The following is a 111477-nucleotide window of genomic DNA, read 5'->3' on the forward strand; positions in this document are numbered from 1 at the left end:
GTCAAGCTTCGAAGCAACCGGCTTGCCGGCTTATCGTCATTATCGAAAAGCTTTGCCGCGGCGACATTTGGTTGTCGCCGCCGGGGTTGAGTTCGAAGGGGCACGTCGCTATGTCTCGGCCACGAGTTTTTAGAGTTTGAAACAGATGAAGCCGCGCATAGCAGTCCTCGGTTGCGGATACTGGGGCAGCAACCACATCCGCACTCTCAAGGCGCTCGGCGCGCTGCACGCGGTCTCCGATACCAACCGGGCCCGCGCGGAAGGCTTTGCCAGCGAGCAGGACTGCCTGGCGATCGAGCCGGACCAGCTGTTCGTCCGTGACGATATCGACGCCATCGTCATGGCGCTGCCGCCGCAGTTCCATGCCGACCTTGCGGTACGTGCCGTCGAGAACGGCAAGGACGTGCTGGTGGAAAAGCCGATCGCGCTGACGGTGGCGGATGCCGAGCGTGCGGTGCAGGCGGCCAAGGACAATGGCCGCGTCTTCATGGTCGGCCATGTCCTGCGGTTCCACCCCGCCTTCGAGACGCTGAAGGGGCTGATCGACAAGGGCGAACTCGGGGAGGTCCGCTACATCCACTCTCACCGGCTCGGCCTCGGCAAGTTCCACACAGAGAACGACGCGCTGTGGGACCTGGCGCCGCACGATCTGTCGATGATCCTGGCGATCACCGGCACAGAGCCGATCGAGGTGCGCGGCGAGGGGGCCGCCCTGCTCGACAATCTCAGCGACTTCGCGCATCTGCACATGCGCTTCCCCAACGGCCTGCGCAGCCATCTCTTCACCTCGCGTCTCAATCCCTATCGCGAGCGGCGGCTGACCGTGGTCGGCACCAAGGCAATGGCGGTGTTCGACGACGTCGAGCCATGGGAACGCAAGCTGGCCGTCTACCGCCACGCGGTGTGGCAGGACAGCGGCCAATGGGCCTTCACCACCAATGAGCCGTCCTATGTCGCGGTTGCCCAGGGCATGCCGCTGACGCGCGAGCTGGAGCATTTCATCCAGTGCATCGAGACGCGTGCCGAACCGCGTACCAGCGGCGAGGAAGCGATCAGGGTGCTGCGCATCCTGACCGCCGGCACGGTCACCCACACCAAGTCGAATTCCTGAAGCGCGGATTATTCGGCAGGAAACTTATTCGGCAAGAATCTTATTCCGCGGGAATCTTATTCCGCGGGAATCTGGTCCGGCCGGGCGGCAAGCCGGGTCAGCATGGCCTCGGCCTCGGCGCCACGCTCCGATCGCTCGATGAAGCCGCCGCCGAACACGCGGGCCTCGTTGCCGTCATCGGAGTAGAGCACGCAGGCCTGGCCCGGCGCGATGCCGGACTCGCCGTCTACCAGTTCCACCCATGTGGCACCGGCACGATGATGCAGCACGGCCGGGCGCGGCGGCCGCGTCGAGCGGACCTTGGCGAACAGTTCCAGGCCGCCGGCAGGGACGTCTGTGAGCGGTCCGTCGCCCAGCCAGTTCATATTGCGGAGATAGATCTTGTGCGTCTCCAGCGCCTCGCGCGGGCCAACCACGACGCGAGCCCGGTCGGCATCGAGATGGACGACGTAAAGCGGCTCGCCGGAAGCGATGCCGATGCCGCGGCGCTGGCCGATCGTGTAGCGCAGGATGCCCTCATGGCGGCCGAGCACGCGGCCGTCGATGTGGACGATGTCGCCCGGATTGGCCGCAGTTGGCTTCAGCTTGGCGATGATGTCGGAATACTTGCCCTGCGGCACGAAGCAGATGTCCTGGCTGTCCTGCTTGGCGGCAACCGCCAGCCCCATCTCCTCGGCGATGGCGCGAACCTGAGGCTTCGACAGGCCGCCGAGGGGAAAGCGCAGATAGTCGATCTGCGCCTGCGTGGTGGCGAACAGGAAGTAGCTCTGGTCACGGTCGGCGTCGACCGGACGGTAGAGCGCGCGCTGGGCGCCATTGGCGCCGGAACGGATGTAGTGGCCGGTGGCCAGCGCGTCGGCGCCGAGCTCCTTGGCGGTGGCCAGGAGGTCGGCGAACTTCACCGTCTGGTTGCAGGAAACGCACGGGATCGGCGTCTCGCCGGCGACGTAGCTCTCGGCGAAGGGATCGATGACCGCCTTGCGGAAGCGTTCCTCGTAGTCGAGCACATAATGGGGGATGCCGAGCGTCTCGGAGACACGGCGGGCATCGTCGATGTCCTGCCCCGCGCAGCATGAGCCGGCCCGGTGCGTCGCCGCGCCGTGGTCGTAGAGCTGCAAGGTGACGCCGACGACGTCGTAGCCCTCGCGTTTCAGCAGGCCGGCGACGACCGATGAATCGACACCGCCGGACATGGCGACGACGATGCGGGTGTTTTCGGGACGTCCGGGAAGATCGAGACTGTTCATGATGCTTTCGTTCTGCGCGGCGCCTCAATGCCAATGTCGAGAATATAGGTCAAGCTTTACCGGCGCGCCAGCGTGCAGGGCGATTCACCGTTTGTGGCCGATCTTCGCCAAGGGATGCATTTTCCCCCGGCAAATCAGGGTTTGCGGGCAGATGTTTCAAATGCCGGCGAAAAGACTAACGCGGCGTTCATGATCCTTACCTAGTCATTAGGGTCTGCTTAGGCAATTTTTAAAGCTGTGGCGGTAACGTGGCGGGGATTGGGTCTTTGAGTTTTTTGTAGAGAGTACGATGACCGATCTGGTTAGACCGAGAGTCAAATATGTTATCGGGCCTGACGGCAGCCCTCTTACGATTGCCGATCTGCCGCCGACCAATACACGTCGCTGGGTTATCCGGCGTAAGGCGGAAGTGGTTGCGGCCGTGCGCGGCGGGCTTTTGAGCCTGGACGAGGCATGCCAACGCTACAAGCTCACCACCGAGGAATTCCTGTCCTGGCAGGCGTCGATCGACGAATACGGCCTTGCCGGGCTGCGCACGACACGCATCCAGCAATACCGGCACTGACCATTGCGAATTTAGATGAAGGGCGCGGCTAACTCCGCGCCCTTCTGTTTTTCACGGTCACCGTTCCGCTCAGAGCGACAGCACAACCTTGCCGATCGGCTTGGTGGCAAGGAAGGCGTGAGCGGCCCCCGCCTGGTCCAGTGGGAAGCTCTTCGCCACATGGACGGTGATCTTGTTGGCATCGATCAACCGAGCCAGTTCCAGCAGGCCCTCCCTGTCGGGGAAGACCGACATACGCTCGACCCGAATATCGCGCGCACTGGCGTGCGCCCTTGTGTCGTCGCTGACATCGAGCAGTGACACCAGCACGCCGCCACGCTTGAGCACCTTCAGCGAGCGTTGGGCGTGGTCGCCCCCCATTGGATCCAGCACCAGATCGATGTCGCGAACCTGGTCGGTGAAATCGCCCTTGGTGTAGTCGATGACCTCGTCGGCGCCGAGGTTGCGGACGAAATCGAGCTTGCCCGGGCTGGCCGTGGCGACGACGTGGGCGCCGCGCGCCTTGGCGATCTGCACCGCCAGATGACCGACGCCGCCGGCTCCCGCATGCACCAATACGCGCTGCCCCGATTTCAGCCCGCCGTGGCGAACAAGCCCTTGCCAGGCGGTGAGGCCGGCCAGCGGCAAGGCGCCTGCCTCGAGGTGGCCCGCGCCCTTCGGCTTCAGTGTGATTTGATCGGCAGGTACGGCAACCAACTCGGCATAGGCGGCGGCCTGCTTGGGAAAGCGCGGCATCCCGAACACCTCGTCGCCGATCTTGAAGCCGGTGACGCCGGCGCCGAGTGCTTCGACAGTTCCCGAGATATCCCAACCCAGGATGAAGGGCGGCTCGCCGAGCAAGGGGTAGTAGCCGGCACGGACGGCGCCATCGACCGGATTGATGCCCGCGGCCTTGACACCGACCAGCACTTCGCCGGCCTCTGGCGTGGGATCGGGCTGATCGGCGATGACAAGGACGTCGGGTCCGCCGACGGAATTCTGGATAGCGGCACGCATTGAGATATCTCCTGCTCGGTTGATGCCACTATCATTTGGATAGTAATAGTCCCTTGTCCAGTATGTACCTTTCTGATACATACGCACCTCATGGATAGTGAAGATGATTGCGGTTTCGGCTATGACGCGTTCCGGCGAACGTGTCCTTCGCACACGGTGCTGGAGATGCTGGCCAGCAAATGGGTCTATCTGGTGGTTTGCGCGCTGCGCAAAGGCCGGCTGCGCAATGGCGAGCTTGCCCGGAAGCTTGACGGCATCACGCCGAAGATGCTGACCCAGACGCTGCGCGTGCTCGAGCGCGACGGATTGGTACGGCGCGAGATCTTTCCGGTCATTCCGCCGCGCGTCGAATATGAATTGACCGAGCTCGGTCAGAACCTGGCGGGACTGCTTACCCAGATCAGGTCATGGGCGGAGCAGCATGCGCCGGATATCAAGGATGCCCGTGCAAGGGCAATTGCCGAGAATGAAGGGGATTGGGCCGCGTAGGGCGGGTTTCATTCTTCTGGGCGTATTCCGCCGGGCCGCAAGCCGCGACAATGCGCCAGTCCGATGGCGAGCGTTGACGTCGCCAAGGGCAGGGTTTTAGCCGATCATGGCGCTGCGGCCACCGACTTCGGCTTCGCGGATCTTCGTGTCGCGCGATTCCAGCATTTCCGCTTTGGAAAGCTCCGCTTCAGCTTCGCCGAGTAATGATTCGGCGGCGCTTCGCTGCTGGGCGAGGTCGCTTTGGGAATTCCTGAGATTGTCGCGGCGCAGGCGAGCCGCCTTGGCGAAGGTCGGATAGGCGAAATGGTTGATGTCGGTGATGCCGGCCTTCTTTTCCTCGGCGGTAATCTGAAGCTCCAGCTCGACGGCCATGCGTTCGAACTCGGCGATCATCATGTCGAGCTGCAGCAGCTGCCGCCGCTTCTCATTCACCTGAAACTGTTTCAGCCGAACGAGGTTTTCACGTGACTTCATGATTCGGTACTCCCGGAAACGCACACCCGCACTTATCGTCCAAACCACCTGGAAACGCCCAGGCCGCACCCGTGTCCACCGGCTTTCCCCCAACTATGGGAAACAAAACCCTAAAGTTTTTTGCCGGCGGTAACCATTCGTTTACGGGCATTGTTAATCATACGGGTCAGGACTTAAGGCCGGGTAAAAATTCCGGCCACCGATGCGGAAGCGACGTCGATGAGTCCCTGGAGTCGCTTAGTCCAGGTTGTTAATGTGTTGCATTAGGAATTTGGTTCTGAGATTCGTTATTAGATTCAAGAGGGTGTAGAAAGAGGTTAAAAAATCTGGTACCGTCATGGACGGGAAATTAGGATTTGTTAACCATTCAATGGCAGCCTCTGCACAAGGCAACCACTGCTCCGGGTCCGGACGGGTCGTGAAATGGTCCGGCAGCAGAAAAGGGGAATAAAATGCGTGTTCTGCTGATAGAAGATGACAGTGCAACCGCACAAAGCATCGAACTGATGCTGAAATCGGAAAGTTTCAACGTCTACACGACCGATCTCGGTGAAGAGGGCGTCGATCTAGGCAAGCTCTACGACTACGATATCATTCTTCTCGACCTCAACCTGCCTGACATGTCAGGCTACGAGGTCTTGAGAACGCTTCGCCTTTCCAAGGTCAAAACACCTATTCTCATCCTCTCCGGCATGGCCGGCATCGAGGACAAGGTGCGCGGCCTCGGCTTCGGCGCAGACGACTACATGACCAAGCCATTCCACAAGGACGAGCTGGTTGCCCGCATTCATGCCATCGTGCGGCGTTCCAAGGGCCACGCCCAGTCGGTCATCACCACCGGCGACCTGGTGGTCAACCTCGATGCCAAGACAGTCGAAGTCGGCGGCCAGCGCGTGCACCTGACCGGCAAGGAATACCAGATGCTGGAGTTGCTCTCGCTACGCAAGGGCACCACGTTGACCAAGGAAATGTTCCTCAACCACCTCTATGGCGGCATGGACGAGCCTGAGCTGAAAATCATCGACGTCTTCATCTGCAAGCTGCGCAAAAAGCTCGACGCGGCATCGGGCGGTCAGAACTACATCGAAACGGTCTGGGGTCGCGGCTATGTGCTGCGCGAACCGGAAGACATTCGCGTCAGCGCCTGAGCGACGAATCGTTCGAATCTTTTCAATAAAAAACCCGGCTTCGGCCGGGTTTTTGCATGATGGGCTGGTAACGGTCTGCTTCTGGGCTTCCGAGCAGAAGACCGTCACGCACTTTTTCTGGAGTTGCTCAAGGATGCCGAATCAGGTGCGCTCTTCAAGGTGCGAAAGCGCTCGAGCAACTGCGGGCGGTTGAACGGCTTCAAGAGATAGCCCTGGGCGCCGGCTCGCTTGGCCCGCATGATCGAAGCAATATCGAGCTCGACCAGGGAAATCAGGATCTGCGGCCTTATCGGGCTCTCCATGGCGCGGACGCGACGGATGAGATCGACCGCCGGTACGTCGGGCAAGGCGCCATCGACGACGATGATGTCGGGCATGTCGGCGGCGCACATCTCCAGCGCGTCAAGTCCGCTGGCGGCCTCGATGACAATCATTTCGGAGCCGCCCAGGATGCGTTTTGCAACCTTCCTGATAACGCTTGAATCGTCGACGAACATGCAGCGTTTCATTTCCGGGTCCTCTTTGCCTTCTGGCAGTCCGGTAGCGTCGGGGGCATCCAGGACGCACCATAGGCCAATCTGGTAAAGAAGCCGAAAAGGCGTTAGGTAAAATTTTTATAAAGATGGGCAGGTGCCTACTTTTATTCACGAATGCTTTGGCGCCGCCTGAACGACCAGACGCATCTCAAGTCGATGAGCTGGAATTACAGCTTTAAATGAAAAAATACTTCGCTTTATCGGCTGCGCATCAGGCCGCCGAAAGCACGATTTCTTCCGGCGTCGCGTGGATCGATATCGTCATGCCGGCCTCGCGCGCCAGAAGCAGCGTGTAATAGGGCTGCACGGAATGCGCGTCGATCGGCTCCTCCGGCTTGTGGCCGGAATGCAGTTCGAGGAATTTCGGCGGCACCCGCAGCATCGGGCCAGCCGACGCAAGCGCGAAACGCGGTTCGGTCTCAAGGTTTTCCAGCGTCACGGAAAGCTTGCCGCCGCGCGGAATGGCGGCATTGGCGACGAGGATCAGGTTGAGCAGCAGCTTGACCTTGTTCTTGGGCAGCAACGCGCGGGGCCCGTTCCAGGTCAGTTCCGGCTTTTCGTTCTTGAGGAAGGCGATGGCGACCGCTTCGGCATCGCCGGTATCGATCAACATACCGGCCGAACCGGCGGCACCGAAGGCGATGCGGGCGAACTGAAGGCGGGCCGAAGCGTTGCGGGCGCTCTGACGGATCAGCTTCATGGCGTCCTCATCGGCGCCGCCTTCATCAAGCAATTCGAGCCCGTTGTTGATCGCGCCGACCGGCGAGATGATATCGTGGCAGACCCGGCTGCACAAAAGCGCTGCCAGATCGGGTGCGGAAAGGGTGAACAGATCGGCCATCGGCGAAAAATCCCTGCAAAATCTCACAACTCATGGCCGGGCGATCGATCGTCGCCTGCCACACGAATCACGCACTCTCTCCTCAGGCTTTCTGAATACACAGCGCCCGTGCGTGCAGCAACAAATCCAAATTGTGGTTGTGGCAAATGGCGTGTTCACGCAGGCTGCCGACCCCAATTGAGCGACCCCAAACAGCCTTCGAACCGCCATGTTCATGTGGGAGCTTAATGGTTGAAAAAGGATTACGGCATAATTTGCCCCTAACAGTTACCCTTAACGGCCGGCTAAAAGAGCCGTACGGGGTGCGAGGCGTCGGCGAAGGTGCTCCCTGACGGAGATTGGAAGCATGTTTTCCCGATACTACGACCGGAGCTTTCTCCGTGTCTTCTCAATGGCGGTCACGCTCCTGGGCGTTCTCGTCTTCTCGACTTCAGCCCTGCGGGCCCAGGAATACACCGCTCAGGAGATTGTCGATTCCGGTCACAAATTTTTTGGCGCCACATCGGGCGGACTCGCCACGGTGATCGAGAAGATTTTTGCCTCCTACGGCCTGCCCAACGGCTATCTGCTGGGCGAAGAGGGTTCTGGTGCGCTGATCGGTGGCCTGACCTATGGCGAAGGCACGCTCTACACCAAGAATGCCGGCGACCACAAAGTGTTCTGGCAAGGCCCGTCGCTCGGCTGGGATTTCGGCGGCGAGGGGTCGCGGGTGATGATGCTGGTCTACAATCTCGATGATGTGGGCAGCCTCTACAACCGCTATGGCGGCGTTGCCGGTTCAGCCTATGTGGTGGCGGGCGTCGGCTTCAACGTGCTGAAGAACAACAATGTTCTCCTGGTGCCGATCCGCACCGGCGTCGGTGCTCGGCTCGGCGTCAATCTCGGCTATCTGAAGCTTACCGAGCGGGCCACGTGGAATCCGTTCTAGGCTGAAGTCCTTGGCTGTCGTTGTCCAAAACCGGGACCGCTTTTGGGTCGACATGCATTAAACTCGTACCGTTGCGGCAAACCCTTGCCGCAACGCTGGATTTCCGCCATGTCAACGTGGCACAGTCAAAGCGATCTATGCGCTTTTGATGCTTGCCGGCCACAACGGGTAGTCACTTGGTCCAGTCGGTCCTGTTCTTCGTCCTCGGCTTTCTCTGCGCTGGCTTTCTGGCGCTCATGGTGGCTCCGGCCATATGGCGTCGTGCGGTCGCGCTTACACGCAAACGCATCGAATCCTCGATCCCTCTGACGCAGACCGAGATCCAGGCGGACAAGGATCGCATCCGCGCCGAATACGCCATGACGACGCGCCGCCTGGAAATCAGCGTCAAGGCGTTGCGTGAGAAGGCGGCCGAACAACTGGTCGAGATCAATCGCGGTCGCGAGGCCATGAAGGGCCTGGCGGTCGAGCGGACTGACAAGAACCAGGTGCTGACCGAGCTGGGCGCGAAGAACGAAGCGCTGCGTCAGCGAGAGGGCGAGTTGCAGCAGCTTTCGGAGCGTCTGAAGGAAACCGAACGCAAGCTGGAAAAGCGCGCCCTTGAGCTGGAAAAGCTGGAGCGCATGTATGACGACGCCAGTTTTTCCTCGAGCAGCCGGCAGATCGAGCTCGTGGCGCGAGAGTCCGAAATGCAGAAACTCGCCAGTGACATTGCGATGCTGCGCGGCCAGCGCAAGGAAGCCGACAGGCGCGGCCAGGAAATCGCGGCCGAAAGCAAGGCCGCGCGGGACGCCCTGAAAGCCGAGAAGAAAAAGACCGCCGAGCTCGACAAGAAGGTCGAACGGCTGCTGGCCACACTTGCCGATCGAGAAGACAAACTCGACCGCCGCGAAAAGGAACTGGCACGCATGCGCGAAAGATCGAAATCCGAGGACAGCGCGCCAGCCTTGCGGCTGGTCGGCAAGGGCGGCGATGTCGCGAGGAGCGATGATTTCGACAAGGCAATCGCCAAGCTCGATAGCGACCGTGAGCAGCTCGAGGCGAGGCTGACGGCGCTGGCGCGCGAGAACAAACGGCTGAAGGCGGATCTCACCGCACTGGCCGCCTCCAAGGCCGCTGACAGCAGCTCCGCCTTGCGCGAGCAGATGAACGAGCTGGCGGCGGAGGTCGTCCATCTGACGGCCAAGCTCGAGGGGCCTGGTTCGCCGATCGCCATGGCATTGGCGGTACCGTCGGACGCACGCTCCGGCAACGGTGACCGCAGTCTTGCCGACCGCGTGCGCGCGCTGCAGAAGGCTGACGCGACAAGCTGAGATCAGGTCTCCTTAGAGCATTTCACCGTTTCACGGAAACGGCGAAATGCCCTAACTCTTTGCTTTGAGGCAATTCTGGACGGAAAACCGCTTCACACTTTTCCTAGAATTGCTCTAGCCGAAAAATGATGCAGCGCGATGGCTGAAGCCGCGGCGACATTCAGGCTGTCGAAGCCTTCCGCCATGGTGATCCGCACGTCGTGCAGGCTTGCGAGCAGGTCGTCCGGCAAGCCTTCGCCCTCGGTGCCGAGATAGAGCGCCAGGCGCTCGCTGCGCTGCGCATCGCGGATGTCGGTCTCCCCGCGGGGCGAGAGCGCGAATTGTTCGAAGCCACGTCGGGCGAGCATCGTTGTGAAGCCGGCGGTGTCGGTGAACGATGCGAACGGGATCTTGAGCGCGGCGCCGACCGAAACGCGGATCGCCTTGCGATAGAGCGGGTCGCAGCACGTCGCATCCAGCAAAACCGCGTCAGCGCCAAAGGCGGCGGCGTTGCGGAAGATCGAGCCCACATTGTCATGATTGGCGATGCCGACGAGCACCACGACCAGCGCACGAGGCGGCAAGCCATCGAGCAGGGCTTCGGCCGGCTGCGGCGCTCCCTTGCGGCCCATGGCCAGGATGCCGCGATGCATGTGAAATCCGGCGATTGCGTCCATCACCGCGCTGGTTGCCACATAGACCGGGAGATCGGCGGGCGCCTTGCTCAGGATCTTGTCGAGACCCGCCAGCCGGTTTTCCAGGACGAGGACCGATTCGGCGGCAAAGCGTCCAGTTGTGAGCAGCAGGTCGAGCACCACCTTGCCTTCGGCGACGAAGCGGCCTTGCCGGCCGGCGAGGTCACGCTCGCGAATGTCGAGATAGGCAGCGACGCGCGGATCTTGCGGGTCGTCGATGCGAATGGGATCCATGCATTCCTCGCGACCGTCGCATCGGCCCGAAAATCCGGACCGCTTCCCGGCGCTCACCTTGTTTGGAAAGCACGATGCGACAATTCGGGACAATCAGCCAGCTTTGTGCGCCCCAAATCGGCGCATGCCGCTCTGAATCACCGGCGAGATCGGCGGCTGTGTGGTCAGGTTCCAGCACGGCGCAAGCGGTGCGCCATCTGGGACAGGTCATCCTTGCCGCTGCCGAAAATGCCGTCCAACATGACAAGCAGTTCTCGCACGGCGTCGGATTTGCAGGAGTAGTAAATCATCTGCCGGTCGCGGCGGGTGTCGACAAGGTCGAGCGCCCGCAACTTGGCGAGATGCTGGGACAGGGCGGATTGGCTGAGCATCACCTTCTCGGCTATGGCTCCCACCGACATTTCACCTTCGGCGAGGTAGCTCATGATCAACAGTCGCTTCTCATTGCCCATCAGCATGAGAAACTCTGCCGCCGATTCGGCGTTCACGATTAGCTTTGTCGAGACCATCGATCCCCCATGCTTCCTGTTCATCCCGACGCCATGGGGGCAATGGCGTCTGATTCCATAAATTCACTTATCGATCGGCGCTGGCGATTCAGCGTCACTAAAAGGTAGAGCATTTCACCTAAATCTCAAGTGTTGCTTTTGATCCAGCATAATTAAGTCTCAGTCCCGGCGTCGACAATGGCTCGGCCCGCCCTCGCCATATCGACCAGAACGTGCCGCAATTCACCTGCTGCGCCCAGAGGTTGCGGGTAAAAGACCCGGCAAGCGCCGTCGCCCGACACCAGATCCATGCCATCGGCATCGAATCCGGCAATACGCCAGCCGTTGCCGGATACTTTGGCGAAATGCTGTGCGTAAACGGCGATCGCGTCGAGATGGTCGGCGTTCATGTGGTCGATGGCCGATTGTTCGCGCGCCGCGAGTTCCTCGACGACCGGTCCGCTGGCGAGCAGATCCGATCGGTCGAGCTGATAGGCCTTGCCGAAGCCGCCGTTGAGGCTGGCGCGTTGCGGATCGAGGCGAAAGATCGAAAAGTCACCGAGACCGGCGTAAAGTTTCGCCCTGGCATTGTGATTGAGGTAACGGCGCTCGGTGCGGGCGTGTTCGGCCGATCCGCGCTCGATCCTTACCGCCTGGCAGACCAGTGTCAGGCGCGGGTGCGCCAGCGGGTCGCCCTTGCCTGGTTCGCCGAGCAACAGGGAACAGCGCGGGTCGGCAAGCAGCGCGCCGGTGTGCGCCGAAAGCATCGACACCAGGATCAGCGGTGCGCCGTCGATGTCGGTGGCCACGCCAACCCTGCTGGCCAGCGGCGAGCCGGTTTGCGGTTCGATCACCGCCAGGGCGCCAAAGCGGGCGCTGCGCAGAAGCGTCTTCGCCAGCCGGATCGCTTCGGCGTCCGTCTCACGGATCACGTCCTTCTTCGGGTCGTCCAAGGCAGCACCGCAGTAAGTTGATTTTTGTTCTCTAGTTATCGGTCAGCAAGCCGGATTTGACAAGGTCGTCGATCTCGGCTTTCGCAAAGCCGAAACGTGCCAGCGTTGTCGACGGCAACAAATCCTCATCGCCGGGCATAGTGGCCAATGTCGGTTGCGAACTCGAGAAACGCGGGGCCGGGGCCGGGCGCTCAAATGCACCTGCCGTCACAGAGGCGTTGCGTGCCCGATTGTGCGGGTGGTGCTTTGCCTCTTGCAGCGACAGAACGGGTGCAACGCAGGCATCGGTTTGCGCGAACAACCGGTCCCAGTCGTCGCGTGGTTTCTGCCGGATCCGATCGGCAATGGCGGCGCGCATCGGCGGCCACAGGGCCTTGTCGTACTGGCCGGATGCAAAGCACTCGTCGAGCGGCAGCAGCCTCGCGAATTCGGCGAAGAATTGCGGCTCGAGACAACCGATGGCGATATGACGTCCGTCCGACGTCTCATAGGTGTCGTAGAACGGGGCGCCGGAATCGAGCAGGTTCGCGCCACGCTTGTCGCTCCACAAGCCGGCCGCCATCAAGGCGTGCAGGGGCACCGCCAGCATCGAGGCGCCATCGACCATCGCGGCGTCGATAACTTCACCCTTGCCCGTGCGCGAACGTTGGAACAGGGCGGCCAGCACACCGGCAATCAGCATCATGGCGCCACCGCCATAGTCTGCAACGAGGTTGAGCGGCGTGACGGGACGGCCGCCGGCATGGCCGATGGCGTGCAGCACGCCGCTATAGGCGAGGTAGGTTATGTCATGGCCGGCGCGGCCGGCGAGCGGACCGCCCTGGCCGAAGCCGGTCATACGGCCGTAGATCAGCGCCGGGTTACGCACCAGCACCGTTTCCGGGCCGAGGCCGAGCCGTTCCATGACGCCCGGGCGAAAGCCTTCGAGCAACATGTCCGCCTTTTCGGCAAGGCGCAGCAACAGATCGGTGCCTTCACGGCGCTTCAGGTCGAGGCGCAGCACGGCGCGGCCATGGCGGTCGATGTTATACTCATCCGGCAGCGGCAGGAGCTGGCTCGTCCCCGCCCGTTCGATGCGCAACAGTTGCGCGCCCATCTCCGACAGCATCAGGCCGGCCAGCGGCACGGCGCCGAGCCCGGCCATCTCGATCACCTTCAGCCCGGTCAGCGGACCGGTTTTAGCGGCAGCGGACAGGCCGGCGCTCATGACCGGTTTATTTCGGCGCCATGCGAATGGCGCCGTCGAGGCGAATGGTCTCGCCGTTCAGCATCTGGTTCTCGATGATGTGCAGGGCGAGAGCGGCATATTCGGACGGTTCGCCCAGGCGCGACGGGAACGGCACGGCGGCGCCCAGTGAATCCTGCACCTCTTGCGGCATGCCGGCCATCATCGGCGTCTTGAAGATGCCGGGAGCGATGGTGCAGACGCGGATGCCGGAACGGGCAAGGTCGCGCGCCACCGGCAGCGTCATGCCGACGACGCCGCCCTTGGACGCCGCATAGGCGGCCTGCCCGATCTGGCCATCATAGGCGGCAACCGAAGCGGTGTTGACAATGACGCCGCGCTCGCCGCCCGGCAGCGGCTCGAGCTTCGACGCGCGTTCGGCGACGAGGCGGATCATGTTGAACGTGCCGATCAGATTGACCTCGATCACCTTGCGGTACTGATCAAGCGGATGGGGACCATCCTTGCCGATCGTCTTCACACCGATGGCGATGCCGGCGCAATTGATCAGGATACGCGGCTCGCCAAGCTTGGCGGCGACGTCGGCGAGGGCAGCAGTCCCACTGTCGGCGCTGCTGACGTCGCATTGGACGGCAATACCGCCGATCTCGGCCGCGACCTTGACCGCGCGGTCAATACCGACATCGAAGATGGCGACGCGGGCTCCCTTGGTGGCCAGCGCGCGCGCCGTTGCCTCGCCAAGGCCGGAGCCGCCGCCGGTGACGATCGCGATCTGGCCGTTCGGGTTCATGACGTCATCCTTTGATCTCAGGAACAGTGGACGGATCAGGCGCCAGATCGATGGGAAAGGTCAAGCCATCGCCGCGGTAGGATCGGTCACCCTGGCCTGATCGGCGTGGCAGACCTCGCCCAAGAGCCTGGCGACCGCGCCCGGCGCGATCTCGTGCGACAGCAGCCGGTCGAGGTCGACGGGGCGCGGCATCGAAATCTGGCCGCGCGGAATCCGCTTGAAACCGAGCGGCCCGTAATAGGGCTCGTCACCGACCAGCATGACGGCAGGTGCGCCGGCCCGGGCAGCGGCCTCCAGCGCGATCGCCACCAGCCGGCGGCCGATGCCGAGATTCTTGAAGGCCGGCCGCACGGCGAGCGGCCCGAGCATCAATGCGCGGCCGGCACCGGCGGCGATGCGGGTCATGCGCACCGAGGCGACGACGATGTCGCCATTGACGGCGACAAAGGACAGCGAGCGCTCGTGCCCTCCGGCCTCACGAATCTTGTAGGCGGCCAGCACAAAGCGGCCGGGCCCGAAGGCTTCGTCGTTGATGGCTTCGATCTCGGGGTCGTGCGCCGGGGTTTCCGGCAGGTATTTCACGTCGGCAAGGCTCATGGTCTTTGCGGTCCGGTACAAGGAGGAAAGGTTGCTGCAAACGGCAGCATTCGCCAGTCAGCGCTTCATCAAGCGCGGGCGCCCTTTCGTCGTCGGTCAAACCGGATCAAAGCAAAGTCGAACATGCGGATTGTCCGCTAGCATCAATTTCCCGCCGCTGCAATCGGCCGTTTCTGTCCGTCATTTCGGCCAAGTGACGGTCTGTTCAGCACCTGACGTCTTCGACAGGGCAGCCTTGCGCCTACATCAACCAACAGGACGCAAGGAGATTCGCATGGGATTGCTGGTCGAAGGAAGATGGCAGGACCGCTGGTACGATACGGCGGACAATGGTGGCAGGTTCGTGCGGGCGCAGTCGCAATGGCGCGACTGGATCACCGTTGGCGGGGCGCCTGCCGAAGGCCGGACGCGCGGTTTCAAGGCCGAGCCCGGCCGCTATCACCTCTATGTCTCGCTTGCCTGTCCGTGGGCCCACCGGACGTTGATCTTTCGTGCGCTGAAGAAGCTGGAGGGCATCATATCGGTGTCCGTGGTGCATCATTTCATGGGCGCCAACGGCTGGACGTTCGTAGCTGAGGACGGCGCCACGGGCGACACGCTCTACGGCCTCGACTTCCTGCACCAGATCTATGCCAAGGCCGATCCCGCCTATTCGGGCAGGGTGACTGTGCCGGTGCTGTGGGACAAAAAGGAGCAGACCATCGTCTCCAACGAGTCTTCCGAAATCATCCGCATGCTGAATTCAGCCTTCGATGATTGGGGCGACGCCAGCTTCGATTTCTATCCGAAGGCGTTGCGCGGCGAGATCGACCGCATCAATGCGCTGGTCTATCCCGCCATCAACAACGGCGTCTATCGCGCCGGCTTCGCCACCACGCAACGCGCCTATGAAGAGGCTTTCGGCGAGCTGTTTTCGGCGCTGGATACGTTGGAGGAGCGACTGGCAAAACAGCGCTATCTCGTCGGTGGTCGTATCACCGAGGCCGACTGGCGGCTGTTCACCACGCTGGTGCGCTTCGATCCGGTTTATGTCGGCCATTTCAAATGCAATCTGCGCCGCATCGCCGACTACCCGAACCTGTCCAACTATCTGCGCGATCTCTATCAGGTCCCTGGCGTGGCCGGGACGGTGAACATGCATCACATCAAGGCTCATTATTACGGCAGCCACCAGACGATCAATCCGACGCGGATCGTGCCTGTCGGACCGGATCTCGATTATGCCGCACGGCATGACCGGGCCCGCTTCGAGAAAGCGGCGGCCTGACCTACCAGTAGGGCGAGGGCTGCTCGCCGTCAAAAACCTCGGCGATCCGGCGCAGCGTCGCCGGCGTCGTGCCCCGCGGCAAGCGGTCGAGCGGGAAGAAGCCGGCTTCGGCGATCTCGTGGTCCGGCAGCTTCGGCGCCGTCTGGCTGAAATGCTCGAGCAGATAAAGGCCGACATGATCGCGGCGGCTGGAGCGGCGGTTGAAATGCATCGATTTGAGCACCGGCGGGGCGGTCAGTGCGATGTTGCCTTCCTCGGCCAGTTCACGGGCCAGCGCCTCGTTCATCGTCTCGCCGACTTCGACGCCGCCGCCGGGAAGCTGCCAGCCCGGTACATAGGTATGGCGAATAAGGAAGACGGATCTGGACGCTGTGTCGTGGATCAGGCCGCGCACGCCAAGCGTCATCGGCCTCCGCAGCACGAAATAGAGATGGAACAGCCTGGCCCTCAACCCTGGCCAGCCGGTCTGGCGGAAGGCATCTTCAGGGCTCGTCATTGATAGCGAAACCGTGGGTGGAAAGCCGCGCGCGGGTCGCCTATGAAGGTTGTATGTTCAGGCTCGCGCATATTTCCGATGTCCATCTGGGGCCGCTCCCCGATGTATCCTATCGCGATCTCGCCTCCAAGCGCGTGCTCGGCTATGTCAACTGGCAGCGCAACCGCCGCCGCCATATGCATGATGCGGTCATTGACACGATCGTCGCCGACATCAAGGCGAACACGCCTGATCACCTCGCCGTCACCGGCGACCTGGTCAATCTGGCGCTCGACGGCGAGATCGAGATGGCCAGGCACTGGCTGGAGACGCTGGGGCCGCCGCATGATGTTTCGGTCGTTCCGGGCAATCACGACGCCTATGTGCCAGGCGCCTTCGACAAGGTCTGCCGGTCCTGGGCGGCGTGGATGAGCGGCGACGGCGTCAACACGCCGGTCGACCGCAACGCCTTCCCCTATCTGCGTGTACGCGGCAATGTCGCGCTGATCGGCGTCTCGACGGCGCGCGCCACGGCACCCTTCATGGCCAATGGGTTTTTCATGGAAGGCCAGGGGGATAGGCTCGGCAAAATCCTCCAGGACACTGCCGGACAGGGGCTGTTCCGCGTCATCATGATCCATCATCCGCCGGTGCGCGGCGCGGTCCCGCAGCACAAGCGGCTGTTCGGCATCGCCCGCTTCAACAAGATCATTCGCCGCCATGGCGCCGACCTTGTGCTGCACGGCCATTCGCATCTGCCGTCGCTGTTCTTCATCGGCGGTCGAGGCGTCAGGATCCCGGCGGTCGGTGTCGCTGCCGCCGGCCAGGCGCCGGGTGGCAAGCACCCGGCGGCGCAGTATAATCTGTTCGACATCGACGGTGAAAAGGGAAACTGGCGGATCCGGCTGACACGGCGCGGCCTGACCGGGCCGTCCATACCGCCATCCGATCTGCAGACGGTGGAGCTTGGCGCCGAGGCCGCTATGGCCGCAAATTGACAACCATGGCCATGATGCGGTCCCAGAACAGGACGACCGACACCACAAGGCCGACCAATGCGCCGGCAGCGACCAGGCCAAGCCCGGACAGAAGGGCCGACCAGCGTTTGCCGCGCTCCGTCGCGCGCAGCGGCGGTTCGGCTTCTGGCACATACGCACGTTTCAGGCCGGCGACGGCGGGTTCGACGCCGCCTTCCAGCATCCTCTGACGCTCGACGATGCGCTCGGCGACATAGCGCGTCACGGAATCGGCAACCGATTTCATCTCAGTGGATTCGGCAAGCACCACCCGGCCGATGCGGGTGTCCTTGAGGAAGCGATAGGTGCGGCGGTCGCGCCCCATGGCGACATGGCTGATGGCGTCGATCCACAGGCGCGGCTGCAAGCCGGACGAGACGACAAAGTCGAAATTGTCCATGTCGGCCGGAACATCGGCAAAAACCGGCGCCAGCTCGGCGGCAAGCAGATCGAGGCGCATGCGATGCGCCTCGCGCATGTCGACGACGACATCGTCGCGGTCGGCGAAGGCATTTTTGACATCACGGATGGCATCGGACAGTTTCTTCGACTGGTCGATGGTCTTCTCGCCTGCTTCCTTCATCGGCGTCTGCCTCGTGGGTTTGGTTAACACTGGGTTAACACAGCCGCCGGCAAAATGCACTGGCGAGATCGACGGCGTCGGGGTGCTCAGGAGGGTCGTCGTGCGCGAAAAGGTCAGCTGGCTGCGGCGGCGAATTTCTGGCGGTGCGGCCTGGCGCGGCGGCTGGTGTTGCGGCGAATGATCTCGGCAACGAGGTCGGGTGCTTCCTCGGCCAGCATATGGCCCGCCTCCAGCACGTGGTGCACGTGAAAATGCGCCGGCAGGTCATCCGCCTGGGTAAAGGGCAGCACCGCATCGCTGGTTCCCCATGCCACCATTACCGGCATGTTCAGCCGATCGAGGCGATCGTGCGGGATGACGCCTTGCCGATCGTCCACGGTCATGGCGGCCGCGATCCCGACCAGCTTTTCGAGTTGGCCGGGTCGCCTGCGCATTTCCCAAAGGATGTCCACCGTATGTTCGAGCGGCAGGGCAGAAGGTCCCGACATCTGGGAGAGGCAGGAGCGGATCTCGGACCGATCCGCGGCTTCGGCATAGCGGCGCAACAGCGGCCCGTTGATTTCGGGGCCAAGGCCGCCCGGCGCCAGAAGCGTCAGCGAGGCTATCTTTTCGGGCTCGGCCAGCGCCATCAGCGCCGCCACGGCACCACCCATCGAGTGGCCCACGAGATGAACGCGCTTCAGCCGACGCTCCGAGAGGTCGGTCAGCACGGCCTTGGCCGCCACCCTGGCCGGACCGGCGGCGGGAAAGTCGAGCGACATCCCATGCCCAGGCAGATCATAGGCCAGCGTATGCGTGGAAGGCGTCAGGGCGGAAATCACCTCGCGCCATACATCGTGGCAGCCGCCGAAACCGTGCAGCAGGACGATGGCCTTCGAGCCAACACCCTCTTCGGCGGCAAAAAGTGATGCGGTCATGAAAGCTGATTTTTTGTTATTGCAGAATGCGCGACACCAATCGTGGCTGAATTGCTCCTAGTCCGACATGATGACCAGTAAAATTTTCGCGATTTGTACGGTTGTGTACAGAACTTGGGGATCAACCGGCATTCGGCGATCGGAGCGCAGTAAATCCATCGGGACACGGCGCAGCCAGTGCGCGGACGTCGATGATGTCAGCTCGGGCTGCCGAGCCCGGCAGCGCGCAGCGCCTGAACCAGCCGGTCGGTCAGGTCGGCCGGATATTTCCGCTCGACGAAAGTCGCCCGCGGATCGGCGGCAAATTTGGGGAACTCGGTGGTCAACTGTTTCAGCAGCGTGCTCACCAGATGGTCCTGTCCGGCAGCCTTGGCGCCGATCAGCCGTGCCGCCAGATAGTGTGATTTCGTTGCGGTCGTTCTCAGTGCCATGCTGGCCGCGACTGCCTTGTTCGTGTCGCCGAGCATGAGCTCACCGACGAACAGCCCATAGTCCCACCATGTCGGGTGTCCGCTGAAGGTCTCCGCCGCATGATCGAGGATCGGCGTTCCCTCGGCGTAGCGTCCGGCGAAGATCAGCCCGTAACCGTAAGCGGCGGCCATGCCGAGATCGTAGGGGTTGAGTTCATAGGCCTTGCGCATCCAGCGGATTGATTCGTCCGTATTGCCGAGGTGCGAACTGACATAGCCGTAGGCGCGATGCGCATAAGGGCTGGTCGGACCCATCTGCACGCCGCGATGGGCAAACTCGACGGCTGTTTCAATCGTCGCGTTGGGCGGATAGGCGTAATGATCGGACACCGCCTCGAGATGCAGGGAAGCAAGTTCCGAATAGACGAGCGAGGACTTGGTTCCACCATTGGCCAGCTTCTCGAGGCAACGATAGGCCGCCTCATGGGTCCTGGCGTTCTGGTCGAGGTAATATTTGCCGTTGAGCAGCAGGCACTGCGTCAGACCGTTTGGCGTGCCGGTCTGCTCGATATAGTTGTAGATGGTGCCGGAGGCGGGGAGTGCCGAGCTCAGCATGTCGGCAATACGGTCTTCGACCGCCGCAGGTGCGCTGTCGGCAGGGGTGAGATTGCGCGATAGAAGCACCCGTCCGGACGCCATGCTTTGCAGTTCTATCGTGATATCGCCCGCGTCCGGTCCGGGCAGGATGTCGAATATGAAGCTCGCAGCGTCGTCGGCTGGATCGTTGACGGTGTCGCGGCCGATGAAGTCGATCGTATCGAAGCCACTCAGGCCGGCGCGCAGCGATGCGGCGACACGGCTGGCGTCGGAGCCGTCAGCCTTGAGTCCGATATAGACTTGCGGCAGGGCGTCAGCCCTTGCCGACGATGTGATGCTTGCGGTTGCGCCAGCGGTCTCCGGCGTTGCCGAGATGTCGCCGCCTGCCAGCAAGGCAGTGCTGCCCTGGCGAAGGATCAGTACGCCCAGCATGGCGATGACCAGGGCGATCGCCATCCAGAAAAAGCGGAGATGGCGCGCCACCGAGGGGGCAGGCGAAGTCGGTACGGAAGTCAGAGACATCGCCTCCGGCGTGCCCGTGCCGGCTTCGTTTGACCGATCGGCGGATGCGGCGCCGTCCAGCCTGAGTTCGGGAACAGCCTCGGCAATATCCGGCAGGCGGATCGCATTCGATTCATAGGCAGGAACATAGCCGCCGCGCGGAATGGCGATGCGGACCGGTTCGGCAATTCCCTCATTGGCGAAATAGTGCTGCAGAAGCTCGCGCAGCCTGCCTGCCTGCACCCGCACCACGGCATCGGTGGACGGGTCGAAATCGCCGTCCTTGCCGAAAACATCCATGGCAATGGAAAAGCCCTTGAGCCTGTCGGCTTCGCCGGCCTGTTCACGTTCGACAAGATAGCGTAGCAGCTTGCGCGCGCGTTCGGATCGGCCGAACGTTTGGCTGGCAAGCAGTCGCTCCAGTGTCTCGCGCACTGCGGGGGCGGCAGGCGTGGCATGCTGCAAGTGTCGATCCTCTCGAAGTCGGCACAGGTTGAGGCGCGATCATATAGGTCCCGCACCACCACACAAGTATACACCCCATTATGCGATCACGTACCCACCGGATAATTCCGCGGTGGTTAACGGCCCGAAAGGTCGGAACCGATCACCAGATTGGACGGTTCCGATCTTTGTTCCCGTCGGGCGTCAGCCGGCTTTTTTGCCGACGATACGGTTGGCGGCGGACATCACTGCTTCCAGCGAGGCGGCGACGATGTTGGTGTTGATGCCTGCGCCGAACAGCTTGCCGCCGGGATATTCCATCTCGACATAGGAAATGGCCGACGCGTTCGAGCCGCGCTGCATCGAGTGCTCGGAATAGTCGAGCACCGACATCTCGACACCGAGATGACGTGACAGCGCATCGACGAAGCCGTCGATCGGGCCGGTGCCTGTGCCCGATATCGTCAGTTCCTTGCCGTTGTCGAGGATGACCGCCTCGACGACGCGCCGGCCCTTGATCTCGGTGCTGGGATAGGTGTGGTGATCGAGGAATTTCAGCCGCGCGCCGGGCTGGTCGACATAGGTCTCGAGAAAGCGCTCGTAGATGCGCCTGGCCGGCACTTCCTTGCCCTCGGCATCGGTGATCGCCTGGATTTCCTGGCTGAACTCGATCTGCAGGTTGCGCGGCAAATTGAGGCCGTAATCGGCCTGCAGCACATAGGCGATGCCGCCCTTGCCGGACTGCGAATTGATGCGGATGATGGCTTCGTAGCTGCGTCCGACATCGGCCGGGTCGATCGGCAGATAGGGCACTTCCCACAGACTCGTATTGGCCTTCTTCAGCGCCTTCATGCCCTTGTTGATGGCATCCTGGTGCGAACCGGAAAAGGCGGTGTAGACGAGTTCGCCGACATAGGGGTGGCGCTCGGGGATCTTCAACTGGTTCGAATATTCATAGACGTCCTTCATCCGGTTGATGTCCGAGCAGTCGATCAACGGATCGACACCTTGCGTGTACATGTTCAGCGCCAGCGTGACGATGTCGACATTGCCGGTGCGCTCGCCATTGCCGAACAGCGTGCCTTCGACACGGTCGGCGCCGGCCATCAGGCCGAGCTCGGTGGTGGCGATGCCGGTGCCGCGGTCATTGTGCGGATGCAGCGAGACCAGCAGGTTCTCCCGGTTGTCGAGGTTGCGGCACATCCACTCGATGCGATCGGCATAGATGTTGGGTGTCGACATCTCGACCGTCGAGGGCAGGTTGATGATCAGCTTGTTGTCAGCGGTCGGCCTGACGATCTCGGTGACGGCGTTGCAGATCTCCAGCGCAACTTCCAGCTCGGTGCCGGTAAAGCTTTCCGGCGAATACTCGAAACGAAAGCCTCCGCCGGCCTTGGCCGCCATGTCGGTGATCATCTTGGCGGCGTCGGTGGCGATCCGCTTGATGCCGCCGACGTCCTTCTCGAAGACGACGCGACGCTGCAATTCGCTGGTCGAATTGTAGAAATGGACGATCGGGTTGGTGGCGCCCTTCAGCGCCTCGAAGGTGCGGGTGATCAGCTCCGGCCGGCACTGCACCAGCACCTGCAGCGAGACATCGGCGGGTACGTTGCCTTCCTCGATGCACCAGCGGGCAAAGTCGAAATCGGTCTGCGATGCCGACGGGAAGCCGATCTCGATCTCCTTGAAGCCCATGTCGAGCAGCAGGCCGAACATGCGTGCCTTGCGCTCATGGCCCATAGGATCGATCAGCGCCTGGTTTCCGTCGCGCAGGTCGACCGAGCACCAGATCGGCGCCTTGTCGATAACCTTCGAGGGCCAGGTGCGATCGGTGAGACCGACGGTCGGATAGGGCTGATATTTGCGAGCCGCGTCGGGCATGCCTTTGGCCGAATCCGTGTCGGCTACCGCGGCATCGGAGCGGATCTCTTCTCGTGCGTTCATCGTCGTTTCTCCCGGCGGCTCATGGATCCACCTTCAGGTGGATTGATGGCGAGCGGCGCCTTTACCAGAATTTCGTTCGCTTGATGTGATTGCCAAGGAGCATGCGCTTGCGCGGCGGTTCGACCGCCGGGCGCTCCTTCAGCGAACCCGGCGATCGCCGATAAGGCCGAGAAGAAGCAGGGTCGAAGCCAGCGCGCGCACGGTCTCGCCGGAAAAACCGGTCGGACGGGAAGCGTTGCTGGCGCGCGTGTTCATGGCGGTTCTCTTACAGGAGCGGCTTGTGGGAGGCAAGTGGGCCGCGGGCCGTGTCGTAAGCACATGAGTTGTCCGGATTAGCACGTGAGTTGTCCGGTTTCATAGCCAGCGAATGGAGGCTGGGGATGAAGCGGGCCGCAGGCCGTGCAGGACAACGAATCCGGGTTAACGGGCTTCTTCGGAGCCTTTGCCGGCGCGTTGGCCGACGAAGCGTCAAACGAAAAACCCGCCTGTGCGGCGGGTCACTGGCGCAAATCAGCACCATGGATGAAAATGTACCTTAGCTGAGGGCAGGGAGTCAAGAAAAAATTCCTATCATTAAAAACTTTCGGCACAAAGGCTGCCAACACCGCCGAACTGACTGCCGCCGCCAGGCCTTTGTTCAGCTGAGTTCGGCAGGCCGTGTCGTAAGCAGTCGTCCGGATTAGGCAGCAGATGAGTTGTCCGATTTGTCTGTCGGCTGGTTGAGACGGGCGGCACCCCGACGCGCGTGCTCTTCCCCAGGCGCGGCAAATGCGCCAGACTTGGGCGACGGGTTGCGATGTCCAGTCGCCGGGAGGGGTCGTCCATGAATTTCGTGTTCTTCTCGCCGCATTTTCCCGCCAATGGCGCGGATTTCTGCGACCGTTTGAAGAAGGCCGGGGCCAGGCTGCTCGGTATCGGCGACGCGCCCTATGACGCGCTCGACGCCAAGCTGAAGGCGGCGCTCAGCGAGTACTACCGTGTCGCCGACATGGAGGACTATGATCCGGTGTTCCGGGCAATGGGGCATTTCATCCACAAGTGGGGCCGCATCGACCGCTTTGAATCGCTCAACGAACACTGGCTGGAGCTGGAAGCCAACATCCGCACCGATTTCAACATCTACGGCACCAAGCTCGATTTCGTGAAGAACCTGAAGCGCAAGAGCCGCATGCGTGCCTTCTTCCGCAAGAGCGGCGTCGACACCATCGCGCAGCGCAAATGTTCCGACCGCGCCGGGGCCATGACCTTCATCCGGCGCGTTGGCTATCCGGTGGTGGTCAAGCCCGACAGCGGTTCCGGCGCATCGAACACCTTCAAGATCTCCAACGCCAAGGAGCTCGACCAGTTCTTCCGGGACAAGCCCGAGGACGTGACCTTCGTCATGGAGCAGTTCATCGAGGGGCTGGTGGTGACCTATGACGGGCTGGTCAACCGCGACGGCGAGGTGGTGCTGGCGGCCAGCCACCGCTACGACCAGAGCGTCATGGAGGTGGTCAACAAGGACCGCCACATGAGCTATACCTGCTTTCCCAGAATCAACCCGGCGGTCGAGGAGGCCGGTCGAAAGATCCTGAAAGCATTCGACGTGCGTGAACGCTTCTTCCACATCGAGCTGTTCGAGACCAAGGACGACCGTGTCATCGCGCTGGAGGTCAACATGCGCCCGCCCGGCGCCTGGATGACCGATGCGATCAACTATACGTTCGACATCGATGTCTATGCGGCGTGGGCCGACATGGTGGTCAGGGATGCCGCCGGCGGCCCTTACGAGGGCAAATATTTCACCGCCTATGCCAGCCGCAAGCGACGCCTCCACTATTTGCACAGCCATGAGGACGTGCTAGCCGCGCACCGCGACAAGATCGTCCACCATCAGGCCATCGAAGAGGTTTTCAGCCGCGCCATGGGAAATTACGCCTACCAGATGCGCTCGAAAGACGAAGCAGCGCTGCGCGAAGCGGTCGCGTACATCCACGCGGAAAAGGCGTGAGGCGATGGACATTTCCTATCATAAGAATTTCTCGAGCCAACTCGGCCGCGACATGGAATACAAGCGCTACGGCCATGCCGGCCGGCCGGTGGTGGTGTTTCCGACCTCGCAGGGCCGGTTCTACCAGTTCGAGGATTCCGGCGGGGTGGGCGCACTGGCCGAATTCATCGACACCGGCCGCATCCAGCTGTTCACGGTCGACGGCGTCGATTCGGAATCCTTCTTCGACAAGCATGCCGACGCGGCCCATCGCATTGCCCGCCACGAGGCCTATTTCCGCTATGTGCGCGAGGAAGCGCTGCCGGACTTCCTGTCCACGGCCGAGCAGGCCAATGGCGGGCGCAAGCTGAAGCCGCTGTTCTCGGGCTGTTCGATGGGCGGCTATCACTCCTCGAACTTCGTCTTCCGCTTTCCCGAACTCGCCAGCGGCGTCATCGCGCTGTCGGGCGTCTATTCGGCGCGCGATTTTTTCGGCAGGGCGCTCGAGGGCGATATCTTCTACAACTCGCCGCTCGACTATCTGCCCGGCATCGTCGATCCCAAACTGCTGGCCCGGCTGAAGACGCTCAGGCTGATCTTCTGCTGCGGGCAGGGCGCCTGGGAAGAGCGGATGCTGGTCGAGACGCGCAGGTTGGAACAGATCCTGCGCGACAAATCCATTCCCGCCTGGGTCGATTACTGGGGCGGCGATGTCAGCCACGACTGGCCGTGGTGGCACAAGCAACTGGTCTATTTCTTCGGCCGTTGGCTGGATGACGACCTGATGCACAGGCTGGATTGATAGGGAGGCCCGTCCGCTGACGGCTACCCTTCCTGGCATGCCGGCAGGGCGGTTTCGCGCTCCGAAGCCGATACGCGACGCAGGCCAAGGAAGACGACAAGGGCGGTGACGACGGTGATCGCCGCCAACACGATCAGCAGCCTGTCGAACGCCGTCTCGTAGGCCTGGACCAGAACAATGGCTCCGGCTTGGGGCAAATGTTGTGCTGCTTCGCCGAGATTGCCGGTCACCAGCAACTGGGCTGCCGCCGCTGCGTCCGTCGAAGATGCCATTCCTTATGCGGCGAGCTGCGCGGCGGCAAAGCCGGAAAGCGTCGCCATGACGATCGCCAGCGCCACACCCTCGCAGGCGACGCGGGTGGTGTTGAAGATGCCGACCGCCATGCCGGCGCGCTCCCTTGGCACGACGCTGACCGCAAGCCCGTCCATCAATCCCCAGGGCAGAGCGATGCCGACGCCGATCAGCATCAGCGGCGCCATCAGCGCACTATCGACCGGTGGTGTCAGGCTCAGCCAGACAAGCCCGGCGGCAGCGACGAGCAGGCCGACACCGCAGATGGTGGCCGGTGCGATCCAGCGCGCCAGCTGGCCGGCGAGCATCGGCAGGATCAGCAGCGGACCTGAGAGGCAGATCATCAATTGCCCGGCCTTGATCTCGTTCATCCCTTCGATGCCGATGAAACGGATCGGCAACAGGACGAGCAGGACGACGAAGGCGTAAGCGGGTGCCGCAGCCAGGAACTGGACGCCGACGAAGCGGGGGTAGGCAAACAGCGTGAGATCGAGCATCGGCCGTTGTGCTTGCCGCTCGACAACGACGAAGGCGACAAAACAGATGATAGAAGCGGCCAGAAGCGTGACGACGAGGGGATCAGCCCAGCCGCTCTGCGGCGCCTGGAGCACGCCATAGGTCAGCGACGCCAGCGCGATCGTGAAGGTGCCGGCTCCCGCCCAGTCGAGGCCCGTCGCATCCGGGTCGCGCGATTCCCTGATGGTGCGCAGGCCGAGCATGGCGGCGGCAATCGCGAGTGCCGCAACCAGAAGAAAGATCGACCGCCAGCCGAATGCGGAGATAAGCAGGCCCGACGCGATCGGGCCGAAGGCGAGGCCGATGCCGAAACTGGTGCCGAGGAAGCTGAAGGCGCGCAGCCGCAATGGCCCTTCGAATTCCTGGGCGAGTGCCGAGGCGCCGCCAGCGAAGGCGGCCGCACTGCCGATCCCCTGCACGGCCCGGAAGATGTCGAACCAGATGATGTCCGGCGCCAGCATCGCGCCCAGTGATGCCAGGATATAGAGGGAGAGGCCGACGAGGAAGAGGCGCTTGCGGCCGTGGTTGTCGGCCAGGGCGCCCGACGCCATCAGGGTGGCGCCGAAGGTCAGCATGAAGGCGTTGGTCACCCAGTTGAGCTCGATGGGACTGCCGCCGAGATCGGCCGCGATGCGCGACAGAGCGACGGCCGGACCGGTGAAGGTCAATGGCATCGTCATCGCGGCAAGGCACACGGACAAGAGCACGAGCCATCTCTCGGCAGAGCCGGTTGTGGTCCTGGAAGTCATGGATTTTCCTATCTGAAACAGCACTCGCCGGTGGGCCGCGCGATTGCGGAGCCGGTCGTGATGACAAGATAGGTCGTCGGCATTTCAGGAAGAATAGTGTTATATCTCCTGGTATATCGGACTGAAACGCTCGAATGGAATGACACGATGGATCGTCTCAACGGGCTCCTGGCCTTTGCCCGCACCGCCGAATTCGGCAATTTCGTCGCTGCCGGACGGGCGCTTGGCATCTCGGCTTCCGCTGTCGGCAAAAGTGTCGCCCGGCTCGAGCAGGAACTCGGCGTGCGGCTCCTGCAGCGCAGCACGCGGCGCATTGGCCTGACGGAAGAGGGCAAGCTGTTCAACGAGCGGGTGCGCCGCATCCTCGACGACATCGACGATGCCGAGGCGATGCTGTCGCGGACACGGGAAACACCGCGTGGGCGGCTGCGCATATCCACCCCGATCGTCACCTATCATCTGTTGCTGCCGGTGTTGTCGGAGTTCATGGCCCGCTATCCCGAGATCGAACTCGACATCGATTTCAACGACCGGATCGTCGACGTCATCGACGAGGGCATCGATGTCGCGATCCGCAGCGGCGAGCTGCCTGATTCGCGCCTCGTGTCGAGACCCGTTGCGCCCTTCCGCATGCTGCTGTGCGCGGCGCCCTCCTACCTCGAGCGCCATGGCACACCCGGCGAGCCGGCGGATCTCATCAGGCATTTCGGCATAAACTTCCGCTTCCTCAACAGCGGCAGGCTGCTGGAGTGGCCGTTCATAACCGGAAGCGCTGAACCGCAGATCCGCTCGATGCTGACCTGCAACAACATGGAAGCATTGAAGGGCGCCACGATCGCCGGCCTCGGCATCGCCTGCATGCCGGATTTCCTGGTGCGTGAGGCGCTGCACGAAGACAGGCTGCGTACCGTTCTCGACGGTCATGTCGACGGCCGTGGCCAGTTCCGGATGCTGTGGCCTTCCAACCGCCATTTGTCGCCGAAGGTGCGCGTGTTCGTCGATTTCCTTCCCGATCGCCTTGCGGCGCGCTAGGCGTTCATCGCATAATATGACAGTGATAGTCATGTTTGTGTGGAAGCGCTTGAGCGGCTGTGGCATGCCGCTGACCGCGGGGGCGCTGCGGCGCTTGCCCCGAACTGTTGCATAGGACTTGAATGATGGACCAATTGAGCGCGCAAACCCGGATCAGCGACGCGGCGATCAGGTCGGTGATGGACCGGCTGCGCGCCGAGCACAGCGAATTCGAGATCGACACCGGCGTCGCCGACCAATGGGAGCTTCGCCTCTATTATGGTTCGTTGAGCGCCACGCTCGATGATGAAAGCGTACTGATCCGCGTCGCGGCGTCCGACGAAACCTGCCTGTCCTACATGAAGATGACGGTTGCCGGCCATGTCGCCGAACATCTCGGCACGACCAGGGGCATTCATTGGCAAGGCGACGGCGTTGACGCCGGCACGCCGGTCTTCTTCCGCGAGATCACGGTGATGTCGTCGACGCGGATTTCGGCGCATATGCAGCGTCTGCGCTTCGCCGGCAAGGATCTCGGCCGGTTCAGCCATGGCGGCCTGCACATGCGGCTGCTGCTGCCGCCGGCTGGCCGCCAGCCGCTCTGGCCGACGATGGGCGCCGACGGCCTGATTGTCTGGCCTTCGGGCGACGATGCTCTTGCCGTGCGGGTCTACACGATCCGGGCGCTGGATGCCGCAAGCGGCTGGCTCGATGTCGATTTCGTGCTGCACCCCGGCCAGGAGACGCCCGCCGCCAGCTTCGCGCAAAATGCACGGGCGGGAGATGTCATCGGCATGATCGGACCCGGTGGCGGCGACGCTCCGGTGGCGCAGACCTTGCTTCTGCTCGGCGACGACACAGCACTTCCCGCCATAGGCAGGATTCTGGAAGATCTGCCGCCGTCAACACGCGCTGAGGCGCTGATCGAGATCGATGGGCCGGACGACCGGATGGCGCTGGCGCAAGGGGATAATATCGACATCACCTGGCTTTACCGGCACGGCCGCGAGGCCGGCACCGCGGGCCTGTTGTCCGCCGCCTTGCGCGAGCGCAAGCACATGGCGCTTGCCGACGGCCTGTACGTCTGGGTCGGTTGCGAATTTGGCGATTTCCGGGAGATCCGCAAGATCGTGCGCAAACAGTGGGGCCTGCCGCGCGACCGCCACCTGGTTACGGCCTACTGGCGCCGGGACGCGCACAGCGTGGGCGAGGGCGGCGAGGACTAGCCGCTGCCTATTGCCTGACGCTTCTCGCCACCAGCCGCGCGACGCTCGGGCCGATCAGCAGCACGATCAGGAAGCGTGCTGATTGCAGCGCCATGACGAAAGAGATGTCGACGTTCTGCGCTGCTGCAGCGATGATGGCGATGCTGTCCATGCCGCCGGGGCTGGTCGCCAGATAGGCGGTCAGCGGATCGATGCCCAGGAGATGGCTGATCATGAAGGCAAGGCCGCCGCAAAAGGCGATCAAGGCCACGATCGAGGCGATGATCTGCGGCAAGGCGCGCGCCGCATGGCGCAGGATCGCCCTTGTGAAGTTCAGGCCGATCGACCAGCCGACCATGGCGTAGCTGACGGCCAGCAGCCATTGCGGCAATTGCATTTCCACGCCCAAGCCGAGATGGACGACGGTGCCGAAGATGAAGGTGCCGAGGAAGAAGGGCGAGGGCAGTCGGCACAACTTTCCCGCCAGGCCGCCTACGACCGCGATGCCGATGGTGGCGGCGAAGGCTTGGGCATCGATCGGCGGAAACCAGACGATGGCGGGGATTTCGACCTCAGACGTGTCGACCCACATCTTGGCAACGAGTGCCGCCGTCATCGAGACGAAGATGACGCGCAGATATTGCATGAAAGCGACGAGCCGCTGATCGGCGCCGAAGGCACCCGCCATCAGCACCATGGCGGTGGCCGCACCCGGCGACGAGCCCCAGACGGCGGTGGTGCCGGGCAGGATGCGCCAGCGGCTGATCAGCCAGCCGAGCAGGCTGGAGGCTGTGACGGTGGCCACCACGACGCCGAGAAACAGCGGCCATTCCTGGGTGAAGACCGGAAAGATGTCGGCCGAGATCGACGCCGCGACGAGGCAGCCGACGATCGCCTGGGCGGCGCCGAACAGAAGACGCGGCACGCGCACCGTGGCGCCATTGGTGCCGGCGACGATGGCGGCCAGCATCGGCCCGATCAGCAGCGCCGCCGGCAGGGCGGCGAGTTCCAGCGCGCCGGCAAACAGCAAGGAAACAACCAGCAGGGCAAGCCACTGCCAGAGCTTGCGCATCCGCGCCATGCGCTCGAGTGTGGGCAGGTCCGGGGAGGGCTGCTCGGCCGAGGAATCCATGTTTCGCTCTTAGACCCGCAGGGCGAAAAATGCGAACCGCGATTCACAGAAAAATGATTGTTTCACCCGCCCAGGTGTCGAGTAACAGGTCTCACAAGCCGGCGTTGAACCGTTGCTCGATCTCATTGCGACCCATGCGGTCGAAATCGTCGGGGACGGAAAACTGGCCGGCCATAAAACCGACCCGTCGCGCCTGCAGCGTCGGCTGTTCGATCGGCACGATTCTGGCCAACGGCTTGCCGGCTTTGGCAATAACAAACGACTCGCCTTGGGCTGCACGTCTCACAAGGCGCGACAGATGAGCTTTCGCATCGCGAATGTTTACTGTCTGCGTCAAAGATTGCTCCTCAAAATTGGCATCGAACTCACCCCGTCTTGCTGTCGGCTAGGCCGAAGCCGCCGACGGGGTGGGTCTCGACCTGGAATTCGAAGCCGGCGATGAACGGCCGCGCCTTGGCGATCGCTGCCTGGACTTCGGGAAGCTGCAGCGAGGCCTTGTGGCTTTCGGCGTCGGTCCACACTTCGGTGACCCAGATCGCGTCGGCATCGGCGGGATCGCGCGCGATGATATAGCTCAGGCAGCCCGACAGGGCGCCGGTGCTGGCGCGCAGGAGGTCCATGACCGCGTCGCGCTGGCCGCGCGACGCCCGCATCTTGCCGATCAGTCCGTACATTCCGTTGTCTCCTTTGAGGTTTTCGACAAGAGCGTGCAGATCGCCAGTATGGCGATAGCCGTTCAAGGCATCAACTGGCCGCCATTCACCTCGATCACCTGGCCGGTGATGTAGCCGCTGAGAAGGTCGGAAGAGAGGAACAGATAGGCGCCGACGCAATCCTGCGCCGTGCCGGCGCGTCCCTGCGGAATGGTGGCGACCATGCCCTTGATCTGCTCGTCGGTCGAATAGCGCTCGTGGAACGGGGTGAGAATGGTGCCGGGCGCCACCGCGTTGACGCGGATGCCGAAGCCGATCAGCTCCTTTGCCATGCCGCGCGTCACATTGGAGACGAAAGCCTTGGCAGAGCCGTAAAGCCCGGCGCCGCCGCCGGCACCATTGCGGGCGGCGATCGAGGAGGTGTTGACGATGAAGCCGCCCTGTTTCTTCAGCCACGGGATCGCCTTGCGCGAAGCAGTCAGCACCGAACGGGCGTTGAGGTCCATCACCGCATCGTAATGCGCCTCGGTCTGCTCGGCATAGGGGATGCGGCCGAGCATGCCGCCGGCATTGTTGACCAGCCCGTCGAGGCGGCCGAAATATTGCGCACTGTCCTCGACGACGCGCTCGACATCGGCGGCAACGGAGAAATCGCCCTGGACGAGAAACACCTCGCCGCCCTTGTCGGCAATCGTCAGGCCGAGCTTCTCGGCGGCGTCGCGGCTCGAGTTATAATGCAGCGCCACCTTGCATTTCTGCGCTGCATAGGCCAGCGCGAGCGCCGCCCCGATGCCGGTCGATGCACCGGTAACCAGCACTGCCTTGCCGGCAAGATCGGGTATGCTGAGTGTGGTGGCTGGCACGGTTCTTCCTCCGGGATGTCTGCCTGCCCTTCGTAGGCCCTTGCCACCCCGGTGTTCAAGCCTTGGAGCAATTCAAGGAAAAGTGTGAGCGCTTTCCCCGGGGGATTTGCGTCAAACAAACCGCTCTACGGACGCAGATAGGCGTAACCCTGGCCTTGCAGTTCGGCGAGTTTGACGACGCCGCCCTTGTCGGCGGCATGAAATCCGGCGAGCAGGTCGGGGAGTGTGATGTCCATGCCGTGCATGGTGTTGGCGCAGGCGTGGGGTTCCAATCCCTGCTGCACCAGGCCGGCGAAGCGCCCGGAAATCGCGGCCGATATGCCTTTCGACTTGAAGGCCGCGAGCGCGGGACCATGCACGACCAGCACGATGTCGACCTTGCCGCCGGTGCCTTCATAATGGTTCTTGATGTTGCCGAGCACGAAATTGACCTTGTCGGTGTCGCTCAAGTGGTAGGCGACTTTTTGCCTTGTGGGCTCGGTGGCGGCTGCCTGTGCTGCCCGCAGACCGAGAAGCGTTCCGGTTCCGGCAAGAACCGTGCGGAACATGTCGCGCCGGCGCATGGCATCCTCCTCCGCTTGGCGGCTGACCGCGAATTGCGTGACTCCAGCCGCAATACTAGCATAAATTGCCGTTGCGTCCTTTCGATGCGGAGGAGAGGTCACATGGCGTTGAAGGAATGGGCGTTTGGGTTGGGGGAATGGAAGACGGTTGCCGGCGCCGGGTTTTGCGCCGTGCTGCTCGGCGCGCTTGCCGGATCGGCCTCCGCCGACGATGCGCTGAAGCTTACCGAACTCAGTCCGAACGGCGCTGATGCCTGTTTCGGCCGCGTCTATGATGGGGCGCATCTCAAGGCGCACCCGAAGCAGAAGGTGGCGCGGATCTTCTTCTACTACGGCCATGATCCGGTCAGCCGGCCGAACGAGGAACCGACCGGGAATTCCGACACGTCCTACAATGCCTTCATCGCCACCACCGTGCGCGGCGCCAAGTCGCCTGAATGGGCCGGCGGCTGGTGCAATCATGCTTCCGAGGACGGCAAGACGGGCCCGGTCCATTGCGGCATGGAATGCGACCGGACGCTTGCGTCGCTGAAGGTCGATGACAAGGGTCGGCTGTTCCTCTCGGATCTGCAGCCCGACATCTATCTCGATGCCGGATCAGAAGAGGAGCTTGGCGCAGCGGAATATGACAGGCGGGCGCTCGGCTCGGAGGATGACAATTTCCGCCTCGACCCGATGCCGGCAGCGACCTGCCAGGCGGAGTTCGCGCGCATCGACCCAGTCGCCGCTGCGCTCGGAGCTCCGCTACGCGAGCGGCTGAAGCCGGACCAGGCGTTCTGCTATGGGCGCGACTACGATGCAGCGCATCTCGGCTCGCACCCCGATCAACTCACCCAGTCGATCCGGGTTTTCCGCGGCAAGGTAGAACTGGCGTCCTTCGCCTCGGGCGGTGACACCGCCAATTGGCCAGACGGCGCCGACATTGCCGTTACCGTCACCACACGGCAGAAATCGGCCAAGGTGACGCAGACCTATTCCTGCCAGGGCGAAGCCGACCAGTGGCGCTGCGCGGCCAGCACGAAGATGAGCAATTTCTCCTGCGACATCGCGCAGAAGGAGATTTTCCTCAAGCGTGGCGCCAACGGCACGATGATGCTGGCCAACCCAAACAGCGCGCTTGCAATCGTCGACCTGTGTTCGAAGGCGGACGCCGGAAAGACGAAATCCGACGACAAGGTCTATCGGCTGCAGCCGATGCCGCAATCGGCCTGCTCGCCTTGAGCTTCAATGGAGGGCGCGAATGGATAAGGCAAAAGTCTTTTGGTCTGGCGGATCGCAAGCAGTACGCATGCCGAAGAAATACCGTTTCGATACCGGCGAGATTTCAATCCTTCGCGAGGGCCGAGCGGTCGTTCTCGAACCGCTTGCGCAGGATTGGGTCTGGCTCGACAGTTTGACCGGGCCACTTGACGACGATTTTGTTGAGGCAGCTTTGGAAGGCCGATAGAGACTGGCGGCGCAGACCATAGGATCCATGCGTGACATCTGAGCGCTGCTGCGGTGCAGAATTCTGTTCCGCTGCACTCTACGGACAAGGTCGCGGCATGGATCTTCGGGTCTCCGCGACGGAGCTTCGCTCCTGCTTCGCCCGTGGATGACGAAGTCGAGAAGCTTCGGTTAATTTTCCCAAGTCGCTACAGGAAATCGCCTCAGGCAAACGGCACGGCGGTTGTGCCCTTCGGCAGCTTGGCCTCGTCGTCGGGCTCGACGTGGATGGTGACGCGCACCGAGGGGATTTCGGCCTTCAGCGCGTCCTCGATGCGGTCGCAGATGACATGGCTGGCGCCGACCGACATGTCTGCGTCGACGACCAGATGAAACTCGATGAAGGTGGCGCGGCCGGCGATGCGCGTCTTGAGGTCGTGCACTTCAAGCGCGCCCTTGCAGTTGGCCGAGATGACGTCGCGGATGCGCATGTGCTCCTGGGTGTCGACGGCGCGGTCCATCAGCCCGTTCATCGACGAGCCGATGACATGCCAGCCCTGCCACAGAATGTTCAGCGCCACGAGGACGGCAAGTGCGGGGTCGAGGATCTGCCAGCCGGTCAGGATCGCCCCGACCAGGCCGCCGAAGACCCCGATCGAGGTCACCACGTCGGTCATGATGTGGTTGCCGTCGGCGACCAGTGCCGGTGATTTCTCCGCCCTGCCGGCGCGGATCAGCGTCCAGGCCCAGAAGGCGTTGATAATCGTGGCAACGCCGTTGACCGCAAGACCTTCCCAAGGCTGTTCCAAGGGTGACGGAGTCTGCCAGGAGCGCCAGACCTCGTTGAGGATCAATAGCGCGGCAAGCACGATCAACACGCCTTCCAGCACTGCCGAGAAATACTCGGCCTTGTGATGGCCGAAGGGATGATCCTGGTCGGCCGGCTTGTGGCTGATCTGGATCGCCCAGAAGGCGGCGACCGAGGCGATGACGTTGACGATCGATTCCAGTGCGTCCGAATAGAGTGCGACTGAGCCGGTGACGTACCAGGCGGCAGCTTTCAGCGCGAGCACGACAAAGGCGACGATAATCGACCAGAAGGCGAGGTTCGCGACCTTGCGCTTCGCGGCCGCCTTGGCCGCGATCGCCATCGTGTTCTCGGCTTCGGCCATGATCGTCAGGCGGCCTTTTCCTTGGCCTTGCGCGGCAGGTGGGCGACGATGTTCTCGATGATGCGCATGCCGGCATTGTGCCCGAGCGTCATGATCGATTCCGGGTGGAATTGCACTGCGGCGATCGGCTCCTTGCGGTGCTCGAAGGCCATGATGACGCCGTCCTCGGTCTCGGCCGTGACGATGAAATCGTCGGGCAGCCGCACCGGATCGGCAAAGATCGAGTGGTAGCGGCCGACGGTGACTTCCTTGGGCAGGCCGGAGAAGATGATGCCGGGCTTGGAGACGCGGATGCGCGACGGCTTGCCGTGCATCGGTATGTGCAGCTGCCGCAGTTCGCCGCCATAGGCCTCGGCCAATGCCTGCAGGCCAAGGCAGACGCCGAAGATCGGCAGTTCGCGGGCGCGCGCCTTCTTGATGGTTGCGGCGCAATCGAAGTCCTTCGGCGTGCCGGGGCCGGGCGACAGCACGACGAGGTCGGGTTTCAGCCGGTCGAAGACTTCCTCATGCACCGGCGAGCGAACGGTCGAGACGTTGGCGCCGGTCTGGCGAAAATAATTGGCCAGCGTGTGGACGAAACTGTCCTCGTGGTCGACCAGCAGGATGTTGACGCCGTCGCCGACGCGCGCGGTGGTGCGCTCGGTGCTGGCGGAATTGCCTGTCTTGGCGTCGCGGATGGCGGAGAGCATGGCGGATGCCTTCAGTTCGGTTTCGGCTTCTTCTTCCTCGGGAATTCTGTCGAACAGCAATGTGGCGCCGGCGCGCACTTCGGCAATGCCGTCCTTGATACGGATGGTGCGGAGCGTCAGGCCGGTGTTCATGTCGCCGTTGAAATTGACCATGCCGATCGCGCCGCCATACCAGGCGCGCGGGCTCTTCTCGTTCTGCTCGATAAAGCGCATGGCCCATAGCTTCGGCGCGCCGGTGACGGTGACCGCCCAGGCATGCGACAGGAAGGCATCGAAGGCATCCATGCCTTCGCGCAGCCTGCCTTCGATGTGGTCGACCGTATGGATCAGGCGCGAATACATCTCGATCTGGCGCCGGCCGATAACGCGCACCGAACCCGGCTCGCAGACCCGCGACTTGTCGTTGCGGTCGACGTCCGAGCACATGGTCAGCTCGGATTCGTCTTTCTTCGAGTTGAGCAGTTTCAGGATCTGCTCTGAGTCGGAAATTGCGTCGTCGCCGCGCTTGATGGTGCCCGAGATCGGGCAGGTCTCGACGCGGCGGCCGTTGACGCGCACGAACATTTCGGGCGAGGCGCCGATCAGATATTCACCTTCGCCCAGATTGATGAAGAAGGAATAGGGCGACGGATTGATGGCCTTCAGCTTGCGCGAAATCTCGGACGGCTGCGTCTCGCAGCGCTCGTAGAACATCTGGCCCGGCACGACCTCGAACAGGTCGCCGCGCTTGAACGAATCCATCGCCTTGCGCACCAGGTCGGCGTATTCTCCGGGTTCATGGTCGCCGCGCGGCGGGATGCGGTCGGGGCTCTTGAACGGCTCGGAGATTTCGTCGCGCGGCAGCCATTCGGTCGAAAAACCCTCGCCGGCATAGTCGTAGCGGTCGGTCCATGCCTTGGCCGAATAATGGTCGACGACCAGGATCTCGTCAGGCAGGAACAGCACCAGGTCGCGCTGGCTTGGCTTGCGTTCGAGCTTGTAGTCTACCGGGTCGAACTGGAAGGCGAGATCGTAGCCGAAAGCGCCGTAGAGACCTAGATTGGCGTCTTCCTCGGTCTTGAACAGAGCGGTGATGGCGCGCAGCACCGTGAACACCGAAGGAACGCGGCTGCGCTCTTCTTCCGTGAAGACACGGCCGGGCTTGGCGACGTCGAGACGGATGAGCCTTTTCGATGTCTCGGCGATGGTGATATCGGCCAGGCTACCCAGCGCCTTGCCGATGACCGGCAACAACACCTCGCCACGGCCGTTGAGGGCCTCGACACGCATGGCGCGGCCGCGCGCGGAGATAACCAGAGGCGGGTCGATGATGGCGGTGTCCCAGCGCGTGTAGCGGCCGGGATATTCATAGTTTGAGGAAAACACCGCGCCGCGGCGCGAATTCAGGCCGTCGACGTAAGCGTCGATCGCGCCCGCATACGGCCGGTCGTGGCGCGCGCGGGTGATGGTGATGCCACCCGCGGTCACGAAACTTTCCGCGCCGTTTTCCAGAACCTTCATCGTCATTGCCGTCTCCATCAGCTTCTTGGGGCAACGGACCCGGGAATGGCTTGGAAAAAACAAATGGCCGCCCGGACTTTCCGTTGCGGCCACCCTCTCTATTCACGCGCACGTGTTCGAACAGGCCGCTGTCAGCAGGCCCACCACCAAATGGTCTTGATCGAACGCATATTCATGGCGAAATCCATAGCTGCGAAAAGAAGGATGCGCAACAGGTTTGAAAGTCTGTTCGTTGGCCGCCGCTTCTCAGGCTCATGGCACATCGCCAGAGCCGACAGTGCCGCTTAGAGTGCTCATCCAACAGCAGGAAGACGGGAAAATAACCATGACCGAGCAGATCGAGCGTGCGCGGACGTTTCATTCCCTCCACGTCAAGGGCAACCCGGTCGTCCTCTACAATGCCTGGGATCCGGGTTCGGCCAAGATCATCGAGAAAGCGGGTGCCAAGGCGATCGCCACCGGAAGCTGGCCGGTCGCGGCCGCGTTCGGCTACGCCGATGGCGAGAAAATCCCGCTGGAACTGGCGCTCGACAACATCAAGCGCATCGTCGGGTCGGTCGACCTGCCGGTGACCATGGACCTCGAGGGCGGCTACGGCGTTGACCCGGAAATCGTCGCTCGCACGGTGACGTTGGCGCTGCGGGCCGGCGCTATCGGTTTCAATTTCGAGGATCAGATTGTCGGTGGCAGCGGCCTGCATGACATTTCCGTGCAGGCAAAGCGCATCGAAGCCGCGGCGGCGGCCGTCAAGGCTTCCGGCATACCGGCATTCATCAACGCTCGAACCGACATCTTCCTCAAGGCGAAACCGGATGCGCATGATGACCTTCTGCTCGACCAGGCCATCGAGCGCGCACAGGCCTTCGAAAAAGCCGGCGCGCACGGCTTCTTTGCGCCGGGCCTTGGCGACGAAGGCCTGATCGAGACGCTCTGCAAGGCAATTGCGTTGCCGGTCAACATCATTGCGCTGGCGCATGTGCCGCCGCGCCAGCGGCTGGCGGAACTGGGTGTCGCCCGCATCAGTCACGGCCCGGTGCCTTACCGGCAGATGGCGGAATGGCTGGAGGCGAAAGCGCGACTGGCTATTTCGGGCTAAGTCAGTCCTCCAGCGTTCCCGACCGGGCATCAGTGCTCTTCCTGTCGCCGACCAGCTTCAGAAGATCTTCGCCGGCGCGGATGATGCGGCGCGAGCGGCGGGTCAGGATGATGCCGTCCTGCGGCGCGAACACTTCGGTGCGGCCATCGGTTTCACCCGGTGCATGGACGATGGTGGCGAGGCGCGCGCCCTTGGCGACGCGGTCGCCGGGCTTCACGTCGTAGAGCACGGCACCGGCCCGTGGCGCCGGCATCATGTCGATGTTTTCCAATGGCGCCACGAAGCCGGTGAAAGGACCCGGCGCGGGCAGGGCGCTGTCGGCGATCACGCCGCGCGCCACCAGCAGCCGGTAGAGGCCGTCGGCGTCGGCGGCGGCCAAAGCACCATCGACATCGAGGATGCCGCGATATTCGACGGTGGTGGCGACGCGACGGTCGAGCTTGGCCACATCGGCGGGGACGTTCTGATAGGGCATGATCGAGGCGCCCTCGAAGGTGCCGTCGGTGTCTTCGCTCCACAGCACGACCGCGTCGACGCCCATGGCCGCGGCGCAATCGGCCATATCAGGCCACAGGCTTGTGTGGACGTAGAGATAGGCGAGGCCCTCGTCATCGCAGTGCAGGTCGAGCACGATGTCGTGGCCGAGCGAGAGCTGCACCAGCCGCGTCTTCAGCCGCTGGTCGACGCTGCCAAGGGTGGTGTCGGGCAAGAGCGCTGTGTCGGGCGCCGCGAGCAGCGGAAAGCCGCGGTTGAAATTGGTGCGCGTGCCGAGATGGAAGCGGCCCTGATGCTCGCCGAAATGATATTGCGCCCGGCCGATCGGATTGGCCCAGGGCACGATGGTGAGATTGCCCTTGATGCGGCCTTCGGCTTCAGCCTTGTTGAGCATCGGCATCAGCGCGTCGATGGCGACGACACCCGGCAACTCGCCGGCATGGAGTGCCGCCTGCAGATAGGCCGAAGGAGCAGCCTTGTCGGAACCAGTGAAGCGGAACAGCGGGAATTCGTAGGAAACCCCTTCGCTTTCGCCGGCGATGCGTTCGATCGATTTCTGCATGACTTCCTCCATCAGGAGCGAGAGACATGCGATTTGAAGGCGCCGATGTCGATTGGTCCAGCCTGCCGCGCTATGGGCGCAAGAGACTATTCAGCCGGAAGCGGGATGACCGGCGCGCGCCGGTCCAGCGCCTGCGACAGCACAGCGGCGGTGACCGCCAAAACAGCGAGTGCTGCGCCGACCAGCGGCAAATTGGCATAGGAAACACCGGCGGACAGGGCCACGCCGCCTATCCAGGCGCCGCTGGCATTGCCGATATTGAAGGCGCCCTGGTTCAGCGTGGCGGCGAGGTTCGGTCCCTCGGAGGCCGCCTCGACGACCCGGATCTGCAACGGCGGCACGACGACGAAGATGAGCAGGCCCCACAGGAAGACGATGCCGATGGCAACGCTGGCGATTGCGCCGAACTGCCTGAATCCAACGAAAAGCAGGGCCATCAGCAGCAGGGTGCCGATCACTGTCGGCATCAGTTTCCAGTCGGCCAGTCTGCCGCCGATAATGTTGCCGATGGTCATGCCCGCGCCGAACAGCAGCAGAACCCACGTGACTGCCGAGGTCGACAAGCCCGATACCTCGGTGAGGTAGGGTTTGATGTAGGTGAAGACGGTGAACAGGCTTGCGGAGGTCAGCGCCGCGATCAGCATGGCCAGCCAGACCTGCAGCTTGCCCAGCACGCGCAGCTCGCCGCGCAGGCCGCCACCGCTTGGCTCGGCGACATCGGACGGCACCAACCAGGCGATCGCTGCCACCGAGATCAGGCCGATACCGACCACGGCAACGAAGGTGGAGCGCCAGCCGAACGCTTCGCCAAGTGCGGTTCCGGCGGGAACACCCAGGATGTTGGACAGCGTCAGCCCGGCGAACATCAGCGCGATAGCGCTGGCGCGCTTGTTGCGCGGCACCAGGCTGGCGGCAACGACCGAGCCGATGCCGAAGAAGGCGCCGTGGCCGAAAGCGGTGAAGACACGCGCGGCCATCAGCGTCCAGTAGTTGGGCGAGATGGCGCAAAACAGATTGCCGACGACGAACAGCACGGCCAGCCCGACCAGCACCGGCTTGCGCGGCAAATGCGCAGTGGCCATGGCGACGATCGGGGCGCCGAAGACGACGCCCAGCGCATATCCGGTAACCAGCAGGCCCGCCGCGGGGATCGACACGCCGAGGTCGGCGGCGACCTCAGGCAGCAAGCCCATGATGACGAATTCGGTGGTGCCGATGCAGAAGGACGCAATGGCAAGCGCAAGGATCGGCAAGGGCATGGTGCGTCCAGACTGAATCGGTTCAATTCCAGACTGCGCGAAGCACGCCACCGTGCGCAAGCTGCATTGCTGCATTGCAGCGATGCAGAAAAGGAAGAGCTTTAAAATGGGTCTTCAACGGGCTGTCACGCCAGCGGCTTCAGCTCCTGGGCAATGGTGGGCAGCAACTCCGAAACATTGGGATGGATGTGCACGGCACGCGCCAGCGTGTCGACGGGCGCCTTGGCGTACATCAGGTCGAGCACACAATGGATAGCCTCGTCGCCGCCGGGGCCGAGCACCGAGCAGCCGAGGATCTCCCTGGTGTCGGCATCGACCAGGATTTTCATGAAACCCTGCGTCTCGCCCTTTTCGATAGCGCGGCCGACGCGGGTCATCGGCCGCTGGCCGACCAGCGCGCGACGGCCGGATTTCTTCACTGCGGCCTCGGTCATGCCGCAGCGGCCAAGCGGCGGGTCGATGTAGAGCGCATAGGCTTCGATCCGGTCGCTGACCCTCCGCGGATCGTTGTCGAGCAAATTGGCGGCGACGATCTCGTAGTCGTTGTAGGAGGTGTGGGTGAAGGCGCCCCTGCCGTTGCAGTCGCCCATCGCCCAGATGCCGGGCACGCTGGTGCGCAGCTGGTCGTCGACGGTGACAAAACCGCGCTTGTCGACCTCGACGCCGGCCCTTTCCAGGCCGAGATCGTCGGTGTTGGGCGTGCGCCCCAGCGCCAGCAGCACATGCGAGCCGACCGCCGGTGGCTTGCCGGCGGAGAAGGTCACGGCGATGTCGTCACCCTGTCTGGCGAAGGCAATGTCGTCGGCGCCGACATGGACCGCGATGCCTTCGTTTTCGAGGATCGACAGGATGGCGGCGGAGACATCCTCGTCCTCGCGGCCGGTCAGGCGCGGGCTCTTCTCGACGACGGTGACTTCCGCGCCGAAGCGGCGGAACATCTGAGCGAATTCGAGCGAGATGTAGCTGCCGCCGACGACGACGAGATGGCGCGGCAGCACGTCGAGATCCATCATCGACGAGTTGGTCAGATAGTCGATGTCGTGGATGCCGGGAAGGTCGGGCACCGAGGCGCGGCCGCCGGTGTTGAGGAAGATCTTTTCGGCGGTCAGCAGATCGTCGCCGACGCGCACCGTGTTGGCGGATTCGAAACGCGCATGGCCGCGATAGAGGGTGCACTTGTCCATGCCGGCAATCCAGGTCTCGAGATTGCCGCGAGCGTCGTTTGTGACCTTGTCCTTGCGCGCCTTGATCACCTTGTAATCCACGCCGACCGGCCCGGAGAGCGTCACGCCATAGTCGGCGGCGCGGCGCGCCAGATGCGCGGCATAGGCGCTGGCGACCATGGTCTTGGTCGGCATGCAGCCGGTGTTGACGCAGGTGCCGCCGACCAGCTTGCGCTCGATCAGCGCGACGCTCATGCCGGCGGCCGTCAGCCGCCCGGCCAGCGGAGGGCCAGCCTGTCCGGCACCGATGATGATGGCGTCGAAGATTTTCGTCGTCATGCCACCGCCGCTACGATCAGCAGGCCGCCGATGATCGCCACCGCGTCCTCGATAAAGGCGGCGGGCGGATCCTTGCCGAAGGCGGCCGCGAGCCGGCCGCGAGCTTCGGCGCCGCCAAGCGTGCCGATGACAGCGCCGATGGCGCCCGCGATCAGGCCGCCGATGGTGGCGCCACCGGTGGCGCCGATCACCGCGCCGGTGAAAGCGCCCGTAACGATGCGGGCGCCGAATTGCTGGGGTACTTTACGGCTCGGCGTCGACGGCAACTGGTCGGTGACCAGCTCGACGATGGCCAGGATGGTGAAGATGCCGACAGCCGCCCAATGGCTCATGAAGCTCGCCCAAGTGCCGGCAACCGTCAGCCAGCCGAGATAAGCGCCCCAGGCAATGGCGGCCGGCGCCGTCATGGCGCGAAGACCGGCAATGACGCCGATCAGAAGTGCGAGAATGTAGAGCATGGTCGATCCCCCTCGATCACGGGCCAAGACGGCCTTGAGTCACAGGCTACCATAGGTCCAATATTTGACCAGTACTGGCATCGGCGCTTTTGGCTGCACTTGTGCTTTGCAAGGACGTGAACTGGAGACCGCATCATGGCTGAGAGCGAGCGCGTGAAAATGGTGGCCGGCGAATGGTATACCTGCATCGATGACGAACTGGAGTCGTTGCGGATGATAGCGCGCGATGCGGTGTTCGAGCACAACTTGCTGCCGCCTCGTCAACGCGGCAATCTCGGGCCGGGTCTGAAGGCACTGCTGGGAAGAGCCGGCGAGGGCGCCCGTATCGAGGCGCCGTTCCACTGCGCCTATGGCTTCAACATCTTTCTCGGCGACGGCGTCTTCCTCAATACCGGCTGCACCATCCTCGACACGGCGAGCGTGCGCATCGGCAAGGCAACGCTGCTCGGCCCGAACGTGCAGATCTACTGCGCCGAGCACCACAAGGAGGCCAGTGGGCGGCAGGCCGGACTGGAGATCGCCCGACCGATCGAGATCGGCGCCAATGCCTGGATCGGCGGCTCAGCCGTCATCCTTGGCGGCGTCAGCATCGGTGAAGGCGCCATCGTCGGCGCCGGTGCGGTGGTGACGCGCGACGTGGCGGCGAACGCCACGGTGATCGGCAATCCGGCGCGGCCGGTCAAGCGGGGCTGAACAGGTCAGGACGACAGGACATACGTCATGCGCTCTTCCTGATCGACCCGCCTGGAGAACTCGCGCCGATACTGCGCAGGCGATGTCTTGAGCCGTGCCGAAAAATGCTGGCGCAGCGAGGTGGCGCTGCCGAAGCCGGCTTCGAAGGCGATCATGTCCATGGATTTCTCCGTCGCTTCCAGCAAACGCTGCGCCAGTTCGATCCGCTGGCTGGTCAGCCAATCGCCAAAGCTGGCGCCGATCGATTTCTGAAAGCGACGGGTAAAGGTGCGGCGGGTCAGGCCGGCGGCCTCGGCCACGCGGTCCAGGCTATGCGCTTCGCCAAGCGTCGCGCGAACCGCGTCGAGGGCCTGGGTGAAGCGGTCGGCGTCCGCGCTTCTTGCCACCGGATGCTCGATGAATTGCGCCTGGCCGCCCTGGCGATGCGGGGAAAGCACGATCTGGCGAGCAAGCCGCAGTGCTGCTTCCGCGCCATAGCGGGCGCGCACGATGTGGAGACAGCAGTCGAGGCCGGCGGCGACGCCGGCCGAGGTCACGACATCGCCATTGTCGACGTAGAGCACCGCGGCATCGACAGCGATGTCGGGATGGAGTGTTTGCAATTGTTCGCAATAGGCCCAGTGCGTCGCGGCACGTCGGCCCGAAAGCAGCCCGGCCGCTGCAATGGCGAAGGTGCCGAGGCACAGGCCGACAATCAAGGCGCCGCGTTGGTGCGCATGGCGCAGCGCTTCCATCAGCAGCGGCGATACCGGTTCGCTCAGATGATGCCAGCTCGGGATGATGACGATATCGGCGCCGTCGAGCCCTTCGAGCCCATGCGGCGCGGCAATTGTCAGCCCGGCTTCGGTATGGATCGGCCCGGCCTTGACCGCGCAGATGCGGAAGTCGAAGCGCGGCAGGCCAAGCGCCGTCCTGTCCTCGCCGAAGACCAGGCACGGTACGGAAAGATGGAACGGGCTGATGCCGTCGAAGGCGAGGACGGCAATGATCGGGTCGTTCATGGGTGCTTCCAGCGGTTGAATGCGGATTGTCCCAATTCTTTCGAATGATGTCAATCGGGTCACTTTCGGCTGTCTGGCAGCCCGCCTATCTTCCATCCATCGAATTCAAGCCGGAAAGGAAACACCATGTCTGACCCAGCCAACACCACGCCGCGCCGGGCGCTGATCGTCGTCGATGTGCAGAACGATTACGACGGCGGCAATCTCGCCATCCAGCATCCGCCGTTCCGCGACAGCGTCGTCAATGTGGCACGCGCCATGGATGCAGCGACTGCTGCCGGTATCAAGGTGGTGGTCGTCAAGCAGATGGCGCCCGAGACCTCGCCGATCTTTGCCAAGGGCAGTCACGGCGGCGAACTGCATCCCGAAATCGCCAGGCGCAAGCGCGACCATTATGTCGAAAAGAACCTGCCCTCCGCCTTCACCGGCACTGATCTGGAAGACTGGCTGCGCGCCAATGCCATCGATACGATTACGGTGGTCGGCTACATGACGCATAATTGTGACCTGTCGACCATTATCCACGCCGTGCATATGGGCTTTGCCGTCGAGTTCCTGTCGGATGCGACCGGCTCGGTGCCTTACGCCAACAGCGCCGGCTACGCCTCGGCCGAGGAGATCCATCGCGTGGTCACGATCATCCTGCAGTCGCGCTTCGCCGCCGTGCTCAAGACCGCCGAATGGGTGGAGTGCCTGCAGACCGGCGCGCTGCCGGAGCGCGACACGATCTTCGGCTCCAACCAGCGGGCGCTGTCGCGCAGCGCTGCTTAGGGCTATCCGAACAAACAGAAAGGGCGCCGCATCGCTGCGGCGCCCTTTCTGTTTGAATTGAAGGATTTTAGAACAGGCCTTCGATATTGCCGGCCTCATTGAGGAAGATCTTTTCCGAGGACGGCGCCCTCGGCAGGCCCGGCATGGTCATGACCTCGCCGCAGATGATGACGACGAAGCCGGCACCGGCCGAAAGCCTGACCTCGCGCACCGGCACGGTGTGGCCGGTCGGCGCGCCGCGCAGGTTCGGGTCGGTCGAGAAGGAATACTGGGTCTTGGCCATGCACACCGGCAAATGGCCGTAGCCGGCGTCTTCCCACGCCTTGAGCTGGTCGCGCACCGACTTGTCGGCGATCGCTTCCGAGCCGCGATAGATGCGCTGGACGATGGTGTTGATCTTCTCGAACAGCGGCATGGCATCGGGATAGAGCGGCGCGAACTGCGAGGCGCCGGATTCGGCCAGTGCCACCACCTTGTTGGCGAGATCCTCGATCCCGGCCGAGCCGTGTGCCCAGTGCTTGCACAGGATCGCTTCTTCGCCCATCGAGGCGACATAGTCCTTCATCGCCTGGATCTCGGCGTCGGTGTCGGAATAGAAATGGTTGATGGCAACCACCGCCGGCACGCCGAACTGCCTGATGTTCTCGATGTGGCGGCCAAGATTGGCGCAGCCCTTCTTCACCGCTTCGACGTTTTCCTTGCCGAGGTCTTCCTTCTTGACGCCGCCATTCATCTTCATGGCGCGCACGGTGGCGACGATGACCGCCGCTGCCGGCTTCAGGCCCGCCTTGCGGCACTTGATGTCGAAGAACTTTTCAGCACCCAAATCGGCGCCGAAGCCGGCTTCGGTGACGACATAGTCGGCGAGCTTGAGCGCCGTCGTGGTGGCGACGACCGAGTTGCAGCCATGCGCGATGTTGGCGAACGGCCCGCCATGCACGAAGGCCGGGTTGTTCTCCAGCGTCTGCACCAGGTTCGGCTGCATGGCATCCTTCAGCAGCACAGCCATGGCGCCGTCGGCCTTGAGGTCGCGGGCATAGACGGCTGACTTGTCGCGGCGATAGGCGACGATGATGTCGCCGAGGCGCTTTTCCAGGTCCTTCAGGTCGGTCGACAGGCAGAGGATCGCCATCACTTCCGAGGCGACGGTGATGTCGAAACCGCCCTCGCGCGGGAAGCCGTTGGCGACGCCGCCGAGCGAGCAGATGATCTCGCGCAGCGCGCGGTCGTTCATGTCCATGACGCGGCGCCAGACGACCCGGCGGGTGTCGATGCCGAGCTCATTGCCCCAGTAGATGTGGTTGTCGATCAGCGCCGAAAGCAGGTTGTGTGCGGTGGTGATGGCGTGGAAGTCGCCGGTGAAGTGGAGGTTCATGTCCTCCATCGGCACGACCTGCGCATAGCCGCCGCCGGCGGCACCGCCCTTGACGCCGAAGTTCGGGCCGAGCGAAGCCTCGCGGATGCAGACGATCGCCTTCTTGCCGATGCGGTTCAGGCCGTCGCCGAGACCAACCGTGGTCGTGGTCTTGCCTTCGCCGGCCGGCGTCGGGTTGATGGCGGTTACGAGGATCAGCTTGCCGTCCTTGTTGCCCTTCACCGATTTGATGAATTCGGCTGATATCTTGGCCTTGTCGTGGCCGTAGGGCAGCAGGTGTTCGGTCGGGATGCCGATCTTCTGGCCGATCTCCTGGATCTGCTTTTTCCTGGCGCCGCGCGCGATCTCGATGTCGGACTTCACTTCGGCCATGACGGCTTTCCTCTGGATTGGACGGTGGAGGGGACGGGTTTGGTCTTACTGGCAAGCAGGTTGGAACCGGGCGCGGGCATGTTCTAACCCTGTCGCTGCCGCGGCGTCAACTTGTATGCAACTATGTTTCCTCTTGAGAAAATTCTTCTGCGGACCGGCCGACCTGTCGTCGGTTCTTCCTGGCTCCGTTGCCGCGCCGTATAGAAGCCAGAGGACGCGTCGTTCCGCCGTCTCAAAACAGCCGCACAATGCACGGAATGCGACAGAGGCGACGGCGCAAATTCACCATCGCCTGGTCCCTAATGGAACAGCGCTACTGCGTCAGAACGTTGCTGATTTCGACCATGTTGGAGCGCACCCTGAGCACATAGAAGCCCATCGTCGTCAGATGCGTCGGCAACAGCCAGCCATCCTCGCGGCCATTGGCGATGATGAAAGGCTGGATCTTCAGTGCCGAAACGAACTGCGAGTCCATCGTGTCCCAGAGGTTCTGCAGATGCTTTTCCTTGATGACGTCCTCGAAGTCGGCCTGGGCGCCCTTCATCAGGCCGTAATAGCCATAGAGCTGGCCATAGGCGAACCAGTAGCGGTCGTCGGCGCGGAAGTCGAACCAGCCATTGTTGTGGTTCTCGGCGCGTTCCTTGAGGATCGCCGAGGTCGAGCCGATGTCGGACGAGATGCGGTCGATATACTGTTTCAGATTGTCGGCGCGGGCGTCGAATGTCGCCTGGCAGGTGGCAAGGCGAGCGTTGAAGGAACGCAGCATGCGCACGGCGTCGCGATAGTAGCTCGGCGTCGGTGTCTTGGGACCGAACGGGTTCAGGCCGAAATACCAGGTCTCCTCGTCGAACTGCAGGTTGCCGCGGGCATTCTGCAGATCGCTGTCGATCTGCGAGGTGGTGCGGACGCGGCCGAGATTGTCGGCGAGTTCGGTCGCCGTGCGCCGCACCGCCTGGTTGATGCCGCGCTGGAAGGAGGCCTTGTTGTCCATCCACGGCGTGTTGTCCCAGTCGATGCCGAACAGGCCGAGCTTGTAGAGGATCATCGACGAGATCCAGGCATTCTGGTTGACGTTGAAGTCGGTCAGGTCGGCGGCGATCTGGGCAATGCCGGAGTTGCCGCAGGTCTTGGCCGTGTCGGTGCCGGCGCCGGCGGAGACCTGTTCGCCAGCGGAGACATTGCGCTTCTCGAACGTGTAGGTGTCTGGATAGTTCGGGTTGAAATTGTTCCACCACTGGGTGGCGTAGAAGAAATTGGCATAGAGGCCGATCAGCACCAGCAGAGCAAGGCCGACCGCCGCCTTGAGGATCCAGCCGCGTTGCGTGTACCAGCGTCCGGCCCACAGGAACGGCCACAGGATGACGCCGATCAAAAGCCCGATACCGCGGCCGATCCACTGGAAAATGCGGGTGAAGAAGTTCACGATCGGATCGAGCATGGCTGTGTCACCCCCTCAAGCATGATGCCAAAAAGTTGCAGACTTTTTGGATAACATTATGCGCCAAAACAAGAAGTTAGAACGAAATAACGGTTCATTTCGTTCTAGTCAGTCAGGCCGTAGAGGCGCGTGCGAAACGCCACCTTGTCCTTCAAATATGTGGTTTTGAGAACGTCCACAACATGCGATCGCCAGGCGTCGCTGAAGCCGCCATAGTCCTTGTAGAAGCCGTCCTTGTTGAAGATGTAGCGCGAGACGAAGTCCGACGGCACGAAATCCGAGATCAGCCGGTTGGTCAGCCAGGCGTCAGGATGGTCAGGCTTGGCGCGGATCACCAGGAAGCGCTGCTGCGGGAAGACATCCTCGATCTTCAGGTGGCCGAGCTGGGCGATCTCGCGCTTGGCGGCGTTGAGGAAAGGGAAATTGCCGTCCCTGGTGATCAGGTCGGCATGGCTCTGGAACCAGGTCTGCAGCCAGACCTTGTCGACATTGGTCAAGTTGCGGTTCGGCTCGGCATCGCGGATCAGCGCGCGCACCACCATCTCGGCGCGGTGCTCGAGGTAGCCCGAGGCCTCGACCCAGGAGGCGCGCGGCAACTCGATGCGGCCGGTGGTGGCGAGGAACTTGAACACCTTGTCGGCGTCGTTAATGGAGAGATAGCTGACCTGCCACGGCCGCGAACGGCGGAAGCCTGGCGCCGCAGGATCGCTGATCACTGTCGTCACATCCGGGTCGACGAAGACGTAAAGGCCACCGAAATGGCTGGTCCAGTAGGCGTTGTGGCGGAAGATCACCTGGTCGGGCACCAGCGCGTTCTCGCGGATGTCGCCGCAGATCTTGGCGAGCTCGACCATGCGGTTCAGCATGGCGCTGTCGCGCCAGGCGTCGGGCTCCTGCTTCAACCGGTCGACGAGCTTGCCGAGCTCGGCGGCCTTGCCCAGCACATCCTCAGCCGACAGCACCTTGAACTCGACCTGGCTGATCGACAGCAGGTCCTCGATATCGTTGACCTTGGGAACGGAATCCTCGATCTCGCCGTAGATGACATCCTTGATCGTCAGCGCATCGATGGCGCGCTGGTTCTTGGACATGAACTCGAACATCAGCTGCGAGGTGTTGGAGAAGGCGGTGTGCACCACCGGCAGGTCGATCTGCGACGGCGTCAGGATGATGAAACGGCGGTTGACCTCGTTGGGATCGAGATAGTCGTAGTCGTCGCATTCCTCGGCCACTTCGGGCGAAAAGCCGGTGCGATCGATCTGGAAGGTCTTCAGCTTGGTCGGCTTCAAGCCGAATGCGGCGAGCGCCTTGTTGTAGCGCTGGATCAGATGCGGCTCGTCGACCGTCAGCAGCCGGCCATAGATCAGCTCATTGTCGCGCAGGAGATCGGGTTTCTTGGCGGGGCTCATCTTGCCTTCTCCCACAAGGGGTGAAGGGAAGGCCGGCGCAGCTCACGCATTCCATAGCCCCTTCTTCTTCATCTCCTCCATCTCGCGCGCAGCCCGTTCGCGCAGGCGGGCGTCGCGCAGCAGTTTTTCCACGGCGGAGTCGTCGGACTTGTCGGAATAGCGGAACTCCGAGTCGGCGTAGCGGTTGATCTCCTGCATGACCATGTCCATCGAGAACGGCCCGCGCAGTTCCTCGATCATCGCTTTCTTCTCGTCGTAGCCCTTGTGCATGAAGACTTCCGGCTTCTCGAACCAATCGTCGGGAAGCTCGATGTCCATGGCGCGCATCTTGATGGCGTCGGTGACATTCTTGATGGCGCGACCGGTGAAGCGGGGCTCGGCATCCTTGATCAGGTGCAGATAGGTGCCGATATCGGCCATCGATTTCGGCGCGCCGTTCTCCTTCATGTAGCGCTCGTAGACCTTCATCAGCCCATCTTCCTGCGGCTTCTCGTGCTCCTCATAGGCTTCGGTCACGGCGCGCTGGATTTCCTGCGCGGCGTAGAGGTCGTGTTCGCCGAGCGGGATCTTATGGTTTTTCCCCGCCAGCAGGACAAAAATATCGATGTAGTCGTCGCGGCTCTGCGGCCCGTCGACCAGCCAGCGGGCGCCGGCGCGCTGGCGCAGCGCGTCGTCGACATTTTCGGGGTAGTTGGAGAACATGCCGAACGAGCAGTTGCCGCGCACCACGGTGGCGGCGCCGGCGAAGGCGTCCATCAAGACGCCTGTTATCTCCTGCTGGCCGGCGGAGGCGCGGTCGTCGGAGCGTCTGGCGGCCACCTGGTCGATGTCGTCGATGGTGCCGAAGCCGATGACGCGTGGGTTCAAGACATTGTTGATGAACTGGCGGCAGTTCTGGCCCGACTTGCCCTGGTAGGACGAGATCTGGTCGACGCCGAAATTCTCGTAGGCGAAGGGATAGCCGGCGACCTGGCAATAGCCGTTGACGAGGCCGGCGATCATCTGGATCAGCGTCGTCTTGCCAGTGCCGGGGGCGCCGTCGCCGATGAAGGTGAACAGGAAGCCGCCGAGCTCGACGAACGGATTGAGTTCGCGCTCGAAATCATAGGCCATCAGCATCTTGGCGAGCTTGACCGACTGGTATTTGGCGATGTGGTTGCCGACGACCTCTTCCGGCTTCTTGAAGGTCATCACCAGCGGTTTTGAGCGCTTGCCCGGCGCGACGTCGAAACCATCGAGAGTGAAATCGTCGGCATCGATGCGGATATGGGCGTTCTCGAACGGGCCGATGCCGTCGAAGCGGCCCTTGCGGGCCAGAAGCCCGTCGATGGCGACGCGGGCGAAGGCGCGTGCCCTTGTCATCAAATCGGCATCATCGGACGATCCCGAGATCGCCTTGTCGAGGCCAGCGAGGATCGACTTCACCGCATCCTGCGGCGTGTCGAACAGGAAGTCCGGCTCGGGGATGTCGTTGGGTGCCTCGCCGTCGCTGTCGATCAGCTGGAACAGGTAGGAGGCGAGGCTGAAGGCGGAGATGTAAGCCGAGGCCGACAGAAGCTTCTTGAAGGTGGCCGCTTCGTCGCCTTCGAGCGGCGCGCGGGTATTCCTGGCCTGCAGGCTTTCGAGGTCGGAGCCTTCGGCAAAGACGTCCGATATGGCCAGCGCGATCGCCGTGCCGCGCCGGGCGCGAAACAGGAGCGTGTGCTGCGGGATGGTCAGCAGCTGGTCGTCGAGATGAACGGCGCCGACGGTCTTGGCCAGCTCGACCTCGCGCGTGCGACGCACCGAGCCGACCGAGACGGTCGAGACGAAGCGGCGGTTGGTGCCGGCAAGCGCGGTGCCGGACTCCCGTGACGGGTCCTCCAGCACGACGATGCGGGTGATGAAGCTCTGCGCGGTGGCGCGGTGCTTCTCGATGGCGGCTTCCGGAATGGTGGTCAGGCCGGTATCCATGAAGGGTGCTCCGTGGTGTGACGGTCAGACGTCTGAGATGACCTGTCCGTTGGACAGGATATGAACCTTGTAGCCGGCAAAAATCTTCTGTGCTTCGCCGGCGGCGTAGAGTGCCTGATAGGCCTCGTGCGGAATCAGCGCATGGTTTTCATAGCTCGACACGCCCTGACGCGCGGCTTCCAGATCATCAGTGTTGATGAAGAATTCCTGCGTTGTCTTCTCACTCGAAAACAGGCCCTTGCGGCCGGGTTTCTCGCTCTTGGAATAGACCTCCTGGATCGTCCAGGTCAAAAGCCAGGCATTTTGCGGCTTGCGCACCTTGGCCAGAACCTCGGTCACCGTCGAATTGTTGTCGGTAATCCCCACCGAATAGAACGGGCCGAGCACGACGCGGCGCAGCTGCTTGGGGTGCAGCGGTTCGAAATCCTTGTCGAGGTTGACCGCGATGGTCGCCGGCGACAGCGTATAGGCGGAGTTCTTCTCGGTGAAATCGTCGAAACGATGGGCAAGCTCGGGATTGAGCAGGCCGTCGACCGGCAGCGGAATGTCGACCGTCTCGTTGAGTTTGCCGTTCCTGTCGACAAGCTGGCGGATCATCGCGTCGGAAGAATCCTCCACCGTCACCATGTAGACCAGAGGCAGGTTGGCGCTGCCGTCGAACGTCGCCCAATGGACGAGATAATAGGGCCGTCCCGTCTTCGGATTGACCGAGACCTTGGCGGTTTGCGCCAGCGTGAAGGAACCGAAGGTGTTCTCGCTTTTCACGTCCTCGAGATAGAGCCGCTCGGCCATCGACTTCTGCAGCGCCTCGGGGAATTCCTTGTGGCGCAGGATGAAGTCGGCCATTTCCTCGCGCAATTCGCCGGCGAGCGGGATGTTGGCAAGCCGCGCGTCGGCCTGGCGGCGGTCGTTTTCCAGTTCGAGCAGGTTCTGGAACACCGGGAATCCGCTTTCGGCCCGCGAAATGCGGAACGTGTCCATGAAGCCCAGCCGGTTGCGCCAGCAGGAAAACGACTTGTCGAGCCGGGCGATGTATTCGGCGACGATCTTGGCGACGATGCCGTGCCGGTAAAGCGGCGAGCGATCGTCGCGCATGAACACTTCAAGGCCGCTCAGCGCGGCCGTGATGGCGGAGAAATATCGTGCCGCCGCTTCGTTTTCGGGGGTCATGCCTGTGCGCTCGCGGGCAGTCCTATCACCCCTAAGACTGCACGTAGTTTGCCGAATTGTGCTTCTTCAGCACCTCGTCGAAGCGGCGGGCAAAGGCATCGTCGGCCAGCTTCTTGCGGCGCTGGATGTCGGCGGTGGCGACCATGTTCTTCTCGTGCATCTCGAGTAGGTCGCCGATGTGTTTTTGCGAAGCAGCACCGATGCCGGCCATGGTTTCCTCGGCGGTGTTGTCGACCTGGCTGCCCAGCGTGTTGATCTTGTGGGCGACGTCCTGCTGGGCGGCGGTCTTCAGCGAATCTTCCAGCGCCTTGTAGAGCACGATGCGCTGCTCGGTATCGATGGTCAGCTTGTTGATCAGCGTCGATTGCGCGGCGATCTGGTTGTTGAGCGAATCGACGAAGGTCTGGAACATCGAGGTGTAGCGCTCGAGCGTCTGGCTCTCGGCCAGCAGCTCCTGCTCCTTGGCCTGCTTTTCGTTGTATTCCGTCGCCAGCTTGGAGCGTTCGCCTTCGAGCTGCGTGCGGTCCTTCTGGCTGGTCGAAGCGGCGATCTTGTTTTCGATGTCGAGCAGCATCGGGTTGAGCTCCTCGATGCGCTTCTGCACGGCTTCGAGGTTGGTCATGGTGGTCTTGCGGCGCTCGATCACCTGCGACAGGCTGGTTTCCGAGGTCTTGTAGCGCTGGTCGAGGACCTCTTTCTGCGCCTTCAATATGCCGACGATGGTGTCGGATTTGACCAGCAATTCCTGCAGATTGCCCGCCAGCGACATGTTGCGGACGCGGTCGGTGCGCATGCGCTGCTTGCTCTGGCTGGAGAAGATACCGATGAATTTTTCCCAGCCGGTGTAGTTCTTCATGCTCTCGAACTCGGAGCCGAAGACGTTGGTGGCGTCCTCCAGGCCGATGATCAGGTCGGCAATGTTGCCTTCCATCACCTTTTGCTGCTTCAGCACATCCTCGATGCGGGCGTTCTCGAGGTCGAAATTGGCGTCGCCGATCTTCTTGTCCGATGTGGCGAGCGTATCAAGCATGGTGCCGGACTGCTCGATCTTGGAGCGCATGTCCTGCACGACCTGCTTGGTCTTGGCAATTTCGGCGTCGAAATTCTGCAATGTCGCCATTGGGGCCTCCCGCTTCGGCATGACGTCGCTGGTCGCGAACAGCGGCGAATATATGTGGGGCATCGGGGGATTGAAAGACGTGACAACAAGGGCGGCGTGAAAACAAAAGAATCCATCAGGGTCTTGAAAACCAGTGAAGGCGGGGGCCTGGCGTGATTAGCTTGCCTGCCAGCCGTAGTTCAGCTGTCATTGAACTTTCATGCGGCAAGCCGAGGGCGCACGGATGCCTTTGTATTCGGCAAACGACTGAAGCAATCGCGGCCGCGATATGCGAGGGGAAAGCCGGTTTTACAGAGCTGATGAACAGCGGATCAAGGCTTGGGATCGGCCTTCAGATAGGCGATGACATTGGCGATGTCGTCGTCATTGGTCAGGCCGCCGAAGGCCATCTTGTTGCCCGGCACCTTCAGCTTTGGGGCCTTGAGATACTCGGCGAGATTGGCTTCATCCCAGACCAGGCCGGCGGCGCCGGCACTCTTCATCGCCTCGGAATAGTGGCCAAGAAAGCTCTCTGCGCTGCCGGCGGTGCGGCCAACGACGCCCAACAGATGCGGACCGACCTTGTCGCGGTCGGTGGCTGCGTCATGGCAGGCCATGCATCGGTTGAAGACCTTCTTGCCCAGGGCAGGATCACCGCCGGCATGGGCTACGAGCGAGCTGGCAAGGAGAAGGATACTGGCGAACGAAGCGTCTCGAAGCATGGCTGACCCCGGGGAGCTCTGGCTGGCTGCGTTATAGTACCGAGGCCTTAAGAAACGCTGCATCGGGCCGGGGTCAAGGCCGCCGACCGTCAGCCCTTGATAAAGCCGATGAAGTCGTCTGGCGCGGCGCGGCCCATCTCTTCCTCCCAGTGGCGGCGGCAGAGCGAGACATAGACGTCCTTGCCGATCGCCACCTGCTCGCCCTGGCGCGCCACCTTGCCATCGGGGCCGAGGCGCACGACCATCGTCGCCTTGCGGCCGCATCGGCAGATGGTGCGCACTTCGCGCAAATCGTCGGCGATGGCCAGCAGCGCGCGCGAGCCGGAAAACAGCTTGCCCTGGAAATCGGTGCGCAGGCCGTAGCACATGACCGGGATGTTCAGCCGGTCGGCGATGCGGGCGAGCTGCCAGACCTGCTCTTCCTCGAGGAACTGCGCCTCGTCGACGAAGACGCAATGCACCGACGTATGCGCGTGATGAGCGGCGACGCGGGCGAACAGATCGTCGCCGTCGCGAAACATCTCGGCTTCCGTCTCCAGGCCTATGCGCGACGAGATCAGGCCTGTATCGCCCTTGCGGTAGTGGCCGGCGACGAACAGCATCGTGCCCATGCCGCGCTCGCGGTAATTGTAAGAGGCCTGCAAGAGCATCGTCGTCTTGCCGGCGTTCATCGTCGCGTAGTGGAAGTAAAGCTTGGCCATGCCGCTCTTTTAAGCCGACTTGGCCTGACACGGGGAGGGGCCAGAGCGGCATTCCCCTGAAAAAGCCGGCTGGCCAGACAAAAGCGCCTGATGTGTCGCTGATTGGCCAGCCCGCGCCGTTGATCGTGATTGTCTTAATGCTTGAAACCACACCAGAATGGTGTTTGGCTGACGAAACAAGGCGGGCATAGAAACCGTAGCTACGCTTCGCCAAAGAATCACAATGGGAGACTGTCTATGTCGCGTATGAACTCTTTCGTCGCCGGCCTCGGCCTGGCGGCTTTTTTGTCAACCAGCGCTGCCTACGCCGGTGATCCGGCAAGCTGCAAGGCGGTGCGCCTTTCCGACGTCGGCTGGACCGACATCCAGGCGACGACCGGCGTCGCCTCCGTGCTGCTGACCGCGCTCGGCTATGAGCCGCAAACGATCCAGCTGTCGGTGCCGGTGACCATGGCGTCGCTGAAGAACAAGGATCTCGACGTGTTCCTCGGCAACTGGATGCCGTCGATGACCAACGACATCAAGGACTATACAGCCGACGGTTCGGTCGAGACGATCAGCACCAACCTGACCGGCGCCGGCTACGGCATCGTCGTGCCGACCTATGTCGCCGACGCCGGCGTCAAATCGCTGACCGATATCGGCAAGTTCAAGGACAAGTTCAACGGCAAGATCTATGGCATCGAGGCCGGCAATGACGGCAACCGCATCATCCTCGACATGATCAAGAACCCGAAGGACAATCTCGAAGGCTTCGAGCTGGTCGAATCCTCGGAAGCCGGCATGCTGACGCAGGCCGAGCAGTCGATGAAGAACAATGAATGGATCGCCTTCCTCGGCTGGACGCCGCATCCGGTGATGGGCGCCATGAAGATCACCTATCTCGACGGCATGGGCGACAGCGGCTTCGGCGCCGCCACCGTCTACACCAATGTGCGCAAGGGCTACACCACCGAATGCCCGAACGCCGGCAAGTTCATCGCCAACCTGAAGTTCAACCTGGACATGGAAGGCGAGATGATGGACGCGATCCTCAAGGGCGGCGACGCCAATACGGTTGCAACCGACTGGCTGAAGAAGCACCCGGATGCCGTTGCCCCGTGGATAGCCGGCGTGACCACCTTCGACGGCGGTGACGCTGCCGCCGCCATCAAGACCGCGCTCGGAAGCTGAGCCGACTGAATTCGGCAAAGCCGAACCAGGAAGGGCAGCCATCTTAGAAAAGGCTGCCCTTTTTCATATCCTGTGACAAGATGACGACGGCCGAGGCCGAGGGGCAGGGCGGTCTCCTGCACGAGAGGGGCGATATGGATCCGATTTCGAAATTCATGGTCGATCACAAGATTCCGATCGGCGCCTGGGGAAAGGCCTTCTTCGGTTTCCTCACCGACAATTTCGACACTGTGTTCAGGGCCTTTTCGAATGGCCTCAATTTCCTGCTCGACGGGCTGGTCGGCATCCTCTTGATGGTGCCGCCGGTGCTGCTGGCGCTGGTCATCGCCGTTGTCGCCTGGCTGCTGCAACGCTCGCGACCGCTTGCCATCGGCGTCTTTCTCGGCCTGATCTTCATCATCAACCAGAACCTTTGGAAGCAGACGGTGCAGACGCTGGTGCTGGTCGTCGCGGCCGCTGCCATGGCCATGGCCATCGGCGTGCCGCTCGGCATCTGGGCAGCGCACAAGCCGAAGGTCTACCGCGTCATGCTGCCGGTGCTCGACCTGATGCAGACGCTGCCGACCTTCGTCTACCTGATCCCGGTGCTGACGCTGTTCGGCCTCGGCAACGCGCCCGGCCTCATCGTCACCATCATCTTCGTCATCCCGACCGCGGTCCGGCTCACGCATCTGGGCGTCGTCTCGGTGCCGAAGTCGATCGTCGAGGCCGGCGAGGCTTTCGGCGCCACCAAGAGCCAGCTGCTGTGGAAGGTGGAACTGCCGTCGGCGCTGCCCACCATCATGGCCGGCCTGACGCAATCGATCATGCTGTCGCTGTCGATGGTGGTGTTTGCCGCACTGATCGGCGCCGGCGGGCTCGGCACCGAGATCAACCGGGCGCTCGGCTCGCGCCGCATCGACCTCGGGCTTGAGGCGGGGCTTGCCATCGTCGTTTTGGCCATCGTGCTCGACCGGATGACCCGCATCGCCGTTGGAGGCAAGAAATGACCGTCGCCGTCGATTTCAGGAACGTCGATATCGTTTTCGGCGCCGACCAGGCCGGATCGCTGAAGATGATCGACGCCGGCGCCAGCCGCGCCGAGATCCTCGAAAAGACCGGCAATGTACTGGGCTGCGCCGGCGCCAGCCTGACCGTGAACGAGGGCGAGATCTCCGTTCTGATGGGCCTCTCCGGTTCGGGCAAGTCGACATTGCTGCGGGCGGTCAACCGGCTCAACGTGGTGTCGCGCGGCCAGGTGCTGGTCAAGGATGGCGACAAGACCGTCGATGTCGTCACCTGCGACGAGGCGACCTTGCGGCGCCTGCGCCAGAAACAGGTGGCGATGGTGTTCCAGCAGTTCGGCCTTTTGCCCTGGCGCACGGTGGAGGAGAATGTCGGTCTCGGCCTCGAACTGGCCGGCGTCCCAGAAGCCGAGCGCAAGGAGCGCGTCCAACGCCAGCTCAAGCTGGTCAATCTCGACCAGTGGTCGAAGAAATATGCGCATGAGCTTTCGGGCGGCATGCAGCAGCGCGTCGGCCTGGCGCGGGCCTTCGCCACCGAGGCGCCGATCCTGTTGATGGATGAGCCGTTCTCGGCGCTCGACCCGCTCATCCGCACCAAGCTGCAGGACGAATTGCTGCAGCTGCAGGCTGAATTGAAGAAGACCATCATCTTCGTCAGCCACGACCTCGAGGAGGCGCTGAAGATCGGCTCCCACATCACCATCATGGAGGGTGGGCGCATCGTGCAAACCGGCGCGCCCGAAGACATCGTGCTGCGGCCCGCCAACGACTATGTCCGAGACTTCATCGCCAATGTGAACCCGCTGTCGGTGCTGACCGCCTGGAACGTGATGCGCGACCGTCGTGATCTGGAGCACGGCAAGGACGGCTGGGTCTGGCTCGACCGCCGCAAGACGACGCGCTTCAAGATCGACGATCACGGGCTGGTGGCGGCGGCCGAACGCGACGGCAAGCCGGCGGTCTGGGTGTCGTGCGCCGACGTCGAAGGCCAATCCGAGGAAGCCGCGCAAGTGTTCTGGGCCAATCCCGGCACCTCGCTGAAAACCGTCATGCTGGCCATGCACCGTTCGCAGACCGCTCCGGTAGCGCTGTTTGACGACCAGTCGCGCTTCGTCGGCGCCATCGGCATTCGCGACGTGCTGAGCGCGGTGTTGCGGCGGTAGTTTCTCCGGAATCCAACGGCGGCGAGGCGCGGCGACCGGGCGCGCCTTGTTTTTATGCCGCCAGCGGCAGGCGCAGTTGCGTCAGCAGGCCGCCGCCGGGATTGTTGGACAGGCGGATCTCGCCACCTGCGGCGCGCGCGATGTTGCGGGCAATGGTCAGGCCGAGACCAAGACCGCCGGTCTGGCGGTTGCGCGATTGTTCGAGGCGCACGAACGAGCCGAACACGGCGTCGATCTGCGCCTGCGGTATGCCAGGCCCTTCGTCGCGGATGGTGAGCAGGATCATGTCCTCCGACCGGCGCAGCGAAAGATGCGCCTTCTTGCCGTAGGTGACCGCGTTCTGCACCAGATTGGTGACGCAGCGCTTGAGCGCGACCGGCCGCGCCATGCAGATCAGCCCGCGCGAACGGGTCTCGTCGTCGAACGAGACGTCGTCATAGCCGTCGGCGATCGATTCCACGAGCGACCAGAAGTCGATGCGTTCGTTCTTTTCCTCGGTCACTTCGAAGGTGGCGAAGTCGATCACCGAGCTGGCGATGCTCTCGACATCGGCGAGGTCGTGCGCCAGCGCCTCGCGGACCGCCGATTTGCGCAACAGCTCCAGGCGCAGGCGCATTCTGGTCATCGGCGTGCGCAGATCATGCGCCAGTGCCGCCGCCAGATGTTCGCGGTCCTCGACATATTCGCGCAACCTCGCCTGCATGGCGTTGATCGCCTTGGCGGCGGCACGCACCTCGCGGCTGCCGCCCTCGGCGATCGGCGGGCTCTTCAGATCCTTGCCGATCCGGTTCACGGCGGTTTCCATCATCCGGTAGGGCGCCGTCAGCCGGCGCAGCGACCAGATCGACATGATCACCACCAGCCCTGCGATCAGCGAATAGAGCGGCAGGCTGTCGAAGCTCAGGATCGGGCCGACGGGCGTGATCGGTTCGGTGAAATTCAGCCATTGGCCGTCGGCGAAGCGCAGCGATGCCGTCAGCTTGTCGCTCTGGGCGAAGTCGGCGGCCAGCACCAGAAGGTCGCGCTCGACCTGGCCGATGTCGGGTCCTGGCGTCGTGCCGTCCGCGTCGTCGGCCTCGCGCGTCGCCGGATCGCGGCGCACGCGTGCATCGGTGATGCCGAATTTGGACAGCCGGCCGACGAGGATGTCTTCGAGTTCGGCCAGTTCGTCATCGCCGGCGATCGACGAAGTGACCGCCGGCGTGTCCGAAACGGTGAGCGCGTAGGTGGAGTTGAACAGGCCGGTCGCCGTCGCCTTGCGCTCGTCCGGACTGGCGTCATGCATGAGCTGCACCAGCGAGAAGGCACGGTCGTTGAGCCGGTAGAGGTCGACGACGTCGTTGGCGGCAGCGCGGTCGCGCGAGACGATGTAGAGGGTCGCGACCTGGCTGATCAGCAGGCCGGCAATGACGATCAGCAGCACCCAGACAGGCAAGGTCTGCGGCAGGAAACGTCTCATTCGGAGGTCGTCTCGGGCAGGAACTGGTAGCCGCCGCTGCGTACGGTCAGGATCAGCTTGGGCGTCTTCGGGTCGTCCTCCATCTTGCGCCGCAACCGGCTGACCAGGATGTCGATGCTGCGGTCGAAGGAATAGTCGCTGTCGCCGCCGGACAGTTCGATGAGCTGGTCGCGGGTCAGCACACGCTGCGCACTCTTGACGAAGGTCTGCAGCAGGTTGAATTCGGCCATGGTCAGCTCGACCCTGACATCGTCGGGTGCGATCAGCCGGCGCCGGGCACAGTCCATCGTCCAGCCGGCGAAGCGGTAGATCTGCTTGGTGGTGGCGCGCTTCGGCTCGGCGGCGCCATTGCGCCTGAGCACGGCCCGGATGCGCGCCAAAAGCTCGCGCGGGTCGAAGGGCTTGGGCACATAGTCGTCGGCGCCCATTTCCAGGCCGACGACGCGGTCGGTCGTCTCGGTGACGGCGGTCAGCATGATGATCGGCGTCGAATACTGGGCGCGCAGGTCGCGGCACAGCTCCAGCCCGCTTTTGCCGGGCAGCATCACGTCGAGGACGATGAGGTCCACCTGGACGCGCCGCAGGATGGTCTCCATCTCGATGCCGTCGGCGGCAACCGAGGTGTGCAGGCCCCGCTTCTGGAAGAATTCCTGCAGCAGGTCGCGGATGCCCTTGTCGTCGTCGACGATCAGTATGTGTGCATCGGATTTCACAGCAGCCCTGTCATTGTTGCCAAGCCCTTCTGTCTTTGATTGCCAAGCCCTTCGGTCGCAACCCACACGATAGAATTCAGGCCATATGTTGGCCAGTGGCTATGATGGGGTTCACACCGGCTTTCTCAGACACACTCCAGAAACAAAATTCTACAGTTCAGAAAAACTCCTGAAAAATTTCAAAGGCATAACTGATCTCGTGGCGGTCAGGTCATCGGCTGCGACGCTAGTCTCCGGGTTTACGGATAAACCGATGCCAAGGTTGTCGATCAGTTTGTTGGGTGCGTTGCTGGGCTTCTGCCTGGTCACTGCCGCTGTCGGACAATCGGACGCAAAGGCGACGCTCACAACCCGGAGCGAACGGTGCGCCAATCTCAGCCACCAATTTGATGAAGCCCTCGAAACCCATGCCACGGCAACGCAGGTCACCGCGGCAAAGGCACTTCAGAGAAAGGGCAACCGGTACTGCGCCGCCAAGAAACAGGCACAGGGCATCCGGATGCTCGCCAATGCTTTGAAGCTGCTTGGAGTGACGCCGAACGACCCGGTTCAGTAACGCTCCGAAACTTGACCCGCATAAAAAGGAAACGAAGCCATGAAAAAGTCCATCCTCTCCGCAACCGGTCTCGCCGTCGCTCTCGCTTTCGCGATGCCGGCTCTCGGCAACGCCGCCGCCACCACGACCGCTGCTCCGGCTGCTTCGACGACCACCGCTCCGGCGACTGCCGCTCCGGCCAAGGCTGCTCCGAAGAAGGTCGTCAAGAAGACCGTCAAGAAGCACAAGAAGGCTGCTGAGAAGGCCGTCAAGAAGGACGCCCCGAAGACCTGATAAGGTCCGGCATAAAATGCCGGCCTGTTGACCAAGGCCGCTCCAGCTGGTTTCGGTTGGAGCGGCCTTCTTCCTGTCCGAGCCGCTGAAGCCCTGACATTGGCGATGCAGCGGTCGATGGGTTCAACTGATCTTTGGCGAAGTCTGGCACCGGCAGCTTCCGCCTCGACTGACACTTAACCCGTTTGCAACGCCGGCCGTGTAGGACAATCCGCATGAAGAAGCGGCTTTCGTCCATTTTGCGCTCGATGGTGATCGGCGGTCTGGTTGCCACCGGCCTCGCCAGAGTGCTTATCCTGTTCACCGCCAGCCCGGTCCCCGATCCGGCCAGCGGACGCACCGAGCCTTCGCTGTTCGCTCCGGCGATTTCCACCAACTGGGACTACATAACGCCGGCACAGACCTGGCTGCTGGTCGTGCTGACCGGCGCGACGTTGATCTGCGTCGCCGCGTGGCTGATCGCGACCTGGCTGGAACGCCGGGCGGATGCCGGCGGAAACCGTTTTCGGTCCGATATACCGCCCGCTGCGGCCGTGCGGCAGATTCCCGGCCGTCGCATGTTCGGCCGCCAAGGCCGTTGAACGGCAACCGACACTTTCCCACATGATTATGAATGGCCGCGTCGGCGGACACCGGTTTCGCGCGTCGATCAAAATGGACGACCGTTTTCACCGGTGCCAGAATGGCGGTCACATCGCTTACGCAAAACTGTCGGTTCCGATGCCTGAAATTACCACAAAACCGCGTACCCAGATCAAGCCGCAAGTCGAACGGCCAAAACTCTACAAGGTCATCCTCATCAACGACGATTTCACGCCGCGCGAATTCGTGGTGACGGTGCTGAAGGGCGAGTTCAAACTCAGCGAAGACCAAGCGCACCGGGTGATGATCACTGCGCATCGGCGTGGCGTCTGCGTCGTCGCCGTGTTCACCAAGGATGTCGCCGAGACCAAGGCGACGCGCGCCACCGATGCCGGCAAGGCCAAGGGCTATCCGCTGATGTTCACGACGGAGCCGGAGGAGTAGAGCAGGGGGCTTTCCCTTCTCCCACAACAAGGGAGAAGGGAAAAGAGCGCCGCGCTACCGTCCCTCGCGGTACCACATCGAACCCATTGCCAGAAGCAGCAGGCCGAGGCCGAGGAAGCCGCCGAACAGCGGCACGCGCGAGACGGCTTTGAGCACGCTGTCGTCTGTCGTGCGCAGGCCGATCCAGTCGCTGCCGGATGCGGCACCAGCCGAGCGCACCGGCACGATGGAAGGCAGCGTCACGTCGCTGCCAAGGCCTGTGGAAGACGCCAGCCGGCGCACGCTGCCGCCGGTGGCTTCCGCCGGCGCCTTCAGCCGGTTTTCGGTGGAAATGACGTCGGCGAATTCCGGTGCGTTGACCGGCCCGACATGGGCGAGCGCGGTGAGGTCGCCATTGGCGACCTGGTAGAGCCCGATCTCGCTGGTCTCGACGCTGCCGAGGAAGACCCCGGGCTCGGCTTTGTCGAGCTTGACCGTCAAGGTTTTGCCGGACGGAGTGATGATCTGCGCGGCGCCGGGATCGTCGGCCATCGTCTGGCGGCGGATTTCCAGCACCATGCCACGACCATCGGCGGTCAGCCGCTCCTCCTCGAGCTCCGGCTCCTTCATCAGCCAGTGCGCGATGCGCCGATAAAGCTGGACATGCGGGCCGCCGCCCTCGAAGCCGCGCGCCCACAGCCAGCCCTGATCGGACAGCAGCATGCCGACGCGGCCTTCTCCCTTGCGGTCGAGCAGCAGCAGCGGCCGGTTGTCGGCGCCCTTCATGACCACTTCGCCTTCCGGGTTCTGCACGCCTATGGTGCGGAACCAGCGGCTCCAGTGCGGCGGCTCGGTGGCCGAGCCATCGAGCCCACGCGTCACCGGGTGGCGCTGGCCGAGTTCGGTGAGGCGCGGATAGAAGGCCTTGTCGACAACTTCGCCGGTCGGCATCGCCGGCAGGGCGGCCATCAGCGGCGTGCGCGCGATCGAGCTTTCGCCGGCATATTCGGGGCCGGCCGCGATCAGCAGCGCGCCGCCCTTTTCGACATATTCGGAGATGTAGTCGTAATAGAGGATCGGCAGCACGTCGCGGTGCTGGTAGCGGTCGAAGATGATGAGGTCGAAATCCTTGATCTTCTCGACGAACAGTTCGCGGGTCGGGAAGGCGATAAGCGACAATTCGTTGATCGGCGTGCCGTCCTGCTTTTCCGGCGGCCGCAGGATGGTGAAATGGACAAGATCGACCGAGGCGTCGGATTTCAGCAGGTTGCGCCAGGTGCGCTCGCCGGCATGCGGCTCGCCGGAGACGAGCAGCACACGCAGGTTCTCGCGAATGCCGTCGATCAGTGCGATGGCGCGGTTGTTGGTGTCGGTCAGTTCGCCTGGCTCGCGATCGATGGCGAGTTCGACGATGTTGCGGCCGGCGCCCGGAATGGTGACCTGCAGCGGCATGGCCTGGCCAACGGTGGCGTGCTCGACGGCGACCTGCTCGCCATTGACCGAGACGCGCACATCGACCGGGCCAGTCTCGTTTTCGGTCGAGATGACGCGGTAGGTCATGTCGAGCGGCTTGCCAACAAGGCCGAAGCGCGGCGCGTTCTCGAAGCGGATGCGGCGGTCCTTTTCGTGGTCGTTGCCGGTGATCAGCGCATGCAGCGGGGCGTTGAAATCTGGCGCGCCCGGCGGCGCGTCATGGACCTCGCCATCGGTGATCATGATCGCGCCGCCGATGCGTGACGGCGGCACGTCGCGGAAGGCGCCTTCAAGCGCGCCGAACAGCCGTGTCTCGGTGCGCTCTTCGGCGGCCTCGGATTTGCCGGCCTCGACGACGCGCACGTCGAACTGCTTGAAGCGGCCAAGCCGCTGCTGCAGCCCGGCCAGCGCCTCGTCGGTCTGCTTGGTGCGATCGCCGATATCCTGGCTCTGGCTGCGGTCGACGACGAGGGCGACAACGCTTTTCAGCGGCTCGCGCTCCTCGTTGAGGAACACCGGGTTGAACAAAGCGGCGGCGAGCGCCAAAAGGGCGATGAAGCGGAAGACCGAGCCGCGCTGGCGAAACCACAGGCCGACAAGCGCCAGCAGCGCCAGCGGCACCAGCGCCAAGGCCAACAGGGGCCAGGAGATCAGCGGTTCGAAGGAAATCGACCAGTTCATCCCTTACCCTCCTCTTTTTGGGGAGGGTTTATCCGCGACCGGAGGGAACCAAACAAACTCATCTTACTGCCCCAGCCGTTCGAGCAGTATGGGCACGTGCACCTGGTCGGATTTGTAGTTGCCGGTCAGCATGTACATCATGATGTTGACGCCGGCGCGCAGCGCGTAGACGCGCTGCATCGGGTCCGCCGGTACGGTCGGCAGCAGCGGATCGCCATTCTCGTCGACCGCCCAGGCGCCGGCAAAATCATTGGCGGTGATCATGATAGGCGAGACGCCGTCGCCGGTGCGCACCGGCCGGTTCTCGGCATTGCTGGCGTCGAGCGACGCCTCGACCCACAGTGGGCTGCCGGCGAAGCGGCCGGGGAATTCGGGCAGGATGAAGAAGGATTTGGTCAGCACGTGGTCGGACGGCACCGGCTCCAGCGGCGGCACGTTGAGGTTGCCGAGGATGTCGCGCAGCCGCTCCGTCGCCGGGCTGGTCGAATCGGCGCCGATGCCGTTGGCGAACTGGTCGCGGGTGTCGAACAGCACCGTGCCGCCCTGCTGCATATAGGCGTCGATGCGGGCGATGGCGGCCTGGCTCGGCATCGGGGCGGCCGGATCGATCGGCCAGTAGATCAAAGGATAGAACGACAGCTCGTCCTTCGAAATGTCGACACCGGCTGGTGCGCCCGGTTCAAGGGCCGTCTTTTCGACCAGGAAGCGGGTCAGGCCCTCGAGCCCGGCACGGCTGATCGAATCGTCGCCCGGCACACCGGTCAGCACATAGGCGATGCGGGTCTTCGAAATCGCCTCGATGGCAATTTCGTCACCCGGCTTGGCGTCGTCGGCGCGGGCAAGGTCGGCATGACCGAACAAGCTACCCAGCGCAATCAGGACCGCGGCGGTGGTTGCCATGGCACCGGCGCGGCGCGGTCGGCGTGAGAACAGGCCGCCCATCCAGAATACCGCCAGCGTATCGAGCAGCATCAGCACCAGGGCGGCCGCGACCAGCGCGCCCTTCAAATTGCGCGATTCGTCAAAGGCATACTGGATCGAGGTGACGGGAACAGTGATTTGCGGGCGCGCCAGCGGGGCCAGCGTGCTGTCGGCTTCAAGCAGATTATGGGCAAACACACCCGTCTCGGAACCATAGAGGCCGGGCGGGTTTTCAAAAGTCACCGGCAGCGCGCCGGCGCCCGGTACAAGCGGCCGTGCATCCGGTGTCGGCGGCACCAGCGAGCCGTCGGCTGCAATCATGCGATAGGGCGCCAGCGACGCCGCGGCGGCTTCGGCATTGGCGATGGCCGCGCCCTGGTTGCGCGACAGCTGCACGATGCGGCGCAGCATCTCGACGAAGCTGCCGGAGATCGGCAGGTTCGACCAGGTTGCTTCAGGGGTGACGTGGAACAGCACCAGCGTGCCCTTGCCTTTCTTCAATCCGGTGACCAGCGGCGTGCCGTCGGCAAGGGCCGCCCAGGTGCGCTCGACGATATCGGGTGTCGGCTCGGCCAGCACCTGTCTGCTGACAGTGACCTCGGCCGGCGGCGCCAGATCGGCGAACGGGCCGGCCTTGGGGAATTCGGTGACAGGCTGCGGCGACGTCCATGACAGCGCGCCGCCGAGCGAACGCTCGCCGGTGCGCAGGCGGACCGGCAGCAAATCGTCGTCATCGCCCGCCGTGGCCAGCCGCGAACCGGCGAAACGCACCAGCGTGCCGCCATTGTCGACCCAATCGACAAGTCTCTGCCGGACCTGTCCGGGAATGGTGCCGATATCGGCCATGACAATCATCGCGGGCTTCTGGTCGAGGATCTGCGGGATGGCGTCGGCGAGGTCGGCGCTGGAGGGTTCGACCAGATCGGCGAAGGGCTGCAGCGCCCGCCTGATGTAGTAGAGTGGCGACAAAAGCGGCTGCGCCTGGTCGGCCTCGGCCTGCGACAGCAGCCCGACGCGGCGGCGCTTGGAGCTTTCGTCGAGGACGCGCACCGCACCGGCCTGCCGCTCGCCGTCGAGCGCGATCGAAGCGAAGTCGTTGCGCAATTCGAACGGCACCGCCATGGTGCCGGTGGCGGTGGTTTCGCCAGGCGAAAAGGTCAGCGTCGCATCGGCGATGCGGCGGCCCTTGTCGTCGAAGGCGCCGGCGGTGACCTGCGCCGGGGCAGGGTCGCCCGGCGCGCGGATGGCGGTCAGCGCAAAGCCGTCGACCTGGTTGTCGGCGGCGGTCAGGCCCGTCAGCGACAGCCTGTCGGCGGTTGCCCAGACGACACGGGCGGCATTTTTCGACAAAAGCGTGTTGAAGGCGGCTTCATCGCCTTTTGCCGCCAGGCCGTCGGCAAGCACGGCGACACTGGCCCCGGGCAAGGTCTCCAGCACGCCGGCGACGCGGGCATAGACGGCGGGCCGGTCGGTCGGGATCGGCCGCGGCTTGGCGGCGCGCAGCCGGTCAAGGGCGGTGGCGGCATCGAACGGGCCGATCTCGGCATTGGCTTTTTCGGCGGTGAAGGCGATGACGACCGGCACGCCGTTGGAGCCGGCGTCGTTGATCAGCCGCTCGGCGGTGGCGACGCGTTTGCCCCAGTCGGCGGCACTTGCCCAGTCATTGTCGATGACCAGGGCAAGGGCGGCTCCTTCGGCCGGCAGCTTTTCACGCGGATTGAAGACCGGGTCGGCCAATGCCGCGACGATGAGGGCCGCCATCAAGAGCCTGAGCAGCGTCAGCCACCACGGACTCTGCTGCGGCGTCTCCTCGCGCTTCAGTACGCGCGCCAGGATCTTCAGCGGCGGGAAGATCTCGGTCTGCGGCTTGGGCGGCGTCAGCCTGAGCAGCCACCAGATCACCGGCAGTGCCAGCAGGCCCCACAGCACCATGGGGGCGCCAAAGGAGAGCGGCAGCCAACTCATGCGACAGCCTTTCCTGGCCGATCGCCACCAGCGATGCCTGCACGACCGCCAGCGGTCGGCCTGACCGAGGGGCCATCAGTGGTCATCGCCATGTGCAGCCGCACCAGCGCGTCGGAGGCGAGCCGATCGGTGTGGTTGACGGTAAAGCTCCAGCCAAGCCGCTTGCACCAGGCGGCCAGTTCGTGGCGGCGGGCGGTGTAGAGCAGGCGATACTCATCACCCAGCATTTCGGCGCGGCCGGCGGTCAGCTTGTCGCCGGTCTCGGGATCGGTGAATTCGGTGCGGCCGGCATAGGGGAAGGTCTCCTCGGCCGGGTCGGCGACCTCGATCAGGTGGGCGCGCACGCCGTGGCGGGCCAGCACGTCGAGCCAGGCCATCGTCTCCTCGACGGGATCGAGGAAGTCGCTGACGATGACGATGTCGCAGAAGCGCCTGATGTCGGACAGGTCGGGTTTTGCCGGCAGCTCGCCGGCATGCATCAACTGGGCGGCAATTCGTTCGGCGCCGTTGCGGGCGGTGAACGGGTCGGTGAGGCCCGGCCAGGCGATGCGTTCGCCGCTGCGCGACAACAGCTCGGCCATGGCCAGCGCCAGCACCAGCGCGCGCGATTGCTTGGAAACGCTGGCGCCTGTCGATTTGTAGAGCATCGACGGCGAGGGGTCGGCCCACAGCCAGACGGTATGGGCGGCTTCCCATTCGCGGTCGCGCACATAGGTGTGGTCGTCGCGGGCCGAGCGGCGCCAGTCGATGCGCGAGGAATCGCCCTCGACATAGGGCCGGAACTGCCAGAAATTCTCGCCGATGCCGCGCTTGCGGCGGCCGTGCCAGCCGGCGATCACGGTGTTGACGATACGGCGCGCCTCGACCAGCAGGTCTGGCACAAGCGAGGCCCGCAACCGGCCACGGGCGAGCGCGTCGCGCGTCGCTGCCGGAGCCTGGACCTCGCCGATGCGCGGCATCAAATCCCTTTCACGAGTTTCGCCACCACGTCACGCACGCTGGTGCCTTCGGCGCGGGCGGCGAAGGTCAGCGCCATGCGATGCTGCAGCACCGGCTCGGCCAGCGCACGGACGTCGTCGACCGAGGGCGCCAGCCGTCCGTCGTAAAGCGCGCGCGCCCTTGTGCACAGCATCAGCGCCTGGCTGGCGCGCGGGCCGGGACCCCAGGCGACGTTCTTATCGGTCTCGGCATTGCCTTGGCCGGGACGCGCCGAGCGCACCAGCGTCAGGATCGCCTCGACGACGCTTTCAGGCACCGGCATGCGGCGGATCAGCGTCTGGATCTCCTTCAGCCGCACCGGCTGCAGCACGTTTTGCGCTTTCGCGTCCTCGATGCCGGTGGTTTCCAGAAGGATGCGGCGCTCCGCCTCGATTTCGGGATAGAGGATGTCCACCTGCATCAGGAAGCGGTCAAGCTGTGCCTCGGGCAGCGGATAGGTGCCCTCCTGCTCCAGCGGGTTCTGGGTTGCCAGCACGTGGAAGGGCGCCGGCAGGTCATGGCGGGCGCCGGCAATGGTGACGTGGTATTCCTGCATGGCCTGCAGCAGCGCCGACTGAGTGCGCGGCGACGCGCGGTTGATCTCGTCGGCCATCAGCAGCTGGGCGAAGATCGGCCCGGAGATGAAGCGGAAGGAGCGTTTTCCGGTCTCGTCCTGCTCCATCACTTCGGAGCCGAGGATATCGGACGGCATCAGATCCGGCGTGAACTGGATGCGACGCGAATCGAGGCCGAGCACGATGCCAAGTGTTTCGACCAGCTTGGTTTTGGCGAGACCCGGCACGCCGACCAAAAGCGCATGGCCACCGGCCAGCAGCGCCACCAGCGTGCGCTCGACGACGCTTTCCTGTCCGAAGATGACCCGGCCGACCCCGTCGCGGATCCGGGAGATGTCGGCAAGCGCCTTCTCGGCCTCGGCGATCATGTCCTTTTCGCTGATCGGGCTTTCCTTGACCATCACGCTCATGCCGCATCGATCCTTGTGGTTGGAATACCATGGCTGGAACAACGGCTGCACCATACCATAAGTTGCCGCGATTCGGCCTCGCGTGGCGCCTACATCGAAACTTAAATCACAGACTTAGGCTGACAAGCGGAACAACAGTGACTATTTCGTGACCATGACGGGACCCTTGGGACATCGTGAAGAAAGCCTGACTGATGCCACCGAGGCGCGTGGTCTCGAGGCGCTGATCTCGCGCGCCGCCCGTGCCGGCAAGGGCGCGGCACCTGTCGAACGCTGGAATCCCGACTTCTGCGGCGATCTGGACATGGAGATCAAGGCCGACGGCACCTGGTTCTATCTGGGCACGCCGATCGGGCGCATGCCGCTGGTGCAGCTTTTCTCCTCGGTGCTGCGCAAGGACGCCGATGGCAGGACCTATCTGGTGACACCGGTAGAAAAGGTCGGCATCCGCGTCGCCGATGCGCCGTTCATCGCCGTCGAAATGGACGTTTCGGGCAGCGGCGAGGCGCAGACAATCACCTTCCGCACCAATGTCGGCGACGTCGTCGAAGCCGGGCCGGAACGGCCGCTGCGGTTTGTCGATGAGAACGAGACCGGCGGGTTGAAGCCCTATGTGCTGGTGCGTGGCCGTCTGGAGGCGCTGGTGGCGCGGCCGGTGATGTATGAACTGGTCGGGCATGGCGAGGAGATCGAAATCGGCGGCGAGACGATGTTCGCGGTGCGCTCCAAGGGCGCCGTGTTCCCGATCATGCCGGCGGACCAGTTGAAGCGGCTGAGCGCGTGATGGACCAGGTGACGCCGGCGCCGTTTTCATCCGCGGATTTTCGCGCGCGCTTTGCCGTGCAGCCCGATGCACATGCAGGCGACGACGACTATGGCGACCATCGCTTCAACCCCGGCCATCCGCGCCTCAACCAGGGCAAGGCGCTGCGCAATGCCGCGGTGCTGATCCCGGTGGTCGATCATGAGGGCGATGCGACGGTTCTTCTGACCAAACGGGCCGAAAAGCTGCGCAGCCATTCGGGGCAGGTGGCCTTTCCCGGCGGCACTATCGATCCGACCGATCCGAGCCCTGAGGCGGCGGCGCTGCGCGAGACCTTCGAGGAGATCGGGCTTGGCCGAGATGGCATCGAGATCATCGGCCGCATGCCCGACTATGTCGCCGGCAGCGGCTACCGCATCGCCCCGGTGCTTGGCATCGTGCGGCCCGGTTTCCAACTGACGCTCAACGCAGACGAGGTCGATGCCGCTTTCGAAGTGCCGCTGCGCTTCCTGATGGACCCGGCCAACCACAAGCGCGACAGCCGTATGTGGAACGATCTCGAATGGTTCTTCTACGACATGCCTTACGGCGACCGGCGCATCTGGGGCGTCACCGCCGGCATCATTCGTACTCTCTATGAAAGGCTCTATGCGTGAGTGTCTCGATCGCGGGCAGGGCCGATTGGCTCACCGACAAGCATCTACAGCGCCTGCTGTTCGCATTGGCCGAAGGCGGTGAAGAGGCGCGAGTCGCCGGCGGCGCGGTGCGCAACACGCTGATGGACCAGCCGGTCGCCGACATCGACATCGCCACCACCTGCTTGCCGCAGCAAACCCTCCGCCGCGCCGAAGCGGAAGGGTTCAAGGCGGTGCCAACCGGCATCGAGCATGGGACGATCACCGTGGTTGCCGGCGGAAAGCCCTATGAAATCACCACCTTGCGCGCCGATATCGAAACCGACGGGCGGCGCGCGAAAGTGTCGTTCGGGCGCGACTGGAAGCTCGATGCCGAGCGGCGCGACTTCACCATCAACGCGCTCTATGCCGAGGCCGATGGCAAGGTGGTCGACCTGGTCGGCGGCATTGCCGACATCGAGGCGCGCCGGCTGCGATTCATCGGCGACCCGGAAGCGCGCATTCGCGAAGACTACCTGCGCATCCTGCGCTTCTTCCGCTTCTTCGCCTGGTACGGCGACGGACGGCCCGACGCCGAGGGGCTGAAAGCCTGCGCCCGTCTGAAGGAAGGGCTGGCCCAGCTTTCGTCCGAGCGCATCTGGTCGGAACTGAAGAAACTTTTGTCGGCGCCCGATCCGTCACGGGCGCTGCTTTGGATGCGGCAGGCAGGTGTCTTGACCGCGGCGCTGCCGGAAAGCGAGAAATGGGGTATCGATGCCATCCATGGGTTGGCCAAGGCCGGCAAGGATCTGGGCTGGGCACCCGACCCGCTGCTCAGACTGGAAGCGATCGTGCCGCCCGATGCCGCTCGCATGAAGTCGCTCGCCGAGCGGCTCAAACTCTCGACCGCCGAAGCGGATCGCCTGCGCCAATGGGCGCTCGCCACCGCCGTCGAGCCGAAGACGACCGAGGGCGAACTGGCAAAAAGGCTCTATCGCGGCGACCGGCAGGGGTTTGTCGACCGTCTGCGGCTGTCGCTTGCGGCAGCCAGGATGCGCGCCGTCGAGGACAATGAGGCGCTGCTCGAAGCCGGTGGCTTTTCGCGCCTGCTTGGCTTCGCCACCAAATGGGAAAAGCCGTTGTTTCCGCTGAAAGGTGCCGATCTGACGGCGCTCGGCGCAACTCCAGGCCCGAAACTCGGCGAAATCCTCAGGAATCTCGAAGCGGAATGGGTCGAAGCCGGGTTTGCCCCTGATCGCGACGCGCTCCTCAAGCGCGCCGCCGAAGCCTTGCAGGCCGGGTAGATCAGGCCGCGTCGCGGGTCTTTTCGATGCGCGAACGGATCGCCTCGATCATCGTCTCGCGGATGACCGTCTCACCATGTGTCTCGCGCATGTGCTCGACGGCACGGCGCATGACCTCGGCTTCCTCGTCGGCACGTGTGTGCCAGTCACAGCCGGGCACGAGCGACCCGCAGTGAAATTCCTTCATGAGATTTCTCCTTTTCTCCGTGGAGCCTGGTCGAGGCTCCGGCACTTTTTTGGCCCATGTCCGGTTCCAGGGTTGAAACCGCGGACCGCGAACGGGTGAGAAGCATAACACAGATGGGGTGGTATTGGTTGCCGTCAACGGCAAAAGGGCGGAGCAGCATCGCTCCGCCCTCGTCTCGTCCCGTTTTGGCGGGCAGGCCTTCACTTGGCGATCTTGACAGCCTCGGCAATCTTTTTCTTGCCGCTCATGTCCCATGAGACACGGACCTTTTCACCGACCTGCAGGCCAGGATCCTTGAAGGTCTTGGGAAGCGTAAAAGACGATCCATCGTCGAGGACCAGGCTCATGGCCGTCGTGTCAAAGGTCTTGATCGTCCCGGTGGTGTGCTTGACGGCGGCGAACGCCACCGAACCGGAAGCGAGAAGGGCAGCGGCGGCCGCCGAAACAATGATCTTGCGCATTGCGAAGTACTCCTGGAAAGGCGGGTATCTTTTTGACGAAGATGTCCCGCGTCGTCTTGGGCCGTCCGGTCGCGTCGGGTCGCGGCTCGCTTTGTCTTGACGCAATTCCGGTCGGAAAGCCGTTTCGCACTTTCCTGAAATTGCGCGCAGGCGAACCGCCGGCGCTTCCCGACCCCGCGCCACAAATAGACCAGTCTTTTCAAGAGCCTATTAGACGAAAAAGAAATTTTTCGCCGCACCGTGTGCCACATTCCATGCCCAATTCGAGCGAATGGGACATCAATGCGGCTCACGCCGGGCTCACCATTTTGTTACGGCCAGCGGACCTCGGGCGGCAGGCTGGAGAGGATGGCGGCGACATTGCCGCCGGTCTTCAGTCCGAATATGGTGCCGCGATCGTGAAGCAGATTGAATTCGACGTAGCGGCCGCGGCGGATGAGCTGTTCGTCACGGTCGCCATCGGTCCAGTTCTCGTTGAAGTTGGCGCGCACAAGGTGGCCGTAGACGACGAGAAAAGCGCGGCCGACATCCTGGACGAAGTTGAAATCGGCATTCCAGCCGCCCTTGTCCTCACCCGAATGCAGCCAGTCGAAGAAGATGCCACCGGTGCCGCGCGGCTCGTTGCGGTGCGACAGATAGAAGTACTCGTCGCACCAGGCCTTGAATTTTGGGTAATCGGCCACCGCGACATTCTTCTCGCAAGCGAATTGCATGGCGCGGTGGAAGGCGACCGTGTCGGGGTCGTCCTGGGTGCGGCGGCGATCGAGCACCGGTGTCAGATCGGCACCGCCGCCGAACCATTGGCTGGATGTGACCACCATGCGCGTGTTCATGTGCACGGCCGGAACGTTGGGATTCCATGGGTGCGCGATCAGCGAAATGCCGGATGCCCAGAAGCGCGGGTCTTCCTCGGCACCGGGCATCTGCTTCCTGAATTCGGGTGAGAACTCGCCATGGACGGTCGATGTGTGGACGCCGACCTTTTCGAAGACGCGACCGTGCATCATCGACATGGTGCCGCCGCCGCCGCGCCCCTCGTCACGTTCCCATGGCGTCTTTTCGAAGCGGCCGGGCGACCACGAGGCCAGCGGCCCGCCAAGATCCTGCTCGATCTGCTCGAAGGTGGCGCAGATGCGTTCGCGCAGCGCCTCGAACCAGAGGCGCGCCTTCATCTTCTTCTGTTCGATGTCGGCGGGCAGGCCCGCCGGTATTTCTGGTCGTTCCAAATGCCGTCTCCGGTTGGGGCGGCGAGTCCCACAAATGACTCGTCTTTTGCCGGCGCGATCCCTAATCTCTTAGGGGACAGGGTCAAGTGTCATTACGGTGCAAGGAGTTGTTTCGTGCGCACCCCGGCAAGACCGCCGCTGGATGGCCTAAAGAAAAGGCTCGACCAAAGCCGTGCCGAGCGCGTGCGTATGCCGCGCGACGGTTTCCTGCGCGAGACCTTCGTGCTGCCACGCTCCGATGCCCGGCTCAAGGCCAAGGAATGGTTCGAGCGCTTTCCCAAGCAGGCCTACTGGACCGAGATCGAAAGCTGGTTCGAGCGGCCGGGCGACCTGATCGAGTTCACCATCAGGCGGTTGCCTGCGGCCGACTAGGATTTCGTCGCCCCGTTTACGGGGAGAGGGTGCCGGCAGGCAGGTTGAGGAGCGGCACGAACCTCTCAATGCTGGCGCCGCCCCTCATCTGCCTTCACTGCGTTCAGGCACCTTCTCCCCGTGAACGGGGAGAAGGAAGAGCGACCAGCCTCCTTGCCCCCGTTCCCTCGCGTGCCAGCCGGTCACCCTTGTTGCGCAGCGGGCATTTGTCGATCGACATGCAGCCGCAGCCGATGCAGTCGGTCAGCCCTTCGCGCAGTTTCTTCAACTGGGCGATCTTGTGATCGAGCCCGTCGCGCCAGGCGGTCGACAAAAGGTTCCAGTCGTCGCGCGTCGGCGTGCGGCTTTCGGGCAGTGATTCAAGTGCGGCACCGATTTCGGCCAGCGAGATGCCGACCTCCTGTGCGACCTTGATGATCGCCACGCGCCGCAGCACGTCGCGGCCGTAGCGGCGCTGGTTGCCCGACGTGCGGTGGCTGCGGATCAAGCCGCGGGCCTCGTAGAAATGCAGCGCCGACACCGCCACCCCGCTGCGCATGGCCACCTGGCCAACCGTTAATTCCGTTACAGGCGCCATGTCTGATTTTCCGTCCCGATTTTTCTGCTTGACCTCAAGTTAAGTTGAGCTTGTAGCGAAGAAACCCTGGATGTGCAAACGAAGGAGAAGGCGATGTGCGCCTGGGTCGAGATGTCGGGAGACGGAGTGCCGTTATCCGAGTTGCCGGATGGCTTCGCCCACCACCATGGCGACGGAGAGCGCCACGTTGATGCTGCGCGCCGTACCCTGCATGGGGATGGTCAGGCGCGCATTCGCCGCCTGATGGACAGGATCCGGCACGCCTGCGGATTCGCGGCCGAACAGGAGGACGTCACCGTCCGCGAAGCTGAAGCTGGTGTAGGCCGTCGTGGCTTTGGTCGACAGCAGCACCAGCCGGTGCGAACCAGCCTTGCGCCATTCCTCGAAGGCGTGCCAGTCGACATGCCGGGTCAGGGCAGCCATTTCGAGGTAGTCCATGCCGGCTCGCTTGAGCGACTTGTCGGAGAGCGGAAATCCGGCCGGTTCGATGATGTCGACGCCAAGTCCGAGGCACGCGGCGAAGCGCAGGATTGTTCCGGTGTTGCCGGCAATGTCAGGCTGGTAGAGCGCGATGCGGAGACGACGGTTCATTTCCGCGTCCTTCTAATAAGTGGCGGATCGGCCACAGCGGCTTGGCGGTTTTGGAAATTGCTGGACCTGCGGGTGGCCATTTTCTGCGAAGTCGGGTATACAACCAGCATTGTCAACCCGAACCGATGGAGGGGTAATTCATGATGACCATGCACATCCAGCGCCCCTCTCGTGGGCTTACCTGCCTGCCGGCGGTTTCGGTACGACGATTCTCCTGACTCTCTAAGACTTGATCGCACCGATTCCCGCCGAAACGATTTTTCGGCTTCCGAAGGAATCCTGCGATGTTTTTCAAAAAGTCAAAAGGGCTGAACGCCCCAACTGAAGCTGTCCGGACCGACACTCGTCATGTCCGGACCGATGCAATGCGTGTCTCCGGGCGAATGCCGGCGGACGATATTGCTTCGCCTTTTTATCTCGATTTTCACACGGAGGACGGACCGATGTTCGATCCCTACAGAATACCGGGCTCGAGGAGCCTGCATATCCACCGACTGCCGACCTGGGCGCTGCTGATCGGCGACACCTATTCGTCGGCGGTTCACGCCGAGGTTCGCCGCCGGCCGCATCGCGGCATGCTGCCGGATGTCGATTTTTCGCGCGCGGTTCCCGATCCCGGGCGGCCGTCGCTGGTGCGCCGGATCATCCGGCTGATCCGGCCTGGCCCGAAAAACCGGGCTGGCGGCACCGTGTCGTCAGGATCGTCTGGCGCAGCTGTCGGCGAAAAGCCCGCGAGCCCCTATATTGCGCGAAGCATTGCCGACGGTCCGGGTGATTCCGGACCGTCGGCACTCGACGCCATGGGTTCCGGGGACTTCGTACGCTCACGTGCCGCGTAAGCGGCAAACACATTTCACAGGCATGACCTATGTTGTTGTTTAGCTGGTTTGAAAAAAGGCTCGATCCGTTCCCCGCGGCGGAACCGGTCGAGCCGCCCAAGACGCTGGTTGCCTTCTGCGTGCATTATACGCGCGGCGCCTGGCCCTATATCCTTTTCGACGCAGTGCTGGTGACGGCCATCGCGATCGCGGAAGTGTGGATGTTCGGCTTCCTCGGCCGCATCGTCGACTGGCTGTCGGGGCAGAATCGCGAAACCTTCCTGCAGACGGAAGCCTGGAAGCTTGCCGGCATGGCCTTCATCGTGCTGTTCGCACTGCCGGGCACCGTATGGCTGCATTCGCTCCTCAACCAGCAAACGCTGATGGGCAACTATCCCATGCGCATCCGCTGGCAGGTGCACCGCTATCTGCTCAAGCAGTCGATGAGTTTCTACCAGGACGAGTTCGCCGGCCGCATCGCGACCAAGCTGATGCAGACGGCTCTCGCCGTGCGCGAATGCGTCATCAAGGTGATCGACGTCCTGAATTACGTTATCGTCTACTTCCTCGGCATGCTGCTCATCGTCGGCTCGGCCGACTGGCGGCTGGCCGCGCCGCTCGGCGTCTGGCTGGTCGGCTATATCCTTTTGCTGCGGTTTTTCATTCCCCGGCTGGGCAAGGTCGGCGAGGAACAGGCCAATGCGCGCTCGATCATGACGGGCCGGGTCGTCGACAGCTACTCAAACATCCAGACGGTCAAGCTGTTCAGCCATGCACGCCGCGAAGCGTCATTCGCCAAAGACGGTATGTCCGGCTTTCTCGAAACGGTCTACCGGTCGATGCGCCTGGTGACAGTGCTTTTCGGCTCGCTCTACATACTGAACGCGCTGCTCTTGTTCTCGGTGACCGCGATGGCGCTGTGGCTGTGGCTGGGGCAAGCAGTGACGATCGGCGCGGTCGCCGTGGTCATCGGCCTTGTGCTCAGGTTGTGGGGCATGTCGCAATGGATCATGTGGGAAATGTCGGGCCTGTTCGAGAACATCGGCACGGTGCAGGACGGTATCGCCTCGATCTCGCTGCCGCGCCTTGTCGAGGACCGGCCGGACGCGAAGGAGATCAGCGTTTCCAGGGGTGAGATCCGCTTCGAGGACATTCGCTTCCACTACGGCAAGCAGAAGGGTGTGATCGAGGGCCTGTCGCTGGCGGTGAAGCCGGGCGAGAAGGTCGGCATCGTCGGCCGTTCCGGCGCCGGCAAGTCCACGCTGGTCAACCTGTTGCTGCGCTTCTACGACCTCGAAGCCGGGCAGATATTGGTCGATGGCCAGGAAATCGCCGCTGTGAAGCAGGATTCGCTTCGTGCGCAGATCGGCATGGTCACGCAGGACACCTCGCTGCTGCATCGTTCGGTGCGCGAGAACATCCTTTATGGCCGGCCCGATGCAACCGACGAGATGCTTGTCGAGGCGGCGCGGCGCGCCGAGGCGCTGGACTTCATATCGGGGCTTTCGGATGCCAGCGGCCGCAAGGGCTTCGACGCCTATGTCGGTGACCGCGGCGTCAAATTGTCCGGTGGCCAGCGGCAACGCGTCGCCATTGCTCGCGTTATGTTGAAGGACGCACCTATACTTATCCTTGACGAAGCGACCTCGGCGCTTGATTCCGAAGCCGAGGCGGCGATCCAGGAGAATCTCTACAAGCTCATGCAAGGCAAGACCGTCATCGCCATCGCGCACCGGCTGTCGACCATCGCGGCGATGGACAGGCTGGTGGTGATGGACAAGGGCCGTGTCATCGAGGAAGGTTCGCACGAAGAACTCGTCGCCAAGGGCGGGCTCTACGCGCAGCTCTGGCAGCGCCAGTCGGGCGGGTTCCTGCTTGAGGACGGTCCCGCCAACGACGCACTTGCAAAGAGGCAAGCCGCAGAATGATGGCCGCCGCATGATGACAGCCGTCTATCGCTGGTTCGAGAACTGGGTCTATCCGTTCAGGGAGCCGGCGAATCTTCGGCCACCGATCAGTGTCGGCGGCTTTCTCTGGCACTATGTCGGCCAGGCGAAGTTCGCCTTCTTCGCCATGCTGGTCATCGGCGGCATCGCGCCGCTGGTCGAGGCCGGCCTGTTCTACTTCGTCGGGCGGCTGGTCGATATTCTCGACCAGCTTCCCGCCGAGCGCAGCTGGCACGCACTGTGGGCCGCCGCCGGCCCTGAACTGGTTTTCATGGCCGTGGTGGTGCTGGTCATCCGCACCGTCGTCGTCGGCCTGTCGGCGCTGGTCGACGAACAGACGATCACGCCGGGCTTCTACAATCTGGTGCGCTGGCAGGCGCACCGGCATGTCTCGCGCCAGTCCTACGCCTTTTTCCAGAACGATTTCGCCGGCCGCATCGCGACGAAGGTCTGGCAGGCGGGCCAGGCGACCGGCGACTTGATGGAAAGCTTCATCGAGGTCGTCTGGTTTATGATCGTCTACACGGTGACGACGCTGGCGCTGGTCGCAGGCCTCGATCTCAGGCTGGCGGTTCTGGTGGTGATCTGGATTTCCGCCTTCGGCTGGCTGGCCAAGCTCTATTTGCCGGCAATCCGCAAGCATGCCGAGGAAACAGCCGAGGCCGGCTCGATGATCACCGGCCGCATCGTCGATTCCTATTCCAACGTGCAGACGCTGAAACTGTTCTCGGCCGATGGCGACGACCGCTACATCAGGAACGGTTTCGACATCTATCTCGACGCATTGCGCCCGTTCACCCGCCGGCTGACCGGCGTGCGCATGGCGCTGACCACGCTGTCGGGCATCATGATCACGGCGATCGGCTGCTTTGCCGTCTATCTCTGGGTCGAGGGCTCGATCACCGTCGGCGCGGTCGCCTTCACCCTGTCGCTGGTGCTGCGGCTCAACATGCTGCTCGGCCGGCTGATGATGCAGCTCAACAGCATCTTGCGAAACCTCGGCGTGCTGGAGAATTCCAAGGCGCTGATCTCGCAGCCGCTCGGCCTCACCGATGCGCCCGACGCCAAGGAACTCGTCGTTGCGGGTGGCCGTATCGCGGTGAAGAACGTCGAGTTCCACTACGGCAAAGGTTTCGGCGTGCTGAACGGCATCGACCTTGTCGTCAGGCCAGGCGAGAAGGTAGGGCTGGTCGGACCGTCCGGCGCCGGCAAGACGACCCTCGCCAATCTGATCCTGCGCCTCTACGATCTCGAGAGCGGGTCGATCACCATCGATGGCCAGGATGTCGCCAAAGTTACGCAGAATTCGCTGCGCGCCAATATCGGCGTCGTCAGCCAGGACACGGCGCTGTTCCACCGTTCGCTGCGCGACAACATCAAGCTCGGCATGCCTGACGCGACCGATGCGGAGGTGATCGCGGCGGCGAAAAAGGCTGAGGCGCACGAGTTCATCCTGACCTTGCGCGACAACAGGGACCGCGCCGGCTACGAGGCGTTTGTCGGCGAGCGCGGCGTCAAGCTGTCGGGAGGCCAGCGCCAGCGCGTGGCGATCGCCCGCGTCTTCCTCAAGGATGCGCCGATCCTGATTCTCGATGAGGCGACCTCGGCACTCGATTCCGACATCGAGGCGGCGATCCAGGAGAATCTGACACGGCTGATGGAAAACAAGACGGTCATCGCCATCGCCCACCGGCTGTCGACGATCGCAGCACTCGATCGTCTGGTGGTGCTCGACGGCGGCCGCATTGTCGAGCAAGGCACGCATGACCAATTGGTGGCGCTCGACGGGCTCTATGCGCGGCTGTGGAAGCGGCAGTCCGGCGGTTTTCTCTATCACGAGGACAGCGTGCTCGAAGAGACGCGCCCGGCGGAGTAGCTCAATGGGTGGATCGACAGGCGCCATCCCAGAGGTCGGCTACGTGCTCAAGCGGTTTCGGCCGACCATGCCGGCCTTCGACACGCTGAAGGAAGAGAGCCGGCTGGAAGGCTACTGGATGCTGGTACGCCTTGCGGATGGCTGGGCAAGTGGCCGCAACAAGTTCCTGAAACGGGGGGAGGCGCTGTACGGAGCATGGTATGGAAGGGAACTCGCCGGCGTGTGCGGGTTGAACATCGATCCCTATTTCGAGGACAGGGGCCACGGCCGGGTCCGGCACCTGTTCGTCAGCGCGCGCCACCGTCGCGCCGGCCTTGGCCGGATGCTGGTCGAAACCGTTGTCGACAGGGCACGTCACCATTTCGCCATGCTGAACACCCGCGCGCCGCAAGAAGCTTTCCGTTTCTATGAACGGCTTGGCTTTCAGCGCGTGGCGGGCGAAGAGTTCGTCACACACCGCATGGTTTTCGGGAAAGGAGGCTGAAATGTCCTTGCGTCCGCCATCTCATCTTGCCGGCGCCTCGGCCGCCGAAGCCGCCTTCGACGCGCTCGGCCATGAAATATTGGCGGAAAAGGCGGCAGCACTCGGCCGCGCCGGCCAGCGGGTAGAGGAAACGCTGGCCAGGCTGCGCGACAATGCCGACGAGCAACTGCGCCCCCTTCTGCTCAAGGATGCCGCCGAGGCGGTGCATGGCTATTTCATCCAGCGCGAGCTGTGCGGCTTGCGCAAGCACGATGCCGTCATTCGTGAATACAACATCCCGAAAGCGGTGCTGGCCAGGCTCGGCGCGAAATAGGGATCACTCCAGCCATTCGGTGATGAAGCTGCCATTCTCGTGGATGTCGGTCGTTTCCAGCGGGCCTGGGCCGAGATTGGTGAATTTGTGCGGCGTATTGGGTGGCACGATCAGGATCTGGCCGGCGGATGCCTCGATTTCCTGGTCGCCGACAGTGAACAGGCCGGTGCCCTGGCGGATGATGAAGATCTCCGCGTAGGGATGTGTGTGCAGGCGCGGGCCGCCGCCGACATCAGGCAGATAGTTGAAGATCAGGCAGGAGTTGGAGCCGTAGGCGCCACATTGCAACTCGCCCTTCCAATGGTCCGAGCGAACGGCCCAGGTGTCGCGGTCTATGACGTGTGCCATGATGACAAGGATAGACCCGGCTGGGGCCTTGTGTCGAGCCGAACAAGGGCGTCGGATTTGCGGGTGTTTCCCGGTTGTTTAGTGATGGTTGGCGGCTATCCGGCGTCGTGTTGACCGGCGGCGGATTTTGTCCCCGCGACAATCTGCCCTTGTGCCTTCACCCGTCTGGACAAAAACGGGCTTCACGCATAAACCGAAGTCCAAATGCCGGAGGAATTCGCAAGCCTGTTCGCCATGCGCTGTCGGGTTGGCGTAATTTGAGCGGGGAACAAGGCTCAACCACCGGCACGGAAGAGGCGAAAGGATCAGGCACCCGTGAGCGCAACCGACACCCAGGATCCCAACCGTCGTGATTTTCTCTACGTCGCCACCGGCATGGCCGCAGTGGTCGGCGCGGGTGCTTTCGCGTGGCCGTTCATCGACCAGATGCGCCCTGACGCCTCGACGCTGGCGCTCGCCTCGGTCGAAGTCGACGTCGCCTCGCTGACGCCGGGCATGTCGCTGATCGTCAAATGGCGCGGCAAGCCGGTCGTGGTCCGCAACCGCACCGAACAGGAAATGAAGGACGGCGAGGCGGTCAAGCTGGCCGATCTCAAGGATCCGATCGCCCGCAACGCCAATCTGCCGGCCGACGCACCGGCGACCGACGCCAATCGCACCACGCCCGGCAAGGAAGCCTGGATGGTGATGGTTCAGGTCTGCACGCATCTCGGCTGCATTCCGCTTGGCCAGGAAGGCGATTTCGGCGGCTGGTTCTGCCCGTGCCACGGTTCGCAATACGACACCGCCGGCCGCATCCGCAAAGGCCCGGCGCCGGAGAACATGGCGGTTCCGGTATTCAAGTTCATTTCCGATACCAAGATCCTTATCGGTTGAGGCAGGGGGATATTTCGATGAGCGAGGGACACTCGACCTATACGCCCAAAACCGGTCTCGGACGCTGGTTCGACGCCCGCATGCCGCTGCCGCGGCTGGTCTATGACAGCTTCGTTGCCTATCCGGTGCCGCGCAACCTCAACTATGCATGGACCTTTGGCGGCATCCTGTCGATCATGCTGGTGGCGCAGATCCTGACCGGCATCGTGCTGGCCATGCATTACACGGCCGACACCAATCTGGCCTTCGGCTCGGTCGAGAAGATCATGCGCGACGTGAATTCGGGCTGGCTGCTGCGCTACATGCATTCGAACGGCGCCTCGTTTTTCTTCGTCGCCGTCTACATCCACATCTTCCGTGGCCTCTATTACGGCTCCTACAAGGCGCCGCGCGAACTGCTGTGGATCCTCGGCTGCATCATCTATCTCCTGATGATGGCGACCGGCTTCATGGGCTACGTGCTGCCATGGGGCCAGATGAGCTTCTGGGGCGCCACCGTCATCACCGGCTTCTTCAGCGCCATTCCGCTGGTCGGCGACTGGATCCAGCAGCTGCTGCTCGGCGGCTTTGCCGTCGACAACCCGACGCTGAACCGTTTCTTTGCGCTGCACTATCTGTTGCCGTTCATGATCGCCGGCGTTGTCGTGCTGCACATCTGGGCGCTGCATGTCGTCGGCCAGTCGAACCCGACGGGCATCGAGGTCAAGTCGAAGACCGACACCGTGGCCTTCACCCCCTACGCGACCATCAAGGACGCGTTCGGCATGATCGTGTTCCTGTTCTTCTTCGCCTATTTCGTCTTCTACCTGCCGAACTATCTCGGCCATCCCGACAACTACATCGTCGCCAACCCGCTGAAGACGCCGGCCCACATCGTGCCCGAATGGTACTTCCTGCCGTTCTACGCGATCCTGCGCGCCATCACCTTCAATGTCGGGCCGATCAACTCCAAGCTCGGCGGCGTGCTATGCATGTTCGGCGCCATCGTCATGTTGTTCCTGGTGCCGTGGCTCGACACTTCGAAGGTGCGCTCGGCGGTTTACCGGCCCTGGTACAAGCTGTTCTTCTGGCTGTTCGTGGCCGATGCCATCCTGCTTGGCTGGCTGGGCTCGCAGCCGGCAGAAGGCAGCTATGTGTTCATGGCGCAGATGGCGACATTGTTCTACTTCGCCTTCTTCCTGATCGCGCTGCCGGTGCTCGGCCTGATTGAGACGCCGCGACGGTTGCCGAACTCGATCACCGAGGCGGTGCTCGAGAAGAACAAGGGCGGCAGCGGACATCCGGCGGGCGCTACGGCGGCTCCGGAAACCAAAGGCTGAGCGGGTAGAGAATCTAAGGGGATTTGGCATGAAAAAGATTCTCACCTCGCTGGCGCTGATCGGCCTTGTGGCCGTCGCCGCTGGGGCCGCGGGCACTCGGGCGATCGCCGCCGAAGAGGCACACAATGTGGCCAATCCGACGCATTTCCCGATCGACGAGCCGAAGGAAATGGACTGGAGTTTCACTGGCCCATTCGGCACCTATGACAAGGCGCAGCTGCAGCGCGGCCTCAAGGTCTACAAGGAAGTCTGCTCGGCCTGCCATTCGATGAACCTGGTGGCGTTCCGCACGCTGTCGGACCTCGGCTATTCCGATGCGCAGATCAAGACGCTGTCGGCCGAGTACACCATCCACGACGGTCCCAACGATGCCGGCGACATGTTCGACCGTCCGGGCAAGCCGTCCGACCACTTCCCGCCGCCCTTCGCCAATGAGGAAGCCGCCGCTGCCTCCAATGGCGGTGCTGCTCCGCCAGACATGTCCCTGCTGGCCAAGGCTCGCGGTGTCGAACGCGGTTTTCCGCAGTTCGTCTTCGATATCTTTACCCAGTACGACGCGGGCGGCCCCGACTATATCCACTCGCTGCTGACCGGCTACGACCAGACACCGCCGGCCGGCATGGTCATCCCGGAAGGCACCCACTACAATCCGTACTTCATGTCCGGCGTGTCGCTGAAGATGCCCAAGCCGCTCTCCGATGGTCAGGTGACCTATGATGACGGTGCGCCGCAGACCATCGACCAGTATTCCCGCGACGTCTCCGCCTTCCTGGCATGGGCGGCCGAGCCGCATATGGAAGACCGCAAGAAGACCGGTTTTCGCGTTCTGGTGTTCCTGCTTTTGTTCGGCGCGCTGGTCTATCTCACCAAGCGCAAGGTGTGGGAAGGCGTGGCGCATTAAGCCACACGATCAAGTGATCACGAAGGGCGCCGAGAGGCGCCCTTTTGCATTTCCAGAAGCCGGCCATGTCACATGGCCGTCACCGCATCCGGCGATCCTGTGCTGCTCTCATCAAAGGATCGCACCCATGAAAAGATACGCATCGCTCGCGGCAGGCCTGTTGCTGCTCATCGTCGGCTCGGCCGCGCAAGCGGAAGACGCCCAGCCTTTCGTCACCAACAAGGATGTCGACCTGACGATGATCCTGCCGCCGCCGCCGGCAAACGATTCGGCGCAGACCAAGGCCGAACTCGGCGAGGTGCTGATGCTGCAGGTGACACGCACGCCCGAGATGGTAGCCAGCGCCGTCGCCGATGCCGACGAGAATGTCTGGCGCTTCGCCAACGTCATGGGGCCGAAATTCAACAAGGAAACGCTGCCCAAATTCAGCGCCTTCTTCGACCGCGTCGTGGCCACCGAAGGCGCCGTCGTCGATCCGGCCAAGGATATCTGGAAGCGCCCGCGTCCGCACCAGCTCAGCGACCTCGTCAAGCCGGCGGTCAAGCTGTCGAGTTCGGGTTCCTGGCCGTCCGGCCACGCCACCGTCGGCACCATGATGGGCATCATCCTGTCCGATATGGTTCCGGAAAAGCGCGCCGAGATCATGGCGCGTGCGGCCGAATACGCCCACAACCGCGAGGTCGGCGGCATCCACTATGCGTCCGACGTCGAGATGGGCAGGATTTCCGGCAGCGTCATCGCCGCGGTCCTGCTCAACCGGGACGACTTCAAGGCCGAGTATGAAGTGGCCAGGGCCGAGCTTCGTTCGGATCTCGGCATGTAATCTTTGTCAATCGGATTAGACCAGAAAGGGGCGCTTCGGCGTCCCTTTTTTTGCTCATGGCCATGTCCGGAGGGCAGCTCGAAAAATAGTCCGTTGGCACGCCGACAACAGGTTGATATTCGATGCATCGAACGGTGGCGAGAAACTTGTCCCGCCATGGCCTTTGGAATTCGATGATGCGGCTCAGCGACTGTCACAACTTTTCCGATTACCGCCGCATGGCGCAGCAGCGGCTGCCGGGGCCGATCTTTAACTACATCGACGGCGCGGCCGACGACGAGGTCACCTATCGCCGCAACACCGAAAGCTTCGAGACCTGCGATCTGGTTCCCAACGTGCTGCGCGGGGTGAGCGAGGTCGACATGTCGGTGACGGTCATGGGCCAGAAGCTGGCGATGCCGTTCTATTGCTCGCCGACCGCCTTGCAGCGCCTGTTCCATCACCAGGGCGAGCGCGCGGTCGCCAAGGCCGCCGCCAAATACGGCACGATGTTCGGCGTGTCGTCGCTGGGCACCGTCAGCCTCGAGGAGGCGCGCAGCATCAGCAGCGGCCCGCAGGTCTACCAGTTCTATTTCCACCGGGATCGCGGTCTTAACCGGGCGATGATGCAGCGGGCAAAGGCGGTCGGGGTCGAGGTGATGATGCTGACCGTCGACAGCATCACCGGGGGAAACCGCGAGCGCGACAAACGAACCGGCTTTGCCATTCCCTTCAAGCTCAACCTTACCGGAATGGCGCAGTTCGCGCTCAAGCCGGCCTGGGCGATCAACTATTTCATCCATGAGGACTTCAAGCTGCCGCAGCTCGACGAGCATGTCGACATGGGCGGCGGCACGATGTCGATCAGCCGTTACTTTACCGAGATGCTCGATCCGTCGATGACATGGGACGACGTCGCCGAGATGGTCAAGCTCTGGTCGGGTCCGTTCTGCCTCAAGGGCGTCATGTCGGTGGAGGATGCCAAACGCGCTGTCGACATCGGCTGCAGCGGCATCGTGCTGTCGAACCATGGCGGGCGGCAGCTGGATGGCTCACGGGCGGCGTTCGACCAGCTTGCCGAGATCGTCGATGCCGTTGGCGACAGGATCGACGTCATCATGGATGGCGGCGTGCAGCGCGGCACACACGTGCTGAAAGCGCTGTCGCTCGGCGCCAAGGCCGTCGGCGTCGGACGCTACTATCTGTTTCCGCTCGCGGCGGCCGGCCAGCCCGGCGTGGAACGGGCGCTCGAACAGATGCGGGTCGAGATCGAACGCGGCATGAGGCTGATGGGCTGCAGCTCGATCGAACAATTGTCGCGCAACAATCTCCGTTTCAGGTAATCTCGACCCATGAAATCCTCGCTCGAAGACACGCTGCTTGCCGCGATCCGCACCATTCCGGACTATCCCAAGCCCGGCATCCTGTTTCGCGACATCACCACGCTGCTTGGCAATGCGCGCGCCTTCCGCCGCGCCATCGACGAACTGGTGCATCCCTATGCCGGCCAGAAGATCGACAAGATCGCCGGCATCGAGGCGCGCGGCTTTATCCTTGGCGGCGCCGTCGCCCATCAGCTCTCGGCCGGTTTCGTGCCGATCCGCAAGAAGGGCAAGCTGCCCTACGAGACGGTGCGCGTCGCCTACAGCCTGGAATACGGGCTGGACGAAATGGAGATGCACAAGGACGGTGTTGCTCCGGGCGAGAAAGTGATCCTGGTCGACGATCTGATCGCCACCGGCGGCACGGCTGAAGCGGCGGTCAAGCTGCTGCGCCAGATAGGTGCCGACATCCTCGCCGCCTGTTTCGTCATCGACCTGCCGGACCTCGGCGGCCGTGCCAAGCTGGAGGCGCTCGGCGTGCCGGTGCGGACGCTGATTGGGTTCGAGGGGCATTGAGGGGCAGTTCTTCCTTCTCCCCTTGTGGGAGAAGGTGGATCGGCGCGCAGCGCCGAGACGGTTGAGGGGTGGGTGACGGAGTGCCGTCGGCGCCAAGCTGGAGCACCCCTCATCCGACCGAGCTTCGCTCGGCCACCTTCTCCCACAGGGGGAGAAGGAAGAAACCTACTCCACCTTCACCAGCACGGCGCTCTCGAACTCCAGCACCTTGGCGCCGGTCGAATCGAAAGCTTCCGAACGCAGCGCCAGCAGCCGCCAGCCGGGGCGTGAGGCAATCGGGCGGTGCGACAGCGCGGTGCGCGTGAAGGTGATGGTTTGCCCGGCATAGACCGGCTTCAGCCATTTCAGGTTCTTGAAGCCAGGCGAGGGGCCGAATTCCGGCACCGGACCGGGGCCGCTCCACGCAGCGATCTCGGCGTCCATGCGGTTTTCGAGATTGAGTTTCATCCAGGTGGCGGCGGTGTGCCAGCCGGATGCGCAGAGCCCGCCGAGCACGCTTTTCTTCGCGGCCTCCTCGTCGGTATGGAAGATCTGCGGGTCGTATTTGCGGGCGAAGGCCTTGATCGCCTCGGGCTCGAATGTGTGCGAGCCGAGCGTCACCGTGGTGCCGATACGAAAGAACTCGTCCAGTGTCATGCTTGGCTCCCCGCGGCATCGCGCGTGAGGAACATGGCGGAGTTCTCGAGCTCGAAGACGCTTTCGCCGCGCTGGTTGAACAGTTCGCTGCGCATTGTAACGAAGCCGAGTTGCGGCTTCGATTTGGACAGGCGCTTGGCAACGACCACCAGGGTGCCGGTCAGTTGATCGCCGGCCAGGACCGGCTTCTTCCATTTGACCTGATCGACGCCGGGCGCGCCCTGGCAGGTCGAGTCCAACAGGAAGGCATCGCACAGCATGCGCATGAACATGGCGCAGGTGTGCCAGCCCGACGCCGCCAGCCCACCGAGGATGCTGGCCTTGCCGGCTTCCTCGTCGAGATGCATCGGCTGCGGGTCGAATTCTCCGGCGAATTCGACGATCTCGGCGGCACTCACGAGCTTCGAGCCGAGGTCGATCGATGCACCCTCGATGAAGTCCTCATAGGCCCATGTTTTTATCTCTGCGGTCATGGTCTGGAATCCGGCTTGTCGACCCACGATCCTCAGGATCGGGGTTTCCGGATGCAGGCCGGCGTTCATTTGGTCAAGCGATTTCTACTGCGCCAGCCTGTGGCAGCCGATCGACAGGCCCACTCAGAGCCAGCCGCGGCGGCGGAAATACCAGAAGGGCAGGATCGCCGACAGCACCATCATGGCGATGGCGAAGGGATAGCCAAGTTCCCATTTCAACTCGGGGATGACGTCGAAATTCATGCCGTAGATCGAGGCGACCAAAGTCGGCGGCAGGAAGATGACGGCGGCGACCGAAAAGATCTTGATGATGGCGTTCTGCTCGATCGAGATCATGCCGAGCGTCGCGTCGAGCAGGAAGGAGATCTTCTGCGACAGGAAGGTGGCGTGGTCGGCGAGTGACAGCACGTCGCGAGACAGCGTCTTGATGCGCGCCTTGGTGTCCTTGCTCATCTTGGTGCGGGTCGAGGCATGGGCGAAAAAGCCCGCCAGGCGCTGCAGCGAGATCAGGCTGTCGCGGATCGAAGACGCGATGTCCTCCTTGCGGCCGATGGCTTTCAACAATTCCTGGAAGTCGCGATTGCGCTTGGAAACCTTGGTCGATCGCGCCTCGAAGATATCGCGCGAGATCGCCTCGATGTCACGGCCGGCACGCTCCAGAATGTCGGCGAGACGGTCGACGATCGCCTCCAGCAAGCCGATCAGGATGGTGTCGCCGCTGGTGCAGCCGGTCGCCACCTTCTCGGCGCGCTGCGGAAAGGTCTTGAAGGCCTTCGGCTCATGGTAGCGCACAGTGATCAACCTTGTGCCGGCGAGCACGAAGGTGACCGGCGACATCAAGGGATCGTCGACCTCGGTCTGCGCGGGCAGGGTTGCGGTCATGAAGTAGGCGCCGTCCTCGACATAGAGGCGGCTCGAAATCTCGATCTCCTCCATCTCCTCGCGCGTCGGAATGGCAACGCCGAGCCAGCTCTCGATCGTCGCTTCCTCTTCCTTTGTCGGGTTGAACAGGTCCGCCCAGACGATGGTCTCGCTGTTTGCCAGGAGATCGTCGACGACGCGCAGGCGATCATTGTCCACGACGAAGGCCTTGATCATCGCCTGATTCCCTTGCTGGGGCCAAAGGGTGCGTTCGGATTGACGCGTCGTGTTGGATTGCACGGTTCCTGGCGCCAGCGCCGACCGTGCGTCTGCCGCTTAGACCTGTGACGTGACAAAATCAAGACAAGCCCGAATCGGGCCGGGGGACGGCCCTCGCGGCTCGGAAGCCGCGTCAGCGGATCGATCTAAAGACTGGCTAGAGTGACCTCCAAGTCCTCGTATGCGCCGACGAGGGCATCCGCGCCATGTCGCAACAGAGCATCGCCATGAGTGCCGGTGCAATGACTGCCAGCGGTAAATCCGATCACGCGCATACCTGCTGCCTTGCCCGCCAGGACGCCATTCACGCTGTCCTCGACCACGATGCACTCCTTTGCATGAACACCGATCGTGTCCGCCGCATGCAAGAACAGGTCTGGTTCCGGCTTTCCATTGACGACCATGTCCGATGAAAAAATATTAGGATCGAAAAGGTCGACAAGGCCCGTGTGTTCGAGTTTCCAACGCAATCGGGCCAGCGGCGTGCTTGACGCCACACATCTCCATGCGGCGAGCCGGCCAATCACATTCCCTGCATCGGGTAAGGCCGCCAGATTCTTACGCAAGCGTTCGTTGGTGTGGTCGGCAAGCTGTTCAAAAAAGAGCGGAGAGAGCGGCTTGGCTCGCTCTTGGCCGATCGCTTCGAGCTTCGCCTGCCACATAGCGGGAGACAATCCCATGAAGGCTTGCGTATAGGCGCTTGGTTCGAACGTGATGCCGGCCGCCGCCAGATATTCAAGCTCGGTTGCCTGGTATATCTCCTCGCTGTTCACGAGGACGCCGTCACAATCAAATATTATCAGCTTTATAGGCGACACTTTGGGCCTGATATCTGGTGGTCGGCTCAGCCGGCCCGCGGACAGTCTCGAAGGACTTCCATCAAATCACGTGTTGAACTTGAACAGCAGGATGTCGCCGTCCTGGACGACATATTCCTTGCCTTCGTCGCGGGCCTTGCCGGCTTCCTTGGCCGCCACTTCGCCGCCCAGTGTGACGAAGTCATTGTAGGCGATGGTCTGGGCGCGGATGAAGCCGCGCTCGAAATCGGTGTGGATGACGCCGGCGGCCTGGGGGGCCTTGTCGCCCTTATGGATGGTCCAGGCGCGCGTCTCCTTCGGCCCGACGGTGAAGTAGGTGATGAGGTGCAACAGATCGTAGCCGGCGCGGATGACCTTGTTGAGGCCGGGCTCGTCGAGGCCGAGCGAGGACAGGAATTCCATCTCTTCCTCATCGGAGAGCTGTGCGACCTCGGCTTCGATGGCGGCCGAGATCACCACGGTGCCGGCGCCCTGGGCGGTCGCCATCTTTTCCACGGCCCTGGTGTGCTCGTTGCCGGTGGCTGCGTCGGCCTCGGCGACGTTGCAGACATAGAGCACGGGATGCGAGGTCAGAAGGTTCAGGCCCTGCAGGATGCGCAAATCTTCGGCCGAAATATCCTTGAGCAGGATGCGGGTCGGCTTGCCGGCCTGCAGCAGTTCTAGCGCTGCCTCCATCATCGGCAGCACTGACGTCGCTTCCTTGTCCTTGCTGCCGGCGCGCTTGCGGAATTGCACGATGCGGCGCTCGAGGCTGTCGAGGTCGGCGAGCATCAGCTCGGTTTCGACCGTCTCGGCATCGGCCACCGGGTCGATGCGGCCCTCGACATGGGTAATGTCGTCATCCTCGAAGCAGCGCAGCACATGCACGATGGCGTCGACCTCGCGGATGTTGGCGAGGAACTGGTTGCCCAGCCCTTCGCCCTTCGAGGCGCCGCGCACCAGACCGGCAATGTCGACGAAGGAGATGCGGGTCGGGATGATCTCCTTTGACTTGCCAATCGCCGCGATCTTCTGCAGGCGCGGATCGGGCACCGCGACCTCGCCGGTATTCGGTTCGATGGTGCAGAACGGATAGTTGGCGGCCTGCGCCGCAGCCGTTCTGGTCAACGCGTTGAAAAGCGTCGACTTGCCGACGTTGGGCAAGCCAACGATGCCGCATTTGAAACCCATTTTGTCCGGTCCTATCGGGAAATAGAAATTTGATCAGGGCTATGGGCGATAGGGGTGATCAACGTCAAGCCCTTCGGTTCCCTTGATGCTCAGTCCTTGCCGCCGAACAGCTTCTTCAGCATGGCGGCCATCGGACCGCTTTCCGGCAGCTTGGCCAGGGGCTGTTGGGGCCGTGCTTGGCGGACGTGACTTTGCTGCTTCTGCGCCGGCTGCTTAGGTGCCGATTTTTCGGGCTCCGGCCCGGCCTTGCCCTGGACGGCGAGACTGGCTTTGTTCATGAAGCCGGATTCGTCGCCTTTGGCGATCATGGCGGCGTTGTCGGCGATCGCGTCGAGCAGCGGGTCAAGCCATTCGCGGTCGGCCTTGTCGAAATCGCCGAGCACATGGTGCTGGACCATTTCCTTGACGCCTGGATGGCCGACGCCGATGCGTACGCGGCGATAGGCGTTGCCGACATGGCCATCGATCGAACGGATGCCGTTATGGCCGCCGGCGCCGCCGCCGGTCTTTATGCGCAGCTTGCCTTCGGCAAGATCGATCTCGTCATAGAAGACGGTGAGCGCGGAAAGCTCGAGCTTGTAGAAGCGCAGCGCTTCGCCGACCGACTGGCCGGACAGGTTCATGAAGGTCTGCGGCTTGATCAGGACGACTTTTTCGCCGCCGAGCGAGCCCTCGGCGATCAGGCCCTGAAATTTCTTCGACCAGGGCGAAAAGGAATGGCGGCGGGCGATTGCGTCCGCCGCCATGAAACCGACATTGTGCCGATTGCCGGCGTATTTCGCGCCCGGATTGCCGAGACCTGCAAACAGCAGCATCGCCTGCTCCGGGCGTGAAAGAGTTACTTCTCTTCGGCGGCAGGAGCCGCTTCAGGTGCAGCCGCTTCAGCCGTCTCTTCCGTCTCCGGCTTCATCGCCGACGAACCGGCAATGGTCGCGATGGTGAAGTCGCGGTCGGAGATCACAGGCTTGCCCCCAGCCGGCAGCTTGACCGCCGAGATGTGGATCGAATCGCCAATGTTGGCGCCGGTGAGATCGACGGTGATGAATTCCGGGATCGCATTGGCCGGGCAGTGGAACTCGACTTCGTGACGCACGATGTTGAGTACGCCGCCGCGCTTGATGCCGGGCGACTTGTCCTCGTTGATGAAGTGGACAGGCACGTCGACATTGACTTCGGTGTCCTTGCCGATGCGCAGGAAGTCGACATGGACAGGGAAATCCTTGACCGGGTCGAGCTGGAAGTCCTTCGGCAGGACCTGGATCTTCTTGCCGTCGACATCGATCGTGGCGATCGTGGTCAGGAACCCGCCGCCATGGATCTTGTAGTAGATGTCCTTGTAGGTGAGCGCGATAGCCAGGGGAGGCTGCTTGTCACCATAAATTACTGCAGGCACTTTACCGTTGCGGCGAACTGCACGGGCGGACCCCTTACCGACCTGTTCGCGTGCTTCGGCCTTGAGCTCGTAAGTGTCGTGGCTCATGGCATTTCCTTTCGGTTTGTTCTGGAGCGCTCACGGTGGGCAGAGTGCCTGGACCGTAAACGTCGAAAGCCGACATACCCATGCATGATCTGGTCCGAAAACCGGAATCCACTTTTCGGGATCATGCGGGAAGGCGGCCTTCCGCCGCGTTGCCTCCAAGGGTGTCTACGCGGGTGGCGGCTCTATAGCGGAAGGCGGCCGGAGGTGCAAGCCAAAGGCACGACCGGCCTGGTGCAGCCCAGACGGCCGCTATCCGCGCTTTTCGATGACGGCATAGAGCACGTTGCGGTTCTCGCCGAAGAATACCTGCGCCTCGACGGTGTTGCGGTCGACGCTGGCATTGACGATGTTCCACATATCGACCTCCGATCGCAGCAGCAACACCCAGTCCATGAACGTCTCCCGATACCCCGCGTCGGGGGTGCCCTCGGCGTAGTTGGCGAACAGGAATGTTCCGTTCGGCTTCAACATCTGCAGGCAGGTCTTCGTGAGTTTCACCGCGACGTTGTGGGCGAGGTAGTCGTAAAGGCCGGAGGCGTAGATGAAGTCGAATTTGCCGAGCTTGTGGCCCCGCGTGAGCACGGTTCGCACCGAGCCGTCGATGGCTTCGACGGCGGTGCCCTGGAAGTCGCGCGAGATCAGCCCAACGCTCTGGGGATCCTGGTCGAGCGCAACCCAGCGCTTGAGACGGCCCTCCGTCAGGGCGACCGAACGATTGGCTTCCCGCAAATGGCCGGCCGCGATCGCCAGAACCTCGGTTTCCGGTCCGTTCTTGGCCGCGATCTCGTCGACATATCGGGTCAGGAGGTCGCGTCGTTCCCGGGCCGCGACGCATGACGGTACGTTCTGGGTATGGCTATAGAGTGCTTTGCCGACCTCCGAGGCGTTCGCCACGCTCTCTGCCACGTGCGGATCACAATAGATGTAGTCGAGCAACTGCGCGTCGCCGGAATAGCCCCTGGGTTTGGTGAAGGACCAGTGCGTCAGTGGATCCTCGAGAAAATACTTCAGGATCGGATGGTTCTGCGCGACCGGTATCAACGCATGCCAGACGTCGGGATGAACCTTGGAATGCAGGCCATTGAGGAAGGACAGCAAGCGGCCGACGATCTCGGCCGGGTTCTTGTCCTGTTCGACCTGCTGCTGTGTCGCGTGGAGAATGAGGGCAAGCTCCGCGCGCGCGGTTTCGAACGCTTCGCCATGATGCTCGATCTTTCCCCGAGGCAGCGTGCCGGCGAGCATCTCGGCAGTAATCAAGCTTTTGCCATCAAGAACGGTCTGCACGCCATCACTCCATAGTTAACAGTCGGTTAACTTATTGCGTAGAATGCTCCCTTTGCCAATGTCGGGCCGACGGCATTTTAGGTTTATGATTAATTTCCCGCCAACCATGTTCGTTGGTTAATCAGTTTCCGAGCCGGATTCCGGGTTCGAGTTAACGGAAACTTGTCTTGCGCGATTGCATTTGTTTGCCCGGCGTTCGCAATCGCCGTCGCGTCCCAAGGAGCCGGCCCGCGTGGGGGCAGAAGCTGGAAATGAGTTCGGAAAACAAAATCCCTTTCAAAAGGGGTCGATTGTGATGAACGAACACGTGTCATCCGCATTGGCCGATACGGTTGACGCTGAGCCGTACGAGCCGCGCTACGAACTGGGGGCCGACGAACTTCGCGCCCTCTACCGCACCGAAGCCCGGGCGACGCGAAGAGGGGAGGCCAGGCCAGGGCTTTGGATCGCAGTTGCGATCTATCTCTTGTTTTCGGCAACGGATCTGCTGCTGATCCCGGATGTGGCCGCCTATACGATCACGGCGCGCTTCGCGGTCGGCTTGAGCGCGCTTTTGATCCTGGAAGCGCAGCTTCGCCACGGCGTCGGGACGGAATGGCTCGACGTGACCTGCGCCGGGGCCATCATCTTTGGCTATGTTGGTTGGCTGTGTCCGGCGATTATGGGCGCGGACAAGGAAAGCGTCTCTTACTATATGGTCTTTGGGACCATATTCATGATGAGCGCCAATCTTTTCTTTACATTCAATTTCAAGCTTTCTATCGTAACCTCGACAATAATCTTATGTATACTTTATATCGTAAATTACTTTGTTCCCTCAACTCTCATATACAAAATGGTATTTGGGGCTTTCTATGTTTCTTGTTTCACGTTCACCTCATATGTGAACTGGAAACTGAATGAGGAACGCTACAACGTCTTCCTGAACGCCCTGGAAGCCAAGATCCAGCACAATGAGGCGACCGAACGCGGCAAGGCCCTGCTGAGGTTGTCGCGGACCGATCCGCTCACGGGTCTGGAGAACCGGCGCGCGATCGACGAGAAGCTGCGAGACTACTGGAACGATTGGCAAAAGGTCGGCACCAGCTTTGGGGCGATCCTCATCGACGTGGACTTCTTCAAGAAGTTCAATGACTGCTACGGCCATCAGGAAGGCGACCGCTGCCTGATCCATGTCGCCAATGCCCTTAGCGATATGATCAAACAGTATAATGGCTCCATCGGCCGCTATGGCGGCGAAGAGTTCATCGTCCTGGCTCGCATGGAGAAAAAGGAGCAGATCCTGGACATTGCGGAAGCCATTTGTAGCACGGTGGAGAACCTGGCTCTGACGCACGAACTGCGGCGCGACGGCGTCTCGATCGTAACGGTAAGCGTTGGCGCCGCATTCACCCGGACGCAGACCGGGGCCAAGCTGGAGAAAATCATTCACGAGGCCGATCGCGCTCTCTATCTGGCAAAAGCCGGCGGCCGAAATTGTGCCCGGCTGTTCGATCCAACCGACCCGCAAAGCAGTGACGAGAGCGAGAACATTGCGGCTTTGCTGAAGATCGCGATCGGCCAGAATCTCGTTTCACTCGTTTACCAGCCTATCCAGGATGTCAAATCGGACCGGGTTGAAGCGGTGGAGGCTCTGATGCGCCTCAAGATGCTCGACGGCACATCGGTTCCGCCGAGCCTGTTCATTCCGGTCGCCGAACGGACCGGCGCGATCCTGGAACTCGGGCGCTGGGCGATAAGGACAGTGTGCGCCGAACTGCTGGCGGACGACCACGTCCGTGTCGTCAGTGTCAACGTCTCCCCGATCCAGCTCAAGACACCGGGCTTCGCGACGTCGGTCGCGACCATTCTGGGCGAGACCGGCGTCGCAGGCAGCAGGCTGGCCTTCGAGATCACCGAAGGGCTGGAGATGGAGATGCACTCCGACATCCTGCGCTGCATCAGCGACCTGAAGCTGCTCGGGATCAAGATCTGGCTTGATGATTTCGGGACCGGCTTCGCGGGTCTTTCGTGGCTTCGCCTGATCGATTTCGATACGGTGAAGATCGATCGCTCGTTTCTGCATGACTGCAGCTCCCCGAGCGGCAAGGCGATGCTGCAGGACATTATCACCCTGGTTCGAAATCGCGGCCACAAAATCCTGGTCGAAGGGGTGGAGACAGACGAGCAGATGGCCCTTATGCGCGAATTCGGCATAGACAAGATCCAGGGCTTCCATGTCGGCCGTCCCGCTCCCGCCGTCAGTTTCCAGGCAAAGCGAGCCATGCGCAAACGGCCATTTGCCGTGCTTAAGTCCGCATGATGGTGGCCTCTTCCGACGTTTGGCTAGCCGTCGTCAAGCCGTGCTAGCGGTCGCCGGTCAACGCGGCGCGTAACGCCTGGATCTGCCGGTTCAGCGCATCGAGCTCAGTCAGCGTCATGCCCGAGCGTTCGACCAAGGCTTCGTTCAGGCAGTTGCATTGGACAAGCAGTGCGCGCCCGGCTGATGTCAGATCAACCTGCACCTGGCGCTCGTCGGTCTGGCTGCGCTGGCGGGTCACCAGCCCGGCCTGCTCCATTCGCTTCACCAGCGGCGTGACGGTGCTCGATTCCAAAGCGAGCCGATGGGCGATGGTGCCGACCGACATGCCGTCGGCCTCTCCAAGCGCGTTCAACACCAGGTACTGGGGATAGGTGATGCCCATCTCGTCCAGCATCGGCTTGTAGGTGCGGTTGATGGCCATGCTGGTGGCATAGAGCGTGAAACAGAGCTGATTGTCCAACGGGAGAGGCACGGCGCATTCCTTTTGCCAATGTGGGCATCAAATCGATACCACGAAAAATGATATCGCGATACATATTTTTGTGGACAAGGGTTTTAGGCCGCGTTAGCTATATCGATATCGCGATATTGTTTATCGCGAAAGTAACCAGAAGGAGATTGAGATGACCTCGCAAACCAAACCCAGCTCCGGCAGCGGCATGATCACCACCAGGGACGGAACGCAGATTTACTACAAGGACCGGGGACCGGGCAGCCTGTCGTCTTTCATCACGGCTGGCCGTTGAGCAGCGACGATTGGGACGCCCAGATGCTGTTCTTCGTGTCACAGGGCTACCGTGTCATTGCCCATGATCGCCGAGGCCATGGCCGCTCGACCCAGACGGATATCGGCAACGAGATGGACACCTATGCCGCCGACGTAGCGGAACTCGCAGCCCATCTGGACCTCAAGAACGCCATCCATGTCGGCCATTCGACCGGCGGCGGCGAAGTGGCGCGTTATGTCGCCAAGTATGGCGCCGGCGGCCGTGTCGCCAAGGCGGTGCTGATCGGCGCGGTGCCGCCAATCATGCTCAAGACTGCCGCCAATCCCGGCGGCCTGCCGATCGAAGTGTTCGACGGCTTCCGCTCCGCGCAGGCAGCCAATCGCGCCCAGTTCTTCCGCGACGTTCCATCAGGTCCGTTCTACGGCTTCAACCGCCCGGGCGCAGAGGTATCGCAGGGCGTCATCGATAATTGGTGGCGCCAGGGCATGATGGGCGGCACCAAGGCGCATTATGATTGCATCAAGGCCTTTTCGGAAACCGACTTCACCGAGGATCTGAAGGCGATCGACGTGCCTGTGCTGGTCATGCACGGCGACGACGACCAGATCGTTCCCATCGCGGACTCGGCGCTGCTGACGATCAAGCTGCTCAAGAAGGGCGAGCTCAAGGTCTACAAGGGCTTCCCGCACGGCATGGCCACGACCCATGCAGACATCGTCAACGCCGACCTGCTGGCCTTCTTCAAAGCATAGGCCGTTGGAACGAAAAAAGCACCCGCCGTCTGGCGGGTGCTTTTCCTTGCGTGGGTTTCAGGCCTGATCTAGGCGGCCGCCTGCGCCTTGCGCGCTTCCTTCATGTTGGGCAGGAACACGGTCAGCAATCCAAGAAACGGCAAATAGGAGCAGATCTGGAAGACGAAATCGATGCCCTTCATGTCGGCGACGACGCCGAGCACGGCCGCCGCGATGCCGCCCATGCCGAAGGCGAAGCCGAAGAAGATGCCGGCGATCATGCCGACGCGACCCGGCACGAGTTCCTGCGCAAAGACGACAATGTTGGAGAAGGCCGAGGAGAGGATCAGCCCGATCAGCACCGTCAGCACCATCGTCCATTCCAGATTGGCGTAGGGCAGGGCGAGCGTGAAGGGCAGCACGCCGACGATGGAGAACCAGATCATCGCCTTTTGCCCATAGCGGTCGCCGAACGGGCCGCCGAGCAGGATGCCCAGCGCCGAGGCGCCGAGGAACAGGAACAGCATGACCTGGCTCATCTGCACAGAAACGCCGAACTTATGCATGGAATAGAAGGTGTAGTAGCTGGCGAGGCTGGCGATGTAGGCATTCTTGCTCAGAACCAGCAGTGTCAGCACGATCAATGCATTCATCACCTTGCGGCGCGGGAAGGGCGAAACGAAGCTCGCCGCCTTGCGGGTGCCCTGCGCGGCACGCAGCCGGCTGTACCAGCCGCCGACCTGCCACAAAACGATGATGCCGATCAGCGAGCCGACGGCGAACCAGGAAATGCTGGTCTGGCCGAACGGCACGACGATGAAGGCCGCCAGCAGCGGCCCCATGGACTGGCCGAAATTGCCGCCCACCTGGAACAGCGACTGCGCCAGGCCGAAGCGGCCGCCGGAAGCGAAGCGGGCGATGCGCGAGGATTCCGGGTGGAAGATCGCCGAGCCGATGCCGATCAGCGAGGCACCGATCAGCAGCAGCGAATAATGCCCGGCATAGGCGAGCACGATCAGGCCGATCAGCGACGACGCCATGCCATAGGGCAGCGAATAGGGCATCGGCCGCTTGTCGGTGATCATGCCGATCAGCGGCTGCAGCAAGGATGCGGTCACCTGGAAAGTGAAGGTCAACAAGCCGATCTGCCAGAAATCGAGGCCATAATTCTCTTTCAGGAGCGGGTAAATGGCCGATAGCAGCGACTGCATGATGTCGTTGATGCAGTGGCAGAAGCTCACCGCCAGGATGACGGTGAAGGCCGTCGCCTGGGCTGAGGCGTGACTGGCGCTCGCCGGTGGGGCGACGCTGGCTGCTGTCGTATCGGTCAAGGTAGGCTCCGTGGTCTTTTTGGCGGGCACGCCCGCAGGCAACTGGCGGACGCTCCTTGCGGCCACCCTAGGGACGGTGCCTTATAAGCCGCTTGCGAGACGACTTCTTTCGTGGTTTGGTCCAATAGTTTCGCAAGTGGGCCATAACTAGATGCCGCACGGCAAAGAAGTCTTTCACGCTGGCAATGCCAATCTCGGCCAGTTGCACGAGAGCCGCTGGCAGTGGCTTGAGCAAGTGGCCGGGCCGGCGGTGGCATTGCCGACCGAATATCCTGACGGCTACCGCGTGCCACAGCACCGCCACAGCCGCAGCCAGCTCTTGCATGCGCTTGTCGGTGTGGTGCTGGTGACGACACGCTACGGGCGCTGGATGGTGCCGCCCGACCACGCGATGTGGATTCCAGCCGGCACCGAGCATTCCGTCGAGATGCTGGGCGACGTCTCGATGCGTTCGGTTTATGTCATGCCACAGGCGATCCCCGGGCTGCCCGAAGGCTTGCGCGTCGTCGGCGTCACCGACCTGATGCACAGCCTGATCGTGGAATCGGAGAAGCTCCCGCAAGGCGGCGTTCTGGAAGGACGCGGTGGGCTGATCATGAACCTTCTGCTGCACGAAATCCCGACCTTGCCGGAACGGCCTCTCGGGCTGCCATTTCCGTCCGATCCAAGATTGTCGGCGCTGTGCCGACGCTTCGTCGCAGCACCGTCGCCGCATGCGACCATCGACGAGTGGGCCGATGCAGCCGGCATGAGCCGCCGTTCCTTCACGCGCGCCTTCCAGCGCCAGACCGGCCTGTCGCTGTCGACATGGCGCCAGCAGGCCTGCCTGTTCGCGGCGCTGCCCAGGCTGGCGGACGGCGAGCCGATCACCAGGGTGGCGCTTGATCTCGGCTATGACAGCGTGCCGGCCTTCATCACCATGTTCAAGCGCATGCTGGGGACCTCGCCGCGCGGCTATATGCGCGGCGCACGCGAGAACGTCGAGGTCGCTCGTCGCCTGATCGGCCCGGTTCGGTTGGAAAGCTCCGCGCCTTAAGGGCAGGCGGGTTTAGTCGAACAGGCTGGACACCGATTCCTCAGTCGCCGTGCGCGAGATGGCTTCGCCCATCAGGTCGGCGATCGAGATGACGCGGATGTTGGGCGCGTCGAGCACGCCCTGGGTCGGCTGGATGGAATCGGTGATCACCAGTTCCTGCAGCTTCGAGCCGCTGATGCGGGCAACGGCACCGCCCGACAGCACGCCGTGGGTGATATAGGCGGTGACGCTGGTGGCGCCGTTGGCCAGCAGCGCATCGGCGGCGTTGCACAGCGTGCCGCCGGAATCGACGATGTCGTCGATCAGCAGGCAATCCTTGCCGGCGACCGCGCCGATGATGTTCATGACTTCCGATTCGCCCGGCCGTTCGCGGCGCTTGTCGACGATGGCCAGTTGCGCATCGAAGCGCTTGGCCAGCGCACGGGCGCGGACCACGCCGCCAATGTCGGGCGAAACCACCACGACGTTGCCGAGTTGCTTGTATTTGGCCTTCACGTCGCGGGCCATCACCGGCACGGAAAACAGATTGTCGGTCGGGATGTCGAAGAAGCCCTGGATCTGGCCGGCATGCAGGTCGAGCGTCAGAACGCGGTCGACGCCGGCGCGGGTGATCATGTTGGCGACCAGCTTGGCCGAGATCGGCGTGCGGCCGGAGGCGCGGCGGTCCTGCCTGGCGTAGCCGAAATAAGGGATGACCGCCGTGATGCGCTTGGCCGAGGAGCGCATGAAGGCATCGATCATGATAAGCAATTCCATCAAATGATCGTTGGTCGGGAACGAGGTCGACTGCAGGATGAAGACATCCTCGCCGCGCACGTTTTCCTGGATTTCGACGAAGATTTCCTGGTCGGCGAAGCGCCTGACCGTGGCTTTGCCCAGCGGGACGTTGAGGTACCGGGCGACTGCTTCGGCCAGCACCCTGTTGGAATTGCCCGCGAAGAGTTTCATGCACGGTTCCTGGTGGAGGATGATGAGGCCTGACGGACTCGCTTGCGCCCTTTAACCGGGCTTTTAGCGGCCCGCGCTGGTATTGCAAGCGCCGAGATCGGGAATCCGCCGGCTAAACTCAAGAAAGCTCCGCGCCATCGCCGGACTGCAACAGGGAGCAGGGGACTTGTGCTGGTTCTTCTTCTCATTGGGCATCGGATTTTCCCAAAACCGTCTCCACTTTGGGGTCCGATGCCTCTAGCCCGCCTTGCCGCCGAGCCAGGCGGCGAACTGGTCGATGGTCTGGTCGGCGATCGCCTGCATGGTGGCCGGCGAGATCCCCTTCCAGCTGTCGCCGCCCGCGCTGGCGCCGGAATTGACCGACGGAGCCTTCTGCTGGCCATTGATGCGGTGCAGCCGGTTGCCAGCGGGGTCATAGACGTCCCAGACATAGATGACGGTGGTGTCGGCGCCTTCCGACATCGTCGAGAAATAGCCTTTCAGCACATGTGTCACGGTCTGGTCGGCGCTGCCGGCGAGAGTGATGCCGCGCTGCCTGGCACGGGTCTGCAACTCCGCCGTCAGAGGTGTCGCAGCTTCCACCGAAGCGCCGACGATCGGCGCGATCTGCAAGCGGGTCTTCGACAGGATGGCAGCGCTTTGGGCTGATGTGACCGGTGCGGCGGCGGTTGCGGGAGCGCCAGACGTGCTGGTGGCGGGCCCGGCCGGAACCGTTGCCGCCGTGTTGCCTGACGTTGCGGGCAGCGTCTGGGTCGACGTCGCCGGCGGGGTGATCGCCGACGGTTCGAGCACGTCCTTTGCGTTGGTGCAGGCGGCAAGAGCCAATGCCACAAGCAATGACACGGTCGTCACATGCGATCGTCTCATTTGCCTTCTAACTCCTTGGCGAAGAACGCCTCCCACTGTGGATTCACTTTACGATCAAGTCGAGATCATGGCGGGACAGCGGCCTGGGCTGGGATTCGGTGGTCAGGTAGGTGCGGCCAAGCGTCATCGCCGTCTCGGTGTCGGAGTCCATGATGATCATATGGGCGAACAGCGTCATGTTGGGCGCGATCGGTTCGGGATTGCCCTGGTAGAACATCGGCATGTCCATCCAGGACGGGGTGAAGCGGGCGCCGACCGAATAGCCGCAGGCGTTCAGCCGGTGCTTGGTCAGGCCGTGTGCCTCCATGGTGCGGGCATGCGCATCGAAGACGTCGCCGAAGCTGTTGCCCGGCATCATCGCCTTCTCGACAGCCAGGAGTGCTGCGCGGGCGGCGTCGAACAGTTCCTGATGGCGCTTCGACACCTTGCCGGTCAGCACCGTGCGCATCATCGGCGCATGGTAGTGGTTGAAGACGCCGGCCCATTCGAGCGTCAGCTGGTCGTTCTTGGTGAGCTTGCGGCGGCCGGCCTTGTAGCGGCACAGCAGCGCATCGACGCCGGAGCCGATGATGAACTCGTTGGCCGGATAGTCGCCGCCGCCGGCGAAGATCGCGCCCTGCATGGCGGCCAGGATCAGAGCTTCGTCGCCGCCTTGCTTGATCAGCGGCAGTGCCGCGTCGAGCGCATCGTCGGAGAGATTGGCGGCCTTCTCGGCCTTGGCTATCTCGGCCGGGCTCTTGAACAGGCGCAGCCGGCCGACAATGCCGGACGCATCGGCGATCTGGCCGAAGGTCTGCAACTGCTCGTCCAGGCGGCGGCCGTTGAAGGCGGTCAGGCCGTGGGTGTCATATTCGACACCGATGCGGGCGCCGAGCAGGTCGAGTTCGTTGAGCAGATTGCGCAGGTCGACCGCGGGATTGGCGCCGTTGCGGTCGGTCCACAAGACGATGTTGTCGATAATCGAGGTCTGACGTGCCTGGCGCAGGTCGGCCGAGCGGGTCAGAAGCACCATCGAACCGTCGGCCTTGACCACCAGGCACTGGAAGAAGCAGAAGCCGAACGTGTCGTAGCCGGTCAGCCAATACATGCTTTCCTGCGCGAACAGCAGGATGGCGTCGAGCTTCTTTTCGGCCATCTCGATGATCAGCCGGTCGCGCCGCGCGTCAAATTCAGATCGTTCAAAATGCAGCGCCATTATTCCCTCTCCAAGACAATTGCCGAAACCTGCCGGCCGTAATCGGGCTCCTTGCGATGCGTGGTGCGCCGATAGGAGTAGAACAGGCCTTCCTCAGCGTAAGTGCAGCGGTCGAGGCCCTCAGCCGTCACGCCTGCCTTGGCCAGCCGGTCAACCGTGTAGCGGTTGAGGTCGAACATCGCATGGCCGGCATTGGCGGACGGAGCGAAATAGAGGATGTTTTCGGCGTCGGATTCGACAAAGCGGGCGACGAATTCCGGGCCGACCTCGTAGTTTCGCGGGCCGATGGAGGGGCCTAGCACGGCGACGATGTTTTGGCGCCGGGCGCCGAGGCTTTCCATCGCCAGGATGGTGTTTTCGAGCACGCCGGTGAACGCGCCTTTCCAGCCGGCATGCGCAGCGCCGATGATGCGCGCCTGCGCATCAGCGAACAGCACGGGACCGCAATCGGCGGTCGAGGCGCCGATGGCGATGCCCGGCCGATCGGTGACGATGGCGTCCGCCTTGGGGCGCTCGCCGGCAAAGGGCTCCCTGGCAATGACGACATCGGGCGAATGGATTTGCCAGGCGGTCAACAGATGGCTTGCCGGCACGCCCATCCAGGCAGCGACACGGGCGCGGTTCTCGGCAACCAGCGTCTGGTCGTCATTCGATCCGGTGCCGATGTTGAGGCCCTGATAGATGCCGCCGGAAACACCGCCGACGCGGGTGAAATAGCCGTGGCGGATGCCTTGTGCCTGCGCCTCGTCCAGCAGCGGCGACCGAACGGGATCCGGTTTGGTCTGATTCAGCATGCGGGCGTTGTTGTCCGTGTGGGCGGTTTCGTCAAGAAGAAGGTGCTTGGTCGAGAACAGGCTGCAAAGCGCGGACGGGAGATTGGGAGGGGCGGCGGTAAAAAGTCAATCCGCCTCGGCAAAGGGCCGAACCGCCACGCCGCGAGGCAGCACCGCAAGCACCTTGAACAGCTCGCCCATGGCTTGCGGCCCGGCGAGGCGCTCGACGTCGCCGGCGATCCTTTCGCGCGCCGCCTGACCGGCATCGGCGCCAAGGCGGCCGGCGCGCTCGAGGATGCCCATGCCGAGCAGGAAGTCGCCCTGTGTCGTCAGATGGGCTTCGAGGCCATGTGCACGCGCGATCGCGGCAAGGGCGGCGAAATCGACGTGGGACGTGAGGTCGGCCTCACCGGGATTGGCCAGCACATCTTCGTGATCGTGGCTGCGCAAGGCCTGCAGCGTGTCCCCGACACCCGGCTGGAAATGGCCGTAATCGAGAAACAGGCCGGCGCCGCCATGCCTGGATATGCGCTCGGCGATTGTTGCCATCAGCGCGGTGCGGGCAGGTGCCACTTCGGCGATCGCGCCTTGCGGCGCGTGAGCGGCATCGGCGGGCAGCAGCGTCGGGTCGACCGAGCCGGCGCCGGCGAAGAAGCAAAGGTCGTTGGTCTCGTCGAGGCCGACCATGCGCTCGCGCCAGCCGGCGCCGGCGCGGATGAACTGGCGGATGGGAACGGCGTCGAACAGTTCGTTGCCGACGATGAACAGCGATTGTTGCGGCAAGGTCTCGATGGTTTCGTGCCAGCCAACCGCGAAGGGTGTGACGCCAAGCGTCTTTTTTTGCACCTCGGTCAGGCGCGGGCTTGTCTCGATCATGGCGAAGGTGGCGCCGTTGGCCAGGTCAGGATCGAGCCGCGACAGCGTGCGCAGCATGTCCTTCATCAGCGTGCCGCGGCCGGGTCCGATCTCGGCGATGGTGGCCGACCGCGACCGGCCGCCCGCCAGCCAGGCTTGATAAAGCCACACGGCGACCAGTTCGCCGAACATCTGGCTGATTTCCGGCGCGGTGATGAAGTCGCCGCCCGCACCAAAGGGCTCGCGCGTCGTGTAGTAGCCGTCCGCCGGGTCGAACAGGCACAGCGCCATGTACTCGTTGACGGGAAGCGGCCCCAGGGCCTCGATCAGGTCGACGATGCGGGTCTTCAGCCGTGTCATGCCGGCTGCGGCTGTGCCACCGGCTTGGCGGTCAGCATCGCCCAGATGCCGGCCAACACCATCGGCGACGACAGGATCATGCCCATGGTCAACCAGTTGGTGCCGAGGAGATAGCCGAGCTGCTGGTCGGGTTCGCGGAAGAACTCGACGAAGATACGCGACAGGCCGTAGCCGCAGATGAAGGCGCCGCCGACGAAGCGCGGCGTCTTCAGCTTAAGGCGCGAATGGGTGAGGATGCGCAGCACGAGGAACAGCACCACGCCCTCCAGAAGCGCCTCGTAAAGCTGGCTCGGATGACGGGCAAACGGCCCGCCATTGGGGAATTCGAACGCCCAGGGCACGTCGGTTGGCCGGCCCCACAGCTCGGAATTGATGAAGTTGGCGACGCGCACCAGGCCAAGGCCGACCGGCACGCCGGCCGCCACGACATCGAACAGCGACCAGGTGCGGATGCCGCGCTTGATGGAAAACAGCGTCATGGCGAGGATGACGCCGAGCAGGCCGCCATGGAACGACATGCCGCCCTGCCACACGGCGAAGATATCGAGCGGGTGCGCGATGTAGCGCGCCAGATCATAGAAGAGCACATAGCCGGTGCGGCCTCCGAGCACGACGCCGATGGCCGCCCAGACGATGAAATCGTCGAGATCCTCCGGCTTCATCGGCAGGACGCCGTTCGGCCACAGCCTGGCATTGGCGGCGAGCCGCTTGGCATACCACCAGGCGAACAGGATGCCGACGATATAGCCGACGCCATACCAGTGCACCGCCAGCGGCCCGATCTGGATGAGGATCGGGTTGATGTTGGGGAAGGGCAGGGAGGCCAGCGGCAGCAGGAAATATTCGTTCAACGGGGAACTCTCGATTGCGAACGTGTTTCGGCGCGGACCATGCGGCAGGGTTTTGGCAGGGTCAAGGCAAGGTGGGCGCACTCGACTTGATGCCGCAGCAAGGTGCAACAAGCTTGCATTCGACGCGCGGCGCCACTACGTCAATTTTGTGCAAGCGCGAGGATTTGCCATGTCGACCGGACCGAACCGCATTCTCGATGAATTCGCCAAGCTGATGACCGACGCCGCCGGCGCCGCCCAGGGCGTGCGCCGTGAGGTGGAGACCGCCTTCAAGGGGCAGGCCGAGCGCATTCTCAACACGATGGACGTGGTGCAGCGCGAAGAGTTCGAAGCCGCGCGCGAGATGGCCGCCAAGGCGCGGGAAGAAAACACCCGCCTTGCCGCCCGCATCGAGGCGCTCGAGGCGAAGCTTGCAGAACTGGCCGGCGACGCCACATCAGCGACGGCCGCCAAGCCGCGCACAAAAAAATAATCGTTAAACTTTTCCACATAGCCCGATCCTGAAAAGCGCTTTGCCGTGAATCGCTTAACGGCATTGCATGAATCTTTGTGACAGCGGCTTTCCACATGCGAATGACGCAGTGCGAAAAATTGGGCTGTTCACGCGACTCCCGATCAATAGACTGAATTTGTTGCATGATTCGGAGCAGGATCATGCGACCGGGCGGTGGGGTCCGGTCTGGGGTCTTTGCGTCGAGAAGTCGTCTTTGCGCGAGGAAAGTCCTGGCCGTCCGAGTTCTAGACAAGATTGTTCGTTGTGTGTGCCCTCCCGCGGAGCGTGTGGCGGCGCTCGTACAGAACGACAGGAAGCATTCCATGGAACTTCTCGAACTCGAATTCTCCCGCGAAATCCATCCGGTGGATGTTATCGAGCAGGTGGCCCACAACAACGACTGGTCTTTCGAGCGGGCCGGCGACGACGAGATTTCGATCTCGGTTGCCGGAAGCTGGACCGACTATCACGTCTCCTTTTCGTGGATGGAGGATTTCGAGGCGCTGCACCTGGCCTGCGCCTTCGATATCAAGGTGCCGGAGACCCGCACGCTGGAAGTGATGCGGCTCTTGTCGCTGATCAACGAGCAGATGCTGTTTGGCCATTTCGACCTCTGGGAGCAGGAGGGCGCGATCATGTTCCGCCAGTCGCTGCTGCTGGCCGGCGGGGTCGAGCCGTCGAGCCAGCAGGTCGAAGTGTTGCTGTCGTCGGCGCTGGAAGCCTGCGAATGCTATTTCCAGGCATTCCAGTTCGTCGTCTGGTCGGGAACCTCGGCCAAGGATGCCCTGGCCGGTGTGCTGTTCGAGACCTACGGCAACGCCTGAGTCCCCGTTAAGGCAGACAAGACCAAGATGAGTTCGAACACCGAGCGCAAGCCCGAGATCAGTTTTGCCGATTTCGATCGTGTCGACATCCGCGGCGGCACGATCGTCGAGGCCGAGCCGTTTCCCGAGGCGCGCAAGCCCGCGTTCAAGCTGAAGATCGATTTCGGCGCCGGCATCGGTATCAAGAAATCGTCGGCGCAGATCACCAAATACTATACACCGGAGACGCTGATCGGCCGGCAGGTGTTCGCGGTGGTCAATTTCCCGCCGCGCCAGATCGGTCCATTCATGTCGGAAGTGCTCACTCTCGGCTTTCCCGACGAAGAGGGCGCCGTGGTGCTCGGCGCGATCGAGCGTAAGGTGCCGGATGGCGGGCGGTTGTTTTAGGGTCTCAACTGGGGATCGGAATCCCCCGCGAACCGGGATGGATTGATAATCCTTTCGGCAGATGCTTCAGCATGAATTTCATGCCATGTCGTGACAGGAGTGTCGCGCGTGGACATCATCCGCTTTTCCTGTCCGCGTCGACCAATTTCCTTATTCTGTAAAATTTGAACTGTTTGCCTTCGGCGATTAATTCAAGGTTGCCGTGTCGTGGCGGGCTGCGCTCCGGCGCGATTACCAGCAGATAGTCAAAGTCACGGGTCCAATGCGCTGCATACGCTGCCTCGACCGGTGGTAAAGCACCGGCGGCGTAGGCCTCCAGCTCAGACATCGGGATAGGCCCGCCTTGCGGTACGGTCAGGTTTGCCACTTCCGGCCGGGGCCTCACCGGCTGTTTTCCCGGATAGGTGAACAGCGTTGGCATCAGTGCATTGCGTGTGACTACAGCCAACGCGGCAGCATTGTACATTGGATAAAGGAGCAGATTCGTTGGCGGGTCGTCTGGGAGGCCATTCTGGCCGGTAAGGATTCGCGAACCCATTGGAATGGCGTCGAACGCGGTCATAAGGGCACGATATTCGCCGCGGCACGACAATTGGGCCCAGATCGCGATGCCACTGTTTGCAAGCCCGGCGCCAAACGCCAGCGCGACGAGAAGTGTTCCACGCGAGCCTTGCGGACGCTTGATCGTGACGAAGGCTGGCAGGATCAGAACAAGCGCCAGAAGGACGCGCCCGTCGACAAAGGCCGTGTCCGCAACGCGAAACGGCATGAGAATGAACAGGCACAAGAGCCCAAAGCCTATCCAGCAGCCGACGCGAGAGACCGCCACCATCCTGTGCTTCACCGCAAGGTAACTGAGAATGACCAGCACCACGGTCACGGCTGAGGAAGTGTATCTGCTGAAGCCGTTGACTTGAACCAGCGCCAACAATTTCGCCGACAGGGCCCATTCGGTTCCTTCGCCACCCACTTTGCCGCCGTAGGCGAGCGCCAGGGCGCCAACTGCGACGACCGGAGCAGCCATTCCGGCAACCAGCAAGATCGTGCGTTTCCAATTCTCAATATGGTCTGGCCAGCGGGAGAGTTCGTACAGCCCCACCACAATGCCATACAGGCCGAGGGCAAATAGGTGAGAGATATACAGAACCACGACGAAGACGGCGTGGATCGCAAGGCGCAGCGGCAAAGGTCTTTCCGCAAGCCAAATCCAAACCGCGATGGACCAAAGAACGATCCCGAGTCCAAATTCAAAATTCACGAATCCGAAAGCGAAAGGCATGGCGTAGAGGAAGAGCGAAGCGACGAAGCCGCTGAGGATCACACGCCCCTGTGCGGCCGCTCCGACGGCCATTGCCCCGCTGACGACCAGCATTTGCGAGACTAGATAGAAAAGCTTTGATGCCAGCTCGATCCCGATCAAGCGCCCAGCGAACGGGACGACGAGATCCATGGCTAGATTAGGGTAGGGTGCCCACGCGGCTTCATAGTAGGGATGGGCTTCGGGCGTACCGGCGCGCATCAGGATCGACATTCTTGCGAGATGATTTGGATAGTCTGCCATAGCGGGTATGTCGACGAGCAGTACGGGCAAGAAAGCCACCACCAGCAGAACTATCAGCAAGATACCTTCTGGCCTGATGAAATGGCTCGTGTAACTGTTGATTTTGTTGCTGGCTGTTGCTTCGAGCATGCCACAATGTAGGTAGAAATGGTAAATTTTGAGTCGCCGACAATTATCAATCTGACTTGGTCATGGCTCCGAAGTCGCACAATACGTCACGCCGAACCATCCCTTTGAAACAAGGTGCCGTGGCAGACTAACGGTTGATTGTGCGTCGCCGCGCTTTGTCATCCGTGGCGGTGTGTCAGCTTCGCCCTTGGATAACGAAAAGCACGATCAGGCCGCCAGCTTTCGCCGTGTGCCCAGTGCTTCCTCGACCGTATCGAGGAACATTTCCGCACAGGCCTTCCAGCTATAGCGCATGGCGCGTTCGCGGGCTTCGGCACGGTCGACGTTGAGCGCGGCGAGTGAGGCCTCGCGCAAATCGTTGGAGACCGCGCCGCCAAAACCATCGCCGACAATGTCGATCGGCCCGGTCACCGGATAGGCGGCAACCGGCGTGCCGCTGGCCAGTGCCTCGATGATGACGTTGCCGAACGTGTCGGTGCGGCTCGGGAAGACGAAGACGTCGGCCGACGCATAGATCTCGGCCAGTTCGTCGTTGGGGCGATGGCCGAGGAAATGCGCTTGCGGATATTTCGCCTTCAGCCTGGCAAGCTCGGGGCCTTCGCCGACGATCACCTTGCTGCCGGGCAGGTCGAGGTCGAGGAAAGCACCCAGGTTCTTTTCGATGGCGACGCGGCCGACGCAGAGGAAGATCGGGCCGGGGAAGCCGAGGTCCTTCTTCCTGTCCGGGCGGAAATGGTCGGTGTCGACGCCGCGCGTCCATGGCCGCAGCTTGGTGAAGCCGCGCGCGGAAAGGTCGTCGGCGAGCGACTGGGTGGCGACCAGCGTGCCCTGGCCGGAATTATGGAAATCGCGCAGCCAGCGATAGGCCCAGCTTTCCGGCACCGGCAGGCGGGCGCTGAGATATTCGGGGAAGCGCGTGTGATAGCTGGTGGTGAATGGACGGCCGGCATTGCGGCAATAGCGCCGCGCCATGATGCCCAGCGGTCCTTCGGTGACGATGTGGATGTGGTCGGCCTTGCCGGCGTCGATCAGGCGCGCGACATGGCCGGGCGTGGTCAGCGCCAGCCTGATGTCGGGATAGGTCGGCAAGGGCAGGGTGCGAAAGATATTGGGCGTCAGGAAATCCACCGCGACGTCGAAGGACTTCAGCGTCTCGGTGAGCCGCTCCAGCGTGTGGACGACGCCGTTGACCTGCGGGCGCCAGGCATCGGTGACCATCAGTATGCGCATGGCGGCCCTTTGCTTGAAAGGTCGACGGTTGCCTTGAGACGATGCCGGAACGGCGACCAGCCTGCTGCTCTCGCTTCGCTCCAGCGCACCCGGACAGGTACGGGGTCGAAGTGAGGCGGCAAGGCCGAATCAATTGAGGTCGCGCGCTTCATGCGCGCTCTTGATCATGGTTTCATGACGGGCGGATGAAGCCGTTTCCACTTTTCGCAATCGTGCCCGGTTATGCCGGAACCTTGATGATGGCGCGCAGTCCGCCGAGCGGGCTGTCTTCAAGAGTGATGTCGCCGCCATGGGAGCGGGCGATGTCGCGGGCGATCGACAGGCCGAGCCCGGTGCCGCTGGCATCGAGGTTGCGGGCCTCGTCGAGCCGCACGAAAGGCTTGAACACGTCTTCGCGTCGATCGGCGGGAATGCCCGGACCATCGTCGTCGATGGTGACCAGCAGCGAGCCGCGGCCATGGGTGGCGTTGACCTCCACCGTCTTGGCATAGCGGAAGGCGTTGCCGATGA

General features: G+C 62.8%; 111 protein-coding genes and 2 pseudogenes (1 of these 113 cut by a window edge). 45 read left to right on the plus strand and 68 right to left on the minus strand.

Annotation, left to right across the window (positions count from 1 at the left end):
* Nucleotides 1-145 precede the first annotated feature (145 nt).
* Nucleotides 146-1111, plus strand: coding sequence for a Gfo/Idh/MocA family oxidoreductase (locus EOC83_RS07340; protein ID WP_013529902.1), 966 nt, complete (start codon nt 146-148; stop codon nt 1109-1111).
* A gap of 56 nt (nt 1112-1167) precedes the next feature.
* Here EOC83_RS07340 and mnmA read toward each other — a convergent pair whose 3' ends face one another.
* Entirely contained in the window at nt 1168-2358 is a 1191-nt protein-coding gene (gene mnmA, locus EOC83_RS07345; protein WP_063168876.1) for a tRNA 2-thiouridine(34) synthase MnmA, read from the minus strand.
* 289 nt (nt 2359-2647) lie between these two features.
* Between mnmA and EOC83_RS07350 the strand changes: the two genes are divergently transcribed.
* Entirely contained in the window at nt 2648-2923 is a 276-nt protein-coding gene (locus EOC83_RS07350) for a DUF1153 domain-containing protein (RefSeq protein WP_013529904.1), read from the plus strand.
* Nucleotides 2924-2992: 69 nt separating this feature from the next.
* On the opposite strand, the gene EOC83_RS07355 is transcribed toward EOC83_RS07350, so the two are convergent.
* Nucleotides 2993-3919 carry an NADP-dependent oxidoreductase gene (locus EOC83_RS07355; protein ID WP_063168875.1) on the minus strand — a complete coding sequence of 309 codons (927 nt, stop codon included), beginning with the start codon at nt 3917-3919 and terminating at the stop codon, nt 2993-2995.
* A 90-nt stretch (nt 3920-4009) separates the two neighbouring features.
* Between EOC83_RS07355 and EOC83_RS07360 the strand changes: the two genes are divergently transcribed.
* Entirely contained in the window at nt 4010-4408 is a 399-nt protein-coding gene (locus EOC83_RS07360) for a helix-turn-helix domain-containing protein (protein WP_013529906.1), read from the plus strand.
* A gap of 96 nt (nt 4409-4504) precedes the next feature.
* On the opposite strand, the gene EOC83_RS07365 is transcribed toward EOC83_RS07360, so the two are convergent.
* Nucleotides 4505-4882, minus strand: a complete 378-nt coding sequence (locus tag EOC83_RS07365; protein WP_013529907.1) for a flagellar export protein FliJ — start codon at nt 4880-4882, stop codon at nt 4505-4507.
* 452 nt (nt 4883-5334) lie between these two features.
* Between EOC83_RS07365 and ctrA the strand changes: the two genes are divergently transcribed.
* Complete coding sequence (gene ctrA, locus EOC83_RS07370; protein WP_006203583.1) at nt 5335-6030, plus strand: cell cycle two-component system response regulator CtrA; 696 nt, start codon at nt 5335-5337, stop codon at nt 6028-6030.
* A gap of 104 nt (nt 6031-6134) precedes the next feature.
* Here ctrA and EOC83_RS07375 read toward each other — a convergent pair whose 3' ends face one another.
* Both EOC83_RS07375 and EOC83_RS07380 read right to left on the minus strand, forming a co-directional pair.
* Entirely contained in the window at nt 6135-6539 is a 405-nt protein-coding gene (locus EOC83_RS07375) for a response regulator (RefSeq protein WP_024504503.1), read from the minus strand.
* A gap of 238 nt (nt 6540-6777) precedes the next feature.
* Nucleotides 6778-7407, minus strand: a complete 630-nt coding sequence (locus EOC83_RS07380) for a histidine phosphotransferase family protein (protein ID WP_024504504.1) — start codon at nt 7405-7407, stop codon at nt 6778-6780.
* A 391-nt stretch (nt 7408-7798) separates the two neighbouring features.
* Here EOC83_RS07380 and EOC83_RS07385 point away from each other — a divergent pair, with 391 nt between their 5' ends.
* Both EOC83_RS07385 and EOC83_RS07390 read left to right on the plus strand, forming a co-directional pair.
* Complete coding sequence (locus tag EOC83_RS07385; RefSeq protein ID WP_224621527.1) at nt 7799-8335, plus strand: EipA family protein; 537 nt, start codon at nt 7799-7801, stop codon at nt 8333-8335.
* 176 nt (nt 8336-8511) lie between these two features.
* Nucleotides 8512-9648, plus strand: coding sequence for a hypothetical protein (locus EOC83_RS07390; RefSeq protein ID WP_063168874.1), 1137 nt, complete (start codon nt 8512-8514; stop codon nt 9646-9648).
* A gap of 92 nt (nt 9649-9740) precedes the next feature.
* Here EOC83_RS07390 and EOC83_RS07395 read toward each other — a convergent pair whose 3' ends face one another.
* The 6 genes from EOC83_RS07395 to EOC83_RS07420 form a co-directional block, all read right to left on the minus strand.
* Entirely contained in the window at nt 9741-10556 is an 816-nt protein-coding gene (locus EOC83_RS07395) for an RNA methyltransferase (protein ID WP_063168873.1), read from the minus strand.
* A gap of 164 nt (nt 10557-10720) precedes the next feature.
* Nucleotides 10721-11065: a metalloregulator ArsR/SmtB family transcription factor gene (locus EOC83_RS07400; RefSeq protein ID WP_013529913.1), complete on the minus strand. Its 345-nt coding sequence runs from the start codon at nt 11063-11065 to the stop codon at nt 10721-10723.
* A 152-nt stretch (nt 11066-11217) separates the two neighbouring features.
* The gene (locus EOC83_RS07405; protein ID WP_063168872.1) at nt 11218-11997 is read right to left on the minus strand and encodes a HugZ family protein; all 780 of its coding nucleotides are present in this window, start codon (nt 11995-11997) and stop codon (nt 11218-11220) included.
* 31 nt (nt 11998-12028) lie between these two features.
* Nucleotides 12029-13204 (minus strand): CaiB/BaiF CoA-transferase family protein, encoded by a 1176-nt coding sequence (locus EOC83_RS07410; protein WP_063168871.1) that lies wholly within the window; start codon nt 13202-13204, stop codon nt 12029-12031.
* 7 nt (nt 13205-13211) lie between these two features.
* The gene (locus EOC83_RS07415; RefSeq protein WP_027162200.1) at nt 13212-13973 is read right to left on the minus strand and encodes a 3-hydroxyacyl-CoA dehydrogenase; all 762 of its coding nucleotides are present in this window, start codon (nt 13971-13973) and stop codon (nt 13212-13214) included.
* 60 nt (nt 13974-14033) lie between these two features.
* Complete coding sequence (locus tag EOC83_RS07420; RefSeq protein WP_013529917.1) at nt 14034-14570, minus strand: N-acetyltransferase; 537 nt, start codon at nt 14568-14570, stop codon at nt 14034-14036.
* A gap of 274 nt (nt 14571-14844) precedes the next feature.
* Here EOC83_RS07420 and EOC83_RS07425 point away from each other — a divergent pair, with 274 nt between their 5' ends.
* Nucleotides 14845-15837 (plus strand): glutathione S-transferase family protein, encoded by a 993-nt coding sequence (locus EOC83_RS07425; RefSeq protein WP_063168870.1) that lies wholly within the window; start codon nt 14845-14847, stop codon nt 15835-15837.
* Nucleotide 15838: 1 nt separating this feature from the next.
* On the opposite strand, the gene EOC83_RS07430 is transcribed toward EOC83_RS07425, so the two are convergent.
* Complete coding sequence (locus EOC83_RS07430; protein ID WP_063168869.1) at nt 15839-16333, minus strand: NUDIX domain-containing protein; 495 nt, start codon at nt 16331-16333, stop codon at nt 15839-15841.
* Nucleotides 16334-16386: 53 nt separating this feature from the next.
* Here EOC83_RS07430 and EOC83_RS07435 point away from each other — a divergent pair, with 53 nt between their 5' ends.
* Entirely contained in the window at nt 16387-17310 is a 924-nt protein-coding gene (locus EOC83_RS07435) for a metallophosphoesterase (RefSeq protein ID WP_013529920.1), read from the plus strand.
* On the opposite strand, the gene EOC83_RS07440 is transcribed toward EOC83_RS07435, so the two are convergent.
* The 4 genes from EOC83_RS07440 to leuA all read right to left on the minus strand — a co-directional run bounded on the left by EOC83_RS07440 (nt 17294) and on the right by leuA (nt 22724).
* A complete protein-coding gene (locus EOC83_RS07440; RefSeq protein WP_063168868.1) occupies nt 17294-17911 on the minus strand; it encodes a hypothetical protein in 618 nt (205 codons plus the stop codon). The two genes, EOC83_RS07435 and EOC83_RS07440, sit on opposite strands and share 17 nt — an antisense overlap.
* Before the next feature lie 113 nt (nt 17912-18024).
* The gene (locus tag EOC83_RS07445) at nt 18025-18828 is read right to left on the minus strand and encodes an alpha/beta fold hydrolase (protein WP_024504511.1); all 804 of its coding nucleotides are present in this window, start codon (nt 18826-18828) and stop codon (nt 18025-18027) included.
* 197 nt (nt 18829-19025) lie between these two features.
* Complete coding sequence (locus EOC83_RS07450) at nt 19026-20801, minus strand: hypothetical protein (protein ID WP_063168867.1); 1776 nt, start codon at nt 20799-20801, stop codon at nt 19026-19028.
* Nucleotides 20802-20984: 183 nt separating this feature from the next.
* Nucleotides 20985-22724, minus strand: a complete 1740-nt coding sequence (gene leuA / locus EOC83_RS07455; protein ID WP_032899463.1) for a 2-isopropylmalate synthase — start codon at nt 22722-22724, stop codon at nt 20985-20987.
* Between the two features lie 823 nt (nt 22725-23547).
* Here leuA and EOC83_RS07465 point away from each other — a divergent pair.
* A complete protein-coding gene (locus tag EOC83_RS07465; protein ID WP_063168866.1) occupies nt 23548-24714 on the plus strand; it encodes an ATP-grasp domain-containing protein in 1167 nt (388 codons plus the stop codon).
* 4 nt (nt 24715-24718) lie between these two features.
* Nucleotides 24719-25495, plus strand: a complete 777-nt coding sequence (locus tag EOC83_RS07470) for an esterase family protein (protein ID WP_063168865.1) — start codon at nt 24719-24721, stop codon at nt 25493-25495.
* 23 nt (nt 25496-25518) lie between these two features.
* On the opposite strand, the pseudogene EOC83_RS07475 reads toward EOC83_RS07470, so the two are convergent.
* A pseudogene (locus EOC83_RS07475) lies at nt 25519-27051 on the minus strand (MFS transporter).
* A gap of 147 nt (nt 27052-27198) precedes the next feature.
* Between EOC83_RS07475 and EOC83_RS07480 the strand changes: the two are divergent.
* Together EOC83_RS07480 and EOC83_RS07485 are read left to right on the plus strand one after the other, a co-directional pair.
* Complete coding sequence (locus EOC83_RS07480) at nt 27199-28083, plus strand: LysR family transcriptional regulator (RefSeq protein ID WP_013529929.1); 885 nt, start codon at nt 27199-27201, stop codon at nt 28081-28083.
* 125 nt (nt 28084-28208) lie between these two features.
* Complete coding sequence (locus tag EOC83_RS07485) at nt 28209-29288, plus strand: siderophore-interacting protein (RefSeq protein WP_063170323.1); 1080 nt, start codon at nt 28209-28211, stop codon at nt 29286-29288.
* Between the two features lie 7 nt (nt 29289-29295).
* Here the strand turns inward: EOC83_RS07485 and EOC83_RS07490 are convergent, their stop codons facing one another.
* The 5 genes from EOC83_RS07490 to EOC83_RS07510 form a co-directional block, all read right to left on the minus strand.
* Nucleotides 29296-30399, minus strand: a complete 1104-nt coding sequence (locus EOC83_RS07490) for an AbrB family transcriptional regulator (RefSeq protein ID WP_063168864.1) — start codon at nt 30397-30399, stop codon at nt 29296-29298.
* Nucleotides 30400-30490: 91 nt separating this feature from the next.
* Complete coding sequence (locus EOC83_RS07495) at nt 30491-30736, minus strand: type II toxin-antitoxin system Phd/YefM family antitoxin (protein ID WP_013529932.1); 246 nt, start codon at nt 30734-30736, stop codon at nt 30491-30493.
* Nucleotides 30737-30764: 28 nt separating this feature from the next.
* Nucleotides 30765-31073, minus strand: a complete 309-nt coding sequence (locus tag EOC83_RS07500; RefSeq protein ID WP_063168863.1) for a putative quinol monooxygenase — start codon at nt 31071-31073, stop codon at nt 30765-30767.
* Between the two features lie 62 nt (nt 31074-31135).
* Nucleotides 31136-31915 (minus strand): SDR family oxidoreductase, encoded by a 780-nt coding sequence (locus EOC83_RS07505; RefSeq protein WP_013529934.1) that lies wholly within the window; start codon nt 31913-31915, stop codon nt 31136-31138.
* Between the two features lie 125 nt (nt 31916-32040).
* Entirely contained in the window at nt 32041-32478 is a 438-nt protein-coding gene (locus EOC83_RS07510; protein ID WP_013529935.1) for a DsrE family protein, read from the minus strand.
* A 102-nt stretch (nt 32479-32580) separates the two neighbouring features.
* On the opposite strand from EOC83_RS07510, the gene EOC83_RS07515 reads away from it, so the two are divergent.
* Nucleotides 32581-33699: a hypothetical protein gene (locus EOC83_RS07515; RefSeq protein WP_013529936.1), complete on the plus strand. Its 1119-nt coding sequence runs from the start codon at nt 32581-32583 to the stop codon at nt 33697-33699.
* Between the two features lie 19 nt (nt 33700-33718).
* On the plus strand, nt 33719-33925 hold the full coding sequence (locus EOC83_RS07520) for an AbrB/MazE/SpoVT family DNA-binding domain-containing protein (RefSeq protein ID WP_013529937.1): 207 nt from the start codon (nt 33719-33721) through the stop codon (nt 33923-33925).
* 202 nt (nt 33926-34127) lie between these two features.
* Here EOC83_RS07520 and EOC83_RS07525 read toward each other — a convergent pair whose 3' ends face one another.
* Both EOC83_RS07525 and EOC83_RS07530 read right to left on the minus strand, forming a co-directional pair.
* Nucleotides 34128-35075: a cation diffusion facilitator family transporter gene (locus tag EOC83_RS07525; protein WP_013529938.1), complete on the minus strand. Its 948-nt coding sequence runs from the start codon at nt 35073-35075 to the stop codon at nt 34128-34130.
* 5 nt (nt 35076-35080) lie between these two features.
* Nucleotides 35081-37270, minus strand: a complete 2190-nt coding sequence (locus EOC83_RS07530) for an anthranilate synthase (protein WP_127325924.1) — start codon at nt 37268-37270, stop codon at nt 35081-35083.
* 319 nt (nt 37271-37589) lie between these two features.
* Between EOC83_RS07530 and EOC83_RS07535 the strand changes: the two genes are divergently transcribed.
* Nucleotides 37590-38360 carry an isocitrate lyase/phosphoenolpyruvate mutase family protein gene (locus tag EOC83_RS07535; RefSeq protein ID WP_013529940.1) on the plus strand — a complete coding sequence of 257 codons (771 nt, stop codon included), beginning with the start codon at nt 37590-37592 and terminating at the stop codon, nt 38358-38360.
* Between the two features lies 1 nt (nt 38361).
* Here the strand turns inward: EOC83_RS07535 and EOC83_RS07540 are convergent, their stop codons facing one another.
* The 4 genes from EOC83_RS07540 to EOC83_RS07555 form a co-directional block, all read right to left on the minus strand.
* A complete protein-coding gene (locus tag EOC83_RS07540) occupies nt 38362-39417 on the minus strand; it encodes a succinylglutamate desuccinylase/aspartoacylase family protein (protein ID WP_063168862.1) in 1056 nt (351 codons plus the stop codon).
* 86 nt (nt 39418-39503) lie between these two features.
* Nucleotides 39504-40676 (minus strand): MFS transporter, encoded by a 1173-nt coding sequence (locus EOC83_RS07545; RefSeq protein WP_063168861.1) that lies wholly within the window; start codon nt 40674-40676, stop codon nt 39504-39506.
* 125 nt (nt 40677-40801) lie between these two features.
* The gene (locus EOC83_RS07550; RefSeq protein ID WP_063168860.1) at nt 40802-42178 is read right to left on the minus strand and encodes an FAD-containing oxidoreductase; all 1377 of its coding nucleotides are present in this window, start codon (nt 42176-42178) and stop codon (nt 40802-40804) included.
* The gene (locus tag EOC83_RS07555; RefSeq protein WP_013529944.1) at nt 42175-42636 is read right to left on the minus strand and encodes a membrane protein; all 462 of its coding nucleotides are present in this window, start codon (nt 42634-42636) and stop codon (nt 42175-42177) included. Before EOC83_RS07555 ends, EOC83_RS07550 begins: the two co-directional genes overlap by 4 nt.
* A gap of 135 nt (nt 42637-42771) precedes the next feature.
* Between EOC83_RS07555 and EOC83_RS07560 the strand changes: the two genes are divergently transcribed.
* Nucleotides 42772-43329 (plus strand): sugar O-acetyltransferase, encoded by a 558-nt coding sequence (locus EOC83_RS07560; protein ID WP_063168859.1) that lies wholly within the window; start codon nt 42772-42774, stop codon nt 43327-43329.
* Between the two features lie 5 nt (nt 43330-43334).
* On the opposite strand, the gene EOC83_RS07565 is transcribed toward EOC83_RS07560, so the two are convergent.
* Nucleotides 43335-44330, minus strand: a complete 996-nt coding sequence (locus EOC83_RS07565; RefSeq protein WP_063168858.1) for a helix-turn-helix domain-containing protein — start codon at nt 44328-44330, stop codon at nt 43335-43337.
* A gap of 126 nt (nt 44331-44456) precedes the next feature.
* Here EOC83_RS07565 and EOC83_RS07570 point away from each other — a divergent pair, with 126 nt between their 5' ends.
* Complete coding sequence (locus tag EOC83_RS07570) at nt 44457-45101, plus strand: cysteine hydrolase family protein (protein ID WP_013529947.1); 645 nt, start codon at nt 44457-44459, stop codon at nt 45099-45101.
* Between the two features lie 67 nt (nt 45102-45168).
* On the opposite strand, the gene EOC83_RS07575 is transcribed toward EOC83_RS07570, so the two are convergent.
* The 8 genes from EOC83_RS07575 to EOC83_RS07610 form a co-directional block, all read right to left on the minus strand.
* Nucleotides 45169-46848, minus strand: a complete 1680-nt coding sequence (locus EOC83_RS07575) for a formate--tetrahydrofolate ligase (protein WP_013529948.1) — start codon at nt 46846-46848, stop codon at nt 45169-45171.
* Nucleotides 46849-47161: 313 nt separating this feature from the next.
* Nucleotides 47162-48286 carry a DUF2333 family protein gene (locus EOC83_RS07580; protein WP_013529949.1) on the minus strand — a complete coding sequence of 375 codons (1125 nt, stop codon included), beginning with the start codon at nt 48284-48286 and terminating at the stop codon, nt 47162-47164.
* A 104-nt stretch (nt 48287-48390) separates the two neighbouring features.
* On the minus strand, nt 48391-49695 hold the full coding sequence (locus tag EOC83_RS07585) for a DUF6638 family protein (RefSeq protein WP_063168857.1): 1305 nt from the start codon (nt 49693-49695) through the stop codon (nt 48391-48393).
* Between the two features lie 42 nt (nt 49696-49737).
* Nucleotides 49738-51648 carry an ATP-binding protein gene (locus EOC83_RS07590; RefSeq protein WP_063168856.1) on the minus strand — a complete coding sequence of 637 codons (1911 nt, stop codon included), beginning with the start codon at nt 51646-51648 and terminating at the stop codon, nt 49738-49740.
* Between the two features lie 24 nt (nt 51649-51672).
* Nucleotides 51673-52818 carry a hypothetical protein gene (locus tag EOC83_RS07595; protein ID WP_063168855.1) on the minus strand — a complete coding sequence of 382 codons (1146 nt, stop codon included), beginning with the start codon at nt 52816-52818 and terminating at the stop codon, nt 51673-51675.
* A gap of 31 nt (nt 52819-52849) precedes the next feature.
* A complete protein-coding gene (locus tag EOC83_RS07600) occupies nt 52850-53938 on the minus strand; it encodes a hypothetical protein (RefSeq protein WP_024504535.1) in 1089 nt (362 codons plus the stop codon).
* A gap of 311 nt (nt 53939-54249) precedes the next feature.
* A complete protein-coding gene (locus EOC83_RS07605; RefSeq protein ID WP_063168854.1) occupies nt 54250-54639 on the minus strand; it encodes a cytochrome c family protein in 390 nt (129 codons plus the stop codon).
* Between the two features lie 89 nt (nt 54640-54728).
* Nucleotides 54729-55340: a thymidine kinase gene (locus tag EOC83_RS07610; RefSeq protein WP_013529955.1), complete on the minus strand. Its 612-nt coding sequence runs from the start codon at nt 55338-55340 to the stop codon at nt 54729-54731.
* A 237-nt stretch (nt 55341-55577) separates the two neighbouring features.
* Here EOC83_RS07610 and EOC83_RS07615 point away from each other — a divergent pair, with 237 nt between their 5' ends.
* From EOC83_RS07615 to choV, 3 genes are all read left to right on the plus strand, one after another.
* Nucleotides 55578-56513 carry a choline ABC transporter substrate-binding protein gene (locus EOC83_RS07615; RefSeq protein WP_013529956.1) on the plus strand — a complete coding sequence of 312 codons (936 nt, stop codon included), beginning with the start codon at nt 55578-55580 and terminating at the stop codon, nt 56511-56513.
* Between the two features lie 134 nt (nt 56514-56647).
* Entirely contained in the window at nt 56648-57502 is an 855-nt protein-coding gene (gene choW / locus EOC83_RS07620; protein WP_024504538.1) for a choline ABC transporter permease subunit, read from the plus strand.
* Nucleotides 57499-58680: a choline ABC transporter ATP-binding protein gene (gene choV / locus EOC83_RS07625; protein ID WP_024504539.1), complete on the plus strand. Its 1182-nt coding sequence runs from the start codon at nt 57499-57501 to the stop codon at nt 58678-58680. The genes choW and choV overlap by 4 nt, the downstream gene beginning before the upstream one ends.
* Before the next feature lie 52 nt (nt 58681-58732).
* On the opposite strand, the gene EOC83_RS07630 is transcribed toward choV, so the two are convergent.
* Both EOC83_RS07630 and EOC83_RS07635 read right to left on the minus strand, forming a co-directional pair.
* Nucleotides 58733-60139, minus strand: a complete 1407-nt coding sequence (locus EOC83_RS07630; protein WP_063168853.1) for an ATP-binding protein — start codon at nt 60137-60139, stop codon at nt 58733-58735.
* Nucleotides 60136-60852 (minus strand): response regulator transcription factor, encoded by a 717-nt coding sequence (locus tag EOC83_RS07635; RefSeq protein ID WP_013529960.1) that lies wholly within the window; start codon nt 60850-60852, stop codon nt 60136-60138. Before EOC83_RS07635 ends, EOC83_RS07630 begins: the two co-directional genes overlap by 4 nt.
* Nucleotides 60853-61105: 253 nt before the next feature.
* Here EOC83_RS07635 and EOC83_RS32770 point away from each other — a divergent pair, with 253 nt between their 5' ends.
* From EOC83_RS32770 to clpS, 4 genes are all read left to right on the plus strand, one after another.
* A complete protein-coding gene (locus EOC83_RS32770; protein WP_024504541.1) occupies nt 61106-61408 on the plus strand; it encodes a hypothetical protein in 303 nt (100 codons plus the stop codon).
* Nucleotides 61409-61447: 39 nt separating this feature from the next.
* Complete coding sequence (locus tag EOC83_RS07645) at nt 61448-61681, plus strand: hypothetical protein (RefSeq protein WP_013529962.1); 234 nt, start codon at nt 61448-61450, stop codon at nt 61679-61681.
* A gap of 215 nt (nt 61682-61896) precedes the next feature.
* The gene (locus EOC83_RS07650) at nt 61897-62262 is read left to right on the plus strand and encodes a hypothetical protein (RefSeq protein WP_063168852.1); all 366 of its coding nucleotides are present in this window, start codon (nt 61897-61899) and stop codon (nt 62260-62262) included.
* A gap of 139 nt (nt 62263-62401) precedes the next feature.
* Complete coding sequence (gene clpS, locus EOC83_RS07655) at nt 62402-62707, plus strand: ATP-dependent Clp protease adapter ClpS (protein WP_013529964.1); 306 nt, start codon at nt 62402-62404, stop codon at nt 62705-62707.
* Nucleotides 62708-62761: 54 nt separating this feature from the next.
* On the opposite strand, the gene EOC83_RS07660 is transcribed toward clpS, so the two are convergent.
* The 4 genes from EOC83_RS07660 to EOC83_RS07675 all read right to left on the minus strand — a co-directional run bounded on the left by EOC83_RS07660 (nt 62762) and on the right by EOC83_RS07675 (nt 69689).
* Complete coding sequence (locus tag EOC83_RS07660) at nt 62762-64840, minus strand: hypothetical protein (protein WP_063168851.1); 2079 nt, start codon at nt 64838-64840, stop codon at nt 62762-62764.
* Nucleotides 64841-64903: 63 nt separating this feature from the next.
* Nucleotides 64904-67726 carry a DUF4159 domain-containing protein gene (locus EOC83_RS07665; RefSeq protein WP_063168850.1) on the minus strand — a complete coding sequence of 941 codons (2823 nt, stop codon included), beginning with the start codon at nt 67724-67726 and terminating at the stop codon, nt 64904-64906.
* Nucleotides 67723-68685 (minus strand): DUF58 domain-containing protein, encoded by a 963-nt coding sequence (locus tag EOC83_RS07670; RefSeq protein WP_013529967.1) that lies wholly within the window; start codon nt 68683-68685, stop codon nt 67723-67725. The genes EOC83_RS07665 and EOC83_RS07670 overlap by 4 nt, the downstream gene beginning before the upstream one ends.
* Entirely contained in the window at nt 68685-69689 is a 1005-nt protein-coding gene (locus EOC83_RS07675; RefSeq protein ID WP_013529968.1) for a MoxR family ATPase, read from the minus strand. Before EOC83_RS07675 ends, EOC83_RS07670 begins: the two co-directional genes overlap by 1 nt.
* A gap of 154 nt (nt 69690-69843) precedes the next feature.
* Here EOC83_RS07675 and EOC83_RS07680 point away from each other — a divergent pair, with 154 nt between their 5' ends.
* From EOC83_RS07680 to EOC83_RS07690, 3 genes are read left to right on the plus strand one after another with little or no spacing between them, the layout of a single operon-like run.
* Nucleotides 69844-70473: a DUF1285 domain-containing protein gene (locus tag EOC83_RS07680; protein WP_013529969.1), complete on the plus strand. Its 630-nt coding sequence runs from the start codon at nt 69844-69846 to the stop codon at nt 70471-70473.
* Entirely contained in the window at nt 70473-71108 is a 636-nt protein-coding gene (locus EOC83_RS07685) for a CoA pyrophosphatase (protein WP_063168849.1), read from the plus strand. Before EOC83_RS07680 ends, EOC83_RS07685 begins: the two co-directional genes overlap by 1 nt.
* Nucleotides 71105-72370 carry a CCA tRNA nucleotidyltransferase gene (locus EOC83_RS07690; protein ID WP_063168848.1) on the plus strand — a complete coding sequence of 422 codons (1266 nt, stop codon included), beginning with the start codon at nt 71105-71107 and terminating at the stop codon, nt 72368-72370. The genes EOC83_RS07685 and EOC83_RS07690 overlap by 4 nt, the downstream gene beginning before the upstream one ends.
* A gap of 1 nt (nt 72371) precedes the next feature.
* On the opposite strand, the gene EOC83_RS07695 is transcribed toward EOC83_RS07690, so the two are convergent.
* From EOC83_RS07695 to hemF, 3 genes are all read right to left on the minus strand, one after another.
* Nucleotides 72372-72557, minus strand: coding sequence for a DUF1059 domain-containing protein (locus tag EOC83_RS07695; protein WP_013529972.1), 186 nt, complete (start codon nt 72555-72557; stop codon nt 72372-72374).
* Nucleotides 72558-72757: 200 nt separating this feature from the next.
* Nucleotides 72758-73018 carry a DUF1344 domain-containing protein gene (locus EOC83_RS07700; RefSeq protein WP_013529973.1) on the minus strand — a complete coding sequence of 87 codons (261 nt, stop codon included), beginning with the start codon at nt 73016-73018 and terminating at the stop codon, nt 72758-72760.
* Between the two features lie 311 nt (nt 73019-73329).
* Nucleotides 73330-74244 (minus strand): oxygen-dependent coproporphyrinogen oxidase, encoded by a 915-nt coding sequence (gene hemF, locus EOC83_RS07705; protein WP_024504549.1) that lies wholly within the window; start codon nt 74242-74244, stop codon nt 73330-73332.
* A 114-nt stretch (nt 74245-74358) separates the two neighbouring features.
* On the opposite strand from hemF, the gene EOC83_RS07710 reads away from it, so the two are divergent.
* A complete protein-coding gene (locus EOC83_RS07710; RefSeq protein WP_013529975.1) occupies nt 74359-74616 on the plus strand; it encodes a hypothetical protein in 258 nt (85 codons plus the stop codon).
* Between the two features lie 103 nt (nt 74617-74719).
* Here the strand turns inward: EOC83_RS07710 and soxR are convergent, their stop codons facing one another.
* Together soxR and EOC83_RS07720 are read right to left on the minus strand one after the other, a co-directional pair.
* On the minus strand, nt 74720-75193 hold the full coding sequence (gene soxR / locus EOC83_RS07715) for a redox-sensitive transcriptional activator SoxR (protein WP_063168847.1): 474 nt from the start codon (nt 75191-75193) through the stop codon (nt 74720-74722).
* A 132-nt stretch (nt 75194-75325) separates the two neighbouring features.
* Nucleotides 75326-75784: a tRNA (cytidine(34)-2'-O)-methyltransferase gene (locus EOC83_RS07720; RefSeq protein ID WP_063168846.1), complete on the minus strand. Its 459-nt coding sequence runs from the start codon at nt 75782-75784 to the stop codon at nt 75326-75328.
* A 443-nt stretch (nt 75785-76227) separates the two neighbouring features.
* Here EOC83_RS07720 and EOC83_RS07725 point away from each other — a divergent pair, with 443 nt between their 5' ends.
* The 5 genes from EOC83_RS07725 to EOC83_RS07745 are packed head-to-tail and all read left to right on the plus strand — an operon-like array spanning nt 76228 to nt 81221.
* Complete coding sequence (locus tag EOC83_RS07725; protein ID WP_082826695.1) at nt 76228-76623, plus strand: hypothetical protein; 396 nt, start codon at nt 76228-76230, stop codon at nt 76621-76623.
* 29 nt (nt 76624-76652) lie between these two features.
* A complete protein-coding gene (locus EOC83_RS07730; RefSeq protein WP_063168844.1) occupies nt 76653-78530 on the plus strand; it encodes an ABC transporter ATP-binding protein in 1878 nt (625 codons plus the stop codon).
* Between the two features lie 10 nt (nt 78531-78540).
* On the plus strand, nt 78541-80424 hold the full coding sequence (locus EOC83_RS07735; RefSeq protein ID WP_032808649.1) for an ABC transporter ATP-binding protein: 1884 nt from the start codon (nt 78541-78543) through the stop codon (nt 80422-80424).
* A gap of 4 nt (nt 80425-80428) precedes the next feature.
* Nucleotides 80429-80908: a GNAT family N-acetyltransferase gene (locus EOC83_RS07740; protein ID WP_063168843.1), complete on the plus strand. Its 480-nt coding sequence runs from the start codon at nt 80429-80431 to the stop codon at nt 80906-80908.
* 1 nt (nt 80909) lies between these two features.
* Nucleotides 80910-81221 (plus strand): DUF6665 family protein, encoded by a 312-nt coding sequence (locus tag EOC83_RS07745; protein WP_013529982.1) that lies wholly within the window; start codon nt 80910-80912, stop codon nt 81219-81221.
* Nucleotides 81222-81224: 3 nt separating this feature from the next.
* On the opposite strand, the gene EOC83_RS07750 is transcribed toward EOC83_RS07745, so the two are convergent.
* The gene (locus EOC83_RS07750) at nt 81225-81569 is read right to left on the minus strand and encodes a cupin domain-containing protein (RefSeq protein ID WP_013529983.1); all 345 of its coding nucleotides are present in this window, start codon (nt 81567-81569) and stop codon (nt 81225-81227) included.
* A 315-nt stretch (nt 81570-81884) separates the two neighbouring features.
* Here EOC83_RS07750 and petA point away from each other — a divergent pair, with 315 nt between their 5' ends.
* From petA to EOC83_RS07780, 6 genes are all read left to right on the plus strand, one after another.
* Nucleotides 81885-82445 (plus strand): ubiquinol-cytochrome c reductase iron-sulfur subunit, encoded by a 561-nt coding sequence (gene petA / locus EOC83_RS07755; RefSeq protein WP_013529984.1) that lies wholly within the window; start codon nt 81885-81887, stop codon nt 82443-82445.
* Between the two features lie 17 nt (nt 82446-82462).
* On the plus strand, nt 82463-83764 hold the full coding sequence (locus EOC83_RS07760; protein WP_013529985.1) for a cytochrome b N-terminal domain-containing protein: 1302 nt from the start codon (nt 82463-82465) through the stop codon (nt 83762-83764).
* Between the two features lie 28 nt (nt 83765-83792).
* On the plus strand, nt 83793-84665 hold the full coding sequence (locus EOC83_RS07765; RefSeq protein ID WP_013529986.1) for a cytochrome c1: 873 nt from the start codon (nt 83793-83795) through the stop codon (nt 84663-84665).
* A gap of 127 nt (nt 84666-84792) precedes the next feature.
* Nucleotides 84793-85488, plus strand: a complete 696-nt coding sequence (locus EOC83_RS07770) for a phosphatase PAP2 family protein (RefSeq protein ID WP_013529987.1) — start codon at nt 84793-84795, stop codon at nt 85486-85488.
* Nucleotides 85489-85664: 176 nt separating this feature from the next.
* Nucleotides 85665-86810, plus strand: coding sequence for an alpha-hydroxy acid oxidase (locus tag EOC83_RS07775; RefSeq protein WP_063170322.1), 1146 nt, complete (start codon nt 85665-85667; stop codon nt 86808-86810).
* A 9-nt stretch (nt 86811-86819) separates the two neighbouring features.
* Complete coding sequence (locus EOC83_RS07780; protein WP_013529989.1) at nt 86820-87365, plus strand: adenine phosphoribosyltransferase; 546 nt, start codon at nt 86820-86822, stop codon at nt 87363-87365.
* Between the two features lie 165 nt (nt 87366-87530).
* Here the strand turns inward: EOC83_RS07780 and EOC83_RS07785 are convergent, their stop codons facing one another.
* The 8 genes from EOC83_RS07785 to EOC83_RS07820 all read right to left on the minus strand — a co-directional run bounded on the left by EOC83_RS07785 (nt 87531) and on the right by EOC83_RS07820 (nt 94366).
* Nucleotides 87531-88001 (minus strand): MaoC family dehydratase, encoded by a 471-nt coding sequence (locus EOC83_RS07785; RefSeq protein WP_063168842.1) that lies wholly within the window; start codon nt 87999-88001, stop codon nt 87531-87533.
* The gene (locus EOC83_RS07790) at nt 87998-88474 is read right to left on the minus strand and encodes a MaoC family dehydratase (protein ID WP_013529991.1); all 477 of its coding nucleotides are present in this window, start codon (nt 88472-88474) and stop codon (nt 87998-88000) included. Before EOC83_RS07790 ends, EOC83_RS07785 begins: the two co-directional genes overlap by 4 nt.
* Nucleotides 88475-88597: 123 nt before the next feature.
* Entirely contained in the window at nt 88598-89572 is a 975-nt protein-coding gene (gene corA / locus EOC83_RS07795; protein WP_023809832.1) for a magnesium/cobalt transporter CorA, read from the minus strand.
* Between the two features lie 188 nt (nt 89573-89760).
* Entirely contained in the window at nt 89761-90432 is a 672-nt protein-coding gene (locus EOC83_RS07800) for an HAD family phosphatase (RefSeq protein WP_272482876.1), read from the minus strand.
* A gap of 66 nt (nt 90433-90498) precedes the next feature.
* Nucleotides 90499-91602: a redox-regulated ATPase YchF gene (gene ychF / locus EOC83_RS07805; RefSeq protein WP_024505635.1), complete on the minus strand. Its 1104-nt coding sequence runs from the start codon at nt 91600-91602 to the stop codon at nt 90499-90501.
* A gap of 89 nt (nt 91603-91691) precedes the next feature.
* Nucleotides 91692-92417, minus strand: a complete 726-nt coding sequence (gene pth, locus EOC83_RS07810; protein WP_027162157.1) for an aminoacyl-tRNA hydrolase — start codon at nt 92415-92417, stop codon at nt 91692-91694.
* A 23-nt stretch (nt 92418-92440) separates the two neighbouring features.
* Nucleotides 92441-93082 carry a 50S ribosomal protein L25/general stress protein Ctc gene (locus EOC83_RS07815; RefSeq protein WP_127325926.1) on the minus strand — a complete coding sequence of 214 codons (642 nt, stop codon included), beginning with the start codon at nt 93080-93082 and terminating at the stop codon, nt 92441-92443.
* A 249-nt stretch (nt 93083-93331) separates the two neighbouring features.
* Nucleotides 93332-94366 carry a methyltransferase gene (locus EOC83_RS07820; RefSeq protein ID WP_013529996.1) on the minus strand — a complete coding sequence of 345 codons (1035 nt, stop codon included), beginning with the start codon at nt 94364-94366 and terminating at the stop codon, nt 93332-93334.
* Between the two features lie 295 nt (nt 94367-94661).
* Here EOC83_RS07820 and EOC83_RS07825 point away from each other — a divergent pair, with 295 nt between their 5' ends.
* Complete coding sequence (locus EOC83_RS07825) at nt 94662-96668, plus strand: EAL domain-containing protein (protein WP_032808605.1); 2007 nt, start codon at nt 94662-94664, stop codon at nt 96666-96668.
* A 43-nt stretch (nt 96669-96711) separates the two neighbouring features.
* On the opposite strand, the gene EOC83_RS07830 is transcribed toward EOC83_RS07825, so the two are convergent.
* Nucleotides 96712-97140 (minus strand): MarR family transcriptional regulator, encoded by a 429-nt coding sequence (locus EOC83_RS07830; RefSeq protein WP_013529998.1) that lies wholly within the window; start codon nt 97138-97140, stop codon nt 96712-96714.
* A 151-nt stretch (nt 97141-97291) separates the two neighbouring features.
* Between EOC83_RS07830 and EOC83_RS07835 the strand changes: the two are divergent.
* A pseudogene (locus EOC83_RS07835) lies at nt 97292-98148 on the plus strand (alpha/beta hydrolase).
* Nucleotides 98149-98216: 68 nt separating this feature from the next.
* Here the strand turns inward: EOC83_RS07835 and EOC83_RS07840 are convergent.
* Entirely contained in the window at nt 98217-99458 is a 1242-nt protein-coding gene (locus EOC83_RS07840; protein ID WP_063170320.1) for an MFS transporter, read from the minus strand.
* Nucleotides 99459-99609: 151 nt separating this feature from the next.
* Here EOC83_RS07840 and EOC83_RS07845 point away from each other — a divergent pair, with 151 nt between their 5' ends.
* Nucleotides 99610-100494: a helix-turn-helix transcriptional regulator gene (locus tag EOC83_RS07845; RefSeq protein ID WP_013530001.1), complete on the plus strand. Its 885-nt coding sequence runs from the start codon at nt 99610-99612 to the stop codon at nt 100492-100494.
* A 12-nt stretch (nt 100495-100506) separates the two neighbouring features.
* Here the strand turns inward: EOC83_RS07845 and EOC83_RS07850 are convergent, their stop codons facing one another.
* The 6 genes from EOC83_RS07850 to lgt all read right to left on the minus strand — a co-directional run bounded on the left by EOC83_RS07850 (nt 100507) and on the right by lgt (nt 106343).
* A complete protein-coding gene (locus tag EOC83_RS07850; protein ID WP_013530002.1) occupies nt 100507-101442 on the minus strand; it encodes a ribose-phosphate pyrophosphokinase in 936 nt (311 codons plus the stop codon).
* 237 nt (nt 101443-101679) lie between these two features.
* A complete protein-coding gene (locus tag EOC83_RS07855; protein ID WP_063168841.1) occupies nt 101680-102309 on the minus strand; it encodes a hypothetical protein in 630 nt (209 codons plus the stop codon).
* Nucleotides 102310-102352: 43 nt separating this feature from the next.
* The gene (locus EOC83_RS07860) at nt 102353-103504 is read right to left on the minus strand and encodes a Xaa-Pro peptidase family protein (RefSeq protein ID WP_013530004.1); all 1152 of its coding nucleotides are present in this window, start codon (nt 103502-103504) and stop codon (nt 102353-102355) included.
* Nucleotides 103504-104298 (minus strand): peptidoglycan editing factor PgeF, encoded by a 795-nt coding sequence (pgeF, locus tag EOC83_RS07865; protein WP_027162151.1) that lies wholly within the window; start codon nt 104296-104298, stop codon nt 103504-103506. The genes EOC83_RS07860 and pgeF overlap by 1 nt, the downstream gene beginning before the upstream one ends.
* 105 nt (nt 104299-104403) lie before the next feature.
* Nucleotides 104404-105492, minus strand: coding sequence for a class I SAM-dependent methyltransferase (locus EOC83_RS07870; RefSeq protein WP_027162150.1), 1089 nt, complete (start codon nt 105490-105492; stop codon nt 104404-104406).
* Nucleotides 105489-106343, minus strand: a complete 855-nt coding sequence (gene lgt / locus EOC83_RS07875; protein WP_027162149.1) for a prolipoprotein diacylglyceryl transferase — start codon at nt 106341-106343, stop codon at nt 105489-105491. Before lgt ends, EOC83_RS07870 begins: the two co-directional genes overlap by 4 nt.
* Before the next feature lie 169 nt (nt 106344-106512).
* Here lgt and EOC83_RS07880 point away from each other — a divergent pair, with 169 nt between their 5' ends.
* From EOC83_RS07880 to EOC83_RS07890, 3 genes are all read left to right on the plus strand, one after another.
* Complete coding sequence (locus EOC83_RS07880) at nt 106513-106815, plus strand: accessory factor UbiK family protein (RefSeq protein ID WP_063168840.1); 303 nt, start codon at nt 106513-106515, stop codon at nt 106813-106815.
* A gap of 344 nt (nt 106816-107159) precedes the next feature.
* The gene (locus EOC83_RS07885) at nt 107160-107660 is read left to right on the plus strand and encodes a YbjN domain-containing protein (protein ID WP_013530009.1); all 501 of its coding nucleotides are present in this window, start codon (nt 107160-107162) and stop codon (nt 107658-107660) included.
* Between the two features lie 27 nt (nt 107661-107687).
* Entirely contained in the window at nt 107688-108047 is a 360-nt protein-coding gene (locus EOC83_RS07890) for a tRNA-binding protein (protein ID WP_063168839.1), read from the plus strand.
* 115 nt (nt 108048-108162) lie between these two features.
* Here EOC83_RS07890 and EOC83_RS07895 read toward each other — a convergent pair whose 3' ends face one another.
* The 3 genes from EOC83_RS07895 to EOC83_RS07905 form a co-directional block, all read right to left on the minus strand.
* Nucleotides 108163-109737 (minus strand): hypothetical protein, encoded by a 1575-nt coding sequence (locus EOC83_RS07895; protein ID WP_063168838.1) that lies wholly within the window; start codon nt 109735-109737, stop codon nt 108163-108165.
* A 207-nt stretch (nt 109738-109944) separates the two neighbouring features.
* Complete coding sequence (locus EOC83_RS07900; protein WP_013530012.1) at nt 109945-110967, minus strand: glycosyltransferase family 1 protein; 1023 nt, start codon at nt 110965-110967, stop codon at nt 109945-109947.
* A gap of 220 nt (nt 110968-111187) precedes the next feature.
* On the minus strand, nt 111188-111477 hold the end of the coding sequence (locus EOC83_RS07905; RefSeq protein WP_013530013.1) for an ATP-binding protein. The gene runs 1126 nt beyond the window's last position; the window shows 290 of its 1416 coding nt (coding positions 1127-1416); its start codon lies off the right edge, out of view — the gene reads right to left on this strand; its stop codon occupies nt 111188-111190.

The sequence above is a fragment of the Mesorhizobium sp. Primo-A genome (assembly GCF_003997175.1).
In the GTDB taxonomy this organism is placed as follows: domain Bacteria; phylum Pseudomonadota; class Alphaproteobacteria; order Rhizobiales; family Rhizobiaceae; genus Mesorhizobium; species Mesorhizobium ciceri.

What these genes read in the sequence shown, in the direction of transcription:
- EOC83_RS07900 (WP_013530012.1), bottom strand. Translation starts at nt 110,967, where the DNA reads ATGCGCATACTGATGGTCACCGATGCCTGGCGCCCGCAGGTCAACGGC.
- EOC83_RS07380 (WP_024504504.1), bottom strand. Translation starts at nt 7,407, where the DNA reads ATGGCCGATCTGTTCACCCTTTCCGCACCCGATCTGGCAGCGCTTTTG.
- clpS (WP_013529964.1), top strand. Translation starts at nt 62,402, where the DNA reads ATGCCTGAAATTACCACAAAACCGCGTACCCAGATCAAGCCGCAAGTC.
- leuA (WP_032899463.1), bottom strand. Translation starts at nt 22,724, where the DNA reads ATGAACGCACGAGAAGAGATCCGCTCCGATGCCGCGGTAGCCGACACG.
- EOC83_RS07735 (WP_032808649.1), top strand. Translation starts at nt 78,541, where the DNA reads ATGATGACAGCCGTCTATCGCTGGTTCGAGAACTGGGTCTATCCGTTC.
- EOC83_RS07545 (WP_063168861.1), bottom strand. Translation starts at nt 40,676, where the DNA reads ATGCCCTTGCCGATCCTTGCGCTTGCCATTGCGTCCTTCTGCATCGGC.
- EOC83_RS07595 (WP_063168855.1), bottom strand. Translation starts at nt 52,818, where the DNA reads ATGACCCCCGAAAACGAAGCGGCGGCACGATATTTCTCCGCCATCACG.
- EOC83_RS07730 (WP_063168844.1), top strand. Translation starts at nt 76,653, where the DNA reads ATGTTGTTGTTTAGCTGGTTTGAAAAAAGGCTCGATCCGTTCCCCGCG.
- EOC83_RS07720 (WP_063168846.1), bottom strand. Translation starts at nt 75,784, where the DNA reads ATGAACCGTCGTCTCCGCATCGCGCTCTACCAGCCTGACATTGCCGGC.
- soxR (WP_063168847.1), bottom strand. Translation starts at nt 75,193, where the DNA reads ATGGCGCCTGTAACGGAATTAACGGTTGGCCAGGTGGCCATGCGCAGC.
- EOC83_RS07850 (WP_013530002.1), bottom strand. Translation starts at nt 101,442, where the DNA reads ATGAAACTCTTCGCGGGCAATTCCAACAGGGTGCTGGCCGAAGCAGTC.
- EOC83_RS07885 (WP_013530009.1), top strand. Translation starts at nt 107,160, where the DNA reads ATGGAACTTCTCGAACTCGAATTCTCCCGCGAAATCCATCCGGTGGAT.
- pth (WP_027162157.1), bottom strand. Translation starts at nt 92,417, where the DNA reads ATGCTGCTGTTTGCAGGTCTCGGCAATCCGGGCGCGAAATACGCCGGC.
- EOC83_RS07360 (WP_013529906.1), top strand. Translation starts at nt 4,010, where the DNA reads ATGGATAGTGAAGATGATTGCGGTTTCGGCTATGACGCGTTCCGGCGA.
- EOC83_RS07675 (WP_013529968.1), bottom strand. Translation starts at nt 69,689, where the DNA reads ATGAGCGTGATGGTCAAGGAAAGCCCGATCAGCGAAAAGGACATGATC.
- EOC83_RS07485 (WP_063170323.1), top strand. Translation starts at nt 28,209, where the DNA reads ATGGACCAATTGAGCGCGCAAACCCGGATCAGCGACGCGGCGATCAGG.
- mnmA (WP_063168876.1), bottom strand. Translation starts at nt 2,358, where the DNA reads ATGAACAGTCTCGATCTTCCCGGACGTCCCGAAAACACCCGCATCGTC.
- choW (WP_024504538.1), top strand. Translation starts at nt 56,648, where the DNA reads ATGGATCCGATTTCGAAATTCATGGTCGATCACAAGATTCCGATCGGC.
- EOC83_RS07555 (WP_013529944.1), bottom strand. Translation starts at nt 42,636, where the DNA reads ATGCTCTACATTCTCGCACTTCTGATCGGCGTCATTGCCGGTCTTCGC.
- EOC83_RS07665 (WP_063168850.1), bottom strand. Translation starts at nt 67,726, where the DNA reads ATGAGTTGGCTGCCGCTCTCCTTTGGCGCCCCCATGGTGCTGTGGGGC.
- EOC83_RS07375 (WP_024504503.1), bottom strand. Translation starts at nt 6,539, where the DNA reads ATGAAACGCTGCATGTTCGTCGACGATTCAAGCGTTATCAGGAAGGTT.
- EOC83_RS07355 (WP_063168875.1), bottom strand. Translation starts at nt 3,919, where the DNA reads ATGCGTGCCGCTATCCAGAATTCCGTCGGCGGACCCGACGTCCTTGTC.
- ctrA (WP_006203583.1), top strand. Translation starts at nt 5,335, where the DNA reads ATGCGTGTTCTGCTGATAGAAGATGACAGTGCAACCGCACAAAGCATC.
- EOC83_RS07895 (WP_063168838.1), bottom strand. Translation starts at nt 109,737, where the DNA reads ATGCTCGAAGCAACAGCCAGCAACAAAATCAACAGTTACACGAGCCAT.
- EOC83_RS07880 (WP_063168840.1), top strand. Translation starts at nt 106,513, where the DNA reads ATGTCGACCGGACCGAACCGCATTCTCGATGAATTCGCCAAGCTGATG.
- EOC83_RS07530 (WP_127325924.1), bottom strand. Translation starts at nt 37,270, where the DNA reads ATGACGATGAAGGTTCTGGAAAACGGCGCGGAAAGTTTCGTGACCGCG.
- EOC83_RS07385 (WP_224621527.1), top strand. Translation starts at nt 7,799, where the DNA reads ATGGCGGTCACGCTCCTGGGCGTTCTCGTCTTCTCGACTTCAGCCCTG.
- EOC83_RS07725 (WP_082826695.1), top strand. Translation starts at nt 76,228, where the DNA reads ATGTTCGATCCCTACAGAATACCGGGCTCGAGGAGCCTGCATATCCAC.
- EOC83_RS07890 (WP_063168839.1), top strand. Translation starts at nt 107,688, where the DNA reads ATGAGTTCGAACACCGAGCGCAAGCCCGAGATCAGTTTTGCCGATTTC.
- EOC83_RS07695 (WP_013529972.1), bottom strand. Translation starts at nt 72,557, where the DNA reads ATGAAGGAATTTCACTGCGGGTCGCTCGTGCCCGGCTGTGACTGGCAC.
- EOC83_RS07685 (WP_063168849.1), top strand. Translation starts at nt 70,473, where the DNA reads ATGGACCAGGTGACGCCGGCGCCGTTTTCATCCGCGGATTTTCGCGCG.
- EOC83_RS07425 (WP_063168870.1), top strand. Translation starts at nt 14,845, where the DNA reads ATGGGATTGCTGGTCGAAGGAAGATGGCAGGACCGCTGGTACGATACG.
- EOC83_RS07680 (WP_013529969.1), top strand. Translation starts at nt 69,844, where the DNA reads ATGACGGGACCCTTGGGACATCGTGAAGAAAGCCTGACTGATGCCACC.
- EOC83_RS07410 (WP_063168871.1), bottom strand. Translation starts at nt 13,204, where the DNA reads ATGAGCGCCGGCCTGTCCGCTGCCGCTAAAACCGGTCCGCTGACCGGG.
- EOC83_RS07860 (WP_013530004.1), bottom strand. Translation starts at nt 103,504, where the DNA reads ATGGCGCTGCATTTTGAACGATCTGAATTTGACGCGCGGCGCGACCGG.
- EOC83_RS07350 (WP_013529904.1), top strand. Translation starts at nt 2,648, where the DNA reads ATGACCGATCTGGTTAGACCGAGAGTCAAATATGTTATCGGGCCTGAC.
- EOC83_RS07585 (WP_063168857.1), bottom strand. Translation starts at nt 49,695, where the DNA reads ATGAGCCCCGCCAAGAAACCCGATCTCCTGCGCGACAATGAGCTGATC.
- EOC83_RS07510 (WP_013529935.1), bottom strand. Translation starts at nt 32,478, where the DNA reads ATGCGCCGGCGCGACATGTTCCGCACGGTTCTTGCCGGAACCGGAACG.
- EOC83_RS07845 (WP_013530001.1), top strand. Translation starts at nt 99,610, where the DNA reads ATGCCGCACGGCAAAGAAGTCTTTCACGCTGGCAATGCCAATCTCGGC.
- EOC83_RS07600 (WP_024504535.1), bottom strand. Translation starts at nt 53,938, where the DNA reads ATGGCGACATTGCAGAATTTCGACGCCGAAATTGCCAAGACCAAGCAG.
- EOC83_RS07395 (WP_063168873.1), bottom strand. Translation starts at nt 10,556, where the DNA reads ATGGATCCCATTCGCATCGACGACCCGCAAGATCCGCGCGTCGCTGCC.
- EOC83_RS07825 (WP_032808605.1), top strand. Translation starts at nt 94,662, where the DNA reads ATGAACGAACACGTGTCATCCGCATTGGCCGATACGGTTGACGCTGAG.
- EOC83_RS07440 (WP_063168868.1), bottom strand. Translation starts at nt 17,911, where the DNA reads ATGAAGGAAGCAGGCGAGAAGACCATCGACCAGTCGAAGAAACTGTCC.
- EOC83_RS07760 (WP_013529985.1), top strand. Translation starts at nt 82,463, where the DNA reads ATGAGCGAGGGACACTCGACCTATACGCCCAAAACCGGTCTCGGACGC.
- EOC83_RS07745 (WP_013529982.1), top strand. Translation starts at nt 80,910, where the DNA reads ATGTCCTTGCGTCCGCCATCTCATCTTGCCGGCGCCTCGGCCGCCGAA.
- EOC83_RS07415 (WP_027162200.1), bottom strand. Translation starts at nt 13,973, where the DNA reads ATGAACCCGAACGGCCAGATCGCGATCGTCACCGGCGGCGGCTCCGGC.
- EOC83_RS07670 (WP_013529967.1), bottom strand. Translation starts at nt 68,685, where the DNA reads ATGCCGCGCATCGGCGAGGTCCAGGCTCCGGCAGCGACGCGCGACGCG.
- EOC83_RS07490 (WP_063168864.1), bottom strand. Translation starts at nt 30,399, where the DNA reads ATGGATTCCTCGGCCGAGCAGCCCTCCCCGGACCTGCCCACACTCGAG.
- EOC83_RS07815 (WP_127325926.1), bottom strand. Translation starts at nt 93,082, where the DNA reads ATGAGCCACGACACTTACGAGCTCAAGGCCGAAGCACGCGAACAGGTC.
- EOC83_RS07420 (WP_013529917.1), bottom strand. Translation starts at nt 14,570, where the DNA reads ATGAGCCTTGCCGACGTGAAATACCTGCCGGAAACCCCGGCGCACGAC.
- EOC83_RS07470 (WP_063168865.1), top strand. Translation starts at nt 24,719, where the DNA reads ATGGACATTTCCTATCATAAGAATTTCTCGAGCCAACTCGGCCGCGAC.
- EOC83_RS07540 (WP_063168862.1), bottom strand. Translation starts at nt 39,417, where the DNA reads ATGCAGAAATCGATCGAACGCATCGCCGGCGAAAGCGAAGGGGTTTCC.
- choV (WP_024504539.1), top strand. Translation starts at nt 57,499, where the DNA reads ATGACCGTCGCCGTCGATTTCAGGAACGTCGATATCGTTTTCGGCGCC.
- EOC83_RS07560 (WP_063168859.1), top strand. Translation starts at nt 42,772, where the DNA reads ATGGCTGAGAGCGAGCGCGTGAAAATGGTGGCCGGCGAATGGTATACC.
- EOC83_RS07630 (WP_063168853.1), bottom strand. Translation starts at nt 60,139, where the DNA reads ATGAGACGTTTCCTGCCGCAGACCTTGCCTGTCTGGGTGCTGCTGATC.
- EOC83_RS07480 (WP_013529929.1), top strand. Translation starts at nt 27,199, where the DNA reads ATGGATCGTCTCAACGGGCTCCTGGCCTTTGCCCGCACCGCCGAATTC.
- EOC83_RS07500 (WP_063168863.1), bottom strand. Translation starts at nt 31,073, where the DNA reads ATGTACGGACTGATCGGCAAGATGCGGGCGTCGCGCGGCCAGCGCGAC.
- EOC83_RS07520 (WP_013529937.1), top strand. Translation starts at nt 33,719, where the DNA reads ATGGATAAGGCAAAAGTCTTTTGGTCTGGCGGATCGCAAGCAGTACGC.
- corA (WP_023809832.1), bottom strand. Translation starts at nt 89,572, where the DNA reads ATGATCAAGGCCTTCGTCGTGGACAATGATCGCCTGCGCGTCGTCGAC.
- EOC83_RS07565 (WP_063168858.1), bottom strand. Translation starts at nt 44,330, where the DNA reads ATGAACGACCCGATCATTGCCGTCCTCGCCTTCGACGGCATCAGCCCG.
- EOC83_RS07525 (WP_013529938.1), bottom strand. Translation starts at nt 35,075, where the DNA reads ATGGCCGAAGCCGAGAACACGATGGCGATCGCGGCCAAGGCGGCCGCG.
- EOC83_RS07870 (WP_027162150.1), bottom strand. Translation starts at nt 105,492, where the DNA reads ATGACACGGCTGAAGACCCGCATCGTCGACCTGATCGAGGCCCTGGGG.
- EOC83_RS07770 (WP_013529987.1), top strand. Translation starts at nt 84,793, where the DNA reads ATGAAAAGATACGCATCGCTCGCGGCAGGCCTGTTGCTGCTCATCGTC.
- EOC83_RS07575 (WP_013529948.1), bottom strand. Translation starts at nt 46,848, where the DNA reads ATGGCCGAAGTGAAGTCCGACATCGAGATCGCGCGCGGCGCCAGGAAA.
- EOC83_RS07765 (WP_013529986.1), top strand. Translation starts at nt 83,793, where the DNA reads ATGAAAAAGATTCTCACCTCGCTGGCGCTGATCGGCCTTGTGGCCGTC.
- EOC83_RS07610 (WP_013529955.1), bottom strand. Translation starts at nt 55,340, where the DNA reads ATGGCCAAGCTTTACTTCCACTACGCGACGATGAACGCCGGCAAGACG.
- EOC83_RS07660 (WP_063168851.1), bottom strand. Translation starts at nt 64,840, where the DNA reads ATGAACTGGTCGATTTCCTTCGAACCGCTGATCTCCTGGCCCCTGTTG.
- pgeF (WP_027162151.1), bottom strand. Translation starts at nt 104,298, where the DNA reads ATGCTGAATCAGACCAAACCGGATCCCGTTCGGTCGCCGCTGCTGGAC.
- EOC83_RS07650 (WP_063168852.1), top strand. Translation starts at nt 61,897, where the DNA reads ATGAAGAAGCGGCTTTCGTCCATTTTGCGCTCGATGGTGATCGGCGGT.
- EOC83_RS07430 (WP_063168869.1), bottom strand. Translation starts at nt 16,333, where the DNA reads ATGACGAGCCCTGAAGATGCCTTCCGCCAGACCGGCTGGCCAGGGTTG.
- EOC83_RS07700 (WP_013529973.1), bottom strand. Translation starts at nt 73,018, where the DNA reads ATGCGCAAGATCATTGTTTCGGCGGCCGCCGCTGCCCTTCTCGCTTCC.
- EOC83_RS07740 (WP_063168843.1), top strand. Translation starts at nt 80,429, where the DNA reads ATGGGTGGATCGACAGGCGCCATCCCAGAGGTCGGCTACGTGCTCAAG.
- EOC83_RS07785 (WP_063168842.1), bottom strand. Translation starts at nt 88,001, where the DNA reads ATGACACTGGACGAGTTCTTTCGTATCGGCACCACGGTGACGCTCGGC.
- EOC83_RS07365 (WP_013529907.1), bottom strand. Translation starts at nt 4,882, where the DNA reads ATGAAGTCACGTGAAAACCTCGTTCGGCTGAAACAGTTTCAGGTGAAT.
- EOC83_RS32770 (WP_024504541.1), top strand. Translation starts at nt 61,106, where the DNA reads ATGCCAAGGTTGTCGATCAGTTTGTTGGGTGCGTTGCTGGGCTTCTGC.
- EOC83_RS07400 (WP_013529913.1), bottom strand. Translation starts at nt 11,065, where the DNA reads ATGGTCTCGACAAAGCTAATCGTGAACGCCGAATCGGCGGCAGAGTTT.
- EOC83_RS07570 (WP_013529947.1), top strand. Translation starts at nt 44,457, where the DNA reads ATGTCTGACCCAGCCAACACCACGCCGCGCCGGGCGCTGATCGTCGTC.
- EOC83_RS07465 (WP_063168866.1), top strand. Translation starts at nt 23,548, where the DNA reads ATGAATTTCGTGTTCTTCTCGCCGCATTTTCCCGCCAATGGCGCGGAT.
- EOC83_RS07775 (WP_063170322.1), top strand. Translation starts at nt 85,665, where the DNA reads ATGCGGCTCAGCGACTGTCACAACTTTTCCGATTACCGCCGCATGGCG.
- EOC83_RS07855 (WP_063168841.1), bottom strand. Translation starts at nt 102,309, where the DNA reads ATGAGACGATCGCATGTGACGACCGTGTCATTGCTTGTGGCATTGGCT.
- EOC83_RS07580 (WP_013529949.1), bottom strand. Translation starts at nt 48,286, where the DNA reads ATGCTCGATCCGATCGTGAACTTCTTCACCCGCATTTTCCAGTGGATC.
- ychF (WP_024505635.1), bottom strand. Translation starts at nt 91,602, where the DNA reads ATGGGTTTCAAATGCGGCATCGTTGGCTTGCCCAACGTCGGCAAGTCG.
- EOC83_RS07435 (WP_013529920.1), top strand. Translation starts at nt 16,387, where the DNA reads ATGTTCAGGCTCGCGCATATTTCCGATGTCCATCTGGGGCCGCTCCCC.
- EOC83_RS07750 (WP_013529983.1), bottom strand. Translation starts at nt 81,569, where the DNA reads ATGGCACACGTCATAGACCGCGACACCTGGGCCGTTCGCTCGGACCAT.
- EOC83_RS07515 (WP_013529936.1), top strand. Translation starts at nt 32,581, where the DNA reads ATGGCGTTGAAGGAATGGGCGTTTGGGTTGGGGGAATGGAAGACGGTT.
- EOC83_RS07535 (WP_013529940.1), top strand. Translation starts at nt 37,590, where the DNA reads ATGACCGAGCAGATCGAGCGTGCGCGGACGTTTCATTCCCTCCACGTC.
- EOC83_RS07605 (WP_063168854.1), bottom strand. Translation starts at nt 54,639, where the DNA reads ATGCTTCGAGACGCTTCGTTCGCCAGTATCCTTCTCCTTGCCAGCTCG.
- EOC83_RS07790 (WP_013529991.1), bottom strand. Translation starts at nt 88,474, where the DNA reads ATGACCGCAGAGATAAAAACATGGGCCTATGAGGACTTCATCGAGGGT.
- EOC83_RS07615 (WP_013529956.1), top strand. Translation starts at nt 55,578, where the DNA reads ATGTCGCGTATGAACTCTTTCGTCGCCGGCCTCGGCCTGGCGGCTTTT.
- EOC83_RS07445 (WP_024504511.1), bottom strand. Translation starts at nt 18,828, where the DNA reads ATGACCGCATCACTTTTTGCCGCCGAAGAGGGTGTTGGCTCGAAGGCC.
- EOC83_RS07645 (WP_013529962.1), top strand. Translation starts at nt 61,448, where the DNA reads ATGAAAAAGTCCATCCTCTCCGCAACCGGTCTCGCCGTCGCTCTCGCT.
- EOC83_RS07340 (WP_013529902.1), top strand. Translation starts at nt 146, where the DNA reads ATGAAGCCGCGCATAGCAGTCCTCGGTTGCGGATACTGGGGCAGCAAC.
- EOC83_RS07590 (WP_063168856.1), bottom strand. Translation starts at nt 51,648, where the DNA reads ATGGATACCGGCCTGACCACCATTCCGGAAGCCGCCATCGAGAAGCAC.
- EOC83_RS07780 (WP_013529989.1), top strand. Translation starts at nt 86,820, where the DNA reads ATGAAATCCTCGCTCGAAGACACGCTGCTTGCCGCGATCCGCACCATT.
- EOC83_RS07550 (WP_063168860.1), bottom strand. Translation starts at nt 42,178, where the DNA reads ATGACGACGAAAATCTTCGACGCCATCATCATCGGTGCCGGACAGGCT.